A 115343-nucleotide genomic window follows, 5' to 3' on the forward strand; every position below is an offset into this window, starting at 1 on the left:
TCCCCACCCGCTGGCTCGAGATCAAGATAGTGGAGGGACGCAACCGCCAGGTGCGGCGCATGACCGCCCACATCGGCCATCCCACCCTGCGCCTCATCCGCTACGCCATCGGTGACTGGACACTCGATGGCCTGGCCCCCGGCCAGAGCCGCAGCCTGCCCGCCCCCGAGCTGGCGGCGTCTTCCCGCACCAGCGGCCGATCCCGCCATCCCGAACGGGCGGGCACGGGCGCGGCGACACGCCCGACCGGCACCAAGGCGCGCTCCCCTCAGCAGAACAAGCCCGGGCGCAGCGCCAGCGCCCAACCTGCCGCACAGACGACCGAGCGCAATGGCGGCCAACCCCGCGGCACGAGCCGGGGCACGGCCCGCCGCCCTGCGCGCGCACCTCAAGACAAGGAGTCATCATGATCGAACATCCCCCCATGCCGGCCAGATTGACGGTCGCCGCCCTGGTGCACTGGCAGGGCCGCTTCCTGCTGGTGGAAGAGGAGATCGCGGGCCAGCGCCGCTTCAACCAGCCCGCCGGCCATGTGGAGCCGGGCGAGAACCTGATCGAAGCCGCCTGCCGCGAGTTGAAAGAGGAGACCGGGCTCTGCGCCCGTCCCAACGCCTGGCTGGGGGTCTATCTGTTCAAACCGGCGGACAGCGAGGCCACCTTTGTGCGCACCGCCCTGGTGTTCGACCTTGAAAAGGCACCGGGTCAGCACCATCCAGAGGATCCTGACGGCGATGTGCTGGCCTGCCACTGGCTCACCCTGGACGAGATCGCCGAGTGCAAGCCCGCCCTGCGCAGCCCGTTGGTGTGGCAGTGCATCCAGGATTATCTGGGGGGCACCCGCTTGCCGCTGTCGGCGCTCAAGGCCTTTATTTGAGGCCATTTGGCGCCAGTTTGGCGGCTGGGGGCCCACGTACAGAAAAACGATTTCCTGTCGACCTCCCCTTCATGGGGACGCCGGCATGGATATGTGACCGGGGGCGCGAAATTCTGGTAGAATACGCCCCGTTTAAACGAACTGGTAACTTCGACTAATGACAGACAACAGCCAAATCAAGGTGATCGTCGGCATGTCCGGCGGCGTGGATTCTTCCGTCTCGGCCTACCTGCTCCAGCAGCAGGGTTATCAGGTCGAAGGCTTGTTCATGAAGAACTGGGAAGAAGACGACACGGACGAGTACTGCTCTGCCTCCCAGGATTTGGCTGATGCCAAGGCGGTCTGCGACAAGCTGGGCATGAAGCTGCATACCATCAACTTCGCCGCCGAGTACTGGGACAATGTGTTCGAGCACTTCCTGGCGGAGTACAAGGCGGGGCGCACGCCGAACCCGGATATCCTGTGCAACAAGGAGATCAAGTTCAAGGCGTTCCTCGAATTCGCCGCCGAAGAGCTGGGTGCCACCTACATCGCCACCGGCCACTATGTGCGCCGTGACGACAGCACCGGCCGCCCGCGCCTGCTGCGCGGTCTCGATGGCAACAAGGATCAGAGTTACTTTCTCTACACCCTGAGCGAGCAACAAATCGGTCAGAGCCTGTTCCCGGTCGGGGATCTGGAGAAGCCGGAGGTGCGCCGCATCGCCGAGCAGCTCGATCTCGTCACCGCCAAGAAGAAAGACTCCACCGGCATCTGCTTCATCGGTGAGCGCAAGTTCAAGGACTTCCTTGCCAAGTTCCTGCCCGCCCAGCCCGGCCCCATCGAAACCGTGGACGGCAAGGTGATCGGCGAGCACCAGGGCCTGATGTATCACACCCTGGGCCAGCGCAAGGGGCTCGGCATCGGTGGGCGTAAAGACGCCACCGAAGAGGCCTGGTACGTGGTCGACAAAGAGGTGGAGCGCAACACCCTGATCGTGGCGCAGGGCGAACACCCGCGGCTCTACTCCGACGGCCTCATCGCCAGCCAGCTGCACTGGGTGGATCGCACCCCGATCCGCGCGCCGCGTCGCTGCACCGTCAAGACCCGCTATCGCCAGGAAGATATCCCCTGCCTGATCCAGCCCATCGACGACGAAACCATTCGTGTCATCTTCGATGAGAAACAGGCCGCCGTAACCCCGGGCCAGTCCGCCGTCTTCTATGACGGGGAAGAGTGCCTGGGCGGTGGCATCATCGAACAGCGTTTCAGCCATTCGGTTTGAATCCTTAACAGAAGGCAGCAGACGTGAGCGACAAATTCCAAGACAGAACCATGGCTTTCGCCGGCATCTGCCAGGCGGCCTATCTGGTACAAAAAGTGGCCCGTGATGGCAGCTGCGATGAAGCCTCCCTGCGCGAGAGCCTGCAAAGCGTGCTGGTGACCAACCCCAAGCAGCCGCTGGAAGTGTTCGGCAGCCACCTCGCCATCCGCGATGGTTACCGCGCCCTGGTGGAGCAGCTTGGCGCCGATGGCAGCCAGAAGAACGCCGAGCTGACCCGCTACGTGGTGAGCCTGATCGCGCTGGAGCGCAAGCTGGCCAAGCGCAAGGACATCCTCAACATGCTGGGGGAGCGGATCGGCCAGATCGGCCGCCAGCAACAGCATTTCGATCTGCTCGACGAGCAGATCCTGGCCAACATGGCGAGCATCTACAGCGATCTCATCAGCCCCATAGGGCCGCGCATCCAGGTGGCGGGCACTCCGCTGTTCCTGCAGCAGCCGCTGGTGCAACACAAGGTGCGCGCCCTGCTGCTGGCGGGCATCCGCGCCGCCGTGCTGTGGCGTCAGCTCGGTGGCAGCCGTACCCAGATCATCTTCGCCCGCAAGAAGATGGTGGAACTGGCCAAACGTTTTTGAGTTTCTAACCCCCACACACATCAGGAGTTCACCCCATGGAGCTGTCCGCGCTGACTGCTGTTTCCCCGATTGACGGTCGTTATGGCGACAAGGCCGATGCCCTGCGTCCCATCTTCTCCGAATTCGGTCTGCTGCGTTTTCGCGTCGAAGTCGAGGTTCGCTGGTTGCAGAAACTGGCAAGCCACGCCGGGATCCCGGAAGTCCCAGCCCTGAGCGCGGCCGCCAACGCCCTGCTCGACGGCATCGTCAGCGACTTCAACGAGGCGGATGCCGCCCGCATCAAACAGATCGAGCGCACCACCAACCATGATGTGAAAGCGGTGGAGTACTTCCTCAAAGAGAAAGTCGAAGTGAACCCCGAGCTGGCGGCCGTCAGCGAGTTCATCCACTTCGCCTGCACCTCGGAAGACATCAACAACAACTCCCACGGTCTGATGCTGAAGACCGCCCGCGACCAGGTGATCAAGCCTTACTGCGAGAAGCTGATTAGCGAGCTCAAGCGCCTGGCCCATGAGTACCGCGACATGCCGCTGCTGTCGCGCACCCACGGCCAGCCCGCCACCCCGAGCACCATGGGCAAGGAGATGGCCAACGTCGCCTACCGCCTTGAGCGCCAGTACAAGCAGATCATGGCGGTGGAGATCCTCGGCAAGATCAACGGCGCAGTCGGCAACTACAACGCCCACGTCAGCGCCTACCCGCTCGTTGACTGGCACCAGTTCTCCGAGCAGTTCGTGACTTCCCTCGGCCTGTCCTGGAACCCCTACACCACCCAGATCGAGCCGCACGACTACATCGCCGAGCTGTTCGATGCCATGGCCCGCTTCAACACCATACTGATCGACTTCGACCGGGACGTGTGGGGCTACATCTCCCTGGGTCACTTCAAGCAGCGCACAGTGGCGGGCGAGATCGGCTCCTCCACCATGCCGCACAAGGTCAACCCCATCGACTTCGAGAACTCCGAAGGCAATCTGGGTCTGGCCAACGCCGTGTTCCAGCATCTGGCGAGCAAGCTGCCCATCTCCCGCTGGCAGCGTGACCTCACCGACTCGACCGTGCTGCGCAACCTGGGGGTGGCGGTGGGCTACTCCCTGATCGCCTATCAGGCGACCCTGAAGGGGATCTCCAAGCTGGAAGCCAACGCCGGCGCCATGGCCGCCGATCTGGATGCCAACTGGGAAGTGCTGGCCGAGCCGATCCAGACAGTGATGCGCCGCTACGGCATCGAGAAGCCCTACGAGAAGCTCAAGGAGCTGACCCGTGGTCGCCGCGTCGATGCCGAAGGCATGCGTACCTTCATCGACACCCTCGAATTGCCCGAGGAGGTGAAGGTCGAGCTGAAGAAACTGACCCCGGCCAACTATATCGGTCAGGCCCAGCGTCTGGTGGATCTGCTGAAGTAAGCCGATAGCCTGATACGACAGGGGCCCTGTGATACGCGCAGGGCCCCTGTTATTTTTGACTGCCACACCGTTTGCCAAGCTTTTTGCCATATATAAAGAGGCCTTGCCCAAGGCCGGCAGCTCCCTTGGGCAAGACCTCTCTTAACTTTGTCTGACCTTTTGACGAGAAGAACCATGTACGAACTGAATCTGGATATCGCTCACTTCCTCGAACATTACTGGCAGAAGCGCCCGCTCCTCATCAAGGGTGGCTTCACCGACTTTCAGGATCCCATCAGCCCGGACGAGCTGGCGGGTCTGGCCATGGAAGAGACTATTGAATCCCGTCTGGTGACCCGCTTCGATGGCAAGTGGGAGGCGGCCCACGGCCCCTTCGAATCCTACGATCACCTGGGGGAAGAGAACTGGACCGTGCTGGTGCAGGCCTGCAACCACTGGGCCCCCGAGGTGCACGAGCTGGCGCTGCCGTTCCAGTTCATCCCGGGCTGGCGCTTTGACGATGTGATGGTGAGCTTCTCCACCCCTCACGGTGGCGTCGGCCCCCACATCGACAACTACGACGTGTTCATCACCCAGGGCCAGGGCAAGCGCCACTGGCGGGTCGGCGAGGCCAACAGCCTCAACGAGTTCGCCGCCCATGCCGCCCTGCTGCACTGCGAACCGTTCGACGCCATCATCGACGTCATCATGGAGCCGGGCGACATCCTCTACATCCCGCCTGGATTCCCCCACGAGGGCTACGCCATCGAGCCGTCCCTGAACTTCTCGGTGGGCTTCCGCGCCCCGGATGCCAAGGCGCTGATCTCCTCCTTCGCCGATCACCTGATCGACAACGAGGTGCGCACCGAGCGTTACGGCGATGGGGATCTCAAGCCCCGCGCCCGCCACGGCGAGATCCAGCCCCACGAGCTGCACCGTCTGCGCGAGCTGATGCAACAGGCGCTGGACGACGAGACCCTGTTCAAGGAGTGGTTCGGTACCATGATCTCCGAGGCCAAGCACGATCTGGACGTCAATCCGGTGGAGCCGGACTACAGCGCCGAGGAAGTAGCCGATCTGCTGACCCAGGGCGAGCCCGCCATCAAGGTACCGGGCCTGCGCTCGGTCTGGTTCAGCGGCGACAGCCAGCAGTGCTACATCGATGGCGAAGCCTGGACCCTGCCAAGCGAGGACGCCGCCGCCATCTCGCTGCTGTGCGACAAAGACATCATCACCCAGGCCGACATGGTGGAGCTCGCCGATCAGGCCGGCTTCCTGCAACTGCTGACCCGCCTGGTCAACCGCGGTTACTGGTTCTTCGCCTGATTTCGCGACACATGAAAAGCGCCGCTGGTGACAGCGGCGCTTTTTTTTGCCTGATGCTGCTTCCTTTGATGGCGAGACTCGGCCTTTTGCCCGCGCTATCTGCCATCTGCCAAGACGTACGGTCCGCTATCTCCACCATCGGCCCACCAGGGACCGACGCCGCGGCTACACTTGAGGGCGGCTCGGCCAGGGAGCGATGCTAGCCACCCCCTGCTGGTCCGGCGATCAGCCGAACGGCGCCGTCCAACCTGCAGTGGTTGGCCGCGAAGCTACCCCAGATCCAGGCAGCCCCACCATAGTCCGGTAGCGGCTCCGTTGTTTGTCATTTAACAACATCTTGGACGGACGCTGATGCGTCCAACCATAGGAACCGAATGGGTTTAAATATGGGAAACCAATTATTTTAGCCCCTAAAATCAGCTGTGAGCGAAAACGTTATCTTCCAAAATGGGGCGGTTTTAGCTCAAAACGTTGTTTCTGGATCATAAAAAGTATCCAAAAACTGGTGTATATTGCACGGCGGAAACTCCTTAACCATGAAGACTGACATGAAAAAGACCAAAATCGTCTGCACCATAGGTCCCAAGACCGAATCCAAAGAAATGCTGGGCAAAATGCTCGACGCCGGTATGAACGTCATGCGCCTGAACTTCTCTCACGGTGATTACGAAGAGCACGGCACCCGTATCCGCAACCTGCGCGAAGTGATGGCCGCTACCGGCAAGCACGCCGCCATCCTGCTGGATACCAAGGGTCCGGAAATCCGTACCATGAAGCTGGAAGGTGGCAACGATGTCTCTCTGGTCGCCGGCCAGACCTTCACCTTCACCACCGACCAGACCGTTGTTGGCAACAAAGACAAAGTCGCCGTGACCTACGCCGGCTTCGCCAACGACCTGCGCGTCGGCAACCGCATCCTGGTGGATGACGGCCTGATCGGTCTGGACGTCATCGAAATCACCGAGCGCGAAGTCATCTGCAAGGTGCTGAACAACGGTGATCTGGGCGAGAACAAGGGCGTCAACCTGCCGGGCGTCTCCATCAAGCTGCCGGCCCTGGCCGAGAAAGACAAGCGCGACCTGATCTTCGGTTGCGAGCAAGGCGTTGATTTCGTTGCTGCTTCCTTCATTCGCAAGAAAGAAGACGTGCTGGAAATCCGTGAGCACCTGAAGGCCCATGGTGGCGAAGCCATCCAGATCATCTCCAAGATCGAGAACCAGGAAGGCCTGGACAACTTCGATGACATCCTGGCCGTGTCCGATGGCATCATGGTTGCTCGTGGCGACATGGGTGTGGAAATTCCGGTAGAAGAAGTGATCTTCGCCCAGAAGATGATCATCACCAAGTGCAACAAGGCACGTAAAGTGGTCATCACCGCCACCCAGATGCTGGATTCCATGATCAAGAACCCGCGTCCGACCCGCGCCGAAGCCGGTGACGTGGCGAACGCCATCCTGGACGGTACCGACGCAGTCATGCTGTCCGGTGAGTCCGCCAAGGGCAAGTACCCGCTGGAAGCCGTAACCATCATGGCCACCATCTGCGAGCGTACCGATGCCGTGATGCCGTCCAACCTGTCTGCTGCCAACGACAGCAACAAGCTGCGCATCACCGAAGCCGTCTGCAAGGGCGCCGTCGAGACCTCCGAGAAGCTGGATGCCCCGCTGATCGTGGTTGCCACCGAAGGCGGCAAGTCTGCCAAGGCCATTCGCAAGTACTTCCCGAAAGCCTGGATCCTGGCCATCACCACCAACCAGAAAACCGCAGCCCAACTGGTCCTGACCAAGGGTGTGGTTGCTCACGTGGTTGACAGCATCGCCTCCACCGACGATTTCTATCGCATCGGTAAAGAAGCGGCGCTGGCCAGCGGCATGGGCCTGAAAGGCGACGTCGTCGTGATGGTCTCCGGTGCTCTGGTACCGAGCGGCACCACCAACACCGCCTCCGTTCACGTACTCTAACCAGTCCTGAACCGATAAAACGGCGCCCTTTGGGCGCCGTTTTTTTTATCCCGCCCCCCTGCTTCGCCTTCCCGGCCGGTGTTAGAATCCACGCGGATTTCCCCCACGAGGGAAACCTCCCAAATTTCGCGTAATAACCCGGAAGTTTTATGCCCTCAACACAGTTCAGAAGAGTCTCGGCCACCCTGTTGCCGCTGCTCTGTTTACTCATCAGCCTCTGCGCCCCGCAAGCCATGGCGCAGGATGTGCCCCAACGCGCCACGGTACAACGGGCGCTCGATGCCCTCGGCAAATCGGATACCCTCACCGTCAGCCAACAGGCCGATCAGAAGTTTCTGACCGATACCCTGAGCCTGCTCGACAACATCGAGAAGGAGCAGGAGAAGGCCAAGGCACAGACGCAACGGATACGCACCCTCCCCACCGAGATGAAGGAGATAGGTGCCAAGCTCGACGGCCTGACCCAGGGCAAGAGCCAGGAGCAGCTCAAGAGCGAATACGCCAGCATGAGCCTGGCGGAGCTGGACAGCCGCCAGGCCGAGATCATGGCCAACCTGCAGGCCTCCCAGGAGGCCCTCGGCACCATCGGCAGCCAGATCACCAGCCTGCAGACCCTGCCCGAACGGGCCCAGGCCAACATGAGCCGCGCCTATCAGCGCAGCCAGGAGATCCGCTCCCGCCTGAACTCAGGTGACACTATCAGCAGCGCCGAGAAGATGAAGCTCAATACCGAGCTGGTGTTGCTGGACCTGCAGCTGGCCAACCTGCAGAAGGAGCTGGACAACCGTACCAGCATGCAGGATCTCGCGGTCAAGCAGCGCGATTACCAGAGTGCCCGCCTCGCCAGCGAGGAGCAGAAGCTGCTGGCCCTGCAGGAGCAGAGCAGTGCCAAGCGTCTGGGTGACACCGAGAAGGCCGCCGAGCAGACCGGTGAGCTGGTAGCCATCGCAGACAACCCGCTGGTGCAAAAAGAGCAGGAACTCAACCACCAGCTCAGCCAGCAACTGATCAGCGCCACTTCCAATCTCAACTCGCTCGCACAGAAAAACCTGCAGGCCAAGAGCTGGCTGGAGCGTGGCACCCAGACCGAGCGCAACCTCAACGAACAGGTACAGATGCTCAAGGGCAACCTGCTGCTGTCGCGCATCCTCTATCAGCTCTACCAGCAGCTGGAGGCCGCCCCCTCCACCCTGGTGAAGAACCTGGAGGAGCAGATAGCCGATCTGCATCTGGCCCAGTTCGAGCTGAGCCAGCAACGGGATCAGCTGTTCCAGAAGACCCAGTATCTGGATAACCTGGTAGCCAGCAGCAGCGAGCCGGTCAGCGAAGAGGACAAGGCCAGCCTGGCCAAGCTGCTCGACACCCGCATCAGCCTGCTCGATCAGCTCAACCGCCAGCTCGACAGCCAGCTGACCAACGCCATCAGCCTGCAGTTGACCCAGCAGCAGCTGACCCGGGTCTATGCCTCCATCGAATTCACCCTGCAACAACACATCTTCTGGGTCAGCAGCAACAAGCCTATCGATGGCAAGTGGTTCATCAACTGGCCCGCCCAGGCCTACAAGCAAGCCTCCGACTGGGTACTCAAGCCCGACTGGAGTGGCTGGGGCGAGATGCTGTTGCCGGTCTCCCTGCTCGCCTTCCCGCTGCTGCTGGTCGGCGGTCTGCTGCTGTGGAAGCGGCCAACCTTCCTCAAGCGCCAGCAGGCGATCACCAAGGATCTCGGCCGTTTCCGCCAGGACAGCCAGTGGCACACCCCGCGCGCCCTGCTCTACACAGTGCTGCAGCGCCTGCCCGGCAGCCTCTTCATCCTGGCCGCCGGACTCTGGCTCACCTACTGTGGTCTGCTGAGCCCCAAGCTCATCTTCCAGATCACCCTGAACCTGGCACTCGGCTATCTGGTGTTCAGCGTCTACCTGTCGGTGATGCGACCCGGTGGCCTCGGCGAGACCCACTTCCGCCTGCCGAGGGCCGAGCTGCAGGCCAAACGCAACAGCATGCGTTACCTCTGGCTGCCGCTGCTGCCCCTCATCATGCTGTCGACCAAGGCGGTGGTTGAACCCTCCTCCCTGGGCAATGACGTGATAGGACAGGCGCTGACCATGCTGCTGCTTGGTCTGACCGCCTACCTGGTGCTGCCCATCTCCCGCGCCCGCATCAAGGGCGAGGCCAGCATGGTGCAGACCCTGACGGCGGTCGCCCTGGCGCTGGCCCCATTGGCACTCATGGTGCTGGCGGCGCTGGGCTACTACTACACGGCCCTGAAGCTGACCGGCCGGCTGATCGAATCCTTCTATCTCATCATCATCTGGGGCCTGGTCTACCGCACCGCCCTGCGCGGCCTGGAGCTGGCGGCCCGCCGCCTGGCCTATCGCCGCGCCGTCGCCAAGCGGGAACACAGATCCCAGGAGGATGCGGAAGGGGGCGAGGCCATCGAAGAGCAGCCCATGGATCTGGAGGATGCCAGCCAGCAATCCCTGCGCCTGACCCGGATCATGCTGCTGCTGGTGTTCGGCGTCGCCTTCTACTGGCTCTGGTCCGATCTGGTCGCGGTCTTCACCTACCTCGACAGCGTGGTGCTGTGGCACAAGAGCGAGGGCACCGGCGCCAATGCCGTGCTCTATCCCATCAGCCTGAGCGATGTGCTGACCGGCCTGTTCCTGTTCGGGGCGGCCCTGTCGCTGGCCCGCAACCTGCCCGGCCTGCTGGAGGTGCTGGTGCTCTCCAAGCTGCGCCTCGCCCAGGGGACCGCCTACGCCTTCACCACCATGCTCAACTATGTGTTGATCGGGGTAGGCTCGCTCACGGCGCTGGCCATGCTGGGAGTCCAGTGGGAGAAGCTGCAGTGGCTGGCCGCGGGTCTCTCGGTCGGTATCGGCTTTGGCATGCAGCAGATCGTCTCCAACTTCATCTCGGGCATCATCATCTTGTTCGAGCGTCCGGTCCGGATCGGCGACACCGTCACCATCGGCACCATCTCGGGGACAGTCAACAAGATCCGCATCCGCTCGACCACCCTCACCGACTTCGACCGCAAGGAGGTGATCATCCCGAACCAGCAGCTGATGATAGAACGACTGGTCAACTGGTCCCTGTCCGACACCGTCACCCGGGTCATCGCCCGGGTCGGGGTGGCCTATGGCTCGGATCTGGAGCTGACCCGCAAGCTGCTGATGCAGGCGGCCATGGAGAACAGCCGGGTACTGAAAGATCCGGCCCCCATCGTCTACTTCCTCACCTTCGGCCCCAGCACCCTGGATCACGAGCTGCGCTTCTTCGTGAGCGAGCTCGGCGATCGCAACCCAGCCATCGATGAGCTGAACCGCAAGATAGACGTGCTGTTCCGCGAGCACGGCATCGACATCGCGTTCAACCAGATGGACGTCTACATCAAGAACATGAAGGGGGACGAGCAGAAGGTGGAATCCCACCGGAGCCTGCCACCGGCAAGCGACGGCAACCCCGCCTGATCCCGACCTCCTGCACATGCAAACAGGCTCCTCAACGGAGCCTGTTTTTTTACCCGGGCAGCGGGGCTTGAAAGCGGGAGGGGACCCCCAATATAGAGAGGACTATGGACGGTTATCGCACGAGGATCGCAATGGACTATCTCTACGCCGTGGTGCTGTTTGCCATCTCGGCATCGGTCACCCCGGGGCCAAACAACATCATGGTGATGAGTGCCGGAGCCAACTTTGGGATCAGGCGGAGCCTGCCGCTGCTCGCCGGGATCTGCATCGGCTTTACCCTGATGCTGTTGCTGGTCGGGCTGGGCTTCGGCCAGCTGTTCAGCCTCTTCCCCGGCTTGCACCTGATCATCAAGTGGGTGGGCACCCTCTACCTGCTCTATCTGGCCTGGCTGATCGCCCGCTCGGCCGATGAGATCACGGGGCAACCCGCGGCCCGCCCCCTCGGCTTTCTCAAGGGGGCCCTGTTTCAATGGGTCAATGCCAAGGCCTGGGTGGTCGCCACCGGCGCCATCGCCGCCTTCACCAGCGTCGGTGCCGACTTCTACCAGCAGAACCTGACCATAGCCCTGACCTTCTTCGTCGTCTCCTTCCCCAGCGTCGGACTCTGGCTGCTGTTTGGCTCCCTGCTCAAGCGCTGGCTGACCAGCACGCTCGCCCGCCGCCGCTTCAACCATGCCATGGCAGCCTTGCTGGCCCTGTCGGTTGCCCCCGTCATGTACGAGCTGCTGAGCCCGCCGGGCTGAGCGGCACAGGCCCTGTGGATGCGGGGCCCCATACGTGCGACCATCCCTCCAGACCCCTTTCCCCGTGACGGGTGGCCGACGCGGGCCCCCCTCACTTTCAGGAGCGAGCAATGCAGCAAGTCGTTTATGTCGCCAACCCGGTCAGCGGGTTGATCCATGTCTTTCAGCTGCAGGACAATGAGCTGGTCCCGCTGCAAGAAGTCCAGACCGGGGGTGAGGTGCAGCCGCTGGTCATCAGCCCGGACAAGCGCTGGCTCTATGCTGGTGTGCGGCCCGACTTCAGGGTGCTGAGCTACCCCATAGCGGCGGACGGTCGGCTCGGGACGCCCGCCTCGGCGCCGCTCTCGGGCAGCGCCTCCCACACCTGCACCGACGCACGGGGCAAGCTGTTCTTCGCCGCCTCCTACGCCTTCAACCACGTCAGCGTCTCGCGCATGGACGTCGCCGGCCGGGTGCTGGCGCCCCATCAGCGCATCGATCAGCTGATGGCCGCCCACTCGGTGACCCTGCTGCACGATAAGCAAGGCCATCAGGAGCTGCTGGTCGCCTGCCTCAAGGACGACGCCATCCGCCGCTTCGCCCTGGACGACCAGGACCGGCTGAGCCCCCATCCGCAAGGCGACATCCACACCGCCGCCGGTGCCGGGCCGCGCCATCTGGCGCTGCACCCGACCAATGGCGATCTCTACTGTCTGAACGAGCTCGACTGCACCCTCAACCGCTATCACCGGGAGCCGGATGGTCGCATCGGTGCGCGGGAGAGCCTGGACATCATGCCGGCAGGCTATGAAGGGGAGCGTTGGGGGGCGGATATCCACCTCAGCCCAGACGGGCGTTTTCTCTATACCAGCGAGCGCGCCAGCAGCCTGCTGACCCTGTTCGGGATCGACGAAGGAGACGGCGCCCTGACCCTGCTCGACCACTTCCCGACCGAATCCTGCCCCCGTGGTTTTGCCATCGACCACAGCGGCCACTATCTGATCGCCGCCGGGCAGACGTCCCACAGCCTGGCCGTGCACCGCATCGCGGCACAGACGGGCCAGCTCAGCCTCTCAACCCGTCAACCCGTGGGGGAAGGGGCCATGTGGGTGAGAGTGTTGGCGCTAGGGGGCGAGCGGGACGACTAGGCCCGCCAAGGGCGCCTGTCGAAAGGCTTGTCGAAAGAGAATGTGGTGCCATGAATGACAAGGCGCGGTGCTCGTTGGAGCACCGCGCCTTCGTTGTATCAAGCCGAGCGGAGATTATTTGGTGCCGTTGAGCTCATCATCCGGCCAGTACTTGTAACCCTGCATCGTGGCCTGCACCGCGACCCCCTTCTCGGTGAGCTGATACATCTTCACCTTCTGGAAATCGGCGTTGGCCGCCTCGCTGACTACCACCTTGCCATCATTGGCCGATTTGGCGGCCATGTCCGCCTGGGCGCTGGCATCGAAGCCGGTGGTGATGAAGCGATCCAGTGCGGCGGTATCGTTGAAGATAATCACGGCCTGGAATTTCTTGATCCCCATGCCGATCCCCATCCCGGCAGTCGCCATCTTCATATAGGTGTCACGACCGGTGCGGTTGTCACGCAGTACGCCATAGCCACTCCCCGCGCTGAGCACCAGCAGGTTATTGTTCACATTGTTAAAGACGGCATAGCCCTTGGCCCTTGCCACTTCCTGTCTGATGTTCGGATTCTGCCCATACAGCGTGGACAGCGTCTGTTGACGCATCTGCTGAATGTTGCTGCGCTGCTCGTCAGGGTTGTCTCCCTTGGCACAACCCACCAGCAGCAATATGATGAAAATCGGGCTCCATAGACGCAAGTCACGCATGTCATTACTCCTTTGTATGTAACTGCGGTGATGGATGTCGCCATGTATGACAGGCCATCTCCCGCTCTTGGACAAGTCAGAGGTAATCCCAGTGACCCACTATCGGTGCTCAGACTCCGTCGCCCATGGGCTCTCACCGGAGACAAGTACCTCATTGGGTCAGTATAACCAGCTTCCACTGAACTTCTGCTGACCCGCCTGCCGGCACCCAGGCGGGCAGGCGCGACAAACCGACACAGATACAAGGTGTTAGTGGCATGGATGCCCAATCTGGCCCTGCCTGCCACCGGCCGCCCTACCCCTTGGTCACCTCGCCGAGAAACTCGGTGAAGCGCTGCCAGGATTTGGCATCGGCATCGGCGCGGTAATTCTCCGAGCCGAACACGCTGAAGGCGTGGGGGGCCCCGCCGTAGCTGATGGCCTCATGCTTGATGCCCGCGCTCTCCAGCTCGGAGATGAGCCCGGCAAACTGGCCAAGCGACACCGCCTGATCCGCGCTGCCATGCTGGATCAGCAGGCTCGCCTTGGTCTGCTTGTAGTCCTGGCCGGCCGGCGTCTCCAGCCCGCCATGCACGCTCACCACCCCCTTGAGATCGGCGCCGCTGCGGGCCAGCTCCAGCACAGCCGCCCCGCCGAAGCAGTAACCGAGCGCCACAGTGTTGTCGAGCCGCCCGCCCAGCTTGCCCGCCTCGGCCAACGCCCCCGCCAGCAGCTTGCGCATCCTCGGCCTGTCCTGATAGAGAGCCCCGGTGAGCTTCTTCTTCTCTTCCATGGCCGTCGGCCGCACTCCGACCCCGTACAGGTCCACCGCAAACACGCTGTAGCCGAGCGCCGCCAGCATCTCGGCCCGCTTGACCTCATAGTCCGTCAGACCGTCCCAGTCATGCACCAGCAGCACCAGCGGTGCCTTGGGGCCAGCGGCCAGGTAGTAGCCCTCGAATGACTGGCCATCGATGTCGTAACGCACCGCGCCAGCCTGACTGGCCCCACTCCATATCAGCCCGAGCAGGGCCAGGATCCATGCCTTCTTCATCGCCATCTCCTCGATCGTGAACGACGCCCATGATTGTAGTCGCCAGGCTCCCGGGCCGTGCATCGGGACTCCAGCGTTGCCCTCTTGCGGCAGACCACCGAACAGAAAGAAGCCGGATTGGATGAAACCGAGCCAAAAAAGAGAGGCCACCCTAAGGTGGCCTCTTGGTTGCTAACCCTTGGCGAGACGCCGTCGCTTAATCTTTGGCGGCGTCCATCACGCCCTCTTCGGAGTGCGCGGGCAGGATCAGGTTGAGCAGGAATAGAGAGAGGCCACCCTAAGGTGGCCTCTTGGTTGCTAACCCTTGGCGAGACGCCGTCGCTTAATCCTTTGCGGCGTCCATCACGCCCTCTTCGGAGTGAGCAGGCAGGATCAGGTTGAGCAGGATCGCGGCCACCGAGGCCAGGCCCACACCCGCCAGGGCGAAGTCACCTATCTTCATCTCCAGCGCGCCGACACCCACGGTCAGGGTCACGGCGACGATGGCGATGTTGCGGGCGAGGCCCAGATCCACCTTGGACTCCACCAGCGTCTTGAGGCCGATGGCGGCGATGGATCCGAACAGCAGCAGCATGATGCCGCCCATCACCGGCATGGGGATGGAGGTGAGCAGGGCGTTGAACTTGCCGAAGAACGCCAGGATCACGGCGAACACCGCGGCCCAGGTCATGGTGACCGGGTTGAAGTTGCGGGTGATCATCACGGCGCCGGTCACTTCGGCGTAGGTGGTGACGGGTGGGCCACCGATGAAGCCGGCGAAACAGACCCCGATGCCGTCACCGGCCAGGGTGCGGTGCAGGCCCGGATTCTTGGTGTAGTCCTGCCCGGTCACGCCACCGATGGCGAGCACGCCACCTATGTGTTCGATGCAGGGGGCTATGGCCACCGGCAGCATGAACAGGGCGGCGGCCCAGTTGATCTCCGGGGTCTCGAAGTGAGGCAGCGCCAGCCAGGGGGCGTTGGCCATGCCCTCGAAGCTCACCTGGCCCATCAGCACCGCGGCCACATAACCGGCGATGACGCCGGAGAGGATGGGGATGAGCTTGATCCAGCCTTTGCAGAACACGGCCGCGATCAGGGTCACCGCCAGGGAGATCCCCGCCAGGGTCAGCGCGGTGGCAGGCGCCACCACCTGCTCACCTCCGGCCCGACCCATCGCCATGTTGCAGGCGACCTGGGCGACCGACAGACCGATCACCATGATCACCGGGCCAATCACCACGGGCGGCAGCAGCTTGTGCACGAAGCCCATGCCCCGCACGCGGATCAGCGCCGCCAGGATGAAGTACATGAAGCCGGCGGCAAACAGGCCGAACATGGTGGACGGCAGTCCCCAGGTCTGGGTGGCGTAGATGATGGGGGCGATGAAGGCGAAGCTGGAGCCGAGGAAGATCGGCACCTGACGACGGGTGCAGAGCTGGAACAGCAGGGTGCCTACACCGGCGCCAAGCAGGGCCATGGAGGGGTTCAATCCGGTGAGCAGGGGCACCAGAACCATGGCACCGAAGGCGACAAACAGAATTTGCAGCCCGGCGACACTTTGCTTGACCAAGGAAAACATGGGTGTCCTTAATTTTTTGATGACTGACAGGAATAATTGACACTTTTCAGTCATCACAACACATTTTCAAGGCGTGAAATGCGCAACAAGGCGTCATTTGTTACCTTTTACTGCTTGGGGAGGGCATGAAACTGGCTTTTTAGGCGGGATTCGTTGCTACAAGCATCGAATACGCGATTTTACGCACTTTTATGGTCGGCGCCAAACGTTTTTCCAGCTCCGCTTATTGATGAGGGCGGCAACGGGTTCAGATATTGAACGCCGACCCGAACTTTTGCCGACAGGGCCAAGCGAGACAAAGGATGGCGGGCCCTGGCGAACCGCAACGAAAGAGGGGATGGCCAGGCCATCCCCTCTTCTCGTCTACAGCTACCCGATCAGACCCGGCGATAGGGCAGATAGAGCGGCTCCCACATGTGGCTCAGGATGTGCTGCTGCAGATCCTGACCGATCAGCGGGTGGGACGGATCCCGGCGCACTATGTCTTTCAGCACGGCGGTCGCCACGTGCACCGAGATGCTGCGCAGCTCGCGGATCCGCGGATAGACCGAGCCCTGCGCCAGATCGGCCTCGCTCACGCACTCCGCCAGGGCGAAGGCGGCGGTGGTGAAGATGTCGGGGCTGATCTCGCGGATCTGGCTGACGATGGCGGCCAGGCCCACGCCGGGGAAGATGAAGACGTTGTTGCCCTGGCCGATGCGGTAATCCCGCCCCTCGTGGTGCACGTCCTTGAACGGGCTGCCGGTGGCGACGATGGCGCGGCCCTGACTCCAGCGGTAGATGTCTTCCGGCAACGCCTCGCAGTTGGCGGTCGGGTTGGAGAGCGGGAACACCATGGGGCGATCGCAGTGCTCCAGCATCAGCTGGATGTGCTGCTCCTGGAAGGCGCCACCCGCCCCGCTGGTACCCAGCAGCACGGTGATGGGCACATGGCGCAGCACCTCGGTCAGGCCGGCCTTGCCCTGCAGGTCCCACTGCGCCAGCAGCAGGCCCGGCTTGGCGTAGCGCCGCTTGTATTCGTCCAGCCCCTCACGGTTGTCACACACCAGCCCCTGGGTATCCAGGATATAGATGCGATCCCGCGCCGCCTGCGGATCCAGCCCCTCGCGGATCATGCCCGCACAGATCTGATCTGCCACCCCGACCCCGCCGGCACCGGCGCCATAGACCAGGTAGTTCTGCTGGCCCAGGCTCTCGCCCTTGGCCTTGACCGCCCCTATGATGCCCGCCAGCACCACGGCCCCGGTGCCCTGAATGTCGTCGTTGAACGAGGGCAGCGCCTGCTGGTAGCGGGACAGGTTGTTGAAGGCGTTGGACTTGCTGAAGTCCTCCCACTGCAGCACGGCATTGGGGAAGTGGCGCTTGACCCCGGCCACGAACTTGTCGATGAAGTCGTCATACTCCTTGCCGCGAATGCGGCGATGGGGCTGACCGAGATACATGGGATCGTCGAGCAGGGTCTGATTGTCGGTGCCCACATCCAGCGCTATGGGCAGGCAGCAGGCGGGGTGGATGCCGGCCGCCAGGGTATAGAGGGAGAGCTTGCCGATGGGGATGCCCATGCCGCCCACCCCCTGATCGCCGATCCCCAGTATGCCCTGGCTGTCGGTCACCACTATGATGCGCACCGACTTGCTGTCCACGTGGCGGGCCAGGGAGCCCATGTCATCGACGTTCTTCGGGGTGATGTAGAGGCCGCGCGCCTTCTGGTAGCGGTGGCTGAACTCCTGGCACGCCTTGCCCACGGTCGGGGTATAGATGATGGGGGTCATCTCCTCCACGTGACGGGAGAGCAGGGCGTAGAACAGGGTCTCGTTGCGATCCTGCAGGGCACGCAGGTTCTGATACTTCTCGATGTCGCTGCAGGCGCTCAAAAAGCCCTGATAGACCCGATCCAGCTGGGCCTCGAAGGTCTGCACCTGGGGCGGCAGCAGGCCGTCGAGCTCGAAGTCGGCCCGCTCCTGTTCGGTAAAGGCGGTGCCCTTGTTGAGATTGCGATCGTTGAGCAGATCGGTGCCAGTCAGTGCAACGGGGCGAAAGTCCTCTCCCTGTGCGTCTTTCCACAGCAGATATTGTCCGGTAGCCATAGTCGTTCTCTTTGATACGTGGGAAGTGCCATTGCGGCGAAGAAGCGAGACACATAATGAAATCAATCATATAACTTTTGCCTTACCCATTTTGTGAAGCCGGGCATAAAGTCGCCCACCCCGGCCTTCTCCCCGACCCACAGACCTCCTCCCTGCCAATCCCCCTGCCTGTGGCTAAGCTAACCCATGGACAAGCTGCCGCCCGTTATTCGGCTTGCCGAGCCGGCCACACACCACCAGAGCTCCTGACTCAAGGAAGGTCATCATGGGAAGCACTCGACTGGAAGCCTTCAGCGATGGGGTCATCGCCATCTTGATCACCATCATGGTGCTGGAGCTCAAGGTGCCCCACGACGCCAACTGGCAGGCGCTCACCCCACTGCTGCCGGTGTTCCTGAGCTATGTCCTCAGCTTCATCTACCTGGGTATCTACTGGAACAACCATCACCACATGCTGCACACCTGCCGCCAGATCACCGGCCCCATCCTCTGGGCCAATCTGCACCTGCTGTTCTGGCTCTCCCTGATCCCCTTTGCCACCGGCTGGATGGGGGAGAACCACTTCGCCAGCCTGCCGACGGCACTCTATGGCCTGGTACTCTTGATGGCCGCCATCGCCTACTTCCTGCTGCAGGCGCTGATCATCCGCTCTCAGGGGCCGCACTCACTGCTCAAGCGGGCGCTCGGCACTGACTGGAAGGGCAAGATCTCTCCCCTGCTCTATTTCAGCGCCATCCTGGCCGCCTTCTGGGCCCAGTGGTTGTCCCAGCTTATCTATGTGCTGGCCGCCCTGATCTGGCTGGTGCCGGACAGCCGCATCGAGCACATCCTGGCCGAGCATGAGGCCGACTAGCTCTCTCCTTGCTCTGGCTCCCGGCAACGAGGGGCCGTGCCGTACCAAGGCACAACGAAGGACTCAAGGTGGATCAGATTGACCAGGATCACCGCGGGATGCGCATCATCCGGCTATAAATGCCATTGCCCTGCCGGCCCCCTTGGCGCAAGATCGGCCGGAGCCGGGCCTAGAGCCCAGGGTCAGCAACCTTGGCCCCTTGCCGCTGCACAGGGCAATAGCGCCAGCAACAAGCCCGCGGCCAGAATCCATCTCACCGAACCCGACAGAGCGACATGACCCCAGATCCTGCAACCCCGAGTGACCACTTTCCCGTCTCCGCCGTGATCCTGGCCGGTGGCCGCGCCACCCGCATGGGGGGCGAAGACAAGGGCTGGGTGCCCCTGGCGGGCAGGCCCCTCGTCGGACATGTGCTCGAGCGGCTGCGGCCCCAGGTGGACGAGCTGCTGATCAACGCCAACCGCAATCAGGCCCGTTATCGGCAACTGGCCCCCGTCATCGAGGATGGCAACCATGACTTCCTCGGCCCGCTGGCGGGCATGCAGGCCGGCCTGGCCGCCGCCCGCCACGACTGGGTGCTGTTCGTGCCCTGTGACGGCCCCGGCCTGCCACGGGACCTGATGCGCCGCTTTCGCGCCGCGCTGGTGCCAGAAGCCGGGCAGCTCCCCGAGCTGGTGGTGGCCCATGACGGCCAGCATCTGCAACCCGTGGTCGCCTTGCTGCACAAGTCGCTGCTTCCCTCCCTGCAGCAGGCGCTGGCCGAGGGGGAGCGCAAGATAGCTTGCTGGTTCGGCCGCCACCGGATGGCGGTGGTGCACTTTGCCGATCAGCCGGATGCCTTCATCAATCTCAACGATCCGCGCGAGCTCTCGGCCTATGAGGCGCGTCTGCTGGCTGAAAATACACCGCTGGCGGGGGGAGCGCGGCCATGATCTCCCGGCTGCCGCTGCTCGGCTTCGTCGCCTGGAGCGGCACCGGCAAGACTACCTTGCTGGAGCGGCTCATCCCCCTGCTCGGCCAGCGCGGCCTGCGGCTCGGGGTGCTCAAGCACACCCATCACGATTTCGACATGGATCAGCCGGGCAAGGACAGCTATCGCCTGCGCAAGGCCGGGGCCCGGCAGGTGATGGCGGCCTCGAGCCGGCGCAACGCCCGCATCGTCGAGACCCCGGACGGCGAGCCTCCCTTTTCCGCTCTACTGGCTGGCTTCGACTGGGCTCAGCTCGATCTGCTGCTGATCGAAGGCTTCAAGCACGAGCACTTCCCCAAGATAGAGCTGTATCGCAGTGCCATCGGTCGGCCACTGCTGTTTCCGGAGGATGGCGAGGTGATGGCGCTGGTGAGCGACAGCCCCCAGGCCACCACCCTGCCCCAGTTCGATTTCGAGGCGCTGCCCGCCATCGCCGACTTTATCTGCGCCTGGCTGGGCGAGCGGCAAGGGGCCAGCCCCCATCAAGACCGGATTGCCGACCATGACCAGCCACCGGCGCTGGCGGCCCTGCTGGCGAGCCAGGCCCTCATCCGGCAGCCGCTGCGTCTCAGCGCCCTGGCCATGACGGCTATCCCCCACCCGGCGGGTGACGGCTATCTGCCCGCTCATCTCTGCCAGGATGCCAATGGCATCTTGCAGGTCAGCCCGACAAGTGCTTTTATGCCTTCTGCCCTCCCCGCAGCCAACTGTCTGATCGAACTCGATCCCTCCCGCCCGGCCATCGCCCCCGGCGAGCGGGTCTGGGTTCGTCCGCTGGCGGGGTGGATGCCGTGACGCCGGCGCGGCGACACGAGAACATCAATCTGACATGAGACGATTCCCTTGCGCCTGAACGCCCCGCTCTCCCGCTTAGATCTGCTGATCTATGGTCGCTACCGCCTGGTTCACGGCCTGCGCATCTCCCTGGCCTTCACCCTCACCTTCCTGCTGACCCGTGAGCTCAAGCTGCCGGAGAGCACCTGGCCACTCATCACCCTGGTGGTGGTGATGGGCCCCATCTCGTTCTGGGGCAACGTGCTGTCGCGTGCCCTGCAACGGGTGGTCGGCACCATCTTCGGTGCGGCCTGCGGGGTAGTGGCGCTCTATCTGGAGCTCTACTCCATGCCGCTGATGTTGATCTGGTGCAGCGGCATCATGTTCCTGTGCGGCTACCTGGCGCTCGGCAAGCGTCCCTACGTGGGGCTGCTCATCGGCATCACCCTGGCGGTGACCATGGGCGCCATGCCGGGGGACATAGAGACAGCGCTCTGGCGCAGCGGCGACGTGATCCTGGGCTCGGTGCTGGCGCTGTTGTTCTGCAGCATCTATCCCCAGCGCGCCTACAGCCACTGGCGGCTGCAGATGCACGACACCTTGCAGCAGGCACACCGCCTCTATCACACCCACCTCTCCCCCAACATCCTGGAGCGCCCCAAGCTGGCCCGCAGCCATTCCCAGCTGCTCTCCAGGATGGTCAGCCTGCGCCCCTTGCTGACCCCCGCCGTCAAGGAGACCCGCCTCAGCAGCACCCTGTTCGAGGCCATCCAGACCACAATGCGCAACACCTTCTGCACCCTGGAGATGCTGGCCAACACCTACTGGACCGATCGCCAGAGCCACTTCCTGATGCAGAGCAGCCCGCAATTGCGCGCCTGCCAGCAGGCCACCGAGGAGGTGATCACCCAGCTCGCGCTCATGCTCAAGAGCGGGGATCCCCGCGCGGCCGAGCAGGCCATCGCCCGCTTGCAGGCGGCGGCGGCCCAAGTTCAAGCCCAGGTGCGGCTCAACACCGGTGCCGAGGCCACCGTCAGCGGCTACCTCTGGCTCAACGTGCAGCTCATCGAGCAGCTCAGCCACCTGTACCGCCTGCTGGGGCTGGTGCTGCAGCCCTACAACAAGCCCTCGGTGCGGCCATGAAAAAGCCCCGCCGAGGTGGGGCTTTTCTTTTCAATTGACTGAGGGGACGGCAGAACGCATTTCACGACCTGAACAGCCTCTTGCGCCCTCTCTAGGTCGGCCTGTCTGCTGGCCCTGCCGGTGAACCCGCGGATGGCGTCTGAGCGCCAAACACCGCCACCGCGTTCCTGCCGCCCTGCTTGGCGCGGTACATGGCCTCGTCGCCAAAGTGCAGCAGATCCCGCTCATTGTCTGCCTGGTCTGGATACATCACCACCCCTATGCTCGACGAAATATCCAGCTCAACGCCGTCATCCATGACAAAGGGCATGTCGAGCACCTTGCGGATCTTTTCCGCGACAAACACGGCATCTTCCATCTTTCTGGCATCGGGCAGGAGGATGACGAACTCGTCGCCGCCGATGCGCGAGGCCGTATCGGATTCACGCAACACGGCCCCCATCCGTGACGCGACCTGCTTCAACAACCAGTCTCCGGCCCCATGCCCGTGCTGGTCATTGACCGCCTTGAACCTGTCCAGATCGATGAACAGCAGCGACAGTTTGCGTTGCTCCCGCCTCCCCAGCGCGAGCAGCAGGCTGAGCCTGTCTTCCAACATCCGGCGGTTCGGCAGACCGGTCAGCTGGTCGTAGAACGCCATCTTGCGAATGGCGTCTTCGGCGGCCTTGCGCCGGGTGATGTCCCGGGAACTGCCGACGATGTGGGTCGGTCTGGACTCACCGTCCAGCATGATGTTGGCCACGACCTCGACCGGGACCAGGCTCCCGTCCTTGTGCCAGACCTCCAGTTCGATCTCGATGTGGCGGGCCGTCAGGTCTCCCTCACCAATGCGCCTGATGTGATCCTCCACCGCCTCGCTCCACGCGCGGGCAGCCTGTGGCGGCAACCAGTGGCGCAGAGGATGGGCGGCAATGTCTTCCTGAGTCAGGCCACGCAGCCGTTCGACCGAGGGACTGGTGTAGCTGTATTGCATGGAGGGATATTGCATCACCCAGATCACATCGTTGCTGTTTTCCGCTATCAGGCGATACAGGGCCTGACTCTCCTGCAGTGCCTCCGCCAGACGCGAACGCTCTATGGCCAGCTGCGCCAGTCTGGCGTAGTCCGCCAGCAGGGCGAGATCATGGGCATCCGGGACGGCGGGTTCCCGCCGATAGAGGTTGAATACGCCGATGATCCGGCCATCCCCGTTTTTGATGGGCTGGGCCCAGGCGGCGCGCAGCCCGCTCTCGACCGCCTTGTCGCGCACCGCGGCCCAGCTGGGATCGGTGGCAACATCCTGTGCAATCACCCTCTCCCCACGGAGCACGGCCGCCACCGCAGAGCCGTTCCCCTCCGCGATAGGCATGCGCCCGGTGGGGCTTCGCCACTCATCAGGCAAGTCAGGGGCGGCGCAGTTGACCAGCTCGGTGCCATCGTCAGCCACCAGAAATACGGTGCCCAGCACACCGGGGTGATAGGCATTGATGATGCGCACCATGGCATCCAGCACCTCGGACAAGGGGACCTTATGGCCCAGCTGCTCCAGCACCTGGTTGTTCAGATAGAGGTAGTGATTGTGCGCCGCCAGTTCCCGCTCGGCGGCTTCACGGGCGATGGTCTGGTTATGCAATTCGGTCACGTCGGTGGAGACACCGATCAGCGCCAGGGGTTGATCCGGCAGTTGCACCGGCACCTTGACCGACTCGTAGTAACGGGTCTCCCCGCTCGGGGTGGTGGCTACCTCCTTGCCGCTTTGCTTGTTGCCCGTGGCGAACACCTGGCTATCGAGGAGCCAGAAATGGTCGGCCACCTCCGGCGTCAGGATTTCGTGATCCAGGCGCCCGATGATCTGCTCGGCCGGCAGGCCAAACATCTCGGCGGTCTTGGCGTTGACGTAGACGAAGCGCCGCTCGCTGGTCTTGAAATACACATAGGCGTCCAGGGTGTTGAGGACCAGGTTCAGCAACTCGCGCTGCTGGTGATTCTGGCGCAAGAATTCCACCAGCAGCCACTGCAGGACGGAGAGACAGGCCAACGCCACCACTGAGAAGATCACCTGATTCCACCAGTGGAACAGGTACGCCGCCTTGCTCACCGCCACCACTTGCTGCCACTGTCCAAGGTGCAGCGGGGTCAACACCGCAAGCCGCTCCACCCCGTCTACCGTGGAGCGGTAGAATTTCACATCCGCTCCGTGCTGGGTCTCCTGAAAAGAAGGTTTGTGGCTGGCCTGCCACCCCGCCACCCCATCGGCAGGCGCACCTGAATTCGCATAGCGATACAGCAGCTTGCTCGTGCGCTGGTCAAACATGGCAAGGACCACGTTTTCCCCCAGGTTGAAGCCGCGCGTGTCATCGGTATTGAGCCAGGCTGACAGGCTCTGCAGGCTGAGATAGCCGATGGCACTGCCCAGCAACTGCCCGTCCGCAGACTGTATCTTTCTGAACATCACCATGCCCCCGCCCCCCTGTTCGCTGTCCTGGTCACTGGACACAAAGAAGAGGGAAGAGTCGGCCCCGCTCTCATGGAAGGCCCGATAACGGGGTGAATGCAGGAAGGAGCCGGTCTTCAACAGGGTCGGCGGCAGCATCGATGCCAGCGGTATGCTGGATGCGATGCTCAGGATGCCGCCATCGGGATCCAGGACGGCGACGGTATCCAGCCAGGGGTGCTTCACTTCCTGTTGCAACAGGAGTTGCTTGTCTTGCGGCGCCGGCCTGGTCAGGGTAGCAGTACCGATCGAGCCGAGCCGATGATCCAGGATCTCCTGCAGCCGTTCAAAGCTGCGCAGATGCATCGCCGACACGTTTCTCAGATTCTGCACCACCCCGGTTTCAATCCAGTAGCGATCCAGATAGAGGTAGCCCGCCGTAACGGCGCTCTGGACCAGCAGCACCAGCAACAGCAGGTCCCGTCTGGCCGCCAGACGGGAGAAGCGCGAGCTCATGAAGGCTCGCAGACGCATAGCAGAAACTCTCATATCACCATCCCGTAACATCAGGATCAGACCCCGGCCGTCCATGTCTGTTTACCGCCAGCCGGGACGCAGGAGCGGGGTAAATTAACCAAGATTAACCCCTCACCTCGATTTCAGGCCAAACCTTTTAATAATTAATGACATAAATGCCATACAGAGCACCATTTGCGCCCGCAGGAGTGGCGACCGCCGCCCCGCAACCAGCCCTGGCCGCGGACATGAAAAAGCCCCGCCGAGGCGGGGCTTTGCTGCTGACTGACGGCTCCTGAGGTGCCGTCCATCCTGCCGGTCGCCGGCACTCAGACGAGGGGGCGCTCCTCTGGGGTCATCTCCGCCAGCTGCTGCTGGGTCAGGGTCGAGACCAGCTTGTCGTCGAGATAGAGGTCCAGCAGTTCGCCGCGCATCTCGCCGCGCATCATGCTGCTGCGACCGTCGATGTAGTGGATCTCCATCTGGGCCGTGCGCTCGCCCGGATAGCTGACCTTCACCTCGCGCACCCCTTGCGGCAGCATGGCCAGCGGCACCTTGTTGAGGGCCGGATCCAGATGCTGGTTGACCTTGATCACCGCATCGGCCTTCTGATCCACCAGCGCCGGCGACTTGCCGGTGATGGGGTTCTTGCCGGACCAGAATTCAATGGTGTTGAACACGAACAGATCCGCCGTCGCCGCCAGGCCATAGACGGGGGAGAGCAGCACGAAGACACCGGCACGGCCATAGCGGTTGTCCACCACGCTGAGGTTGCCCTTGGTCAGCATGGCGGAGAGCCCCATCTGTCCCATGCAACCACTGAGCCCCATGCTCGCCACCATCCCCAGCAACAGGGCCGCTGCCCTGCCTTTCTGTCGTACTGCCATCGTTTTCTACCCGCTCAAAAAAAGGAGTCGGCAGCCTAAACAAGCCGGCAGGGCGGGACAATTCACAAGGCAGGGGCGGTACAGCCAGGATTCAGTTTCGCCGCTCGACCGCTCACACTTTTGGCACTCTCGCCAGATACCGTCGCAAGGGCCGGCGGGGCTAACCGCCGGGCTCAGATGGAGAGACTGGAAACCGTCTCCGAGACCCGGTTCGCCTCCTGCCTGATCTCGCTCATCAGCCGATCGACGCCGGCGATCTGCTGCTTGCCGAGCTCGGCACTGTCGGCTACCCCGGCCATGTCGCCGGTCACCCTGGCGGTCAGCTCGCGATTCTTCTGCACCACCTTGGCAATCTCACCGGTCGACAGCGAGGTGCGCACCGCCAGCTGGCGCACCTCGTCAGCCACCACCGCGAAGCCCCGCCCCTGCGCCCCCGCCCGCGCCGCCTCGATGGCCGCGTTGAGCGCCAGCAGGTTGGTCTGATCGGCGATGGCGCTGATGGTCGAGACGATGGCCTCGATATGCCTGGACTGCTCGTTGAGCTGGCCGATGAGGGCGATGGCCTGATCCACCTGGGTGGCGATGAGGGAGGAGGTATCGACCACGGCGCGCAGCAACTCGGCCCCCTGCTCGGCGCTGTGCAGGGTCTCCTGCGCCGTGCTGTGGGCGAGCCGGGCCGCTTCCCGGGTGGCATGGCTCTGATGGATGCGCGTGGTGATGTCGCTGGCGAACTTGACCACCCTGACCACCTTGCCGCGCTCGTCCCGGATCGGGTTGTAGGTGGCCTCCAGCCAGATGACCTCGCCCCGGCTGTCATAGCGCCTGAAGAGGCCGGACTTGAACTGGCCGCGGGCCAGCTCCTCCCAGAAGTGCGGCTGCTCGCGCAAGAAGGTGTCGTCGCAGAAGAGCCGGTGATGCTTGCCCTGCAACTGGCCGAGGCCGTACCCCATGCAGGCGAGGAAGTTCGCATTGGCGGTGATGATGTCGCCGCTCGGGGTGAACTCTATCATCGCCTGGGATCTGTCCAGCGCCTGGGCCAGCGCCTCCTGGCGTTGCAGGTGCTGCTGCCGGGCCGTCATGTCGGTGGCCAGCTTGATCACCCGGGTCACCCTGCCCTGCTGCTTCACCGGGAAATAGCTCGCCTCCAGCCAGCGCGTCTCACCCTTGTGATCGACGCGCTCGAAGAGGCCGGACTGGGCCTGCCCCTGCCGAAGTCTGGTCCAGAACTGCTGATAGTCCGCCGAGCGGGACGCCTGCGGACGGCAGAACAGAGCGTGATGCTGCCCCTGCAGCTCGGCCGCCCCATACCCCATCAGGCTCAAGAACGCCTCGTTGGCCTCCAGGATCGCCCCGTCCGGGGTGAAGATGATGGTCGCTATGCCCTGCTGAATGGCCTCGACGAAGCCCTGCTGCTCGTCGAGCCGGCTCTGGCACGCCAGCAGTTGCGCCTTAAGTTTGTGATTGAACATGGTACTCCTTGAACTGACGAACCGGGCCAACACGCCCGCCCATTGCCGGACGGTATCGGCCGCGCGGGCGCCGATATGAGTGGTCTGATGACTCGAGGGGGCGCGGGGCGCGCAGTGTAGAGAAAAGCGGCGCCGCCGCCAAGACCGCCAGTACGTAGAAGAATCGCTCCAGGATCACCCGGGATCGATCAGGGGACCGGGCACCACTCCAGGCAGGCCGGGTTCGCCACGAAGCCGAGCCGCTCGTACAGCGGGCGTCCCTCCTCGCTGGCGTGCAGCCACAGCTTGCCCAGCCGCTGGTCACGGGCATAGGCCGCCATGACATCGAGCAGGGCGCTCGCCATGCCCCGCTTGCGCCAGGCCGATAGCGTGTACATGTTGAGCAGATAGGCCTCGCGCCCCGCCAGGTTGCCCGGATAGGGCGGCCGCACGAAGAGTGCCAGGGTGCCGCATGCCACCGCCTCGCCATCGACCTCCACCAGCCAGGAGCGGGCGCTGCCATCCCTCGCTGCCGCACTGAAATAGGCCTCGGTCGCCTGCCACAGCGCCCCATCCGCCAGCGGCTCATCGAGCTCCCCCAGCTCACAAAACAGCGCCATGCGCAGCCGCACCAGGGCGGGGATATCGGCGGCCTTGGCCTCGCGAATTATCATGTCTCTTCCTCGGGTTGCACTACCGGGGCGGCTCGCCCCCTGTCACCATGACGAGAGGGGCCGGCAGGCCCCTTCATTTGACTCCCACGTTAATGGGCGCCCGCCCCCCTGGCAAGGCGCCAGTGATCCAGCGCCAGCGGGCCTGCGCCCCACACCGCCAGGGTCAGCAGCATCCAGCCCCACAGCTGGTGATCGTGAAAGCCCCCCGCCCACAGGGTGGGGTAGGAGATGACCGCCATGATGTTGAACGCGAACAGCAGGGCGGCGACCGGGCGGGTGAACAGCCCCGCCAGCAGGAACAGCGGCAGCAGCAGCTCGGTCGCCGTCCCCACATAGGCCGCCCACTGCCAGGGCAGCAGGGGCACCCGATATTCGGATTCAAACAGATAGAGGGTGGAGTCCCAGGCGCTCAGCTTGAGCCAGCCCGAGCGCAGGAAGACCGAGGCCACCCACAGCCGAGCCAGCAGCAGCACGCCGCCGCTAAGCCAGGGTTGAATGCGCCCGGCCCACAGGCAGAGCGGCTTGGAGAGCAGGTGTTCCGTCATGGCATTAGCTCCAGATCGACCAGCAGATCGAGGGTGATGAGTGGGGTCAGGTGCTCGGCCGCAGAGGGCGTCTGCGCCAGCAGCCGGGCCAGGGGTGCTCCCTGCTGGCAGCCCAGCAGCAGGGCCCAGGCGGCTGCTTCCAAGGGGAGCGGCATGACCCTGTGATCCCGCAGCTTCTTCAGCACCAAGTGGCAAGGCGCATCCAGCTCGGTCACGGTGGCCCCCTGATGCAGGGCCATCTGCCACAGTCCCAGCACGGGGTAGGAACTCTCGAACAGCAGGAGGTCGCCGGCGGGCAGCAGCACCAGCTGCTCCCAGCGTTCGGGAGGGACGGCGGCGAGTCGCTCGGCGGGCCAGCGCCTCGGCTCGGGCGCCAGCAGGGCGGCCCTGTCCAGCGCCCATTCGAAGCGGGCAAGCTCCCCGAGCCAGGGCAGCGTGACCGTGGTCGGCAACTGGGCGAGCCAGTCGCCGAAGCCCTCGCCATAGTGCATGACGCTCCCCTCCCGCAGCGGCTCGGCCAGCACGAAGCCGCGCGCCGCGGCGGCGAAGAATACCTCCCCCACCATGGCCTTGACCGCGGGGTAGCTGCCGGCCAGCACCTCGGTCAGGCTCAGGATGAAGTGATTGCGATAGACCCGCAGCACGGACTCGGCCGGCAGGAAGCTGGAGTGGATCTGCGCCAGTATGGCGTCATCCTCGCCGAGCAGGCCGCGGGCAAAGGCTTGCTGCAACTGCGCGAGCTCAGACATGGGCGGCCTCCTGCCCTGTCCCTTGCGCCGCGCTCAGGATCTGGTGGGCGCGCTCGGCCTCCCCCAGCAGCACCGGCAAGGGGGGAATATCCAGATCCCACTCGATCAGGGTGGGGATGGCGCGCTGCCGGCAGACCTGCCGATAGAGCGCCCACACCGGCGGCGCCACCGGGGCGCTGTGGGTGTCGATATAGAGGTGGCCCTCGGGCAGGCGCTGATCGGTAAAGCCGGCGAGGTGGATCTCGCCGACGGTGTCGAGGTTGATGGCGGCCAGATAGTCGGCGCAATCGAAGCCGTGATTGACGCTGCTGACATAGAGGTTGTTGAGATCCAGCAGGATGGCGCAGCCACTGCGGCGCTGCAGCTCGGCCAGGAAGGCCCACTCGCTCATCTCGCCGGGCAGTTGCAGATAGGACGAGGGGTTCTCGATCAGCAGCTGGCAACCCAGGCTCTGCTGCACCCGCTCTATCTTGTCGCTCAGATGGCCGAGCGCGGCCCGGGTATAGGACACCGGCAGCAAGTCGTTGAAGTAACGCCCGCCTATGCTGCCCCAGCTCAGATGCTCCGAGACCCGCACCGGCTTGATGGCCGCGATCAGGGCCGCCAGCTGGCGCAGATGAAGGGGATCGAGCGGATCGGCCGAACCGAGCGACATGCCGACCCCGTGCAGGCTGATGGGGTAGTGCCCGGCCAGCTCAGTCAGCACCTCGAAACCCCGGCTGTGGCGCTCGAAGTAGTTCTCGCTGTGCACCTCCAGCCAGCCGACCCCGGGCAGGGTCTGGCGGATCTCGTCCTGATGGGGGGTGCGTAAACCTATACCGATCAATGGGTTCATGGCGGGGCTCGCTGTCATAGTGGGAACCATGATGTGGCAGGGGCGCCACATCATGGCATGGCGCTTACTTGGGTTGCAGCGACCCGCCCGTCAGCTTCTCGCACAGGCCCTTTGGCATCACCAGAAACGCATCCCCCTGGGCATCCATCTTGGCCGTGCCGGCGCAGGAGTTGCTCTTGGTGGCGCAGTCGTTGTTCCCCGCCTTGGCCACGCCGTAGCACTTCTCCTTGTCGTCGGCCGCCATGGCCGGGGCGGCGATAAACTGGGCACCCAGGGCCAGCAGACCCGTCATGGCAGAGGCGATGGCAGTGCTCTTTTTCACGTTCATGTCAGTCATCCTTTTTGTTGGGAATGGCGTCTCCGGTGTCTGGCATCCGGCTACCTGCAATAAAACCGGCAGACGGGGGAAATTATTCCCAACAAATTGCATTAACGCGTTATTAACAGATGCAATAACGCTAACGCTTTGTTTTAAAACCAGATCAGATGGCAGGGTGCCGAGCATAGCCAAGGCCGCCGCCCGCCTGGGGCCAGAGCGCCCTGATCCCAGGCCCGGGATCTCGCGCCGCCCACCCTCGCCCCGGGCCAAAAAAAGGGGCCAGCAGGCCCCCTTTAGATCTCATGACTGACCGGCAGATGCGGGTACTCAAGCCGTCTTGACGCACTTCTGGACGAAGCTGTTCTTGGCCGCCCCTGCCAACTTCTTGTCGGCCGCGGCCTTCTCGCACTGGCTCGCCTTGTCGGTCGCCGCATCCGTCTTCACGCATTTCTGGATAAAGCTGTTCTTGGCCGCCCCCGCCAACTTCTTGTCGGCAGCCACCTTTTCGCACTGGCTCGCCTTGGCGTTGGCCGGGGCGTCCTTGACGCACTTGCCGACGAAGCTGGTCTTGGCCGCACCCGCCAGCTTCTTGGCCGCGGCCTGGGCCTCGCACTGCAACTGGGCCGAGTCGTTGGCAAAGACCGGATTGGCCAGCAGCACGCTGCCGCAGAGCAGGCCGAACAGGATGGCAATACGCTTCATATGACGTTCCTTATTGTGATGTGTTGGCATGGTGACCTGTTTGCATAGTGATGGTTTGCAAATAGCGGTTATTGCAACAGCTGATTGTTGCCGCAGATCCCCCGCCTCGCCAGCTTGGGACACTGAGCACAGGGCAACCATCGCCCGCACCATAGCGCCGATTACCGGAAAGGAATTGCCCCCCACCAACCCCTCCTCAGCGGCAACCCAGCCACCCTCTTCCCCACCACACCCGCCGACCCCCAATAAAATCAAGGGCCATGGGAATCCAGTTCCCTGCCACAGCGATTTCTTGAGCTAGCGCATAAAACGCAGATATTCCTGATAGTTACGTCACTTTTTGTCTGGTAAACAGGAATCTGCGCAATGTAAGATAGTCATCCGAGCCTATCTAAGTTGATACGATGGGTGTAAGCCGCATCGGTTAATGGAGCATTTTGGAAGCTGTAATCCACGAGCGGTAGCGTTATTTTTTCAAAATCATTCAAATCGCAATCTCTCATTTACTTAAAGAAATTGAAATGGCTAAATATTTTTAGCCACGAGCTTAGTGTTTGATAGGTTGTAATATCATAAAATTACATATATAGTGATTTTGCCTTTACGCGTGGGTTTTGTCATTGTACAAACCTTGTCAGGCGATTCGCCAGACAGTAACTTATTGTGGACATTTAGGGTTGCGCTTCAGTACTTTCCGCACGATCCTTCGTCCCTCAGGAGCGCACGAAAAGTCTTCAGCGCATCCTTTAGGTAAAGGTTAGTAAGGCGACCATCCGGTCGCCTTACTTTTGCTATTTCCCGAGCAGAGTCATCAATGGATAGAATTGCTTACAATGAAACATTGGAGATGATATTCAATGATCTAGAACACTCTAGCTTTCATGTGAATTTCAATACACCACCAATAATATTTATTTGTGGTGGTTCGATGATAAAAATCGGTTCTAGTTTAAGAGAGGCGATTTTTAGATACTTTGCAAGTAATGACAATTCCAATATACATGATCATCTATTAGCTGCTGAAAACTTTAAAGATTATTTTAAAAAAGATGCTTATAGGGACCTAATGGACTTTGAAGATGATATAGCAAGCATATCAACACTCATAATCATCTGTTTAGAAAGTGCAGGTTCGCTGGTTGAGTTAGGATTATTTTGTAACAAGCCCGAGTTAAAAAATCGCCTCTTGGTATTTGTTCCCGCAGAAGAGGTGGAGGCTAAACCAGAAGAAGAAATAGAAGCATACTCTTCATTTATATATTTAGGACCCCTACAAAGTCTAAAACATGCAAATGACTCAGCAGTCATGATATATCCATGGCCATCACCTAACTCATTAAAATACGAACATATTGATTTAATTGCACAAGATATTGAAAATAAACTAGAAACCGTAAGAAAAGTTGATTCATTTTCTGAAGTAAACTCTGGTCACTTAGCATTTTTAATTCATGATATTATAAAACTTTGCGAACCAATTAAACTCTCTGAGATAGAATTGGTGCTAATTAGTCTAATAATTGACTGCCCCGTAAGAAAATTGACACGATTACTTTATCTTCTAGAAAAAACTAACTTTATTGCACCATATGAATATAGTGGCTCGACCTACTATTACGTAAAGAATGAAAAGCTCTCTAAAATAAAGTACGGGAAAAGTAAAAGCGGTAAAGTATTTGACTTCCCGAATGCAAAAATGCAGGTCAGAAAGTCTTTTTCTCCTATATTTCCAGGGGATGAAATTAAAGGGAAGTTTGATGATGAAATATCCAAAAAAAGATACAACGCATTAAAACGAATTAATGCAATAAGGGAGGCTCAATGACTAATATCTTTAGAGGATTATGTGAGCAACTCCTCATGTCTGAAAATGAACTCAAGTCATATATCAGCAGCGTACCATTTAGATACAAAAGGTATTACATCCCCAAGAGAAATAGTAACGAATTAAGACTAATAGCACACCCAGCGAAGGTCGTTAAATCATTACAGCGCCATGCGGTCAGTAAGTTGGAACCACTACTACCTATCCATAAGTGTGCCATGGCTTATTGCAAAGGGAAAGGCATTAAAGAAAATGCTTACCAGCATAAGAATAATCGCTTTTTATTAAAAATGGATTTAAGAGACTTTTTCGGCTCAATAAATCCATCTATATTTTTAGGTGTTTTAAAAAAGCATGACTTAACATTAAGTAAAGAGGATGTTTTTTTACTTTCAAATTTGTTTTTCTGGAAGTTAAGGAGAAATAGTCCACTTCGGCTTAGTGTAGGGGCTCCGAGCTCCCCTTTTGTTTCTAATGCTATCATGTATTTTTTTGATAAAGAATTACATGAATACTGTAATGATAATGATATCGTGTACACTAGATACGCTGATGATATGACTTTTAGCACGAGCAAAAAAGACATATTGTTCGCCCTAGAAAAGACAGTTAAGGCTTTCTTGAAAAAAAACTTCGGTTCATTTTTGAGAGTTAATCACAATAAAACCTTTCATTCTTCCACTGCTCATAATAGACATGTCACAGGCATTACGATAACAAATAACAAAAAAATATCTGTCGGAAGAAATAGGAAAAGGAAAATAAGAGCTTGCGTTCATTCATTTAAAAACGGGCTTTTATCTAACAATGATGCTTTAAAATTAAAAGGCGAACTTGGCTTCATAAAGCATATAGAACCAGATTTCATCATAAATCTAACAAATAAATATGGCTTAGATACCATTAAAAAAATTCAGACTTTTGAGTCAGTAGATACCTAATCTGATAGTTCGATACAATCCCCTACCTTTCTGAGCAACAGAAAGGTAGGGGACTGATATTTATCACTCTAATTTTCATTCCGTCGCTTTCACTCCCCCTCCAACCAATACTCCCTTTCAACCCCTACCCCGGCCACAAAGTCAGGATCGTGGGAGACCAGCAGCAAGGTGCCCGGATAATCGGCCAGCACCTGAATCAGCAGCTGGCGCGAGGCGTGATCCAGATGGTTGTCCGGCTTATCGAGCAACCGCAATTCGGTCTGTGGGACCAACGCCATCCGCAGGATCTGCAACTTATAGGGTTACATCCAGCAATGAAGTCCCATAGGAGTTATCTATGGTGCAGCGCCACTGCCCATCAGCTTCCTTGCGAAACACATAGGTGGCGCGGCGAGTCTCGTCCACCAGGCCGCCTTGCCCGTCCGGGTAGCGCAGCCGGGTCTCCATGATCACCAGGGCGTTGTCGGCCCCCTCTATCACCTCCATGGCCCCCTGGGTCACCTCAAGCTGGCCGTCAAAGTAATCGGAGATGGCCGTGAAGGCGCGGCGGATGGCGGGGATGCCGCGCGCCACCATGCCGGGTTTCACCACCAGGGCGGCGTCCTCGGCGTAGAAAGCCATCAGGGCGTCGAAGTCGCGCCGGGAGATGGCGGCGTCACAGGTCTCGATCAATGTGCGAAGGGGATGCGGGCTCATGCCGTGCTCCTTGTTCCAGGGTGATAATCCAATGCGGGTTTCCCCGCCCTATGCTGGATAAAAAAATCCCCCGCTCTTTGCAAAAAGGCGGGGGATTTTCATTTTTCATGGGTACTTAACCGAGCAGGAAGGCCTTGAGGCGGCCAAAGTCTGCGGGCAGGTCGTGGGAGAGCAGCGGCAGAACCGCGTGCTTGGCTAGCGGGGCTGGCAATGGCACATCCAGCCCCAGGATCTCGTCCACCGACTCCTTGAACTTGGCGGGGTGGGCGGTGCAGAGGAACAGGCCCACCTCGTCCTCGGCGAGCTGCTCGTTCAGCAGATCCCAGGCGATGGCGCCGTGGGGCTCGCACAGGTAATCCAACTGGTGCAGGCGCTGCAACGCAGCGCGAGTCTGGGCATCGTCACGCATGCCCGACCCTAAGGTCTCCAGCGCCCAGCCTTCCCGGCGACACAGCTCTTCCACCCGCGGCCAATTGTTGGGGCGGCTCACATCCATGGCGTTCGACAGGGTCGCCACCGTCTGGTGCGGCTCCCACTGACCGGTTTTCAGGTAGCGCGGCACTGTGTCGTTGGCGTTGGTAGCGGCGATAAAGCGCTTCACCGGCAGCCCCAGCGCCTTGGCAATCAGGCCCGCGGTCAGGTTGCCAAAGTTGCCGGACGGCACGCTGATCACCGTCTTGGCGCGATCCGCCTTAGGCAACTGGGCCAGGGCCTCGAAGTAGTAGCAAACTTGCGCGAGCAATCGGCTGATGTTGATGGAGTTGGCGGAGTTGAGGCCGATGGCCTGTTTCAGCTCGGCATCATCGAAGGCATCCTTCACCAGTGCCTGACAGGCATCGAAGTCGCCGTCGATGGCGATGGTGCGGATATTTCCCCCTAAGGTGCAGAACAGCGCCTCCTGCAGCAGGCTGATCTTGCCCTTGGGATAGAGGATCACCACCTCGATCCCCTCCAGCCCGTAGAAGGCGTGGGCCACGGCGGCGCCGGTGTCGCCCGAGGTGGCGGTGAGTATGGTGATCTTGTCGTTAGTTCTGAAGGTGGCCAGGCACTGGGCCATAAAGCGGCCACCGAAATCCTTGAACGCCAGGGTCGGGCCGTGGAACAGCTCGAGGGCATAGGTGCCATCCTTGAGCTTGACCAGCGGCGCCGGGAAGGTGAAGGCAGCATCGATCAGCTCGCTCACCTTGGCAGCGGGCACCTCGTCCCCCAGCAGGTGGCTGATGATGCGAGCGGAGCGCTCGGCCAGCGGCAAGTCCAGCAGGGCATCCACCTCGGCCAGCGGGGTGATCACTTCCGGGAAGAAGAGCCCCTGCTCGCGGCCAAGGCCTTGGCGCACCGCCTGGGCAAAGCTGACCTGTTCACTCTTGTCCTTGATATTGTAAAGATTCATAGCTCGCTTCCTGTTACCCGTGCCCCGGCCATGTCCAGTTTGCAGACCCGGGCAAATCCATCTTCGTTCTGCACGAAATGTGCGTCCATCCAATCTTTCATGCGCTCGGCCTGGGCCAGATCCTTCATCACCACGAACACGCTGGGACCCGAGCCCGAGATGCCGGTGGCAAGCGCCCCGTTCTGGGCGGCCTGGGCCCGCACCTCGTTGAAGCCTTCGATCAGCGCCGCGCGGTAGGGTTCGGCGATCACGTCTTTGAGCACGCTCGCCGCCAGCGGCTCCTGCTGGGTGTAGCTGGCGTGCACGAAGGCGGCCAGCCGGCGGCCATAGGTGAGGCAATCCTGGCGGCGATACTGGGCCGGCAAGATGGCGCGGGCGGCGGCGGTCGACACTACTGTGCCGGGGTAGCAGACCACCCAGTACCACTGCTCGAACACCGGAATACCCTGGCTGATGACACCCCCCTCCTCCACCACCAGCTGCAGGCCACCGAGATAGCAAGGCGCCACGTTGTCGTAGTGGACCGAGCCGGAGATGCGTCCTTCCATCTCCCCCATCAGCAGCAGCATGGCGTGCTCGTCCAGCAGATCGCCGTGGAAGGCGTTGAGCCCCTCCAGCGCCGCCACCACGCTGCAGGCGCTGGAGCCGAGGCCCGAGCCCACCGGCAGGTTCTTCTCCAGTACCATCTCCAGCGGCAGCATCTCGCGGCCTATCTTGGCCAGCGCCTCGCCATAGGCGAGCCAGCAATCGTAGAGGATGTTCTTCTTGGGATCGTCAGGCAGCTTGTGGGCGTAGCGGCCCACGGAGGAGAGCGCGAAGGGCTCGGCGGTTGCTGACGCCGCCTTGACCTGCACCCGATCCCCCAGCAGGGATCCATCCACGGGGGCGAGCGCCGCCCCCAACACATCGAATCCCACGCTCAGGTTGGCACTGGAGGCGGGAGCATAGGCAACCACACTGCCTTTCTTTTCCAAATAGGGGTTCATGTCTGAACTCATGCTTATAGCTCCTGCTTCCAGTTCTGGGTGCGCAGCACGTCGGCGAAGACGCCGGCGGCAGTCACTTCGGTGCCCGCGCCATAGCCGCGCAGCACCAGCGGGATCGGCTGGTAATAGGTGGAGAAGAAGGCGAGCGCGTTCTCCCCGTCCTTGACCTTGAACAGCGGCTCATCGGCACCGACCGCCTTGATGGCGACCTTGCACTTGCCCCCCTCGATGGAACCGACGTAACGCAGCACCTTGCCCTCGCTCTGGGCCAGCGCGAACTGATCGCGGAACCAACCGTCGGCCTCTGGCAGGCGAGCCATAAAGGCCGCCACGTCACCGCTCACATCGAAGCCAGGTGGCAGCGCCTGCTCCACCTCCACATCAGACAATTCCAGCGCCATGCCGGACTCACGGGCCAGGATCAGCAGCTTGCGCGCCACGTCCATGCCGTTCAAATCGTCGCGGGGATCCGGCTCGGTGAAGCCGTTGCCACGGGCGATGCCGGTGGCCTCGGAGAAGGCCATGCCCTCGTCGAGCTTGCCGAAGATGAAGGAGAGGGAGCCGGACAGGACGCCGTCGAAGGCGCGCAGTTTGTCACCGGCCTTGATCAGGTTCTGCAGGTTCTCGATGACCGGCAGGCCGGCACCGACGTTGGTCTCGTACAGGAACTTGCGGCGAGTCTGGCGGGCGGTGCGACGCAGCGCCTTGTAGTAATCGAGCGACCCTGTATTGGCCTTCTTGTTCGGGGTCACCACGTGGAAACCGGCGGCCAGGAAGTCGGCGTACTGGACGGCGACGGCCTCGCTCGAGGTGCAATCGACGATCACCGGGTTGATGAGGTGGCTCTCTTCCACCAGCTTCTTCACCGCTTCCAGGCTGAAGCTGTCACGAGCCTCCACCAGTTGCTCACGCCAGTTGGCGAGGCTCAGCCCATCCTTGTTGACCGCCATCTGGCGGCTGTTGGCGATGCCCACCACCCGCAGGCCGGTGCCCTGCTCCGCCAGCACCGGTTGCTGGCGCGCAATCTGATCCACCAGGGCCGCGCCGACGCCGCCGACGCCGACCACGAACAGGTCGATGAACTGCTGGCTGCCGAAGAAGTTCTGGTGGCACGCCTTGATGGCCTCAGCCACCTTGCGATCCCGCACCACAGCCGAGATGGAGCGCTCGCTGGAGCCCTGAGCGATGGCGACTATGTTGATGGAGGCCTGGGCCAGGGAGGTGAAGAAGCGCGCCGCCATCCCCTTGCTGGTGCGCATGCCGTCGCCGATCAGGGAGATGATGGCGAGATCGCTCATGATCTCGAGGGGATCCAGCAGCTGATTCTTGAACTCCAGCTCGAACTCGCGCTCCAGCACCTTGCGGGTCTTGTCGCTGTCGTAGCTGTGGATGCAGAAGCTGACGCTGTACTCGGAGGAGGACTGGGTGATCAATACGATGCTGACCCCGGCGCGGGAGACGGCGGAGAAGATCCGGCCCGCCATGCCCACCATGCCCTTCATGCCGGGACCGGAGACGTTGAACATGCACATGCCGGACAGATCCGAGATGGCCTTCACTTTCAGGTCGTCATCCCCCTGATCGACCCCGATCAGGGTGCCCGGACCCTGAGGGTTGAAGCTGTTCTTGATGAGGCAGGGAATGTGGAACTGGGCCACCGGGGCTATGGTCTTCGGGTGCAGCACCTTGGCGCCGAAGTAGGAGAGCTCCATCGCCTCCTTGTAGGAGAGGGTCTTGAGCAGATAGGCATCCGGCACCAGGCGGGGATCGCAGTTGTAGCAACCTTCCACGTCTGTCCAGATCTCGCAACATTCCGCGTCCACGCAGGCGGCCAAGACGGCGGCGGAGTAATCCGAGCCGTTACGGCCCAGCAGCACAGTCTCGCCCTTGTCGCTGCCGCCGGTGAAGCCCGGCATCAGGTAGAGGCAGTCTGAGCGAAGCCCATAGGCGGCGAAGCGCAGGCGGGAGGCTTCGATGTCCACGTGGGCCTCGAGGTAACCGCCGTCGGTGACCAGCAACTGCTCCGGCACGATCGAGCCCAGCTCGACCCCACGCACCCGCAGCAGCTCGTGCATGAAGGCGATGGAGAGGTTCTCGCCCCGGCTCAGGATGCGGGCCTGCACGTTATCCGGGCAGAGCCCCAGCAGGCGGATGCCCTGCATCAGCCGCTCGACCTGATCCAGCTCGGCGGTGAGACGAGCCTGCAGCGCCTTGTCGTCCAGCGCCGGGTAGGCGGCCTTCAGCCCGGCCAGCAGGCGGGAGAAGATGCCGTTGATCTCAAACAGGGTACTGCTGGCATCCATGCCGCGACTGGTCTGCTCCACTAGGGCCACCAGGTGGTTGGTCACCTTGGCCGGTGCCGACAACACCAGGGCAACCTGGGACTGACCGTGGGTATTGACCGCGATATCGGCTACCCGTAAGAAACGCTCTGCGTCGGCCAGTGACGACCCGCCAAACTTCAATACTCTCATCGCATTCTCTCCCTGTATTCCCTGCAAAGTGACCGGCAAATCGGCCTGAAAACTGTCCAACAAAAAGGCCCGTACTGGGTGGGTACGGGCCTTTTCTGATTTCTGTGCTTGTTCGTCAGCGCATCAACCGGCCCCAGTGCCACCTGTGGTGGTACCGGTAATAATGGTGGTGGTGATGACGTTGATGAATGACTGCATGACGAACACTCTTGAACGAAGCTGGCTTTTAGCAATACCGCGCCGGGCGCCGGGCTGTCAACTTAAACCTCTTTGCCGAGTCGACGGGCGAGGTCTTTGCAGAGCAGATGCAGCATATTCAAATCCCGCTGCGGCAGCATGGGCACTCGGTCCATCACCCATTGATGCAGTTTTTCATCCTGCGAAACCCCGATTTCATCGAGAATTTCTGCTGTTTTTGATTTGAGTACCCGAACCTGCCCGGCGCTATCAAAACTTTCTGCTACGGCCTGGGGTTCGTCCAGTAAGGGACTCATCTCGTAGGCATACAGCATGATCGCCTGGCCCAGATTCAGGGAGGGATAGCTCACCTTGAGCGGCAGGTAGCTGATGAGGTCCACCTGGGCGAGCTGCTCGTTGGAGAGGCCGGACTCCTCGCAGCCAAACACGATGGCGACCTTGTTCACCGACGGCTTGGCGCGGATCTGGTCGCGGATCTCCCCCGGCGTCAGGTAGTGCTGGTAGCGACCGCGCTGGCGAGCCGTGGTGGCGATCACCAGATCCATGTCGGCAAGGGCTTCAGGCAAGGTATCAAAGGCCTCAGCCTCGGCCAGGATCTCCTGCGCCCCATGGGCGACCCAACTCGCCTCTTCCTCTTCGTGTACCCGGCTGGCCACCAGGCGCATGGCATCGAAGCCCATGGTTTTCATGGCGCGGGCGGCCGCCCCGACGTTGGCCGCCCGGGCTGGTGCCACCAGGACAAAATAGAGTTTCATTGGGTTTCCTCTTGGGCAGGGCCGGCGTCCCTCATCAAGGGTAAAGCATCGGCAAAACAGGGGCGCAATCTACCGTTTATCCCCGATAATTGCCACTTGAACAGACGTTTGAATGTTGCCATAGTGACCCAATAGGTGGCCAAATTGCCGTCAATGATCCACGAAGTTACCGCTATGGAACTGCGGTGTGCGGATCGGGAACGAGCCGGCAGACAGGCCACCATCGCCGTGCTATCGGGCCGGCTCATCACAAGGAAGAGAGAGATGCAGCAGCCATTGGAACAGGCCGTCGCCGAGACGATCTTGCAGCGCTTCGAGTCGTTTTACAGCAGGTTTCTCGAGATCACCCAGGGCAGCAAGAGCCGCTTCGAGCACGGCGACTGGCTGGGGGTGCAGCTCGCCGGGCGCGAGCGCATCCGCCTCTACGACCATCATGTCGGCGCCACCACGGCCCTGATCAAGCAGATGATGGGGGAGCAGTTGCCGAGCCAGGCGCTGCTCAAGCAGGTGAAGGGGGCCTTCAGCGATCTGCTGCCCCGCTGTGACAACTTCGAGGTGGCGGAGTCCTTCTTCAACTCCGTCTACCGCCGCATCTTCCGCCATCGCAACATCCGCGACGAGAACCTCTACATACACCCGTTTCGCAGCCGGGGGGATCATCCCGACCTGAGCGCACTGCTGCGGGTCTATCGCACCGATCTCGCCCATCTGCCACAGACACTCAGCCAGCTGCTGGGGGACTACAGCTTCACCCTGCCCTTTGAGGACAAACAGCGGGACATCGTCGACATCCACCGTCATCTGGCCGAGAACGGCCCGGGCATTCTGCACGATGAGCCGTTCGCCATCGAGCTGCTCAAGGAGGTGTTCTACCGCAACAAGGGTGCCTATCTGGTGGGGCTTATCCGGGTAAAGGGCGAGGTGCACCCCTTCATCCTGCCGCTGCTCAGCACGGGCCAGAGCATCTATGTGGATACCGTCATCTTCGAGCCGGAGCTAGCCTCCATCGTATTCGGCTTCGCCCGCGCCTACTTCATGGTCTATGCCCCGGTGCCGGCGCTGTTCGTGCTGTTCCTGCGCCAGATCATGCCCCGCAAGCCCGATTACGAGATCTACAACGCCATCGGCTGCCAGAAGCACGGCAAGACAGAGCTCTATCGCCACTACCAGCAGCACCTGGCCCAGAGCCGGGAGCAGTTCGTCATCGCCCCCGGCATCAAGGGGATGGTGATGAGCGTGTTCACCCTCCCCTCCTACGACGTGGTGTTCAAGGTGATCAAGGACGAGTTCACCCCTCCCAAGGATGTGAGCCACGAGCAGGTCAAGGCGAAGTACCGGCTGGTGAAACAGCACGATCGGGTGGGCCGCATGGCCGATACCCAGGAGTTCACCAACTTCGAGTTTCCCCTCGAGCGGATCTCCCCCGAGCTCTTGGCCGAGCTCAAGACGGTGGCTCCCTCGGCGCTCACCCTCACCGCCGACAAGCTGGTCATCAAGCACCTCTACACCGAGCGCAAGATGATCCCGCTCAACCTCTATCTGGACAAGGCGGACGAGCAGCAGACCCGGCTCGCGCTGGAGGAATACGGCAACGCCATCAAGCAGCTGGCTGCGGCCAACATCTTCCCCGGCGACATGCTGTTCAAGAACTTCGGCGTGACCCGCCACGGTCGGGTGGTGTTCTACGACTACGACGAGATCTGCTACATGACGGAGTGCAACTTCCGCCAGATCCCGCCGCCGCGCTATCCCGAGGACGAGTGGAGCGCCGAGCCCTGGTACTCGGTCGCCCCCAACGACATCTTCCCCGAGGAGTTCGCCACCTTCCTGCTGCAAAAGCCCCAGGTGCGAACGATCATGATGCAGGTGCACAAGGAGCTGTTCGATGCCAACTACTGGAAGATGCTGCAGGGCAACATCAAGGAGGGGGTGTTCGAGGATGTCTATCCCTACAGACGCAAGAAACGCTTCCGGTTTCAGCGGGGGGGATGAGGTGCCCATCGCTCAGATACCCAGCAAAAAGGGACGCCGCGGCGTCCCTTTTTGCTCCGGGCCCAGCGGCTCGGCTACGACAGTCTCTGACGAGACTCTCTCTTACTTCGTGGCCGGCAGGGCATCGAAGGTAAGCAGGGCGGTCTTGTTGGCATCGCTCAACACCAGCTGCTGACCGGAGATCCGATAGGTCGCGACCATCTCCAGCGCCTGCAGGTAGTTCGCCTCCTTGCCCGCCAGATCCCCGGCACACATCATGCGGGTCGCGCCCATGGCGCCCAGCGTCAGGACGCCGTCGCCCTGCTGGGTGATGCCGCCAAAGTAGCGGTTGCAGCCGCCCTTGCCCGCCACCTTGTCACCTGCGACCTGCAGGGTGAAGGTGTCGCCGCTCGCCCCCTGCAGTTGCCAGGTCGATGCTTGCAGTTGAGCCAGATTGGAACTCGCAGTCATGGCGCAGCCTCCCAGAGCCAGCGCGGCCAGCAGGGTCAGTTTCTTGTTCATGAGTTCACCTCTTGATGGAGAAAATAGTGAAGACGCAGAGTGATGGGGGCCTGTGTATCATGAGTCGGAAGCGGATTAAAACTCTTTTATTGTGATGCGGGTTGCCTTTACTACCTGCTGGCATGTGCCATGCTTAGGGTCCTGTTCCGGACCCAGGGAGGGGAAACGAATGGTCAAGTCTCTCATCATCGCACTCGCATCAGGCCTCGCATTTTCGGCCCAGGCGGCCGACTGGAGTTTTCTCCAGACCGAATCGGACAGCCAGCTCTACGTGAAGAGTTATTCCGGCGTGCTGCTCGGCAATCAGACTCATCACGGCGACAATTTCGACCTCTGGCTCATCAACACCGGCTACCAATACCCGGTGCTGGATGATGTCACCCTCTACATGGAGGCCGGCCCCGCCGTCGGCACCCGCAGCGATCAGGCCGGCTTCAATATCAGCTCAGGGGTGCGCTATCAGCTCTCCCCTTCACTGAACATCGGCAGCCAGCTCAAACAGCTGGAGGTGAGCAACCCCAGCACCCTGGTGGAGCTCAACAGCAGTCTGCTGCTGACACCGCAACTGGCCATCACCGCCAACTACGGCGTCAGCGCCTTCAGCACCGAGCAATTTCTCACCCTGGGGGTTGGCTTCAACTTCTGAACCTTCAGATGAGCCGGGCACCACTGATCAGCACGCCGTTGAGATCGGCGTAGACATAGTCACCCGGCGCTATGGTCACCCCGGCAAAAGAGAGCTCGGCATCCAACTCACCCTGTCCCAGCTTCTCGGTCTTGACCGGACAGGCCGCCAGCGCCTTGACGCCCAGCGCCAGCGTAGCCAGGGTGCCCACATCCCGCACCGCGCCATAGATCAGGATCCCCTCCCAACCCTGCTCCACCGCCTTGATGGCTAGCTGATCCCCGAGCAGTGCCCGGCGCAGGGAGCCGCCCCCGTCGATCACCATCACCTTGCCCCGGCCGGGCTGCGCCACCAGTTCCCGCACCAGGCTGTTATCCTCGAAACAGGAGAGGGTGACCGCCTGGCCATGAAACAGCGGCTTGCCGCCATAGTCGTGAAACAGCGGTTCGGCCACCTGCACGGCATCGCCGTGTTGATCGCAAAGGTCGGGGAGTAAGTCCAGCATCGTCAGCGTCCTTCCATGGAGTGAGTCCGTTCATTCTTTCATCATGTCGGGTCCCTGACAATCCAGCAGGAGGCCAGTCTGCCCAGATGGTGTGGCTCCCCCTTCATCAACACGGGGATCAGCCAGATCTCTCCCCCCTCGACCCAGTAGCAGGCATTCTGGCCAAAACGACTGGCCAGCCGGACGGCATCGGCACGGGGCATCTGTAACAATAACGACGCTTCCTGCCAACTTTCATCCAGGGAACTGCCCCACACCGGCCCCATGACGAGCAGGTCGGGGACGTCGTCGATGAGCCGCAACAGGGCAAGATGACGGCGGCAATTGCGACGCATTCCGAGCCATCTGCTGGCCGGATTCCAGGTCGTGACGATGGCATAGGCGGGCCAGGAGGGCGGCTCGAACGGGGCAAAAAAACAGACTTTTCTGTAGTTTTCCCACAAAATCATGTCAATCACATGTTACATCCCATTACATTCCATAGGGGCGAAAAAGCGGGCCAGCCCAAGTATCATGCAGCGAACTCAGGGTTTGACTTATATCAAGCCAGAGTTAAAAAGTTGCTATCTGACGGCAAAGAGTGTTGTTATGCGCCTGTTAACTGATAAAATGCAGCAACTTTTGTAATGGACTACCTTTCAGGGCTTCGCTCGTTCAGGCTTGTTGAGACCCCATGTGTGGCACAAGGATGTTTGCCAACATCGATACCAAATTCGCGATGATTCGACCTGATATTCATACCCAGGATGACGTAATAAATTTTCAGGACCGGTCGAATAACGCCAAAGAGTGTTAAAATTTCGAAAATTAACTGATAAGAATCTGGGAATACTCATGCAAACACCACACATTCTGATCGTCGAAGACGAACTGGTCACCCGCAACACTCTGAAAAGCATCTTCGAGGCCGAAGGCTACATCGTGCTCGAGGCCAACAATGGCGACGAGATGCATCAAGCCCTGACCACCCACACCATCAATCTGGTGATCATGGATATCAACCTGCCGGGCAAGAACGGCCTGTTGCTGGCCCGTGAGCTGCGCGAAGATGACAACATCGCCCTGATGTTCCTGACCGGTCGTGACAATGAGGTGGACAAGATCCTGGGTCTGGAGATCGGCGCCGATGATTACATCACCAAGCCGTTCAACCCTCGTGAACTGACCATCCGTGCTCGCAACCTGCTGAGCCGCACCATGAACGTCACCGCCGGTGGCGAAGAGAAGAAGCTGGTTGAGCGTTACCTGTTCAACGGCTGGGCACTGGACATCAACAGCCGCGCACTGGTCAGCCCGGCTGGGGACATGTTCAAGCTGCCCCGTTCAGAATTCCGCGCCATGCTGCACTTCTGCGAGAACCCGGGCCAGATCCAGACCCGTGCCGAGCTGCTCAAGAAGATGACAGGCCGCGAGCTGAAGCCCCACGACCGTACCGTCGATGTCACCATCCGCCGCATTCGCAAGCACTTCGAGAGCGTGGGTGACACCCCGGAAATCATCGCCACCATCCATGGCGAAGGCTACCGTTTCTGCGGCGAGCTGGAGCAGGAATAAGCCCGACCGGCAGAGTGTGGAGTGAGAGGCGCCCTTGGCGCCTCTTCTGTTTCCGGCAGCCAGCGCCTGCTTGGCGTGGAAAAACAAAAAACCCACTCGATTGAGTGGGCTTTTTGTTTGATATCTGGAGCGGGCAGCGGGAATCGAACCCGCATCATCAGCTTGGAAGGCTGAGGTAATAGCCATTATACGATGCCCGCAAGGCTCAGAAACTACTGTCGATATTCGGGGATGGGTCGGCGTCAGGGGTAGCGTGCGAGGCAGAGGCAATAACGAGACGGGTCGTCTACCGGATATCGGAATGTGGAGCGGGTGATGGGAATCGAACCCACGTATGCAGCTTGGGAAGCTACCGTTCTACCATTGAACTACACCCGCGTCAGTGGCCTCTACTATATGCATTTTGCCGGCGAGCGCAATCACCGCCGTCCTGTTTTTTGCCATAAATCAAGCTGTTCGGCCAACTAATGAGCATGCAGCTGCTTTTTCAATCAATCATCTTCACGCCGCCGGATCTGCGAGGTTGCCAAGCCATGGGGGCGACGATAGTCTTGCGCCACTCGACCGAGGAGGGTGGTAATGGACAAGAACACGCAGAAACATCTCTATGGCTGGTTGCGCAAACAATCGAGCCATGGCCGACGCTGGATCGGCCTCTCCATCGGCTTTGGCCTGGGTCAGGGCATGCTGATGGTCGCCCAGGCCTGGTTGCTGGCCACCCTGCTCCATGGCTTCATCATCGAAGGCACCACGCCAGAACAGTCCATCCCCCTCTTCATTAGCCTGCTGCTGGTGACCGCGGCCAAGGCCGGGCTGGCCTATGGCCGCGAGGTCGCCAGCTTCAAGGCGGGCAGCGCGGTGCGCCAGGCTATCCGCGAGCTGGTGCTCACCCGCCTCGGCCGGCTCGGTCCGGCCTACATCCAGCGCCGCCCCGCCGGCAGCTGGGCCAGCCTGCTGCTGGAGCAGATCGAAGACATGCAGGAGTTCTTCTCCCGCTATCTGCCGCAGATGGCCGTCGCCGTGTTCATTCCCCTGGTGATCCTGGTGGCCGTGTTCCCGGTCAACTGGGCCGCCGGCATCATACTGCTCGGCACCGCCCCCCTGATCCCGCTCTTCATGATCCTGGTGGGGGTCGGCGCCGCCGATGCCAACCGCCGCAACTTCCAGTCGCTGGCGCGGCTCTCCGGTCACTTCCTCGATCGCCTGAAGGGATTGCGCACCCTGCAACTCTTCCTGCGCACCCAGGCCGAAGGTGAGGCCATTCGCGACGCCTCGGAAGATTTTCGGGAGCGCACCATGGAGGTGCTGCGGCTCGCCTTCCTCAGCACCGCCGTGCTGGAGTTCTTCGCCGCCATCGCGGTGGCGCTGGTGGCGGTCTATTTCGGCTTCTCCTACATAGATCACCTGAACTTCGGCAACTATGGCGTCAAAGTTACCCTCTTTACCGGCCTGTTCGTGCTGTTCCTCGCCCCCGAGTTCTACGCCCCGCTGCGTGAACTCGGCGCCAACTATCACGCCAAGGCGCAAGCCATAGGTGCCGCCGAACAGCTGCTGGAGTTTCTGGAGGCCGAGGTCAGCGAACCCGCCTCCGGGCATACCTCCTTCCAGGCCGATGGCCCCATCAGGGTAGAGGCCCGCGCCCTGGAGGTGCTGAGCGCCGAGGGCAAGGTGCTGGTCGGCCCGCTCGACTTCCAGCTGGCGCCCGGTTCACGCACGGCCCTGGTCGGCATCAGCGGCGCAGGCAAGAGCTCGCTGGTCAACGCCCTGCTCGGCTTCGCCCCCTATCGCGGCGAACTGAAGGTCAACGGGCAGGAGCTCGCCGAGCTGGATATGAGCCAGTGGCGCCTGCAACTGGGCTGGCTATCCCAGAACCCGCAGCTGTTCCACGCCAGCCTCCGTGACAACCTGCTGCTGGCCAGGCCTTCCGCAAGCGACGCCGAGTTGGAAGCAGCCCTGAAACGGGCCCAAGCCTGGGAGTTTGCCAGCGAGAAGGGGTTCGACTATCAGGTCGGCGATCAGGCCGGCGGCCTCTCGGTCGGCCAGGCCCAGCGCCTCGCCCTGGCCCGCACCCTGCTCAAGTCCACCCAGCTGATGGTGCTGGATGAACCCACCGCCAGCCTGGACCGCCATTCCGAGCGCGCCATCATGAGCACGCTCGAGCAGGCGAGCGCAGGCCAGACCCTGCTGATGATCACCCACCGCCTCGATCAGCTCAGCCAGATGGACAACATCCTGGTGCTGGAACGCGGCCAGCTGGTGGAGCAAGGCCATTTCTCCCAACTCAGCCAGGCCCGTGGGCCCTTCGCCCGGCTGCTGTCCCAACGTTCAGGGGATTCTCTCGATGACTGATCTACTGCCGTTCCTGCGCCTCTACCGCCAGCACTGGCTCAGCCTCTCGCTGGGTCTGCTGCTGGCCTTCGTCACCCTGGTGGCCGGCATGGGGCTGCTGTCCCTCTCCGGCTGGTTCCTCTCCGCCGCCGCCGTGGCCGGGCTGGCCGTCGCCAGCCGCGACACCTTCAACTACATGACCCCGGCCGGCGGGGTGCGCTTCTTCTCCATAGTGCGCACCGCCAGCCGCTGGGGCGAGCGAGTGGTGAGCCACGATGCCACCTTCCGGGTGCTGACCCGGCTACGAGTCTGGTTCTGGCAGAAACTCTCGCCGCTCTCCACCGGCACCCTGGCCGGCTTTCGGCAGGCGGACCTGCTCAACCGGCTGGTGGCCGACATCGACGCCATGGATCATGTCTACCTGCGCCTCATCACCCCCATAGGGGCGGCCCTGCTCAGCTGTGCCGGGCTGGTGTTCTTCCTCTCCTTCTTCGACAGCCGCCTGGCGCTGACCCTGGGAGCCATACTGCTGCTCGGCATGCTGGCCCTGCCGCTGGTGTTCTACTTCGCCGGCCGCAAGCCGGGCCAGGCGCTGATCGCCGAGAAATCCAGCCTGCGCACCCGGCTGGTGGACTATCTGGACGGCCAGGCCGAGCTGCAGATGTTTGCCGCCGCCCCCAAGGCGCTCGCCGAGCTGCAACAGGCCGAGCAGGCCCTGATCCGCGCCCAGGCCCGCATGGCCAGGGTGAGCGGCCTGGCCAATGCCAGCGTCCAGCTGCTGAGCGGCTGGACCCTGACCCTGATGCTGTGGCTGGCCGGTCATGGCGTCGGGGGCGCGATGCCGGATCCCATCACGGCGCTGATGGTGTTCGCCACCCTGGCGAGCTTCGAGGCGCTGCTGCCGCTGGCGGGGGCCTTCCAGCACCTCTCCACCAGCCTCACCTCGGCCCGTCGTCTCAACGAGATCCTGCAAGATGCCAAGGCCCCCGAGTGGGGGGATGAACAACAGCATGCCCGCGAGGGTTCCCTGCAGATCCGCGACCTCCATTTCACCTACCCCGGCCATGACCAACCCGTGCTGCGGGGCTGCTCCTTAGAGCTGCAGGCTGGCGAGAAGTTGGCGCTGCTGGGCCAGACCGGCTGCGGCAAGTCCACCCTGATGGGGCTGCTGACCCGCGAGTGGGAGATGCAGGCGGGCGAGATCCTGCTGGATGGCAGGCCGCTCACGACTTATGGGGAAGGGGCGCTGCGCACCTCCTGCTCGGTGGTGAGCCAGCGGGTGCACCTGTTTGCCGCCACCCTGCGGGACAACCTCAAGCTGGCCGCCCCGGCCGCCAGCGATGAGCGGCTTGTCGAGGTATTGAACCTGGTGGGGCTCGCCGCCCTGCTGGAAGATGAGGAAGGTCTCGATGCCTGGCTGGGGGATGGTGGACGGCCCCTCTCCGGCGGCGAGCGCCGCCGCATCGGCATCGCCCGCGCCCTGTTGCACGATGCGCCGCTCTGGCTGCTGGATGAGCCGACCGAGGGGCTCGACAGCCAGACCGAGCGCGAGATCATGGCCCTGCTGTTCAAGCTCGGCGCCGAGCGCTCCCTGCTGCTCATCTCCCATCGCCTGCTGGGGCTGGAGCAGATGGACAGGATAGCCCTGATGGAAGAGGGGCAGATCCGCCTCTGCGCCCCTCACGCAGAGCTGCTGGCCGACGACTACTACCGCAGCCTCCATCAGCGGTTGGCACCGGTCTGATCCGCCGTTATCGGAGCAACATAAGGGAAGAGGGGCAGATCCACCTGTGTGCCCCACACTCTTCCCAGAGTTGCTGGCCGATGACGACTACCGCAGCCTCCATCAGCGGCTGGCGCCGGTCTGATCCGCCGTTATCAGGCCTAAATAAAGGAACAGGGGCGGATCCACCGATGCGCCTCTCACTCTTCCAGGAGTTGCTGGCTGACGACTACTATCTCAGCCTCCACCAGCAGGCTGGCACCGGTCTGATCCCGTCTTTCCTGAGTAAGAGAAGAGATAGAGGGGCGCCTCCGTCGGTGCGCCCCTCACTCTCTCAGGAGTTGCTGGCCGATGACGACTACCGCAGTCTCCATCAGCGGCTGGCGCCGGTCTGATCCCCGTCATGCCCCCTCCCTATGGCTAAAAATGGGGCTGGTCCCGGGCAGCGACTGGCCCCTATAATGGCCCCCTCACTGTTCAACAAGAAGCCGACATGAAACGCCTGACTCTACTGCTGCCCCTCATCGCCTCTGGCTGCGCCGATTTCTCCTTCAACAGCAATCTGGACAAGGAAAACTTCGACGAGTATTTCAAGCCGGGCGGCGTCCAGATCTATGAGCAGGGTCAGCTTGCCGACCTCAACTACCTCTACCTCGGCACCGTCGAGGGGGAATCCTGCCAGATCGATGCCAATCAGCCGGTGCCCAATGCCGGTGAGGCCCGCACCCTGGCCCGCCGCCGCGTGGCGGACATGGGCGGTAACGGCGTCAGCTTCGACAAGTGCGCCGAGTTCAGCGATGTGCCGGGCTGCCTGAAGCAGGTGATCTGCTACGGCCAGGCGCTGAAAGTCGCCGAAGTGAAGTAAGCCGCCCCCATGGCACTGGCCATAGTCCGACTCGGCAGCCCCCGTCTGCCGGACGAAGGTCTGCGCATCGGCACAGTGCGTCGCCCGCCCCGTGGCGTCCCCAAAGCTAAGTTTGCCAGCCAGGATTGGTACGATGTCTGGTTCCCGAACCTGGCTCCCAGTAGCGACACCATGAAGCTGGGTCAGGCCGCCGAGACGCCAGCTCAGTGGACCGCCTTCTGCCGGCAGTACAAGGCCGAGATGGCCAGTCCCTCTGCCCGCCACGATCTGGCGTTGCTGGCTGCCCTCTCCCACCACACCAACCTGTCGCTGGGCTGTTATTGCGAGCAGGAGTCCCGCTGCCATCGCACCATCCTCAGGGAGCTGCTAGTCGGCTCCGGCGCCACCCTGCGTTGAGCCACCGATAGACAGAGAGGGCGTCCCATGGGACGCCCTCTCTGTTTTTACTCTGCAACCAGATGCTTGCCTGTTCACACGACGCTCTGCGTCGAGAGCCGCCGCCGCAAGGCCTGCTCCTCCCCGGCACTGAGCCCGGTCTGCGCCTCATCGACGACCCCGGTCGCCAACCAGTCGGCGAGATCCGCCACCGTCTCCTCCAGCGGCCGGAAGTTGAGCCCCTGCACTATGGCGGCCTCGGCACTGATGCAGCCATAGCCGGCATATTCGGCCAGCTCGTTGGGCAATAGCGTGGGGTAGCTCTGCCAGGGCTCGATGCCGGCGTCCAGCAAGGCGGGCCAGGGCACCCACTCAAGCTGCAGCGGTTCGCGCGGGGCCAGCCGGGCGGCGAGGCGCGCCACCCAGTCCGCCAGCTCAATGCCGGGTTTGAGCAGGTTGAAGCAGCCCCCCAGCTGTTGCTCGGCGGCCCGCAACACGAATTCGGCGCAGTCCCGTACATCCAGATATTGCAGCCGATCCTGGCCCGAACCCGGCAACAGCCAGGGACCCCCTCGCTGCACCCGCTTCACCCACCAGGCCAGGCGGCCGGTCGGATCAAAGGGGCCGCACAGCACGCCGGGGCGCAGAATGCAGAGCCGCTCCCCCCAGCGGGCGCGATATTCGGCCTCGCACAGCACCTTCAGCGGACCGTAGTCGGTGACTGACTCGTCGATGGCCACCTCGTGCAGCGGTGCCGACTCATCCATCCCCTCCTGGGCGAAGTCGCGATAGACGCTGATGGTGGAGATGAAGATCAGCCGCTCGCAGCGCCCCAGCAAGGTCCTGGACAGGCTGGCCGCCTGCTCGGGCCGGTAGCAGCAGGTGTCGATGGCCAGATCCCAATGCAGCCCTTCCGCCTGCAGCGCACCGAGCTGCTGATCCCTGTCACCCTGTAGCAGGGTCAGCTCACGCCAGTCGGGATGCTGGCGATGACCGCGATTGAACAACGTCACCTCGTGGCCCCAATCCAGCGCCAGCGAGCTGAGATAGCGACCCAGAAACCCGGTGCCGCCGATGATAAGCAGTTTCATCCATGTCCCCTTGTTCGGTACGAACTGACCCTCTCTGCGACAGCCCCTATTTCATACCGATATACCCCCTGTTCGGCACAAACCAGCCGTCTGCGCGACAGTCCTATTTCATACCGATATACCCTGTTCGGCACAAACCAGCCATCTCCGCGACAGCCCGGATTTCGTGCCGATATACTTCCTGCCCCCACCCTACGCAAGTTGGCGCCAGGGCACAGCCCCCGGCGAGCCGGGATGGGAGCAAGATCACGGCGACAGGAGGGAAACCGGCATCGGGCGGCTATGCCTGCGTTTTCGGGCCGGCTGTGCTAAATTGCCGGGGTTTTTTAGCCGCGGATCCGCCATGAAGTTCGAAATCGACACCCTCGGGATCATCCACTCTCCCTACAAGGAGAAGTTCGCCATCCCCCGCCAGCCCGGTCTGGTCAAATCCGTCCGGGCCCGGCTCGAGCTGCTGCCCCCCTACGATCAGCCGGACGTGCTGCGCGGCATAGAGCAGTTCTCCCACCTCTGGCTCAGCTTCGTGTTTCACCAGACCATGGAGCAGGGTTGGCACCCGACGGTGCGCCCGCCACGACTGGGCGGCAACGAGCGGGTCGGGGTCTTTGCCACCCGCTCCACCTTCCGCCCCAATCCGCTGGGCCTGTCGGTGGTCGAGCTGCACGGCGTCGGCCGCGAGCGGGGCAAGCTGTGGCTGGAGCTGGGGGCGGTCGACTTGCTCGATGGCACCCCCATCGTCGACATCAAGCCCTACATTCCCTATGCCGACAGCCTGCCGGATGCCCGTGGCGGCTTCGCCCCCGAGGCCCCGACCCCGCCGCTGGCGGTAAGCTTCAGCGCCGAGGCGGAGCAGCAGCTCGCCCGACTCGCCTCCCGCCACCCCGAGCTGCGCCAGCTGGTGAGCGAGGTGCTGGCCCAGGATCCGCGGCCCGCCTACAAGAAAGGCAAGCCGGATGAAAAGCTGTACGGCGTCAGACTGTTCGATCTCAACGTGCGTTTTCAGATCCAGGAACCCCACTGCCTGGTGTCGGCCATAGATCCCGCCTGAGCACCCCTGAGATCACGCCCATAAAAAAACCACCCGCCGGGTGGTTTTTGCATGTTACGCCTGTGCCTGCCAGATCAGAGGCGCTGCAGCAGCAGGCTGCCGATGGAGTAGCCGGCGCCGAAGGAGCAGAGCACGCCACGGGCCCCGCTCGGCAGGTCCTGGTTGAACAGGTGGAAGGCGATGATGGAGCCCGCCGAGCTGGTGTTGCCGTAGCTGTCCAGGATCACCGGTGCCTCCTGCTGGCTGGCATCGTGCCCCAGCAGCTTGCGGCCGATGAACTGGTTCATGGTGAGGTTGGCCTGATGCAGCCAGAGCCGGCTCAGGGCATCCGCCCCCCAGCCCTGCTCGCCGAGCTGGCGCTCTATCTGTTCGCACACCAGCGGCAGCACCTCCTTGAACACCTTGCGCCCCTGCTGGCGAAACAGCTTGTCATCGCCGTAGCGGGTGCGTGGGCTGAACCGGTTCAGGAAGCCGAAGTTGTTGCGGATGTTGTTGGAATACTGGGTCGCCAACTTGCTGGCCACCAGCTGCCAGGCCCCTGCCACCTTGCAATCCGCCTCCCGCTCCAGCAGCACGGCGGTGCAGGCGTCGCCGAAGATGAAGTGGCTGTCTCTGTCCCTGAAATTGAGGTGGCCCGAGCAGATCTCCGGGCTCACCACCAGCGCCAGTTTGGCGGTACCGGCCGCCAGCAGATCCGCCGCCGTCTTGATGCCGAAGGTGGCGGACGAGCAGGCTACGTTCATGTCGAACGCCATGCCACCGGCACCGAGATAGTGCTGCAGCTCGATGGAGAGCGCCGGGTAGGGACGCGGCATGTTGGAGGCGGCGACTATCACCAGATCGATCTCGGCGGGTTCGCGACCGGCGGCGATCAGTGCCTGCTCGGCGGCCGCCACCGCCATCTCCACCATGATGGAGGGCTTGTCATCCGGGCGCTCTGCCAGCAGCGGCTGCATGATGTCCGGATCCAGCACCCCCTCCTTGCTCACCAGGTAACGGCTCTTGATGCCGGAGGCCTTCTCGATGAACTCGCAGCTGGAGTGCTGCTTGGCCGCCAGCTGACCGGCGTCGATGGCGGAGGCGTTCTCCTCGTTGTAGAGATCCACATACTGGTTGAAGGCGGCCACCAGCTCTTCGTTGCTGACGGCAAAGGGCGGGGTATAGAGGCCTGAGCCACTGATCACGATAGAAGTCATCTTTGCTCCTGGCCGGGTGCGATCCCGGCTTGTCTGTTTTGTAGGGTATGAGAGGGTCATAGCTGATCGATCGCCGCGGCGAGACCGGCCAGGGTCAGCGGGTGCATGCGCCCGCCAATCAATTCATTCATCAACTTGATGGAAGGGTGCCAGAGCCACTCCCGCCTGGGAATGGGGTTGATCCATGCCAGCCTGGGATAGTGCTGCTGCAGGCGGGCGAGCCACACCTGGCCCGCCTCCTCGTTCCAGTACTCGACGCTGCCACCAGGCCAGCTGATCTCGTAGGGGCCCATCTTCGCATCCCCCACCAGGATCACCCTGTAGTCGCTGCCGTAAGTGCGCAGCAGGCGCAGAGTGTCGAATCGCTCCTCGACCCGGCGATTGTTGTCTTGCCAGACGAAGTCGTAGAGGCAGTTGTGAAAATAGAAGAACTCCAGATGCTTGAACTCGTGGCGCAGGGCCGAGAACAGCCGCTGTACCTCGGCCACGTGGGCATCCATGGAGCCCCCGACATCGAAGAAGACCAGCAACTTGATGCCATTGCGGCGCTCGGGCCTCAGCTTCACATCGAGCCAGCCCTGGCGGGCGGTGCTCTGGATGGTGTCATCGAGATCCAGCTCGTCCGGGCTGCCCTTGCGCACCCAGCGCCTCAGCTTGCGCAGCGCCAGCTGGATGGCGCGCTGGCCCAGGGGGGAGTCATCGTCGCTGAAGTTGCGATAGTGGCGCGCCTCCCACACCTTAGCCGCCTTGCCCTGTCGCCCCTCTCCCCCCATGCTGACCCCTTCCGGGTGAAAGCCGCCGTGACCGAAGGGGCTGCTGCCCCCGGTCCCCACCCACTTGTTCCCGCCGGCGTGCCGCTCTTTTTGCTCCGCCAGCCGCTGGTTGAGGGTCTCCAGCAGCTCATCGAGCCCGCCGAGGGATTGCAGCAGTGCCTTCTCTTCCGGACTCAGCAGCCGCTCGAACTCCTGGCGCAGCCACTCATCCGGCAGGGTCTCCGGCAACAGGGGGTTGGCCTGCAGGCCGTCGTAATACTCGGCGAAGGCGCGATCGAAGCGATCGAAGTGGGCCTCGTCCTTGACCAGCAGGCAGCGAGACAACAAGTAAAAGTCATCCATGTCGAGGCGGGCGAGCCGGGCCGCCAGGGCCTGGTGCAGATCCAGCAATTCGCGCAGCGAACAGGGCAGCTTGTGGCGCCGCAGATGGGTGAAAAAATCGATCAGCATTCAGCGACCGCGCCGCGCCAGGAAGGCCAGCTTCTCGAACAGGTGCAGATCCTGTTCGGTCTTGAGCAGGGCGCCATACAACGCAGGCACCAGCTTGCCCGGCTCGCGGGTGCGCATCGCCTCGGGGGAGATGCCGTCGGCCAGCAGCAGCCGGATCCAGTCCAGCAGCTCTGAGGTGGATGGCTTCTTGCGCAGCCCCTCCACCTCCCGCAGCTCGAAGAACAGCGCCATCGCCTCGTCCAGCAGCTCCTCTTTCAGCCCGGGATAGTGCAGCTGGACTATGGCCTGCATCTCGGCCTTGTCGGGGAAGCGGATGCAATGAAAGAAGCAGCGGCGCAGGAAGGCATCCGGCAGCTCTTTTTCGTTGTTGGAGGTGATGATGACCACGGGGCGTTGGCGGGCCTTGACCCGCTCGCCGGTCTCATAGACGTCGAACTCCATCCGATCCAGCTCCAGCAGCAGATCGTTGGGGAACTCGATGTCGGCCTTGTCGATCTCGTCGATGAGCAGCACAGGCCGCTGATCGGCCGCGAACGCCTGCCATAGCTTGCCGCGGCGAATGTAGTGGTTGATGTCCTCCACCCGCAGATCGCCGAGCTGTGAGTCCCGCAGCCGCGCCACCGCATCGTATTCATAGAGCCCCTGCTGGGCCTTGGTGGTGGACTTGATGTGCCAGCTGATAAGATCGGCGCCAAGCGATTCGGCAACCGCCTCGGCCAGCACCGTCTTGCCGGTACCGGGTTCCCCTTTAATCAGCAGCGGTTTCTCCAGCAAGATGGCGGCATTGACTGCCATACTCAACGCCTCTGAGGCGAGGTAGCGATCGCTTCCTGCAAATCCCATAACGTCCATTCCTTTGGCGGCGGGAGACCCGAGCAAGGCCTCGGTAAGAAAGAATAAGTTCTATATGTTGTAATAACATATTGTTATAACGATTCGTCACTTCTCATTCAGAAACCACAGGGTAATCTTGTTTCATCGCCTTAACAAACACAGGGATAGCACCATGAGCAAAATTTTTGAGGACAACAGCCAGACCATAGGCAACACCCCACTGGTTCGTCTCAATCGTGTTACCAAGGGCCGCGTGCTGGCCAAGATCGAGAGCCGCAACCCCAGCTTCAGCGTCAAGTGTCGGATCGGCTCCAACCTCATCTGGGATGCCGAGAAACGCGGCGTGCTGACCAAAGGCAAGGAGATCATCGAGCCCACCAGCGGTAACACGGGCATTGCTCTGGCATTCGTGGCCGCGGCCCGTGGCTATCCCATCACCCTGACCATGCCGGCCACCATGAGCCTGGAGCGCCGCAAGCTGCTCAAGGCGCTGGGCGCCAACCTGGTGCTGACCGAAGGTCCGCTCGGCATGAAGGGCGCCATCGCCAAAGCCAACGAGATCCTCGAATCCGAGCCGGGCAAGTATGTGTTGCTGCAACAGTTCGAAAACCCCGCCAACCCCGAGATCCACGAGCTGACCACAGGCCCCGAGATCTGGGACGCCACCGACGGTGACGTCGATGTGTTCGTGGCCGGTGTCGGTACCGGTGGCACCATCACAGGCGTCTCCCGCTTCTTCAAGCAGACCAAGGGCAAGGCTATCATCTCGGTCGCGGTCGAACCCTCCGAGTCACCCGTCATCAGTCAGAAGTTGGCCGGTGAAGAGATCAAGCCAGGTCCGCACAAGATCCAGGGCATAGGTGCCGGTTTCATACCGGGAAACCTGGATCTTAGCCTGCTGGACAGAGTCGAGCAGGTGAGCAGCGAGGAGTCCATCGAGATGGCTCGCCGCCTGATGGAAGAAGAAGGCATTCTGGCGGGGATCAGCTCGGGGGCCGCCGTGGTGGCCGCCGCTCGTCTGGCCGAGCTGCCGGAGTTCGAGGGCAAGACCATAGTGGTCGTGCTGCCAAGCGCCGCCGAGCGTTACCTCTCCAGCGCCCTGTTCGCCGGGGTATTCAGCGAGCAGGAATTGCAGCAGTAATTGATCGTCTTACATCAAAACAACGGCGCTCTTCGGAGCGCCGTTTTCTTTATGAGCTAAACTCAGTAGTCGACAGTGTCAGTCGGCCCCTTATTTTTTGGGGTAAAATAACAAATTTGGATGTGACAAAAAAAGCAGACATTCTGTGATAAATCTCATATCCTGTGCCGCGTCACGAGGTGTTTGCTGGTTAAGTATCACAAGGTAACAAAATGTTATTTTTCGTTATAAATTAATTTCAAGCCAGTCATGGCGCGGCTTGTAGCCCGATAACGAAAAGACTTGGTCAGGACGCCGAATACTGCACAGAAAATTGACCTGGATTAAACCATTGCGGGTCTGATTTCGTTACTTTACAACATATCCATACTGACACGGTGAGACAGGAAGCCTCATAAGCGTCCATCTCTCCACACAATATCAATAATATGGGGTGAAACCATGTACGAGAAGTCTGTTGTTATTACTGCTGAAAACGGCCTGCACACCCGTCCTGCAGCTCAGTTCGTGAAAGAAGCTAAAGAATTCCAAAGCGAGATCACTGTGGTCTCCGGTGGCAAATCCGCCAGCGCCAAGAGCCTGTTCAAGCTGCAGACTCTGGGCCTGACCAAAGGCACCAACGTGACCATCCAGGCCGATGGCCCGGACGCTCAGAAAGCCGTTGAGAAGCTGGTTGCCCTGATGGACGAGCTGGAGTAATCCAGCTTTATTCCTCCCCCACAGTCGTTTTAATAGGAAGGATTATGATATCTGGCATTCTTGCGTCCCCCGGTATCGCATTCGGTAAGGCGCTTCTTCTGAAAGAAGATGAAATCGTTATCAATCAGGGCAAGATCTCTGTTGACCAGATTGACGCCGAGATCAACCGCTTCCTCGAAGCCCGCACCAAGTCAGCCGCACAGCTGGAAGCCATCAAAGAGATGGCAGGTCGCACCTTCGGTGAGGAAAAAGAGGCCATCTTCGAAGGCCACATCATGCTGCTCGAAGATGAGGAGCTGGAAGGGGATATCAGATCCTTCATCAAAGACAACAAGGCTTCCGCCGACAAAGCCATCTATGAGGTGATCGAGCAGTACGCCAAGATGATGGCCGAGCTGGATGACCCCTATCTGCGTGAGCGCGCCACCGACTTCCGTGACATCGGAACCCGTCTGGTGAAGAACGTGCTGGGCATCGCCGTTGTCAACCTGAGCACCATCGACGAAGAGGTCATCCTGGTCGCCAAAGACCTGACCCCGTCCGAAACCGCTCAGATCAACCTGAAATACGTGCTGGGTTTTGTCACCGACATCGGTGGCCGTACCTCTCACACCTCCATCATGGCCCGCTCCCTGGAGCTGCCGGCCATCGTGGGCACCAACGACATCACAGCGCGCGTCAACAATGGCGAGATGCTGATACTGGATGGCATCAACAACCAGATCATCATCAACCCGACCGCCGAGCAGCTGGCTGAGGCCAAGAAATTCCAGGCCCAGTTCCAGGCCGAGAAAGACGAGCTGGCCAAGTTGAAAGATCTGCCCGCCATCACCCTTGATGGTCATCAGGTCGAAGTGTGCGCCAACATCGGTACCGTCAAGGATACCGAGGGTGCCATCCGTAATGGCGCCGAAGGCGTGGGTCTGTACCGTACCGAGTTCCTGTTCATGGATCGCGATGCGCTGCCGACCGAAGATGAGCAGTTCAAGGCCTACAAAGAAGTGGCAGCGGCCATGCCGGATCAGCCGATCATCGTCCGCACCATGGACATCGGCGGCGACAAAGAACTGCCTTACATGAATTTCCCGAAAGAGATGAACCCCTTCCTGGGCTGGCGTGCCGTGCGCATTTTCTTCGATCGCGAAGACATCATGCACGCCCAACTGAAGGCCATTCTGCGCGCCTCCGCCTTTGGCAAACTGCGCATCATGTTCCCGATGATTATCTCCGTCGAAGAGTTCCGCAGCCTCAAGGCGACCGTGGAGCAGCTGAAGGCTGAACTGCGTGCCGACGGCAAAGCCTTTGATGAATCCATCGAAGTGGGTATCATGATCGAGACACCGGCTGCTGCCGTGATGGCTCATCATCTGGCCAAGGAAGTGGATTTCTTCAGTATCGGTACCAACGACCTGACCCAGTACACCCTGGCCGTCGATCGTGGTAACGAGATGATTTCCGCCATGTACAACCCGCTGTCACCCTCCGTCCTGACCCTGATCAAGATGGTAATCGACGCTTCCCATGACAATGGCAAGTGGACCGGTATGTGCGGTGAACTGGCTGGTGACGAACGCGCCACCCTGCTGCTGCTGGGTATGGGTCTGGATGAGTTCTCCATGAGCGCCATCTCTGTACCGCGTATCAAGAAGCTTATCCGTAACACCAACTTCGAAGATGTGAAGGCAATGGCAGACCAGGCTCTGAGCTATGCGACCGCCGCCGAAATCGAAGCCTGTGTAGATAACTTTATTAAGCAGAAGGCAGTCTGCTAAGATCGGCTGCAAACAGCGACAATCATCTCTAGGAGCTTTACTATGGGTCTGTTTGATAAACTGAAGAAACTGGTTTCCGATGACAGCTCTGACACCGGCGGCATCGAAATCTTTGCCCCCCTGTCAGGGGAAATCGTACCGATCGAAGACGTGCCTGACGTTGTCTTCGCCGAGAAAATCGTCGGTGACGGCATCGCCATCAAGCCGGCTGGCAACAAGATGGTTGCGCCGTGCGACGGCACCATCGGCAAGATCTTCGAGACCAACCACGCGTTCTCTCTGGAATCCGACTCTGGTATCGAGCTGTTCGTTCACTTCGGTATCGACACCGTCGAGCTGAAAGGCGAAGGCTTCACCCGTATCGCTCAGGAAGGTCAGAAGGTCAAGCGCGGTGATACCATCATCGAGTTCGATCTGGCCGTTCTGGAAGCGAAAGCCAAGTCTACCCTGACGCCTGTGGTCATCTCCAACATGGATGAGATCAAAGAACTGATCAAGATGACTGGCGCCGTGACCGTGGGCGAGACTCCGGTGATCCGCATCAAGAAATAATGCGCCGCTGGCCTGTGCCAGCTGCCGCAACGAAAAACCGAAGCCTTGGGCTTCGGTTTTTTTATGGGCCAGGATCCGTTGATAACGGACTCCCCCTCGCCCAGCGCCTCGGTCCGATACCCTAACCTGCCTCCAATCCCTGATCCACACCACGCAGAGTCACAGGATGCCCGTTACAACGCCCATGATGGGCGGCATGGCTCCAGGCATCGGCTGAGCCATGCAATCCGAGCAGAACCGCCCATCACCCGTTCTCATCTGCACGGCCCTCGCAAGCGAGGTGTCAGCCGTATCACCCCACGTCGACAAGTCTCCCATCGGTCACCCCTTGGGAAGTGGAATGAAGTGTCAGAAAGTTATCGAGATCAAGGTTTTGACAAACAAGCCTTGTAACATGGAGATGATCAAGACCGGGTTTGGATGCAGGAAGCTAGCCCGGTGTGACAGAAACAGAGCGGACGCAATGAGCGCCCGAGTAGGAGATGAGCATGTTGAAGAATACGGAACGACGTTATGGCAGTCTGAGCATCGGGTTGCACTGGCTGACCCTGCTGTTGATGATCGCCGTCTACAGCCTGATGGAGTTCAGGGACATCTTCCCCAAGGGCTCCGTCGGACGTGATGCCATGAAGGAGTGGCACTTCATGCTGGGTCTACTGATCCTGGCACTGGTGGTGGTGCGCCTGCTGGTGCGCTTCAGCAGCCCGTCACCACGTATCGAGCCCGCCCTCTCTCCCCTGATGCTCAGGCTGGCCCACCTCGCCCATCTGGCGCTGTACGGCTTTCTGCTGCTCACCCCGCTACTGGGCTGGCTGCTGCTGAGCGCGGGTGGCAAGCCCATCCCCTTCTTCGGAGCCGAGTTGCCCGCCCTGATGGCGCCGGATGATGGCCTGAAGGGGACCATCAAGGAGCTGCACGAGACGCTGGCCAACATCGGCTATGCCCTGATCGCCCTGCACGCCGCCGCGGCCCTCTATCACCACCATGTGCTCAAGGACAACACCCTGACCAATATGCTCCCCGAGAAGAAATAACTCCGGACCGGCCACGCCAACAAACAGGCCCCATAATTGGGGCCTGTTTGTTGGTCGACACATCGTCCTCAGGGCAAGACTACCCGGCTCTCGCCGCCGCCGAGGGCCTCGACCCTTATTTGCACACCGATGCGCTCCACCAGGGTCTGGACGTGGGAGATGACCCCGATCTGGCGGCCCGCCGCCTGCAAGGAGTCGAGGCTGGAGAGCGCGAGATCCAGGCTGTCCGGATCCAGGGTGCCGAATCCCTCGTCGATGAACAGCGACTCGACCTGGGTCTGGCGGGAGGAGAGGCTGGAGAGCGCCAGCGCCAACGCCAGCGACACCAGGAAGCTCTCGCCGCCGGAGAGGGAGTCCACCGAACGCACCTCGTCCCCCATGTCGAGATCCACCACCTGCAGCGCCAGATCGGTGCCGGGCACCCGCTCCAGCCGGTAGCGCGGCGACAGCTCGGCGAGCTGGGCATTGGCCTCCAGCAGCAAACGCTCCAGGGTGAGGCTCTGGGCGAAGGTGCGGAATTTGGCACCGCTGGCCGACCCTATCAGCTCAGACAACTGTTGCCAGTGATCCACCACCCCCTGCTGGCAGGCCAACTCTGCCTGCAGGCTCCCCGCCTTGAGCGCCGCCGTCTCGGCCTGGGCCAGGGTGCTCTTGCACTGGAACAGCTGCTCCTCCAGCTCGCGGCACAGCGCAGTGCTGGTGGTGAGGCGCTGGTTCAGCTCCTCGGTGGAGAGCGCGGTCAGCTCCCCATGATGCTCGCGGTAACGCTCCAGCTTGGCTTCCTCCTGCGCCTGCGCCCGCTGGCGCTCCCCGAGCCGGGTTCTGGCCTCGGTCAGGGCGTCCTCAAGCCGCTGCAAGGCGGCGCGCCGCACCTTGAGCTCATCCGGGCTGATGGCCAGCAGCCGGCGCAGATCATATTCGGCAATGCCGAGCGCACTGGCCTGCGCCGCCCAACGCCCCTGCACCTCGCGCCGCCGCCGGCTGCTCAGCTGCCTGTCCTGCTCGAGGTGAGTGAGCCGGGTCCTGAGCTCGGTCTGTCGCTCCCTGGCGGCCCGCAGGGCGGTCACCGCCTCCTCGAGCCGGCTGGTCGCCTGCTGCAGCCGCTGCTGCCATTCGTGCTCGACCAGGGCGATGGCGCGGCCATCGAGACAGGCCTCGCGGCTGGCCAGCAGTCCCTGGCGCTGCTGTTCGCCCTCCTTGTAGTCGCGCTCCAGCTTGTGCAGCAGCGCGTTCTGGCCCTGCACCCGTACCTCCTGGGCGCTCAGTAGGGGGGTCAGGCTGGCGAGCTCGTTGCCTAGTTGCTCCCACTCTCCCTGCCCCTGCAGATAGGCCTCGCAGCTCTGCTGCCACTCCTGCCAGCGCTCACCCTCAATCCACTGGCGCCAGGGCTCTGCCCCCATCTGCTGATCGAGCCTGGCCTCCCCCTGTGCCAGACGCTGGCGCAGGGTGATCTCCTGCTCGGCCAGCGCCTTCAGCTCGGCCTCCCAGGCTACCTTCTGGCGCTCGTCTTCGTGCCACTGCTGCTCACACTGCTGATACCGGACGTTGAGTTGGGCCAGTTGCTCCCGCAGCCTCGCCAGCTGCTGCTGCCCCTGCTGGGCCTGCTGCAACTGCTGTTGGCCGGCCGCCAGCTCGTGATCCAGAGCCTCCCCCTGGGCCAGTAGCTCGGCCTGCAGCTCGGCCCACTCCACCGGGCTCTGGCGCGGTGGCAGGCCACGCCCTCCCAGCAGTGACCAGCGCTGGCTCAGCTGTTCGGATCTCGCCGCCAGCTCGGGCTGATGCTGCTGGCGGGCGGCCAGTTGGCGGGCCAGTTCGACCCCTTCGCTCTCCCCCTGGATGTGCTGATGATGGAGTCGCTCCCAGTCGAGATCCAGCTGACGGACGCGCTCGGCCAGCTGCGCCAGTATGCCAGCCACCTGGGGCTGGCTCTGGCGATAGGGATGCTCCTCGGCGCCGCAGAGCGGGCAGGGAGCCCCCTCCTGGAGCACGTGACGATGCTGCTCGAAACTGGCCACGGCGCGGGCCTGCTCCAGGGCATGGCGCGCCTCCTCCCGCTGGGTGCCGAGCCGCGCCAAGGCGGGCTCCAGCTCATCGTGCTGGGCGGCGAGCCGGGCCAGCTGCTGCTCGAGCATGCCGATCTCTTGCCACAATCGCTGCTGCTGTTCGCTGTGATTGCGACCCGCCTGTGCCAGCTCCAGCAACTGCCGCACCCGTGCCAGCTGCTCGGTGCGGGACTGACGTAGCTCCTGCGCCCTGGCAACCTGGGCGTCCCACTCCTGCGCCTGCACCTGATCGTGTTGCAGCTGCAGACGTGCACGCTCCTGCTGCCAATGGTCACGCTCCTGTTGCCCCTGCTCGAGGCGAGCCTGCAGATCGCGCAAGGCATGACTCTTGTGCTCATGGCTCTGCAGCAAGCGCTGCAGCAGCGCCTTGTTCTCGGCCCAGTCCTGCATGGCCGCCAGCAGGGGTTGCCACTGGCGTGCCAGCGGGGCCAGCGTCTTGCGCTCCTCGAGCCAGCTCGCCCATTGCCGGCGGCGATCCTCGAGCGCCTGCGCCCGCTCGCACTGCTGCTGCCACTCCTGTTGCAGCTGGAGTTGCAGGGTCCTCGCCTGCGCGCCCTGCTGCTGGATCTCCTGCAACTGGCCGGCCTTCTCCCGGATGCGGGTATCGAGATCCTGTGCCCGCTTGAGCTCGGGTTGCAGGGCTCCCCACTCCCGCTCGGCGGCCAGCTTGTCCGCCAGCAACTGCTGCTCACGCAGGGCGGCCTGTTGCTGCGCCTGCGAGGACAGCTCAAGCTCGGGTCCCAACTGGCCGACAAGCAGCTCCTGCTGTTGCACCTCCTGGTCGAGGCGGGCCAGCTCGTCGTGATCGGCGCGGGCCACCTGGGCCTGCTCGGCGCGGCCAAACTCCTCCCGCTCCGGGGCCGCCTGGGCATGAGCCGCCTCGGCGTCCGCGAGTGCGGTCTGCCCCTCCTGACAGGCCAGACGCAGGGCGGCGATGCGATCGTTGAGGTCGCGCAAGTCCTGCAACAGCTGACGCTGCTGCTGCTCGTGCTTGAGGCTGGTGGAGAGGCGCTGCTGCTCGGTGACCCAGTGCTCGCGGGTCGCCTCGTCCATCAGCGCCACGTCGCCGAGCCGTTGGCCTATGGCCGCGAGCGTCTGCTGCTCGGCCCGGGCCCGCTCATGGGTCTGTACCGAGATGGCGGAGTAGAGCTCGGTGCCCGTCATCCGCTCCAGCAGCGCCGAGCGCTCGTCGGCGCCCGACTTGAGGAAGGCGGCGAACTCCCCCTGGGGCAGGATCACCGCCCGGCGGAACTGCTCCCAGGAGAGGCCCACCAGCTCATCGATGCGCTCCTGCAACTCCCGCTTGCTGCCGGAGAAAATCTGGCCGGTAACGACGTCGGTCAGGCTGCGCTCCTGGGCCTGAAAGCGCCCCTCCGAGCGGTTGCGGGCCCGCCGCACCGCCCAGCGTGCCAGCCAGATGCGACCGTCACAGCCGCGAAACTGCACCTCGGCAAAGCCGCTGGCATGACCACGGCTGAGGATATTTTTAACATCGTTAGCTGTTAATTTTTCTTTTTCGTCTTCATCAGCTCGGCCAATTTTTTCAACATTCTTGCGATTGGCAATAAAGCGCGGCATCTCGTCATAGAGCGCGAGGCAGATGGCGTCGAGCAGGGTGCTCTTGCCCGCCCCGGTATTGCCCGTGATGGCAAAGAGCCCAGCGGCCCCCAGGGCGCCACGGGTGAAGTCGATGGCGAAGGTGCCGGTCAGGCTGGCCAGATTCTCACCGGCGAGAGACAAGATTTTCATACTTCGGACTCCTTGACCTGCGCCAGGATCTCTTCAAACGAGGCCACCAGCTCGGCCTGGGGTTCACCGTCAAACTGGCGCTGATAGCAGAGCCTGAATACCTCGGTCGGCGAGAGTTCATCCAGCCTGCGTCGGCTGGCACCATCGGCCAGCCCCTGACCCGAGCCCTGATAGCGGGTGCTGATGCGGGCCAGCCGCACCGGCTTGCCCGCCATGGCCGCCAGGATCCGCTCGCGGATGCGGGCCTCGGGCTTGGGCAGCAGCAGGCGCACCTCGAGGAAGGGTTGCGCCTCCTGGGGGCAGTCGGGCAGGGAGAGTGCCTCGATGGCTTTGAGCGCCGCGTCGAGTTCACTCTCCGGCAGCCGGATCATCTCGACGCTGCGGGGCACGGGGAGTCGCTCCAGCCCCGCCAGTTTGCCATCCTCGAACACCACCTCCAGCACCTGATGGTTGTAGTTCGCCTCTGCCAGCGACAACGGCAGCGGCGAGCCGCTGTAGTGCACCGCCGTGGCCGGGCTCTGGGCCAGATGCAGGTGACCGAGCGCCGTGTAGTCGGCACCTGCGAAGATGTCGGCGGGCAGGGCGTGCTGATTACCGCCGAGCACCCGCCGCTCGGACAGCTCGGAGAGCTGGCCCGCCGCCAGATAGGCATGGCCCATGGCGATCAGCGCCTGGCCGGGCTCACAGCGCGCGCGCCCCGCTCCCAGCACCTCGGCATAGACCTGACGCACCCCCTCGATCAGCCGATCCTGCCCCTCTTCCAGCGGCTCGACCCGCAGATCGCTGCTGCGCAGGAAGGGTACGGCGGCGCACCAGGCCGCAACCTTGCCCTCCTGGTCCTGCAGCGGCACCAGCAGGCGCTCGGTCTCGAGCCGCCCCTCCCCGTCCCGGCTGATGCTGCCCACCAGGTGCAGATCGAAGGCCCGCAGCAGCTCGTGAGGGGCATCCAGCTTGGAGGGGGAGTCGTGGTTGCCGCCGATCAGCACCATGTTGAGCCTGGGCATCTCGGCCCGCAGCCGGGCCAGGAAGCGGTAGAGCTGTTGCCAGGCGCTGGCGGGGGGATTGGCGGTATCGAACAGATCCCCCGCCACCAGCAGGGCGTCGATCTGCCGGCTCTTGATGGTGTCGGCCAGCCAGTCGAGGAAGGCGTCGTGTTCGAAGCGGCGCTCGTGGCCATGGAGTTGATGACCCAGATGCCAGTCGGCGGTGTGCAGGATTTTCATGAGAAGGCGGCTCGGATTGTCGAATCGATCTGTCGAATCAATCTGTAGAATCAATAGGGGAGCGGTGCCGGCGGCACCCGATGCAGACAAGATGCGGATCTGCCATCACTTTTTCAAGCAAAACAGGCCGCCGGCGTCAGATTCAGGCGGTCGGGAAGCACATCCTGTATTGGGGGTGACCGGTCAGCGGATCGGACTGCTCCCCCGCGATCACGAAGCCGTGGCGCCGATAGAAGCGCACCGCCGGCTCGTTCTCCACGAACACCCGGGTATGCAGCTTGCCCTCCTGCAGCTTGGCCTCCTGCAGCAGGGCATGGCCGACCCCGCGGCCCTGCCGGTCGGGGCGCACGAACAGCGCCGCCAGGAAATCCTCCACCAGCGCCATGAAGCCGAGCAGCTCACCCCGCTCCTCGTATACCCAGATGCGGGCATGATCGAGGTAGCGGGTACGCAGCTCCTCCTGGGCCTGCCACCAGCAGGAAGCGTCAACAAAATCATGAGCCTGCAAGGATGCCAGCAGCCAGATCTCGACTATCTCTTCCATGTCTTCCGGCCTGCTCGCTCTCAACATTTTCGCATCCTTGTTAACAAACTCGACACAGGCAGTCTAGGGGAGTTTGATGACACAATGGGGGTGAAACAGGACTCCCTGTGAACTCGATCTCCCTTTATTTAGCGAGAATGATTGGCTGATCACAAAGCGCCTCTCTAGTACAATGCCCGCCGGACAATCTATGAGACCGAGGACGCCATGTGGTTTAAAAACCTGCAGATTTATCGCTTTACCCGCCCCTTTGACCTGACCGTGGATCAGCTGGAAACCCAGCTCGAGGCCTGTGCCTTCACCCCCTGTGGCAGTCAGGACATCTCCCGGTTCGGTTGGGTCAAGCCCCTCGGCAAATTCGGCTCAACCCTGACCCACTCCGCCTCTGGCCACATCCTGCTCTGCGCCCGCAAGGAAGAGAAGATGCTGCCGGGCACGGTGATCAAGGAGATGCTGGCGGAGAAGGTCGAAGCGATCGAATTCGAGCAGGGCCGCGCCCTCAAGAAGAAGGAGAAGGAAGCGCTGAAGGAGGAGATCCTCCACACCCTGCTGCCCCGCGCCTTCAGCCGCACCAGCCAGACCTTCGCCTGGATCAATCCGGCCGACAACCTGATGGTGGTGGACGCAGGCTCCGCCAAGAAGGCGGACGATCTGCTGGCCCTGCTGCGCAAGAGCATAGGCACCCTGCCGGTGGTCCCGGTAGCCCTCAAGAACCCGCCCGAGATCACCATGACCGAGTGGCTGAACGAGGGTAACCTGCCCGCCAGCTTCACCCTGGAAGACGAGGCCGAGCTGCGCAGCGCCATGGAGCATGGCGGCATCATCCGCTGCAAGCAGCAGGATCTGATGAGCGAGGAGATCAAGAATCACCTGGCCAACGACAAGCTGGTGACCAAGCTGGCCCTGAACTGGGGCGAGACCCTGAGCTTCGTGCTGGGGGACGATCTCTCCATCAAGCGTCTCAAGTTCAGCGAAGAGCTGCGCGAGCAGAACGACGACGTGACCAGCGAAGATCCCGCCGCCCGGCTGGATGCGGACTTCGCCCTGGTGACCGCCGAGCTGGCCCAGTTCATCCCGGCGCTGTTTGCCGTCCTGGGTGGCGAAGAGCAGTCCATCTAGCCGAGCCGACCAGATAGGATAGTCCCCTGGCGACAGGAGTCATCGCAAGCAACCGCCCTTCACTTAACAAGAAGGGCGGTTTTTTTATGTGTCGAGCCAGGGTGCCGGAGGCAGTCCCCGCCTCAGAGCGCGCCGCGATCCAGAAGCGTGCGGTGCAGCCGCTCGGCCAGGGCGCGATAACCCGCCCCATTGAGATGCACCGCATCGGACTTGAACTCGGGGCTGCGCAGCAGCTCGCCTATGCTCTCCTCGTCCAGCACCAGCTGGTATTGCTCCGCGAGCTCGGCGTAGAGCGGTGCCCCCGTGGCGAACAGGGACCTGCGGGGCACGGCCACCAGCAACAGTTGGGCACCGCTGCCCTGCACCGCCTCTATCATGGCGGCCAGGTTGGCCTTGAGCGCCGCCTCCCCGCTGCCGCGCAGTATGTCGTTGCCCCCCTCCAGCAAGATCACCAGCGCGGGCCTGTGCTCGACCAGCAGCGCCGGCAAGCGAGCCATGCCCGCCTGACTCAGCTCGCCCGAGACCCCGGCGTTGATGACGGGGTGACCGCTCAGAGCGGCCAGCACGCTGGGGTAGCTCTGAGTCGGGCTGGCGCCGCGCCCCTCGGTCAGGCTATCGCCGAACGCCAAGATGGTCTCCCCCGCCCCCAGGGGCCTGAAGCCCGGCTCGCCGCAGGCCGTCAGCAGCAGGCAGAGCAGCCCCATCACGCATCTTCTCATCCCTCTCCCCCAAGCCCGCCGGGCTCCTCCATCGATATGCTTGTAACCATATGAGTAGCAAGACAATCTTTCAATAAAGCCTCGATTGTGCCACATTCCAGCCTGGTGTTGAAAAAACAGACAAGGAGAGTGTCATGTCCCTCAAGCCCCTCGGTCTGCTGGTGGCCTTCGGCCTGCTCGCCGGTTGCGCCCCCCAGAATGGCTTCCATTATGTGCCCCCGCCCCAGACCCTGCTCGCCCCCGAGGCGGCCAGCGGCTGGACCGACAAGCAGGGCTGGCAAGGCCGTGACTTCATGGTGGCCGCCGCCAATCCACTGGCGGTGGATGCCGGCTATCAGATCATCAAGGCCGGCGGCAGCGCGGTGGATGCCGCCATCGCCGTCCAGCTGGTGCTGACCCTGGTGGAGCCCCAATCCTCCGGCATCGGCGGTGGCTCCCTGTTGCTGGTGTGGGATGGCAAGCGGGTGAGCGCGGTGGATGGTCGGGAGACCGCCCCCGCCGCGGCGACGGATCAGCTGTTTATGCGGGACGGCAAGCCGATGGCGTTCTACGACGGCGTGGTGGGCGGTCGTTCGGTCGGCGTCCCAGGCACGGTGCGCGCGCTGGAGCTGGCCCATCAGCGCTATGGCAAGCTGCCCTGGGCCACGTTGTTCGAGCCGGCCATCACGCTCGCCGAGCAGGGCTTCATCATCAGCCCGCGGCTGGCCACCTTGCTGCAAAAGGATCCCTACCTGGCCAAGGATCCCGACGCCCGCGCCTACTTCTATCTGCCGGATGGCACCCCAAGGGCCGCCGGCAGCAGGCTCAGCAACCCGGCGCTGGCCGGGGTGCTGCAGACCCTGGCCCGGGAGGGGGCCGACGCCTTCTATCGGGGGCCGCTCGCCGAGGCCATGGTGGCCAAGGTGCACCAGCACCCCACCAACCCCGGCGTGCTGGCGGCCGCGGATCTGGCCAGCTACAGCGCCAAGCTGCGGGACGGCCTCTGCTTCGACTATCGCCAGAGCGAGGTGTGCGGCTTCCCGACCCCCTCCTCCGGCACCATCGCCCTGGGCCAGATCTTCGGCATGCTGGAGAGCCGCGACATGGCGGCCCTCAAGCCGGTGCCCACGGCCGACGGCCGGCTGGCAGCATCAAGCGAGGCCATCCACCTCTACAGCGAGGCGGCGCGGCTCGCCTTCGCCGACCGCAACCAGTATGTGGCGGACGGCGACTTCGTCGGCGTGCCGGTGCAGGGGCTGCTCGACAAAGGCTACCTCGCCGAGCGCGGCAAGCTGATCGGCACCCGCTCCATGGGGATCGCCCAGCCCGGCACGCCGCCACTGGCGCTGGCCCGCGGCAAGGACGCCACCCCTGAGCTGCCCTCCACCAGCCACGTCTCCATCGTCGACAAGGCGGGGATGGCGGTCTCCATGACCAGCTCCATCGAGGATGGCTTCGGCTCGCGGCTGATGGTCAACGGCTATCTGCTCAACAACCAGCTCACCGATTTCTCCTTCACCTCGGCGGATGCCGCCGGTCTGCCGGTGGCCAACCGGGTCGAGCCGGGCAAGCGCCCGCGCTCCTCCATGTCGCCCCTGCTGGTGTTTGACAAGCAGACCGGCGAGCTGGAGATGAGCCTCGGCTCCCCCGGCGGCTCGGCCATCATCAACTACGTGGGCAAGACGCTGCTCGGCACCCAGGACTGGGGGCTGAACCTGCAGCAGGCCATCAACCTGCCCAACTTCGGCAGCCGCAACGGCCCCACCGAGCTGGAGCAGGGGCGCACGCCCCAGGCCGTGATCGAGGGTCTCAAGGCCAGGGGACATGAGGTGCTGCTGAACGAGCAGACCTCAGGCCTGCAGGGGGTGGAGCGCAACGCCGCCGGCTGGTTTGGCGCCGCCGATCCCAGACGGGAGGGGGTGGCCAGGGGCGAGTGATCGCCGCAAGCTCATCACAGCGGAGGCGGCCAGGGTGCCGCCTCCGCACCTTGTCCGTTTGCCTCGCGTGGCGGCCCGAACAACCAATCACCGATGAATTACTCCTGCCAAGAAAAGGGCAAACATCCCGCCTTCTCCCCTCAGTTTCATTACTTATTCACATTTAATCGCAGATATGGGCATAAATGTGGATAAAGATTGCCAATTCTGCATAAATGTATTATTTTTCAACAGAAACGGCAGCGTTGTCTTCAACACTCTGTGCTTGCTGCGGCCGACACTGTCTCTTTCGCCCCCTGCTCATTGACAGCTGCCCTCTTCGCCCCCGCGGTGATCTGGTAGCCCACTGACTGCCATTAGCGAGGTGACGATATGGACCATTCACTCCCCCTGATCACGACTCTGGTAGGCGGCCTGGTGCTCGCCTATCTGTTTGGCATGCTGGCCCAGCGCCTGCGCATCTCCCCCATGGTGGGCTACCTGGCAGCAGGCGTCGTCTGCGGCCCCTTCACCCCCGGCTATGTGGCCGATCTGAGACTCGCCCCCGAGCTGGCGGAGATCGGCGTCATCCTGCTGATGTTTGGCGTCGGCCTGCACTTCTCCCTGAAGGATCTGCTGTCCGTCAAACAGATCGCCATCCCCGGCGCCATAGTGCAGATCACCCTGGCGACCCTGCTCGGGCTCGGCCTCTCCCAGTTGCTCGGCTGGAGCATCACCGCCGGGCTGGTCTTTGGCCTGGCGCTCTCGACGGCCAGCACTGTGGTGCTGCTGCGGGCGCTGGAGAGCCGGGGCCAACTCGATACCAGGGAAGGCCGCATCGCCATTGGCTGGCTGATCGTCGAGGATCTGGTGATGGTGCTGGCGCTGGTCCTGCTCCCCATACTGGCGAACCTGCAGACCGGAGGCGAGACCCTGACCCTGGCCCATGTGCTCCGGGATCTGGGCTTCACCCTGGCCAAGGTGGCCGCCTTCATCGCACTGATGACCATAGGGGGCCGCCGCCTCATCCCCTGGATGTTGGCCCGCACCGCCGCCACCGGCTCCCGCGAACTCTTTACCCTGGCCGTGCTCTCCTGCTCACTCGGCATCGCCTTTGGCGCCGTCAAGCTGTTCGGGGTCTCCTTCGCCCTCGGCGCCTTCTTCGCCGGCGTCGTGATGAACGGCTCGCACCTGAGCCACAAGGCGGCCAACGACACCCTGCCACTGCAGGATGCCTTCGCCGTGCTCTTCTTCGTGTCGGTGGGCATGCTGTTTGATCCCGCCGTCCTGCTGCGCGAGCCGCTGGCGGTGCTGGCGACCATCTTCGTCATCATCATCGGCAAGTCGGTGGCGGCCTTCATCATAGTGCGGCTGTTTGGCCACAGCCGACGCACCGCCCTCACCATCTCGGCCAGTCTGGCGCAGGTGGGGGAGTTCTCCTTCATCCTGATGGGGCTGGGCAGCCTGCTGGGGCTGGTGCCCGATGTGGCGCGCGACCTGGTACTGATCGGGGCCTGTTTCTCCATCATGCTCAACCCGCTGGTGTTCAATCAGGCCGAGCGCTGGTTGCGGCGCCACCCTGAGCCGCAGGCGGAAGAGGCCCCCATCCAGTGCCCCCTGCGGGGCCATGTCGTGGTGGTCGGGGCCGGCGCCATCGGCAGCCATCTGATCCGGCGCCTGCACGAGCAGGGGCAGACGATGGTGGTCATAGACAGTGACGAGAGCCTGCTCGCCCCCTGGCGCGCCCTGGGGATCAGCTGCCTGGCGGGTCAACCGACCCAGGGGGATCTGCTCGATGCGGCGCTGCCCGATGCCAGCTGGCTGCTGATCACCCTGGATGACAGCCTGCTGGCCGGCGAGGTCGCGGCCATGGCCCGTGAGCGGGGAGCCTTGCTGCAAGTGGCGGCCTGCGGCCAAGCGCCCGAGGAGGTGCATCACCTGCGCGGACGCGGCGCTCAGCACGTAGTGCAGAGTCAGGAGGAGGCGGCGCGGCGATTGTGTCAGCTGGTGATCCACTCCCTCCCCACCGAGCCGGATCCGGCCTGACCCCTCTCGGGTGCATGCCGCGCCCCTGTCCCGTAGGGGCGAAGCATGGCAAGCGCCTGGAATACACCCCTGGCCCCAGCGCCCTCCCGCCACAAGATGAAAAAATCGAGGCCACCCTGGGGTGGCCTCGTTGTTTTCATCGCCTGATAGAAACCCGCGCTTACACCCCCAGCCGATCCCGCAGGCTGTACCAGGTGGCACCCGCCATGGTGAAGGGGATGCGGAACAGCCGGCCACCCGGGAAGGGGTAGTGAGGCAACTTGGCGAAGGCGTCGAACCGCTCGGCCTGGCCACTCAGCACTTCCGCCAGCAGCTTGCCCGCCAGATGGGTACAGGTCACGCCGTGGCCACTGTAGCCCTGCATGTAGTAGATGTTGTGGCCGATGCGGCCAAACTGCGGCAGACGGGACAGGGTCAGCAGGAAGTTGCCGGTCCAGGTGTACTCCACCTTGACGTCTTTGAGCTGGGGGAAGGTCTGCAGCATCTTGGGGATGATCAGCCGCTCTATGTCCGCCGGATCCCGCGCCCCATAGACCACGCCGCCGCCGTAGAGCAGGCGGTGATCGCCGGTGGTGCGGTAGTAGTCGAGCAGGTAGTTGCTATCTTCCAGGCAGTAGTTCTGCGGCAGGAGGGCGCGGGCCCGCTCCTCCCCCAGCACCTCGGTGGCGATCACCTGGGTGCCGCACGGCATGCTCTTGGACGCGAGCTCGGGCACCAGGTTGCCGAGATAGGCGTTGCCAGCCACCACCACGAAACGCGCCTTCACCGCCCCCTTGGCGGTCTTCACCAGCGCGGGCTGGCCCGGGGTGATGGCGGTGACGGCGGATTGTTCGAAGATCCTGCCCCCCTGCATGCGGATGGCCTCCGCCTCCCCCAGCGCCAGGTTGAGGGGGTGGATATGACCACCACGCTTGTCGAGCAGGCCGCCGACGTAGCGATCGCTCGCCACCACCTCGCGGATCCCGTCCTCATCGAGCAGCTCCAGCTCGTCGTTGCCCCACTGCTGCCAGCGGGCCTGCTGGGCCTTGAGCTCGTGCAGTTGACGCTCGGTCTCGGCGGCAAAGACCCCGCCCTGCTGCAGATCGCACTGGATGTTGTAGCGCTTGATGCGCTCGCGGATGATGTCGCCCCCCTCAAACAACATGGAGCCGAGCAGCCTGGCCTGATCCGGCGGGCAATTCGCTTCTATGGTGTCGATGTCACGGCTGTAGGAGTTGACGATCTGGCCGCCGTTGCGACCGCTGGCGCCGAAGCCCACCCTGGCCGCCTCCAGCACCACCACGGAGTAGCCCTTCTCCACCAGATGCAGCGCGCTGGAGAGGCCGGTGTAACCCGCCCCTATGATGCAGACATCGCACTCCAGCTGCTCGGTCAGGGTCGGATAGGGTGCGTGTTTATTGGCGCTGGCTGCGTAGTAACTGTTTACATGTTCGGTCATGATCCTTGTTTCCTTACCGGTTCTTTTCCAAAACTAGAAGTTGGCCGGGGTATGGGCGCTGACGATGCGGCAGCTCTGCCCCGACGGGTTGCTGAAACTGTGGGGCTCGCCGGTGTCGATCACATAGCTGTCCCCGGCATTGAGCCGATAGGTCTGCCCGGCCAGGGTCAGCAGCACGGATCCCTCCAGTACGGTGCCGACCTCCTCCCCCAGGTGCTTGACCTGGCCCCCGGTGTCCGTGCCGGGGGCGTAGGTCTCCAGCATGAAGCCGAGCTGGCGGCGGTTGTTGCCGTTGTGCACCAGCTTCATTGAGACCCCCTGGCTACCCAGCTCGATCAGCTGCTCGGCCTTGATCACCACGCTCGGCGTCCTCTCCTCCTCGGCGAAGAAGCGCGACAGCGGCAGCTCGTAGACGCTGAGCAACTTCTGCAGCGAGGCCACCGACGGGCTCACCTTGTTCTGCTCTATCATGCAGATGGCGCCGTGGGTCAGCCCGCTCAGCTCGGCGACCCGACGCTGGGAGAGCCCGAGGCGGCGGCGGGTGGTGGCGAGCCGCTCCCCCATGCTTTTATCCATCCCTTTGCCCGTCAAGGGGTTATCCGTCATGGCCTGCCACTGGGCCTCTCCTTGTGGTTGCTGCATCGCCCACCTCCCTGTGTGCTTGTGTAGGTGCCTGCCTAAGTCCTGTGAGCCATCTGGTTAAAATAGCGGACCAACTCCACCGCAGTGTTCGTTATCCTGCACAACCAGGCCGTTCATTATTTTGCACACCTGAGTCCATGAAATCCGATAGAATTGCCCTGACAGCTCCATTTCTAGCATGTGACGGCCGCTTTACTCAAATATATTTAACACTTGAAAAACATTTCGGCTCAATTTATGGTCGTTACGTGCTTATTATTCTATACGGTGGCACCGTCGGATGAGTTGGCCACCCGGACCCACAATCGAGGCTTCCTATCTATGTCAGCATCGTCAGCATCACAACCCGCTCAGGCTCACGCCTTGCTCAAATCCCTTGCCTATATAGATGGTCACTGGTGCGAGGCCCATGACGGGCGCCAGTTCGCGGTGCTCAACCCGGCCACGGGTGAGATCATCACCCAGGTGCCCGACATGGGCGAGGCCGACACCCGTCGCGCCATCGAGGCGGCGCACGGCGCCCAGCCCGCCTGGGCGGCCCTCACCGCCAAGGAGCGCAGCACCAGGCTCTATGCCTGGTTCGAGCTCATCATGGCCAACCAGACCGAGCTCGCCCGCATCATGACCCGCGAGCAGGGCAAGCCGCTCGCCGAGGCCAAGGGCGAGGTGGCCTACGGTGCCAGCTTCATCCAGTGGTTCGCGGAAGAGGGCAAGCGCGCCTATGGCCGCACCATCCCGGGCTTCTCCGGGGATAGGCGCCTCGCGACCATCAAGCAGCCGGTGGGCGTGGTGGCCGCCATCACCCCCTGGAACTTCCCCATCGCCATGATCACCCGCAAGGCGGGCCCGGCCCTGGCGGCCGGCTGCACCATCGTCATCAAACCCGCCGCCGAGACCCCGCTCTGCGCGCTGGCGTTGGCGGTGTTGGCCGAGCAGGCGGGCATTCCGGCCGGGGTCATCAACATCATCACCTCCCATCAGGCCTCGGTCGTGGGCGACGAGCTGTGCCGCAACCCCAAGGTGCGCAAGCTCTCCTTCACCGGCTCCACCCGCATCGGCAAGCTGCTGATGCGCCAGTGCGCCGACACCATGAAGCGGCTGTCGCTGGAGCTCGGTGGCAACGCCCCCTTCATCGTGTTTGACGATGCGGATCTCGACGCCGCCGTCGCGGGTGCGCTCGCCTCCAAGTACCGCAACGCGGGCCAGACCTGCGTCTGCGCCAACCGCATCCTGGTGCAGGCCGGCGTCTACGACGCCTTCGCCGACAAGCTGGCCAGCGCCGTGCGCGCCTTCAAGGTCGGGGATGGCATGAGCGAGGGCACGCAAATCGGCCCGCTCATCAATCCCGCCGCCGCCAGTAAGGTGGCCGAGCTGGTCAATCAGTCCATCACCGCCGGCGCTTGTGTGCTGGTGGGGGGTGAGCCCCATCCCGCCGGCCCGCTGTTCTACCACCCCACCATCCTGACCGAGGTGGCGCAGGACAACCCCATCTTGCAGGAGGAGATCTTCGGCCCCGTGGCCCCGCTGGTGCGCTTCGAGACCGAGGCCGAGGCCATCGCCATGGCCAACGACACCCCCTACGGGCTCGCCGCCTACTTCTATGGCCGGGACATTGCCCGGGTGTGGCGGGTCGCCGAGCGGCTGGAATACGGCATGGTCGGCATCAACGAGGGGATCATCTCCACCGAGCTGGCGCCCTTTGGCGGCATCAAGGAGTCGGGCCTTGGCCGCGAAGGGGCCAGCGAGGGCCTGGAAGAGTACCTGGAGACCAAATATCTCTGCTTCGGCTCGATTGCATAAAAATACATTTATTGTAATTATTAATTCTTTAATGACAGGGGTGTCTCGAATCGACCACCCCATGACATCACCACAAGGAGAGGGTCAGCAGCCAGGCTGCCGGCCCATCACAGTGAATTGAGGGGCTAGCCCCAGAGGGAGAATAGAGATGAGTAACCAATCCTGGCAGGCCCGCCGTGAAGCCGCCGTGGTACAGGGAGTCGGCACCCTGCTGCCGGTCTTTATCGAGCGGGCGCAGAACGCCGAGCTGTGGGACGTGGAGGGCAATCGTTACATCGACTTCGCCTCCGGCATAGCGGTGCTCAACACCGGCCACAACCATCCCAAGGTGCTCGCCGCCGTGCGCGAGCAGCTCGAGAAGTTCAGCCACACCTGCTTCCAGGTCACCCCCTACGCCGGCTACATCGAGCTGGCGGAGAAGCTGAATGCCCTGGTGCCCGGCCCCACCCCCAAGCGCACCCTGTTCCTCTCCACCGGCGCCGAGGCGGTGGAGAACGCCATCAAGATCGCTCGTGCCCACACCGGCCGCAGCGGCACCATCGCCTTCAAGGGCGGCTTCCATGGCCGCACCATGATGGGGATGGCGCTCACCGGCAAGGTGGTGCCCTACAAGACCGGCTTCGGCCCCTTCCCGGGCGAGGTCTATCACCTGCCCTTCCCGGCCGATTATCTGGGGGTGAGCGAGGCCGAGGCCCTGGCGGCGCTGGATCTCTGCTTCAGCTCGGACATTGAGCCGGCCCGGGTGGCCGCCATCATCCTGGAGCCAGTGCAGGGGGAAGGAGGCTTCTACGTCGCCTCCATGAGCTTCATGCAGAGCCTGCGCAAGATCTGCGATCAGCACGGCATAGTGCTCATCTGTGACGAGATCCAGACCGGCTTCTGCCGCACCGGCAAGACCTTCGCCACCGAATACAGCGGCATAGAGCCGGACATCATGACGCTCGCCAAGAGCCTGGCGGGCGGCTTCCCGCTCTCGGCCGTGGTGGGCAAGAGCGACATCATGAACGCCGCCAAACCCGGTGGTCTGGGCGGCACCTATGCCGGCTCCCCCATCGCCTGCGCCGCCGCCCTGGCGGTGCTGGAGGTCATCGAGGAGGAGCAGCTCAACCTGAAGGCCCAGACCCAGGGCGAGCAGATCAAGGCCCGCCTGCACCGCCTGGCGGAGCGCTTCGACTGCATCGGCGACATCCGCGGCCCCGGCGCCATGGTGGCCATGGAACTGGTCAAGGGACGGGATGCCACTAAACCTGACCCGGATCTCACCAAGCGGCTGGTGGCCGAGGCGGGCAAACAGGGGCTGGTGTTGCTGGCCTGCGGCGTGCGCGCCAACGTCATCCGCTTCCTGGCCCCCCTCACCGCCCCCCCGGCCCTGATCGACGAGGGGCTGGACCTGCTGGAGCAGGCGCTGGCCGCCGCCAGTCAGGGCTAGCGCCCGGATCTGCCCACCCGCACGAAGGATATCGTCAGATAACTGCAGGCCGTCCATCGCGGACGGCCGCCATATACGGTATCATCGCGCCCCTAAAAAATGATGGCAGGAGCAGTTGGCTCCCTCTGTGACGCATCACGCCGTCATGGAGCCCGTCTCCCTGCTCGGCAGGCGGGCTCTTCACCACTGCATTCTTAGGAGACAGGCCCCATGGCCCCACGCCCCGCGCGACTGAAGCAAACCCTGACCCTGTGGCAAGTGGTCGTGATGGGGTTGGCCTACATGACCCCCATGGTGGTGTTCGATACCTTCGGCATCGTCACCGACATCACCCAGGGTCATGTCACCACCGCCTACCTGCTGGCCCTGGTGGGGGTGCTGTTCACCGCCTCCAGCTACAGCAAGATGGTGCGCCACTACCCGATCGCGGGCTCGGCCTACACCTATGCCCAGCGGGAGTTCTCCCCGGTGGTGGGCTTCATGGTGGGCTGGTCCTCCCTGCTCGACTACATCTTCCTGCCGATGATCAACATGCTGCTGGCCAAGATCTATCTGAGCGCCCTCTTCCCCGGCGTCGAGCCCTGGATCTTCATCCTCGGCATGACGGTGCTGATGACCGCCATCAACCTGCGCGGCATCGATCTGGTGGCCAACCTCAACGGCCTCATCATCTTCATCCAGGTCGCCATCATGCTGGTCTTCCTCGGCCTGCTCGGCCATGGCATCTATCAGGGAGAAGGGCTCGGCACCCTCAGCCTGCAGCCCGTCTACAGCACCAGCACCGAGCTGCTGCCGCTGCTGACCGGCGCCACCATCCTCTGCTTCTCCTTCCTCGGCTTCGACAGCCTGAGCGCGCTGTCCGAGGAGACGCCGGAGGCCGGCAAGGTGATCCCCAGGGCCATCATCCTGACCGCGCTGCTTGGCGGCCTCATCTTCGTGGTGGTGGCCTATGCCCTGCAGCTCTACTTCCCGGATGCCTCCCGCTTCAAGGCGCCGGACGCCGTGCTGCCGGAGATCGCCCTCTATGTCGGCGGCAAGCTGTTCCAGAGCGTGGTGCTGGTCTGCGCCTGCGTGGCGGTGCTGGCCTCGGGGCTCTCCTCCCACGCCGGGGTCTCCCGCATCCTCTACGTAATGGGACGGGACAAGGTGCTGCCCCAGCGCACCTTCGGCTACATCCATCCCAGGTGGCGCACCCCGGTGTTCAACATACTGCTGGTGGGCCTGCTGGCCTTGTCGGCCGTCAGCTTCGATCTGGAGATCGCCCTGGCGCTGATCAACTTCGGCGCCCTGGTGGCCTTCACCGTGGTCAATCTGTCGGTGATCTCCTGCTACTACGTGCGTCAGGGCCGCAACAAGACCTGGCAGGATCGCCTGCAATACCTGGTGCTGCCCCTGCTCGGGGCCGGGACTGTGGCTGTCCTGTGGCTCAACCTGGAGCAGACCTCCCTGATGCTGGGGCTGATCTGGGCCGCCATCGGCGGAATTTACCTGTTTTTGCGCACCACGGTCTGGCGCGTCTCGCTGCCGAGCCACCCGGCGGAAAGCCTTGCCAGCAGCGGGCTGGCCCCCCTGCCGTCGACACCGGAATAGGCGCGGTTTATTGATGTAAACCCTATCCTTGCGCATTCTCTTGTCGGGAATGCCGATCCTGGCTTGTCATCCCCCCCCATCTGGGGCAAAATGCGCGCCGATTTGAATAACCGATGTGATCCTCACATCGGTTATTTTTCATTTTGAAAACAAGTGTCTACTTCGAGGCCGGAACGTTCCGGAAATGATATCTAGGTTCAGATGGACCTAATGCCGCAATGAGGAAAAACATGGGGCTCTTATTGGCTTTGTCTCCGGTTGTCACCGGAACCTGCTTTGGTCGCCGCGCGACCAACGTCTGTGGTTTGCATAGCAATGCGATGCATATGCGAGAAACCAGTCCCATGGCCTCAAGCCATTCAACTTCCTGCCAGCCGTGCAAGGAGGAAGCCTGAGTGAGCCAGCAACCCGTTCGTCTGAAGAAAACCCTCAGCATGTGGCAAGTGGTGGTAATGGGCCTGGCCTATCTGACCCCCATGGCCGTGTTCGACACCTTCGCCATCGTCGGTGACATCACCGAGGGCCGGGTCGCCACCGCCTATCTGCTGGCGCTCGGCGGCATACTGCTGACCGCGTTCAGCTACGGCCATCTGGTGCGCAAGTTCCCCTCCGCGGGCTCCGCCTACACCTATGCCCAGAAGGTGTTCAACCCCTACATCGGTTTCATGGTGGGCTGGTCTTCCCTGCTCGACTACATGTTCATGCCGATGATCAACATACTGCTGGCCAAGATCTACCTGACCGCCATGTTCCCGGGGGTCGATCCCTGGATCTTCATCTTCGGTCTGGTGACTGTGATGACCTTCCTGAACCTGCGCGGCATCAACCTGGTGGCCAACTTCAACGGCGTCATAGTGGTGATCCAGCTGGCCATCATCACCGTCTTCATCGGCCTGATGGGCTGGGGTATCTACCACGGCGAGGGCGCGGCAACCCTGATGAGCAGCCGGCCGTTCCACTTCGAATCCGCCAGCGTGCTGCCGCTGTTTACCGGCGCCACCATCCTCTGCTTCTCCTTCCTCGGCTTCGACGGCCTGAGCTCACTCAGTGAGGAGACCCCGAACGCCGGCAAGGTGATACCGCGCGCCATAGTGCTGACCGCCCTCATCGGTGGCGTCATCTTCGTGGTGGTCTCCTACTGCCTGCAGCTCTACTTCCCGGATCTGGCCCGCTTCAAGGAGCCGGACGCCGTGCTGCCCGAGATCGCGCTCTACGTCGGCGGCACCTTCTTCCAGAGCGTGGTGCTGGTGTGCACCACGGTCGCGGTGCTGGCCTCCGGCATGGCGGCGCACGCTGGCGTGTCCCGCATCCTCTACGTGATGGGGCGCGATCGCATGATCCCGGAGCGGGTGTTCGGCTACATCCATCCGAAATACCGGACTCCGGCCATCAACGTGCTGATGGTGGGCGGTCTGGCCCTCTCCGCCGTGTCCTTCGATCTGGATACCGCGCTGGCGCTGGTGAACTTCGGTGCCCTGGTGGCCTTCACCTTCGTCAACCTGTCGGTGATCGGTCAGTTCTGGGTGCGGGAGAAGCGCAACAAGTGCCTCAAGGATCACCTGCTCTACCTGCTGCTGCCGCTGCTCGGCGCCGCCACCATAGGGGCGCTCTGGATCAACCTGGAGCAGAGCTCGCTGGAGCTTGGCCTGATCTGGGCCGGGCTGGGGGTGACCTACCTGTTCCTGCGGCTGGCGGTGTTCCGCATCCCCTTCCGTCAGTACGAAGAAGCGGTCGACGGTCAGTAAGGATCGTGGATAAACAGAAGGGGAGCCGCGGCTCCCCTTCTTGCATTCAGACATCCGCACAGGCGGATCATCAACCCTGATTGAGCACCGCGGTGGCAGCCGCCTTGACCGGATCCTTGGCCACCGCCTTCGCATCCCGCTGAGCCTGCTTGAGCTGCTGCCCGGTCTGATTGACCTTGCCCTGCGCCTCCTTCAGGCCGGCGCTCTGCTTGTTCAGCGCGGCATTGGTGTGCTGCTTCGCCTCTTTCAGGCCCGCCGTCTTCTTGTCCAGCACATCGGTGCTGCTCTTCTTCACCTCGGCCTTGGCCTTGTCTTTCTGCTGACGCATCAGCTTGTCGGCGTCGCAGTTGCCCTTGACCCCCAGGGTCGCATTCATCGCCTCGTTTCTGGCCGCCTTGTCGAGGTTGCACTCGGACTTGAACACGCTGGCCTGCGCACCGGCAGACAGCAACCCCAGAGACAGACACAATACCCATGCACGCATAACAACTTCCTCAGCTTGGAGACAGGAGAGTCCGGCAGCATATAACCCTGAGATCTCAGTGCAAGGGCGGGGGGCGGTTGTGGGCCAGATGGCGCCATATCGGCGTTTACTCCGACACTTTTTGTCTGCGACGAGCCGCGCCGCCCTGTCACCAAATCATCATAAAAGTGTCACTTTGTCATATTTCTGTCATGGAGCCTTGCTGTAATGCGCCCGTCCATTCTTCACAGACTGCCCAGAGGCACCATGCACAGCACCCCATCTTCCGCACAGCAGCAGACCCGTCGTACCGGCCCACTGTTCAACTGGTTGGCTGTGATCACCCTGATCTACCTCATCCTGGTCGCCGTCGGCGCCGTCTCCCACGGCTTCAAGGGCTTCTCCGGCGGCGCCGAGGGCGCGGCCCAGATCTTCGCCTTCGCCAACAACCCCTTCGTCGCCCTGCTGCTCGGCATCCTGGCCACCGCCCTGGTGCAATCGTCCAGCACGGTCACCTCGGTGATCGTCGGCCTGGTGGCGGGCGGCCTGCCCATGGAGATGGCCATCCCCATGGTGATGGGCGCCAACCTCGGCACCACCATCACCAATACCATCGTCTCCCTCGGCCACATCCGGGATCGCGCCGAGTTTCGCCGCGCCTTCGCCGCCGCCACGGTACACGACTTCTTCAACCTGCTGGCGGTCTTCATCTTCCTGCCGCTGGAGCTGATGTTCGGCCTGCTGCAACGGAGCGCCGAGTGGATCGCCAGCCTGCTGATGGGCTCCGCCGACATGTCGATGAAGGGGATGGACTTCATGAAGCCCCTCATCTCGCCGGCACTGGATCTCATCGATCAGGCCGTCGCCATCCTGCCGGGCAAGGGCCCCGCCATCGCCACCATCTGCATCGGTATCCTGCTGATCCTCGCCTGCGTCACCAGCCTGGGCAAGGTACTGCAACAGGTCATGGTGGGCCGTGCCAAGGAGCTGCTGCACAAGGCGCTGGGCCGTGGCCCGCTGACTGGCATCGCCTCCGGCACCCTGGTCACCGTCATGGTGCAGTCCTCCTCCACCACCACCAGCCTGATGATCCCGCTGGCCGGCGGCGGCGTGTTCAGCACCCGTCAGCTCTACCCCTTCACCCTGGGTGCCAACATAGGCACCACCATCACGGCGCTGCTGGCGGCCACCGCCATCAGCGGTACCGGTGCCCAGCTGGCACTGACCATCGCCCTGGTCCATGTGCTGTTCAACCTGTTCTCCGTGGCGCTCATCTATGGCGTGCCCTTCCTGCGCGAGCTGCCCATCAAGGCCGCCGAAGGGCTGGCCCGAGTGGGCAGCGAGAACAAGCTGCTGGCCCTTGGCTACGTGGCCGGGCTCTTCTTCGCCCTGCCGGCGCTGATGATGGTGGCGGCCAAGTAATAACGTCTGATGGCACCAGGGGAGGGTCACCTTCACCCCCTGGTCATCTGTCTCGCCTGGGAGCGCCATCCAGCCAATCCAGACGACAGAAGAAGAGGGGCAACATTCGCTCCCTCCTCCTTTGTCAGCCCGCTCACATCCGCCAGCGGCGCGGCTCGCCCTGCGCCCCTGGCTGGGATAAGATGCGACTCTCATTGCACTCTTTGCATTTCAGGGAATAAGGAAAACCAATGAAGTTCATTCTGATCGCGCTGCTGGTTGCCGGGGTGGCCTACTACTTCTACTCCAGCGCCAACAACAAGAAACTGGCGGAAGAGAACGTGCGCCAGGGCGCCGAGTTCCTCGCCGGCAACAAGGAGAAGCCGCTGGTGACCACCACGGCCTCCGGCCTGCAATATGAGGTACTGACCCCGGGCTCGGGTACCGTCCACCCCACCGCCACCAGCAAGGTGAAGGTGCACTACGAGGGCAAGCTCTTGGACGGCACCGTGTTTGACAGCTCGGTCGCCCGCGGCGAGCCCATCGAGTTTGGCCTCAATCAGGTGATCCCCGGCTGGACCGAAGGGGTGCAGCTGATGGTGGAAGGGGAGAAGACCCGCTTCTACATCCCCGCCAACCTGGCGTATGGCGATAGAGCCGCTGGCAAGATCCCGCCTGGATCTGTACTGATCTTCGATGTGGAGCTGCTGGGCATCCAGTAAGCCCCAAGGCTCAACCGCCATCAAAAACCAAGGCCAGCGCTCACACGCTGGCCTTGTCGTTTCTGCCCATCCCCCATTTCACCGCACTCTCTGACCGAGCCACCCTGGCGGGCTCGCGTCCATCCGCCAGCGCCTCGAGCCGACCAGACTATCAACCCATGGTGAACAGTGCTTATACATGGCAGTGGATTGTTAACCATTATTCCCGGGCAGATAATGACCTCATCCTCAGTGGCCCCCGCCCTGATCCCGTTTCCCGCGGTGCCGGCCGATCCTGCCGAAGCCGCCAACAAGGAGTCTCATCATGGCTATCGCCCCCGTCTGGTTTATCTCCCACGGCGCCCCGGATCTGGTTCTGCGTGACCAGCCGGCTACGCAATTTCTAACGAAATTGCGCCTCGGCGACATCAAGGGGCTGGTGGTGATCTCGGCCCACTGGTTCAGCCGCGGCGAGCCGCAACTCAACGTCGAGCCCAGCCCGGCGCTGATGTATGACTTCTACGGCTTCCCCGCTCCTCTCTACCAGATCCGCTGGCCCGCCAAGAGCCCGGCCTGGCTGCAGGAGGCGGTGAGCGATCAGCTGCTGCTGGCCGGCCTGCCGGCCAGCCCGGTGCGGCGCGAGCTGGATCACGGCGTCTGGTCGCCGCTCTCCCTGATGGATCCCCAGAGCGCCACCCCGCTGGTGCAGCTCTCCATCCCGGCCAGCTTCACCCCGGCCCAGCTGTGGCAGCTGGGGGAGGCCCTGCAGGTCCTGCGCGAGCAAGGGATCGGCATCCTCGCCTCCGGCGCCATCACCCACAACCTGCGCGCACTCGGGCCGGATGACAGCCCGGTGCCCGACTGGGCAAGCGCCTTCGTCCGCTGGCTGGAGCAGGCCATGAGCGACGGCGATCGCCCGGCGCTGGAAGATTATCGCGCCCGGGCCCCGGGCGCGGTGGAATCCCATCCCCACGACGATCACCTGCGCCCGCTGTTCGTGGCGCTGGGCGCGGCCGGCCAGGACAAGCCCCACAAGCTGCACGACAGCTGGGACTACGGCAGCCTCTATATGGGTTCCTACCGGTTCGGCTAGGGCGACGGGGATGAGCGGTGGCTGACAAGGCGCAGCGATGGCGGGCCTGTCCCGCCATTTTTTCCTGTCGTTCCCGCGGGGAAATGCCGAAGAAAGGGACTGATTTTGCGATAATTCCGGTAGAATGACCGCTTTCTGGTGCATTTGACCGACAAGGATGACTGTCGCAACCCGGGTGACATGATGAACCTGCTTCGATCGCTGACCCTGCTGTGCCTGCTGTTCGCCCAGCCCGCGCTGGCGCTCACGCTGCACAGCCGCCACTACATACAGCACACCGACTCCCCCCGGATCCCGGCCGAGCAGCGCTGGCTGCAGCAGACCGCGCAGCTGCGCGTCGGCATCCTGCGCCACGACTATCGCCCGTTCAGCATGACCGTCTCGGACAGCCGCTTCGAGGGGATCTCCGCCGACTATCTCAACATCCTGGCCAAGGCCTTGCAGAAGCCGCTGGTACTGCGCCGCTTCGAGGACAAGGAGAGCGCCCTCGCCGCCCTGCGCCAGGGTGATGTCGACATCGTCAATCTCGGCAACCTGACCCTGGCCGACGGGGATAGGAGCGGGATCCGCCTCAGCCGGCGCTACTTCAGCAACACCCCCGTCTTCTCGGCGCCAAAGCAGCGCCAGGATCCCCTGCTGACCCCCGGGCAGAGCGTCGCCACCGTGCGGGGCTTTATCGATGAGCAGGAATTCAAACGCGACTACCCCCTGCTCAGCCTGGTGACCTACCCCTCCAACGTGGCGGCCTTCGACGCCGTCTTCTTCGGCCGGCAGGATGCGCTGCTCAGCGACATCCACTCCATGTATTACCTCAACAGCGAGCGCTTCGACAAACTCAGGCGGCGCGGCGAGGCGCCACCGAGCCTGGTTTCCGACGGCTTTCGCTTCGCGGTCTCCGCCCGGGCGCCGCAGTTGCTGAGCCTCATCAATCGCACCCTGCGTGATGTCGACGACATCACCCGCAACCTCATCTTCAGCCAGTGGAACGGGCCCATCCGCGACATGGTCGACAACCCGGCCGATGCCTATGACGCCGCCGAGCTGGCCTGGTTGCGCAAGGCGCCCCCCATCAAGGTCTGGCTGATGGACGATCTCTACCCTTATGGGGTCAAGGATTATGATGATCAGCTCACCGGCATGACGGTCGACATGCTGGCCAAGGTGAGCAAGCGCACCGGCCTGCGCTTCGAGTTCGCCTCCTTCGGTTCGGATCGCCAGCGCAACAACGCAATGCGGGATGGCAGGCTCGATCTCATCGGCGCCATCTCCCAACCCGTGGCCGAGAGCTATGGGCTGCGCCCTTCCCTGCCCTATGCCAGCGACGACATCTATGTGATCCTCGCCCAGCAAGCGGATCGGACCACCTCCAGCCTGCAGGATCTGGCTGGCAAGCGCGTCGGCATGACCCACTACAACCCCCTCGCCGCACGTCTCGGCAGCAGCGAAATAAGCTTCATGGAGAGTGCCGAGGAGGTGATGCAGGCGCTCAACCGGGGCAGCCTCGACGCCGCCATAGTGCCGCTCTACTTCGCCCAGCATGCGGTGGACGGCCACCGCCTGACCCGGCTGCGCATCGCGGGCCCCGCCGACGACGAGCCGATCCGCATGGGCTTCGCCAGCCTGGCGGACAACGACATGCTGATGAACATCCTCGACAAGACCATCCTCTCCATCTCCCCCAATGAGCTGGCCATGATGAGCTACGAGTGGCGCAACCGTAAGCTGCCGGCCCCCACCTTCATGGAACGCCACGCCGACTACTTCTACCTGCTGTTTGCGGTCCTGTTTGGCCTGGCCCTGCTGCTGCTGTACCGCAATCGCATGCTCAACCGGCTGGCCCGCTCGGAGCAGGCGTCCCGCCAACAGCTGGAGGCCCATGTCCGCTTCATCGAGGCGCTGGGGGAGAGCCTGCCCCACCCCATAGTGGTGCGGGACAGGAGCGGCAAGGTGCTGCTGTGCAACAGCAAGTACCTGGCGCTGCTCAATGCCCAGCCAGGCGCCGTGCTGGGCAAGCCCCTCATCGAGGGCCTCCGTGGCCGGGTCGATGCCGATGCCCTCGCCGGGCTGGAGCGGGACTTCGCCAAAGTACTGCAGGATGGTGAGCCCATCTTCGTCGATCGCGTCTTCAACAAGGGGGATCACAGCAAGTGCATCTATCACTGGATGGTGCCCTACTGCGACAGTCAGGGGGCCATCAGCGGGGTGATCAACGGCTGGATCGACATCACGGAGCGCAAGGCGATGGAGAGCGCGCTGCGTCTGGCCAAGGAGCAGGCCGACAGCGCCAGCCGGGCCAAGAGCGACTTCCTCGCCACCATGAGCCACGAGATCCGCACCCCCATGAACGCCATCCTCGGCATGCTGGAGCTCGCCATCCAGGATCCGGCGCTCTCGCCCCATACCGGAGAGCAGCTGCGCATCGCCTCGGAATCGGCCAACGGCCTGCTGGATCTGGTCGGGGATGTGCTGGATATCTCCAGCATAGAGGCGGGTCAGATGACGCTGGCCCCGCAGCCGTGTGCGCTCACGCCGCTGCTGCAGTCGGTCGCCCAGGTGTTCGCCGGCATGGCCGAGCAGAAGGGGTTGAACTATCGCATCGAGCTCGAGACCCAGTCGTTGCCATTGGTGCTGGTCGACCCCTTGCGGCTGCGTCAGGTAGTCTTCAACCTGCTGAGCAACGCCATCAAATTCACCGAGCGCGGCGAAGTCAGCATCCGGGCCACCCTGGAGGGGGAGCACGAGCAGGCCCCAGTGCTGCGACTGCGCATCAGCGACAGCGGGGTCGGCATCCCGGCCGACAAGCTGCCACTGCTGTTCACCCCCTTCTACCGCGCCCACTCTCCCTATCAATACGCGGGCACCGGCCTTGGCCTCAACATCGCCAGGATCCTGTGCCAGATGATGGGGGGCGATATCGGGGTCAGCAGCCAGATCGGCGTGGGTACCCGACTCGATGTCAGCCTGCCGCTGACGCCGGTGGTCTCGGCCCTGCAGTCGCCAGAGAGCCTGATCAGGCAGGAGGAGGCCGAACAGACGCCACTGCGGATCCTGGTGGTGGATGACAACCACGCCAACCAGACGCTGCTGCGCCAGCAACTCAAGTACCTGGGGCACGAGGTGAGCGTGCGCAGCAACGGGCTGGAGGCGCTGCGTGCCGTCGCCAGCCACCACTTCGATCTCGTCATCACCGACTGCCAGATGCCGACGATGGATGGCTTCGAGCTGACCCGCCGCCTGCGTGCGCGCGGCCATGAGCTGCCCATCTGGGGCTTCACCGCCCACGCCCTGCCCAGGGAGCGGGAGCTCTGCCTCGCCGCCGGCATGGACGAGTGCCTGTTCAAGCCCATCGGCCTAGCCCGCCTGCGCAGCGTGCTGGCCGGGCTGAGCCGATCGGAGCGGCGCGAGTCTTGATGGGAGGCTAGCTGCTGCCAGGTCAGAACTGGATCCCTATGGGCGATAGATGGGAGAGAGGCAGCCCTGGCTGACGGCTTGCAACTCCCAGAGACGGGGAGCAAGACGGCAACCACCTGCAACTCGAAGTGAAGCGAGAAGAACTGCCAGAGTGACATGAAGTACCAAAACCTCTTCAGGGTATGTTCACCCCTCTGTGTTAAAAACGATATGGGCATAACAGGTGACACCAACGAGGGATAAAGCTGCAAAACTGTTGAGGTTTAGAAATGCTACTTGATTACTTTGCGTTAGGGGTCTTGGTATTCGTCGTCTTGGTGTTGTTCTACGGCATAATCGTCATTCACGATATTCCTTATGAAATAGCCAAACATCGTCAGCATCCCCATCAGGATGCCATTCATGTGGCTGGCTGGGTCAGCTTATTTACTCTGCATGTTATTTGGCCATTCCTTTGGATCTGGGCCACCCTCTACCGCCCCGAGCGGGGGTGGGGGTTCGTTCAACGCTTAAAGAAAGATGAAGAGGACATTTCAGCGCTCAGGCAAGAGCTCGCCACGCTGCAAGCCCGCATGGCGACGCTCGAACAGAATGAGAGAGGGTGATAGCCATGGACCTGCTACTGATCCTCAGCTACGTTGCTTGCGCTACGGGCATATTCAAGATATTCAATCTCCCGCTCAACAAGTGGACCCTGCCGACCGCCGTGCTCGGTGGTTTTTTTCTCGTGGGTGGGCTCATCGTTCTGATGAACTACAACCATCCCTACGCGTCAATAGCGCGTAACTACTATGTCTCCACGCCTATTGTGCCGCTGGTGAAAGGTCGTGTCAGTGAGGTACCCGTCCAGGCAAATCAGATGATCAAAAAAGGCGATGTACTGTTTCGCATTGAGGCCGAACCCTTTGAACAGAAGGTGGCCAGCTTGGCCGCAAGGCTCGCATCCAATCGGGAACAACTCAAATCCATTGATGCCAGGCTACGCTCCGCCAGCTTGGATCGTGACCGAGCACAGGCATTGGTGAATCGAGGTATCGGCAAGCGGCGTGACCTCGATATGACCCAGGCTAATGTGGATGACATTACTGCCCAAATAGACCAGCAGAAGGCCACCATCGTAGACCTGCAAGCCCAACTCAACGAGGCCAAGTATGAGCTGGAGCAGACCGTGGTCACGGCTCCCAGTGATGGCTATGTTTCTCAGTTGGCGCTTCGTCCCGGTATGATTGCGGCCCCTTTTCAATATCGCCCCGTGATGAACTTCATCCACCAAGATGATACTACCTATGTTGGCTGGTTCTGGCAGAACAGCATGCAGCGCTTAGCCGAAGGGGATGAAACCGAAATTGTAATAGATGGTATCCCTGGTCGGGTCTTCACTGCTGAGGTGATGTCGGTCATACCGGCGTTGGCGGCCGGGAATGTGCAGGCGAACGCCAGTCTGATAGATCAGACATCGGCCCAGACACCAGGGCGCCTGCCTATCGCTCTCAAGATCACGGATCCTGACTGGCCCAAGTATCAGGTTATTGCGGGCTCCAGCGGTCAGGCCGCCATCTATACCAAGTACTTCACCCAGGTTTCCATTATCCGCAAAGTGCTGTTGCGAATGACGAGTTGGCTTAACTATCTGTTTCCCTTTCACTAGCGCCGCGGCGGAACCAATGGCGGCCCGGAGTCCATTCGGGTCGCCTGAATGTGGGAAACAATCCTCTAAATATGTCTGACGTGGGCACAGGCACAACAACAGGTCAGCTACGTCTCGTTTGCAGGATTCCATTCTTGTCTGCGCGCCAACACCATGAGGGATTCACTCATGAACCGTTTACAACAGCAATGGACCTTGATCAGTCCATAGAGGGATATCTGTGAAAATATGCTTATGGTTCCTCGTAGCCAACTATTTTCTCGTGCTCTTTGATGTGTCCGTCCATCGCTCAGACGAATACTCAATTCTGGCTACTTACTACATCTTCTACCCCTTTGTATTGGTGCTTAGCATTGTGTGTGAGGTCGTGTTCATTGCCAAAAAGCAGTGGGTATATACCACGACAAATGCCGTCCTTGGCGTCGCCACTGTCGTCATTGCGGACTACCTCGGTAGATAATCCCCACCAAATAAAAAGCCCCAGTCAAAACTGGGGCTTTTGCTTCCGATTATCTCAACGTGGTCAATGCGTGGACACGGTAAGGAACAAATCATTTAATTTCATATGCTTAAAAATAAAAAAGACAGCCTTGGCTGTCTTTTTTATGCGAGGAGACGGTTCAGTAGAAGATCCGCTCGCCCCGTTCGCTCATCTTGAGCCACACCGGCTTGGTGCTGGTCTTGCTCCAGATGCGGTGCAGGTAGCTGTAGAAGCGGGCGCGATCGCTGCGAAACAGCATCACCGGGAAGACCAACACGCCCACCAGCAGCACGAAGATGCGACGAAGGATTATCTGAGTCAGAGAGAAGGGATGAAACATGATTTAACGCCTCACTGGTAAGACCACTGAGCAAAGATTACTCCACAATTTGTAGGATTACTACACCAATAAGCCCACTTTTTTATAAAAAAACCGCCTAAAAACCAAAAAGTGAAACCGGGTTACATTATTTAACCAAAGAGTAACAAGGCTGGCAAAAACCACTCCTTGGACAAGAGTTAGATCATGGGCAGGGAGATGAAGGAAGAAGAGGATGAAACTGGCAGAAATCGCGGTCCTGAGCGTGCTGGGCCTGCTGATCTGGTCGGAGTGGCAGGAGTGGCGACTCAACCAGCATGACGCCATCGCACTGGTGTACCAGGGGGTGCCTACCGTCAGCCTGTGGCAATGCGGTCAACTGAGACAGAAGATGGCCGATCTGACCGAGCACTCCGCCGAAATGCAATTTCAATACCGGGGGCAATCCCTGAGCGACGTGAGTCACTATCTGCAGAGAGAGTGGCGCCAGCAGGGCTGCGAGCAGTTACTCACCCAGCAAGGATATTAAAAACAAGGGGGTATGCCAAAGAGAAGTTTCGAGGCTGAAACAGGGCATGGAAGACGAATGAAACAGAGGAAGAATATGGAGGCACGTTCCGGAGTCGAACCGGACTAAACGGATTTGCAATCCGCTGCATAACCGCTTTGCTAACGCGCCATGCTGACAAGGCTGATTGCCTTGAAAGTGATACCCATGGTTGGTGCCATGAGAAATTGGAGCGGGAAACGAGACTCGAACTCGCGACCCCGACCTTGGCAAGGTCGTGCTCTACCAACTGAGCTATTCCCGCCTGACTGCTATGTGCCAGTTGCCTGACAACGAGGCGCATTATACGTACCCAGAGCACGGGCACAACCCTTTTTTCTGACTTTCAGCACTTTTCCCGGTCGTTTGCTCAGGCTTTAAACGCCTTGGCCGAAATTCCCTCGGCCCGCTGTGACTCCGTAGGCGAATTCAAGATAAAGTCATTGAAATGATTAGTCTTTAATCAGAGACTTGTCGCGTTTAGTAACTGGATTCTCAATTGAAAATCACAAGATGAAATGGACCTTCAAGCCTCGTGGGCTCAGAGCCCAGCTGATGCTGGCTTTTTTCATGTTAGGCCTGGTGCCCTTCCTGGTCGTCACCCTGTTTTTCCTCTATAGCCACGGCAAGGACCTCACCACCCAGACCTCCAATCATCTGGTGTCGGTGCGCAACATCAAGAAGAGCCAGCTGGAAGACTACTTCGGCAACCTCAAAGAGCAGATCATCAACTTCTCCCAGCAGGATTTTGCCGGCAACAGTATCGGTCGTTTCTATGGCTTCACCGGCGCCTTCGAGAAGCTGGGCACCACCCCGCAGGAGGCGCGCGCCCGTGCCCAGGCCCGCTATGTGCCCGGCTCCTGGGATCAGTTGCAAAAACCCGACAGCAAGGTGGACATAGAACCCTCCATCAGCGCCCTGATCCTGGCGGACGAGATGTACGGCCGGGTGCATCAGCGCTTCCACCGCGGCTATGCCGATATGGTGCGCAAGTCCAATTACAGCGACATCTTCCTGGTGGATCTCAACGGTGATGTGGTCTATTCGGTCACCAAGCATGCCAACTTTGCCACCAACCTGCTCTCCGGCCCCTATCAGGCCAGCGGCCTTGGCGACACCTTCGCCAAGATCAAGCGCCGGCTCGATGGTGGTCAGAAACCCCAGCAGATCTTCGAATTCACCGATTTTGGCCGCAACGAGCTGACCGGCCAGGTGGTCGCCTACCTGGCCGCCCCCGTCATGCAGTACGACTATGTGCGCGGGGTGGTGATCTTCGAGCTGCTGCCGGACAAGCTCAACCAGATCATGGCGGAGCGGGAGGGGTTAGGTGAGACGGGGGAGACCATACTGGTCGGCCCGGACAAGCGGATGCGCGCCAATGCCTGGCTCGCCCCCGAGTTCAGCGTGGAGAACAGCTTCAGCCCAAACTTCCGGCCGCTGCAGACCCCGCTGGTCGTCAAGACCCTCTCCGGTGAGCAGGGGGTCGGGCTGTTTCGCTCCTATCACGATGACGAGGTGCTGGCCGCCTACACCCAGGTCAAGGTATTCGACACCGAGTGGGCCTTCGTCGCCGAGATCTCCACCAGCGAGGCATACCGCCCCATCCGCCAGCTGGAGACCCTGGTCATACTGCTGGGTGCCGGCTCCCTGCTGCTGCTGATCCTGTTCTCCCGCTGGCTCTCCCACTCCATCACGGCGCCGCTGCGCTCCCTCACCGCCGCCGCCGAGCAGGTGGCCGACGGCGCCCTGGACCACCCCATCAGCATCGCCCGTACCGACGATGACATAGACCGGCTGGCCCAGGCGTTTCGCCACATGCAGCGCTCGGTGAAGGACAAGATAGAACTCATCGAGCGCCAGACCCAGGAGCTGCAGCAGCAGGTCAAGCTGACCCACAAGCAGAACCTGAGCCTGCAACAGGCGGACAAGCTCAAGGATGAGCTGCTCGCCAACACCTCCCACGAGCTGCGCACCCCCATCCACGGCATCAAGGGGATGGCGGAGTCCATGCTCGCCAGCCAGCAGGATCTGACCGAGGGCCAGCAGAAGCAGCTCGGCCTCATCATCAAGAGCGCCGACGGCCTGGCCCGGCTGGTGGACGATCTGCTCGACTATCACCAGATGCGCTACGGCCAGCTGGAGATCCATTCCCAGCCGGTCTCCTCCAAGGGGGTCATCCGGCTGGTGCTGGATCTCTGCCAGCACCTGGTGCAGGCCAAGCCCCTCACCCTGGTAGACATCAGCCCGGCCGAGCTGCCGCCGGTGCTGGCCGACGAGCAGCGGCTGGAACAGGTGCTCTACAACCTGGTGGGCAACGCCATCAAGTACACCCCCCAGGGCAAGGTGGTGCTGAGCGCCCTGGTGGAGGGTCAGTTCCTGCGCATCAGGGTGACCGACACCGGCATCGGCATACCCCGGGAGCATCTGGAACACATCTTCGAACCCCTGGTGCAGATGAGCCCGGAGCTGAGCAAGCAGGGGGCCGGCCTCGGCCTCTCCATCACCCGCCAGCTGGTGCATCTGATGGGGGGCGAACTCAGCGTGGAGAGCGAGCCGAGCGTCGGCTCCACCTTCGCCTTCACCCTGCCGCTCGCCAGCGGCAAGGCGGGCAGCCTGACCCTGGACAGCCGCCAGATGGAGCATCAGCTGGTGCGCCAGCAGCCACTGATCCTGCCGGACTGGGAGAGCGATGACCTGCCGCCACCGCCGGCCGATGCGCCCCTCATCCTGGTGGTGGATGACGAGCCCATCAATCTGCACATACTGCGCCACCTGCTGCAGCCCTGCGGCTACCGCATACTGCCGAGCAGCGACGGCCACGACGCCCTCGCCAAGCTGGCCCAGGAGCCGGTCGACCTCATACTGCTGGACGTGATGATGCCAACCCTGTCCGGCTTCGACGTCTGCCGCCGCCTGCGCGAGCAGCATCCCAAGGACAAGCTGCCGGTGCTGCTGCTCACCGCCCTCAACCAGCCCAAGGACATCGAGGAGGGCTTCAACGCCGGCGCCAACGATTATCTGGTCAAGCCATTCTGCAAGGAGGAGCTGTTTGCCCGGGTCAGGGCGCTGCTGGAGGCCAGTGCCGGCCGTGCCTCCCTGGTGGAGAACAGGCTACTGAAGCAAGAGATAGAGCACCGCCTCAGCCTGCAGGCACAGCTGCATCAGGATCAGGAGCGGCTGCTGACTCTGCTGGGGGAAGGGGCGGATCCCATGGTCTTCATCGACGAGCAGGGCATGGTGCTGTTTGCCTCCCGCGTGCTGGCGAGGCTGCTGGGACAGGAGCCGGAGGCCATGGAAGGCTTGCCCCTCGACGAGTGGCTGGCGACCCCCCTGGCGAGCCAGTGGCCCGACCTGACCGCACGGCCGGAGCAGGATCTGAGCTTCCTGGTGGCGGGTCAGAAGGATGAACTCAACGCCCGTGCGCTGCCCATCAGCCTGGGTGGTCAACGCGCCTTCGCCCTCACCCTCAGCACCGAGTCCCGCCAGGATGACAACCGGGTGATGGCGCTGGAAAACGCCCTCAAGAGCCTGTCGCGCCAGGCCATCATAGAGGATGGTCAGCTGCTGGGTGAACTCAGCCGACTCGGTGGCGAGTTCCGCTCCCTGGCGGACAACCTGATCCGCCAGCAGGATGACGAGCCGCTGCGCCGGGCCCTGGTGGACACCATGCGCCTCACCCTGGATGCCTGGCAGCAGAGCACCGGCAAGGGCAAGATAGTGCTGGCGGAGAAGAGCAAGCTGTGGCGCGTCTACATGGACAGATCCAGCCCCCAGACCCGCACCCTCGACAAATACCTGAGCCTGGACACCCTGCCCAAGGCCCCTCGCTGGAAGACGGTGGTGGCCAGCGCCGAATACGTGCTCAAGCAGTGCCCGCTGAGCGAGGTGCAGCAGCAGAGCCTGCACCAGAGCACCCAGCTGCTGCGCCAGCTCGCCAGCCGCAAGGGCTGACGGCCGTCCTTGGGGCCAGTCTCACGCTGCCCAAGGAATGGCGGAGCAGTTTGAAATCAGCCAGGCCGAAAACACCACAGCCGCGACTGGCGCGGCTGTGGTGCAATAAAGGCTGATGAGCTGACGCTCATAGGATGGGGCAATGGTGCGAATGCTCGATCATGACCCGGCTCGGCCGAGCCACATCCCCCACTCTCAGGCCTATTGCTTCAATTCGTTCTTCACCTGGGCAAATGACTTGGGCCAGGGCCCCGCCTTCTGCAGGGCAGGCGACAGCTTGCGAATGGCCGCCAGCGCCTGGCTCATGCTGGTATGCTCCCCCTTCAACACCACATACCAGGGGCTGCCGTGGAACTTGGTCTGATAGATCCACACCTTGCCAGCGAGCCGGTTGGCGAGCACAAACTGCTCTATGGCCGCCAGGCTGCCTGATCCCATCAACTGGACGCTGAGGTGGTTGCCGTTCTTCTGCTGCAGGACCTTGGCAGGCGTCAAGCTCACCTTGCCGGGCGCCTTGCCTTGCGGCTTGATCTCAGGCTTGGGAGCTGGCTTGGACACCGACTCCGGAGGCACCGACGGCTTGGCCGCAGGCTGAGCGGCAGAGGGCGGAGTGCTGGCGGTTATCAGCATGGGCGGCTGAGCCACCACCTTCTCGTCGGCCGCTATCGATACGGCCGCGCTCGGCTCGCCCAGCATGGGGGTGGGAATCGCCTCGTCGGCCATCCCCTCTCCCTGCACCCCATCAGACCCGATACCGGCCGTCAGCGCCGGCAGGGGCAAGCTCGCCTCATCCGGCTGGCTCGAGGTTGCCGCGGCGCCACTGGCCTGGGGTTCTGACGAGAGGGGCTCTGCTGGCGTGGGGACCTCGACGGCCGCCTCGGGCTCGCTCTTTCGAGCGGCCGGGTCCGCATAGCTCAGCACCAGGAAACACAAAGCGCCGGCGGCCAGACCGAGCCCAATCTGGCGAATGAGAGAAGGGGTAATGCAGTTGCGCAGATGGCATTCGGTCATCATGTCCTCCAGGACGTCATGAGAATGGCGAGGTGACCACCGGTGCTGCAAAGAGGCATCATGGCCAGCAGCTCGTACGGCAGGGGATGGATATCGGCAGCGAGCGCGGCCCCTGACCGGGGTGGGCCTTGGGCTCGTGCATGTCGCTCAGCGTCTTGGCGGGATGGAAGATAGACGGGAATGACTGCGCCGGCAGCCATCTCTGTTTGTTATTCGTTACACCGCATAAACGCCGGAGCACCATACCGGGGGTGCGCTGAACTTGGCCTGAATCCTCCGACTATCCACAGGGCTCAGGCCGCTTCTAGCCGATTGTTTCGCCTGGTATTTGCCTCGGCTCGCCCCGATGGGTGATCTTCTGCATCCCAGAAGCAAATCAGAGGAAGGGGTGGCTGTTCTGTGGGGTTCAACGAGCCGGCATGCTGGCAGAAGCGACGGAAAACAAGCAGTCAACAAAAAGCCCAACCTGTTGTACAAGTCGGGCTCAGAAGATGGCGGAGAGACAGGGATTCGAACCCTGGGTGGCATTGCTGCCACAATTGATTTCGAGTCAATCCCGTTCGGCCACTCCGGCATCTCTCCGCGGGCCCTCATATTGACCCAACCCGAGTCGGGAAATCAATGTAAATATCGTTGAAGATCATACGACTGGCTATTAAACAGCCAGCCCGCGGCGGATCGCTCCCCTCCCCCGCCATCGCGCTCTGGTCGCACATCGGCCATGCCACCCCTGGCGGTCAAGATGTGACTCTTCCCCGCCGGCGTCAGCGGCCATCAGTCGACCCGCGCTTATCCCCGTTTCCCCGAAAAAGCGGGGCCTGCACGGTGAAAGGGGGTGGTGGGCTGTGCCCAGCCGGCTCGGCAGCGCCTCAGCCCGACGCTGGTAATCCCGGGACTATTGGTTACAATCTCTGCTCATTTTTTGGGAGGGAGCGCTTCCCTCAAGACAAGACTGACAGATAGGAAGAACCATGTTGTATCCACGTATCGTCTCACTGCTGCTGGTCGCCACCAGCCTCTGGGCCGCGCCGGTCTGGTCCAAAACCTATCCCCTCCCGCCGGCGGACAGCCGCCTGATCGGCGAGCTGGAAGATTACATAGTGCAACCAGGGGATCACCTGGAACTGGTCGGCAAGCACACCCAGATTGGTTTTCTGGCCTTGCTGGAAGCCAATCCAGGGGTAGACCCCTATCTGCCCACCCCAGGCACCCGGCTGACCCTGCCGACCCAGATGCTGCTGCCCGATGTGCCGCGGGAGGGGATCGTCATCAACCTGCCCGAACTGCGGCTCTACTACTTCCCCAAGGGCAAGCAGGAGGTGATGGTGCTGCCCATCGGCATCGGTGACATAGGTCGCGAGACGCCTGAGATGACCACCACCATCATAGCGAAGAACCCGAACCCGACCTGGGTGCCCGGCCCCATGGTGCGCAAGTCCTGGCTGGAGCAAAAAGGCATAGATCTGCCGGCCGTGGTGCCGCCCGGACCGGACAATCCGCTGGGCAATTTCGCCATGCGCCTGGGCTACGGTCAGCGGGACTACCTCATTCACGGCACCAACAAGGATTTCGGGGTCGGTCTGCGGGTCAGCGCGGGCTGCATCCGGCTGCGTCCCGACGACATCGAGACCCTGTTTAACTTGGTGCTGGTCGGCACTCAGGTGCGGGTGATCAATCAGCCGGTCAAGATGGCAGTGGAGCCGGACGGCCGACGCTGGCTGGAGGTCCACTCCCCGCTCTCCCGTACCGAGGAGGAGATGGCACAAGGAGCCCCCCTGGTGCTGTCAACCGAGGTCGAGCAGTTCATTGCAGCCCCCGAGGTGGACAGCACTCAGGTGACGGCCCTGCTCGACAGCAAGAGCGGGCTGCCCCAGCCCATCAGCGGCTGAGTGCTCACCGGCATGGCGGTGATGAGACAAGGCCTGCTGAGCCTGCTGCTCCTGTGCGCCAGCACGACGGCGATGGCCGACATCCTGTGGATGCGCAACGGCGATCGCCTGACCGGCACCATAGAGGAGCTCACCGACGAGCAGATCAGCATCAAGCCGGCTTACAGCCAGGCCCTGACCATCCCGCGTGATGCCATCAAGCGCTGGCGGCTGGACAAACAGGAGCAGCCGAGGCCGTTGACCAGAACGGGGATCCCCTTGCTGGACACGCCCGACGGGCTCAATGCCTGGCTCTGGAGCGGCACCGGTGATCTGAACATCAAGTTGAAGGAGAACGACAAGAAGACCAACAACGTCAACCTCAAGGTGTCGACCGAGCTGGCCAATCTGGACTGGCGTTATACCCTGGATGGAGAATACATCTACGAGACGGCGAACAGCATCACCGACAGCCATGAATACACCCTCAGCCCCAAGCTGGACTTCTTCTTCGATGAGCACTGGTTCCTGCGATCCTCCCTCGATGCCGACTACAACCTGATCGACAGCAACTATCTGGAGCTGAGCTATGCCTCTGGCCCGGGTTACCGCTTCTGGAACGACAAGCAGAGGCGACTGGAGTTTATCAGTCAGCTGGGCTTGCAGCGTTCCTACTTCACCCCCGAGGTCTGGAGCGATTCGGTTCTGTTCGATGAACGCATCATCAACTACCCCTTCATCAACCTCGGCTGGGACTATCGTCAGCCCATCTCCGTCTGGCAGCAAAGATTCGAGTTGTTCAGCAAGGGAACCTACGAGAAGTTCATCGATCAGCCCTCCCCCTACCTGACCAGGAATCAATCCGTCAACGGCAGCCTGGGGCTCAGGTACTACTTCAACGACCACCTGCGCCTCTCCTGGTCGAGTGAACTGAGCTGGGACGATAACTGGCTCGAATATGGCGGAGATCAGCAGAGTCTGGATGACAAGGAGTGGCGCCATACCATCACCCTGGGTGCCAGCTTCTAACGCTGACCTGGCCCGCCACGGGCACCCAACCCCGGAAACGACACAGGCCCACCGAAGTGGGCCTGTGTTTATCTGCAGCAAGCGGGACCAGGGTCAGAAATAGACTCGGGTGACCGATTCGATGACGCAGCCGGGGCGGCGAATGCCCTCTATCTCTATCTTGATCTCTTTGAGCAACTCGAGCCCGCCCTTGATCGGCGTCACTCGGGAGAGCCTGGTGCGCGCACGGATGTTGCTGTCCACCTTGATCGGATAGGGGAAACGCACCTGCTCCAGACCGAAGTTCACCACCATGCGGGCGCTTGGAAACTCCGGGGTAGCCTCATCCACCGAACCGGTCAGCTGGGGTAACAGGGCCAGGGTCAGGAAGCCGTGGGCGATGGTGGTCTTGAACGGCGACTCGGCCGCCGCCCGCTCGGGATCGGTGTGGATCCACTGATGATCGCCGGTGACGGCGGCAAACTGATCGATCAGCGGCTGGCTGACCTGCAGCCACTCGCCGACATGGGTCTCTTCCCCGATCTGGGTCTGCAGCTCGGCGTACAGGCTGGCCGCCTCACCATCCAGCTCAATCAGGTCGTCCTCGGCCAGGGCCGGCTGGCTGTTGACCGCCTGGGCCTGGGATCTGCCCCGTCGCCGCACCAGCTGATGGTCGGCCTGCAGGTCGAGCACCCGTCCCAGCAAAGGGTGAAGGTGTGCCTTTTGCTGAAACTCACGCCAGTAGTCGCGGATCGCCGGAGAGAGCCAATCCTTGAGCTCAAAGGGGTGTTGCGCCAGTATCTCGCGCTTGTGCTTCAGAAAATCGACAACTTTCATTTACCGATCCCTATTCGATTCCATGCCTGTAAAGAGGTCTAACCAGTCCCATTTTATGAAAGTTTCAATGGTAAGTACAAAAAAATCTCGGCGTACAACTGTACCGGGGGTGAGAGTGATCACTAACCGGAAGGCTGAATGGGGGCTGTTCTGGCGGGAAAAACGATTATCTTGATGGCAACGTCACGAGAGCAGAGCGAATCCGAAAAGGGCTCTGCTCGACCTGTTTCTGCCATCAGAGCCCCGTTTCTCGATCATTTTTTCCCGGCAGACCACCAGTGACCATGAGCCTCGGGCTCCAGGAAGCTCCATGCCAGGATCCGGCTCACCTTGTTGCCCTGGGCCATGTCGAGCACCCGCACCTGGCGTGCCCCGGCCTGGGCCAATGCCTTCTTGGCGGCAGGCAGGTTCTCTTTCTTCGACACCAGCGAGCTGAACCAGAGGCACTGGGTGGCGAACTCCATGCTCTGGTCTACCATGCCCGCCAGAAACGCCGTCTCGCCCCCCTCACACCAGAGTTCGGCCTTCTGACCACCGAAGTTGAGCAGTGGCGCCCCCGTCACCGCCTTCCCGAGATTGCGCAGCTTGCGCTCCGAGCCCTTGCTCGCCTCGGCCAGCGACGCATGAAACGGCGGGTTGCAGAGCGTCAGAGCGAAGCGCTCCTTCGGGCCTATGATGCCGCGAAAGATGTGTTTGGGGTTGGCCTGATGGCGGCATTCGATCTGCCCCGCCAGCCCATTGCTGCCCGCCAGCAGGGTCGCAGCCTTGACCGACACCGGGTCTATATCCGAGCCCACGAAGCGCCAGCCATATTCACGGGCCCCCAGCAGTGGATAGATGCAGTTCGCCCCCACGCCGATGTCCAGCACCCGCACCCCCTTGCCCGTCGGCACCTGGCCCGCGCTCTCGGCCAGCAGATCCGCCACCCGGTGCAGATAATCCACCCGCCCCGGGATGGGGGGGCAGAGGTAGCCCGGCGGCAGATCCCAATGCTTGATGCCATAGTGCAGCGCCAGCAGGGCACGGTTCAGCGTCTTGACGGCGGCAGGATCGGCGAAATCCAGGGTGCGGGTGCCGTGCTCATTGATGAATACGAAGGGCAACAGCTCTGGTGTGCGCTGACAGAGCGCGTCGAAGTCGTAGGGCGCCTGATGGCGGTTGCGCGGATGCAAGCCGGATTTGCGATCGGAGTGGGTCTTCATGCTGAATCTGCCGAGGAACGGGGGCCACACTATAGAGAGTCGGCCCCGGAAAGTCTAAACGACGGCCATAAAAAACCGGGCTGCCTGAGCCCGGTTCAAGTGAGGTTGGAAAAACAGTCCGTACTGCGAGCCGTTTGTCCAGCCTGACTCAGATCTCGATCCGGCGTGCCTGCCAGAACTTGCCGCGCCAGTAAGCGTTGTCCAGTCTGGAACGGGTGACCCCGGCCCGGGTGGAGGCATGGATGAATTCACCGTTGCCGACATAGATGCCCACGTGGTTCAGACGCTTGCTGATCTTGAAGAAGACCAGATCCCCTTCCATCAGATCCCGTTTGGCTACCCGGGTCCCTTCGTGTACCTGGGAGCGAGTATCCCGTGGCAGCTCGATGCCGACCGCATTGCGGAACACTTCACGGGCGAAGGCAGAACAATCGATACCGCGTTGACTGCTCCCGCCCATGCGGTAGGGAACGCCACGCCACTCTTTATATACGGTCAGGATTTCGTTTACATCGGGTGTCTGCGAAGCTTCCGGTTCAACCACGGGTTCCATCATGGAAACTTCGATCTTGCTCGCGACCTCGGTCTGGGGTGCCGAGGCACAACCCACCATTCCGAGCGCGACCAGCAGTAGCATCAGGTGGCGCAATCCTTTATCCCCGCAAAAGAGTAAACATTGTTAAAATACGGCCGTAGAGGGCAATTTATAAGGCAACAGCACCCGACTATATCCAAGAATTCTATCGAGGCAAGTGAAAATCCCTATCGACATCACATTTTCGCAAGGAAATGCATTATTTTTCATAATTAATGTGATCATGCCCAAACAATATACAATCGCGAAAGTGGCCATCAGGGCCAGTTAAAACTGATTTTTATCGCTGCTTCACCCCCTTTTTTAAGTGAAAAATTATGATCTCAGCGGATCTCTATTTGTTAAAACCGGCTCAGATCTGTGCCGAGCAGCTGAATACGCTGCCCCATGAACTCTCCCGGGAGGAACATCAGCATTGGCACGCCATCCAGCAGCCAAACCGCCGGCAGGAGTACCTGCTGGGCCGGGTGCTGCTCCGCCGCCTGCTGGCCGAGCGGCTCCACTGCCCGACCGAGGAACTGGTGTTTTGCACCGGCCCTCACGGCAAACCCGTCTTGTGCGACGAGAGTTGGCAGTTCAACCTCAGCCACAGCGGCGACTGGCTGGTGCTGGCACTCTGCCAGGTGGGACCGCTCGGGGTGGATGTCGAGATGGGGCTGCGCCGCCGCCAGATCCTGCCGCTGGCCAGACGCTTCTATGCAGCCAGTGAATACGCATGGCTGCTCTCCCTGCCTGCGCAGGAGCAGGAATCGGCCTTCTATCGGCTCTGGTCGCGCAAGGAGGCAGTGCTGAAGGCTCAGGGGGATGGCATAGCCGCCGGACTCGACAAGCTGTGTTTTGTGCCCGAGGAGGGGTGGCGGCTGGATAATCGGCTCGATGCCCACACCTATCAGGTGCAAGACTGGCCGCTCGACGGCGGCTGGCTCTGCCTCGCCGCCCCGACCCGCAACGTCAATGGCTACCTGCTGGACGAGCGCTTGAAATCCACCCCCCTAGACCCCATGTTAACTCACACCATTTTTCGAGAGTCAGCCTCATGATCGTCGACATCAATCCCCAGAACTTTCACGCCGAACTGATCGATGCGTCCATGAAGAAGCCGGTCGTCATCTATTTCCACGCTCCCCAGATGCCCGAATGCCAGGGCATGACCCCGCTGGTGGAGAGCCTGGTCGGCCCGGCTAATCCCCAGGTCACCCTGGCCATGGTCGACATGAATGATCCCCAGTTGCAGCCGCTGGCCAGCCAGCTCGGTCTGCGCGCCCTGCCCGCCCTGGTGCTGTTCCATCAGGGCCGCCCGGACGAGCAGGCCATCCTGGAAGGCCCGCAGGACGAAGCGACCCTGCGCCAATTCTTCGCCGCCTTTACCCCCAAGGAAGAGGAGTTGCTGCTCGAGCAGGGCCAGCAGGCGCTGGCCGAGGCGCAGCCCGATGTGGCGCACGCCCACCTCACCAAGGCCCACCAGCTGGCGCCGAGCCGACACGATATCAACCTGTGGCTGGTGCAGGCCGCGCTGGATCTGAATCTGCTGGATGAGGCGCAGGCGCTGCTCGCGACCATCCCCATGGTGGCGCAGGACGATCATTATCAGACCCTGAGCTCCCGACTGGCGCTGGCACTGCAGGCCGCCGACAGCCCCGAGCTGCGCGCGCTGGAGCTCCGTCACGCAGAGAACCCGGACGATGCGACCCTCACCCAGGAGCTGGCGGTGCAGTACAGCCAGGTCGGCCGGCAGGAAGAGGCATTGGCGCTGCTGTTTACCATTCTCAGACGCGATATGGCGTTTGGCGATGCCAAGAAGATCTATCTCGATATCCTGACCACCATGGGTGCCCATCCGGCTGCGCAGAGTTATCGTCGCAAGCTCTATAGCCTGCTTTATTGATCGATGAAGAAATCAGGGGATGCCGAGCAATCGGCATTGCCTTGTTCAGGCAGGAAGTGCGGTAATAAGGGAAATGACAAATTTCAGGCAAAAAAAAATGGCGCATTAAAATGCGCCATTTTTTCGCATGGATTACTTCTTGTAGGAAGTAGCCATGTTGTCGATGCGCTGGTTAGCACGCGCAGCTTCTTGATTAGCAGTTGCGATATCAGCAGCCATCTTGGATTGATCAGCACGAACTGCGCTAACATCTTGAGCCAGTTGGTCAACTTTGTTAGACAGATTCTGAACGGAGGTTTCCAGTTCGCTGGTGTTCGCACAACCGCCCAGCAGGGCAGACAGACCAACAACACCTACCAACAACAATTTTTTCATTTTTAAAGCTCCCTTTAACTCGCCAGACGTTTAGCAAGCGGCGTGATTATGGCACAAATAAATACGAGTTTGGATAGGCCCCACCACAGATAAATGCATTAAAACTCTCATTTTTTTTAAACGTACACTTTTTGTGCAAACTTAAGTCAAAAACGAGTGCTCTGGATGAGGTTCGCACCAAGCGTAACCAAAAAATGTACTTATTACAATTTCGTATGAAGCTCAGGCTGAACGTTCTGCCAATAATTGACGGTATTGCACCAAATCTTCGATGGTCAACACCGGCATCTGATGCTGGCGACCAAATTCCACCAGATCGGGCAGCCTGGCCATGGAGCCATCCAGCTTGGTCAGTTCGCACAGCACCCCATACGGTTTGAGTCCAGCCAGCTGCATCAGATCGACAGTGGCTTCGGTGTGACCACGCCGGGTCAGCACGCCACCGGTGCGAGCCCGCAACGGGAAGACGTGACCGGGGCGATGCAGATCCGATGGCTGGGCGCCGTCGGCGATGGCCGCCCGGATGGTGGTGATGCGATCGGCGGCGGAGACCCCGGTGGTGACGCCCTGGGCCGCTTCTATGGTGACGGTGAAGGCGGTCTGATAATGGCTGGAGTTCGCCTCCACCATCATCGGCAGCTCGAGCTGGCGTACCCGCTCATCGGTCAGGCAGAGGCAGACGATGCCGGAGCATTCGCGGATCATCATGGCCATCTGTTCGTTGGTCATGGTTTGCGCGGCGAAGATGAGATCCCCTTCGTTCTCGCGATCTTCATCATCGGCCACCAGCACGCCACGGCCGGCACGCAATGCGGCCAGCGCCATTTCGACACGGGTAATGGGATCACCAAATTCACTGAGTAGAGACTGATTCATGGTAAGACTCCTAAATAAGACAAGGACCAGAATCAGGGCATGGAAAGGCAGACAGAAGTAGGCATGCGGCAGCCAGCCCTAGGAGGGCCAGACTGGCAAACTCTGTCTTATCCTCTTTCATCCGGACTGTGACCGTCGGCTCCGGCATCTCACCGGATCTGCTGACCCCGGCCCCGGTTCTACACCAAGGTCGGGCGCTCGCGGGCTCCCCGAGTCAGATCGGGATACCGCCGGTGGGGAATTTCACCCCGCCCTGAGAATAAGCACTGATAGCCTAAAGAAAAAAAACCTGGGATACCAGCGCAAAACCCATCAAGGATAAATATGGGCCCCGCTGGTATCGACTTGATCTGACGGCGCACGGCGCGCTGTCCTTTCTGATTTTGTTTATGGCATAGTGCCTGAAAAAACGCGCAGCCCGCGCAGACTCGGGCGCCAACACCACAAACGGAATCATGACAGAGATGGAAAAGAAAATACTGCTGACGGATTGCCCCGACGCCAAGGGCCTCATCGCCAAGATCACCAACATCTGCTACAAGCACCAGCTCAACATCAACAAGAACGACGAGTTCGTGGACCACGAGAACGGTCGTTTCTTCATGCGCACCGAGCTGGAAGGCCGATTCAACGATGAGACCCTGCTGGCGGATCTCGACGACGCCCTGCCGGCGGGTGCCCAGCGCCGCCTGGTCAAGGCCGGCAAGAAGCGGATCGTCATCCTGGTGACCAAGGAGACCCACTGCCTCGGCGACATCCTGATGAAGAATTACGCTGGCGCGCTGGACATGGACATAGTGGCGGTGATCGGCAACTACGACACCCTCGCCGAATTGACGGGCAAGTTCGAGATCCCGTTCCATGCTGTGAGCCACGAGGATCTGAGCCGCACCGAACACGAAGAGCAGGTGCGCGCCATCATCGACGGCTACCAGCCGGATTACGTGATCCTGGCCAAGTACATGCGGGTGCTGACCCCGAGCTTCGTGGAGGCCTATCCGCGCAAGCTCATCAACATCCATCACTCCTTCCTGCCCGCCTTCATCGGGGCCCGCCCCTATCGCCAGGCGTTCGATCGCGGGGTCAAGCTGATCGGTGCCACCGCCCACTTCGTCACCGACGATCTGGATGAAGGTCCCATCATAGAGCAGGACGTGATCCACGTCGGTCATGCCTTCAGCGCCGACGACATGGCCAAGGCCGGCCGGGATGTGGAGAAATCCGTGCTGAGCCGGGCGCTGGAGCTGGTGCTGAACGAGCGCGTGTTCGTCTACGGCAACAAGACGGTGGTGTTCAAGTAAGCCGCGGCTCACCGAACACCCAACAAAAAAGGCTCCCTCGGGAGCCTTTTTCATTAGCAGACTGTCATTCGTGCAGCGCCAGGCCGTTGATGGTGGCCACGCCCTTGTCGAGCTTCAGCTCGGCACTGAGCTGTTCAGGCTCCGCCTTCAGATAACCCTGGGCGGTGAACTGCGCCAGCATGGGCGCCAGCTGCGGGACGGCCTTGCCCAGCTGGTCGCCGAGTTTGGCATGGAGCAGACCGGACAGGGCCTGCATCCCCTCCTCGCTGCCCACCAACTGCTCCAGCGAGGTCGGTGCCAGCTTGACCTCTCCCTGCAGGCTGACGGGTTCGCCATTGAGCTGGGCGCTGAGATCCGTCAGCTGCAGCGTGGCGCCGCGTTGCAGCATCTTGTCCAGGGCCTGCTGGATGGCCACCTCATCCACCCGCTGGCCGCTGACCTCCTGCAAGGCCTGGTAGCCTTCCAGATCCAGCCCCTTCAGCTCCAGGTTCAGGTTGCCCTGCGTCAGCGCCAGGGTGTCGCTCTCATTCTCCAGATTGAGGGTCGCCACCTTCATCTGATAACGGCTGGAGAGCGTCTGGGCATCGTCCCCCGCCAGCTGGGTGGTCGTGCTCATCCCCTGCAGGGAGACCCTGACGCTCTCCGGCAGGGTCAGGGAGAAGGCAGACAGGGTCGCGTCGCTGCGGGGGGAGAGCCAGATCCCGCTGATCTCGGCCAGATCGGCGCTGCCCTTGAGATCCGCCAGCACCATGTCCAGCTTGCCCTGTGCCTCATGCAGCGTCATCCCTTGCCACTGGAAGACCACATGGCCATTTCCCTCCAGATCGCCGCTGTAGGTACCGGTCATGGGCAGGAAGCTTAACTCGCTGACCCCGTCCTTGAGCTTGAAGTCATTGGCCCAGAAGCGGGCACTGTTGCCCATGGTCCAGAGGCTGCTTGCCGACTCCATGCCGACTTGCCACTGCTGCATGCCGAGCGCGGTGAAGACCGGCGCCAGGGTGCCTTGGGCGGTATCGAGCAGCAGATGGCTCTTGATATAGAGCGGCAGAATGCGGTTGTTGAAGCTGAGCTGCACCTCGATGGGCTCGCTCCCTGCCAGCTGGGGATCGAAGCTGGCCAGGGTCTGCGGCGTCACCACCACCTTGAGCACGCCGTCGCGGCTAAACAGATTCTGGCTGGACGGGATCCAGCTCAGCTCGATGCCGCTCTCCTGTTTGACCTTGATGATCTGCTCGGCCAGGGTCTGGTCGAAGGTATTTCCCGTGTACCAGCAGGCACCCAGCCCACCCACCACCAATGCCGCACCGACGGCCAGCGCCACTCTCTTCTTCATCTTGATGTCATCTCCAAAGGCTCATTGGCGCACTCTACGGGGCAGAGGTGCGATGAGGCAAGCCCCATGCCGGGTCGAGGCTTATTATCTTGTGTCATAACAAGGGGCTAAGCAGACCGCTCAGGCCCCTCGCCTGCCGCTATCTGCAGCGGTAAGCGACGCGTCAGCCACCAGGACACGAGCCACTGGCCTGCGTCAAAGCAGGGGGCTGAACATGTAGAAGATGTTCTCCAGCAATTTCTTGTACCAGGGACGGGCCCGCCACTTGACCAGCGACATGGGGGTCGCCTCCAGCATGTAGCCCTGCACCAGCTGATTCATCTCGGCCACGAACGCCGGGTTGTCGATGAGCAGGGTCACTTCGAAGTTGAGCCAGAGGCTGCGCCGATCGAGGTTGACCGTCCCCACCAGGGCGAAATCGTCATCCACCAGCACACTCTTGGTGTGCAGCAAGCCGGCATCGTAGCGATATATCTCGACCCCGGCCGCCAGCAGATCTTCCATGAAGGAGTTGCTGGCGTGGTTCGCCATCAGGGAGTCGTTGCGATGGGGCAGCACCAGCTGCACCAGCACGCCGCGGGCCGCCGCCGAGGAGAGCGCCGCCGCCAGCGGATCATCGGGCACGAAATAGGGGGTGGTCAGCACCAGGTGATGGCGCGCCTGGTAGATGGCCAGCAGCAGGCTCTGCTGGATGCAGTCGCCGCCGACGAAAGGGCCTGAGGGGATGAGCTGGGCCCGGTAGTTGGTCTGCGGCCAGGCTTCGGGCTCGTGCTGCAGGCTGTCGAGCAGGCGCTCGCCGGTTTCCATCTCCCAGTCCCAGACGAAGGTGGACCACATCAGCGGCACCACGGGCCCCTGCACCCTGATCATGATGTCGACCCACTGGCCCACGCCCGCGTCCTGCTTGAAGAAGCGGGGGTCCACCATGTTCATGGAGCCGGTGTAGCCGACCCTGTCATCGATCACCACCAGCTTGCGGTGCATGCGCAGATCCTGGCGCTGGAACGGGATGCGCCAGGCACCGACCGGCAGCACCTCCACCAGCTTGACCCCGGCCTTGCGCAGCTGCCGCGGCCAGGCGGAGCGGAAGAAGGTCTTGCTGCCGATGGAATCGAGCAACACGCGACAATCCACGCCGCGTTGCGCTACCTCGATCAGCGCCTCGCACACTGTGTCGGCGTCCCCGCCGGGATGCCAGATGTAGAACTCCAGATAGCAGGATTGGGAGGATTGACGGATGTCGCGCACTATCTCCTGCAAGATGCTCTGTGGCTTATGCAGCAGCGTCATCCGGTTGCCGGAGAGCATGGGCATGGCCAGCCGCCCCTGGATCAGATCGTGCAGCGGCCGCGCCTTGCTGCCCACCTCGCAGCAGTGCTGGGGGAAGAGGCGGGCCAGCTGGCGGATCCAGATAGCATAGGGACGGTACATGGCCTGGGCGCGTTCGGCCCGCTTGCGGCCGAGCCTTATCTCGCCAAACAGCACATAGAAGCCGACCCCGGCGAACGGGATGGCATAGATGAGCGACAGCCAGGCGAGGGAGACCCCGATGGGGCGCCGTTTCATCACCACCCGCAGCGAGATCCCCGCCACTATCACGGTGTGAAACAGCAGCAGCAGCCAGCCGAGGAAGCGGGAAAACAGCAACTGGATGTCGTATTCCAAACCGTCGAGCAAGGCGATTCCTTGGTGCAATGAACGAATGACGTGGGCAGATCCCGGGGGATCAGAATGGTATGCTGTAGCACAAACCCATTCTATCAGGTCGTTAGCATGATCCTGCAATCTGTGCTGCTGAGCCTGGCCATGTTAGGTCAAGGCTCATATGACATCAATGAGCAGCAGATAAACCAGTACCTGCAATCCCAGGTGCAAGTCGACAAACAGCTGGAATTGCCCGGCATCATCAAGGCCCATGTTCAGCTCGAGCAGAGCGATGTCCAGATCGGGCGCCAGAGCCCGGATACCGCCCGGGTGTTTGGCAAGGGCAAGCTGAAGATCTCCCTGCCGGACCAGACCCAGTACGACGCGCTGCTGAACATGACCTACGAGGCGAGACCGCGCTACGACAAGGCCCAGAGCGCACTGTTTCTCGATAACATGAAGCTGATCGACTACAAGCTGGAGCCGGCAGAGGCCGAGCAGAAGTTCGGTTTCATGCTCAGGATGCTGCTGCAGAGCATGGAGAAGCGGCTGGAGACTCAACCCGTCTATCGGCTCGACGCCAAGGATCCCAATCAGCTCTGGCTCAAGGAAAATCTTGTGGGGCTGGAGCTGTCACCGGGCAAGATCCACCTGCTGACCAAGCCCCAGTAAGCGCTCAGTTGTAAGCCGGGGTATTGGCCTGGCGCACCAGCAGATCGATCTGATAACCCTGCTCGCGCTGCTGGTGATACAGGGTATGGAGCGGCCCGCCCAGCTCGTGCAGGGGCAGATGGGCGAAGCCCGCCTTGAGGTAGAAGGGTTTCTCGAATGGCAGGGCGTGGCAGACCACCGGCTTGTCCAGCAGATCGTGACAGGCCCGCTGCAACAGGCGGGAACCCAGGCCCAGGGACTGGTAGTGCGGCAACAGCCTGAAACCGCACAGGTGATAGTAATCCTGCTCGTCGCGCAGGCGCACGGCGCCCACCAGCCAGTGGGCATCGCGCACCACGAAGATCCGCTCGGCCAGATCCGGCACATAGTGGGAGAATGTCGTCTCGTAGTAGTCCCTGATCAGGGAGAGATCCGCATCGCAGTACTCTTCGAAACTGAACTCCATTGCCCGCCTGCTTGTCACACCCATTTCACCCTTGGCCCAGCGGCCCTCTCTTTTCCATTCATCATCCGTGCCCGGCCGACCTGACAGGTCAGACCACAACCAAGATAACACGCCTTGGCGTCACAAAAAAACGCTGTTATTGATATCACGCACTGTAACTTTAGTAGCCAGCCGAACATTGGCGTCCGGCGCTGCACTTATCCTAGATGCCGGTAAGATGCTGATGGATCCATCCTACCCGTTTTACGCATCTATGCCACAGAAACGCTCTCAAGATACTGATTTAAAATAAGAAGCTTGAAAAGCAAACATTTATTGGCAATGCATCATTTTGGCCAGGCCCAACAAATGGCTTCCCTTGCGCAGCTTTTGGACCGCGCCAACCTGGGTGACACCTCGTCGCAGCCCAGTAGTGCCGCGGCCTGAGTCGGGTGCCTGCCGCGCAACCGGCCATCACCCACGATATTCCAACCAACGACGGTTTTCGCTACCAGATCCTGAACCAGACCGACGAGAGACTGGCCTATGCCTATCTGCTCGGCAGCGGCGACTGCTTCGTGCTGTTCAAGCGCGGCAAGCAGGGGCTGGTCGGCATCAACAAGTGCGACTACGAGCAGGAGTACTGGCTCGATACCGCCAAGTTCGAGCTGGACTGGTATCGCACCTATAGAGATGTGCTCGAGCAGGCGGCCACCCTCAATGTGCAGAGCCAGTGGGTGCGGGTCGCCATCCCGGCGCGCGGTGCCCGGCTCTGGCTGCAGGAGTGAGCGAGCTGACGCCCTGAGCTAAGGCCGCCTGCGGGCGGCCTTCATGGTTCCCGCTTTTATTGCGGCCCGGCGCCTCGCCGAGCTTGTTCTGCCTCGCCCCTGATGCTTTACTCAACGGGGCTACCGAGGCTTAAGGAGCAAGCCGTTGAAAGCATGGATGTTGCTGGGAGCCATCCCACTGTTTCCCCTGTCCGTCTGGAGCCAGATACCGCCGCCGGCCGAGGTGGTGATCCTGGCCGCCGAGGCGCCGCCCTCAGTGCCTGCCGTGGCGCCTCCCCCACCGCCCGTGGCAACGCCAGCGATCGTAGCAACGCCAACGGTCGTGGCCGCGGCCCCCGTGCCGGCCTCCCGCCAGATCCAGGTCTACAAGTCGGTGCAGAAGAATGGCGTGATCCGCTACTCCGACATCATGCCCGATCAGGGTCACTACGAGCTGCTGCTGTTCAACGACTGCTACGCCTGCGATCCCGCCTCCAAGGTCAACTGGCGCACCACAGGCCTCTTCCTCTATGACTATGCCAGCACCATCAAGGCGGCGGCCAAGACCTACAGCGTCGATCCCGCCCTCATCCGCGCGCTTATCCACGCCGAATCAGCCTTCAACCCGCTGGCCGTCTCCCGCAAAGGCGCCATGGGGCTGACCCAGCTGATGCCAGCCACCGCCCGTGAACTGGGGGTGGGCAACGCCCTGCTGGCGGAGCAGAACATCTTCGGCGGGGTGAAGTACCTGGCGGGCTTGCTCAAGCAGTATGACGGCAACATCTCTTTGGCCACCGCCGCCTACAACGCCGGGGCCGGTGCGGTGCAGAAGCACGGTGGCATCCCGCCCTATGCGGAGACTCGCGCCTACGTGGAGCGAGTCAAACTGCTGCACCAGCGCTACCGGGATATGCTGAGCGCCCGGGGCCTGTAAAGCATCATCATTCCCCCGCGATCCCCGATACCGAGACCCGCCCCCCATATGGTGGAGCGGGTACAGCTGCTGCACCAGCGCTACAAGGAGCTGCTAAGCGCCGGGGGTCTGTAAAGCCCACATTATCCCGCCCTATGCCGAGACCCGCCCCCCATATGGTCGGGTGCCACTGCCACACCAACACCACAAAGCGCTGCCGAGCAGCTCGGAGTTTGTAAAACCCACAACCCCATAAAACAAAAAACACGCCCGAAGGCGTGTTCTAGAGCAGCATGTTGCGGGAGCTTATTTCTGCTCGGTCGCCACCATGCGATAGGCCAGGGCACCCAGGATGCCGCCGACGATGGGGGCAACCCAGAACAGCCACAGCTGGCTGACGGCCCAGTCACCCACAAACAGCGCCACACCTGTGCTGCGCGCCGGGTTGACCGAGGTGTTGGTCACCGGAATGCTGATGAGGTGGATCAGGGTCAGGCACAGGCCGATGGCGATCGGTGCGAAACCGGCCGGCGCGCGGCTGTCGGTGGCGCCCATGATCACGAACAGGAAGAAGCCTGTCATCACCACTTCACACACCAGGGCCGCCAGCAGGCTGTAACCACCCGGTGAATGCTCGCCATAGCCGTTGGAGGCAAAGCCGGCAGTCACATCGAAGCCGGCCTGACCGCTGGCGATCACATAGAGCACGGCACCCGCCGCTATCCCGCCCAGCACCTGAGCCACTATGTAAGGCAGCACACCGGAGGCAGGGAAACGACCACCGGCCCACAGGCCCACGGTCACGGCCGGGTTCAGGTGGCAACCTGAGATGTGGCCGATGGCGAAGGCCATGGTCAACACGGTCAGACCAAACGCCAGGGAAACCCCGAGCAGACCTATTCCTACATTGGGGAATGCCGCCGCCAGCACCGCACTGCCACAACCCCCCAGCACCAGCCAGAAGGTGCCCATAAACTCAGCTGCATATGGTTTCACGCTAATAATCTCCCATGATGATGAAATATGAGCCGGGGCTCATGCGGACACTGTCATTAAACAGGCGCCACATTATGGGAGTGTGAATCAAGAAGATGAAGTGAGCCCATTTTGTCTATGAAATGTGACTAGCATCACAAGTTATTGATTAATTAAGAGGATTGTCATTATCACGCGCTATGGACCTCACTGGTCCGACCGGAGCCTGCGACAGGCTGCGGCAACAGTGCTGATTTAATCAACAGTGGCGAAACGTTTTGCCGGACCGGATGGACCGTGCCGGTGCTCAGCGATAACGGCCGCGCACCGAGCCGGTCACCCGCCCCGCCATCTTGATCAGGCTCTGGCGGGTATGGAAGTGGCAGAGCGCCACCCCGAGGGCATCCGCCGCATCCGCCTGGGGCGTAGCCGACAGCTTGAGCAGATGAGTCACCATGTGCTGCACCTGCTCCTTGGCCGCCCCGCCCGTGCCCACCACCGCCAGCTTGATCTGGGTCGCCGAGTATTCGCTGACCGGCAGCAGGGCGTTGACCGCCGCGACTATGGCGCTGCCACGGGCCTGACCGAGCTTCAAGGCCGAATCGGCGTTGCGGGCCATGAACACCCGCTCGATGGCAAACTCGTCTGGCTTGAACTGGGTGATGATCTCGCTCACCCCGTCATACACCTGCTTGAGGCGTGACGGCAGCTCGCCCAAGTCGGTGCGGATGCAGCCCGACCCCAGATACTCCGCCTTGCCTGCGACTATACGGATCACGCCGTAGCCGGTGATCCGCGAACCCGGATCTATCCCCAAAATAATGCTCATGAAACCATCGTTGCTCTAAAGGCAGATCATGGGCGCCAAGATAGCAAACAAGCCCCCGCTTGGCTCGCATAGCCGCAGGCTGGCCCGCTGACTGCGCGCGGAAGCACCATCTTATACAGTGGTATGGCGACGCACTGACCAGTGCGTCCCATCAAGCCGTGGCCCATGCCAGCGTAAATCCCCCCTCCCCACCCGAGCGTTACTCCCCGGCTAGGGTCACCAGCTGCTCGGCCAGTTGATGGCTGCGCAGATAACTGTCGATGAGGGCGCCATCGGCCTTGCCCGCCTCAATCTGTGCATACCAGTGCGCCAGCATGGCATTGAAACCGCGCCGCGCCAGCACCGGCTGCCAGTCATCCACCGCGATGCTGCTCAGCTGCTTGCCACGGGCGAGGGTGCCCTGGGTGCAGTTCTCCACCTGCAGCGACAGATCCTCGCCATAGAGGCTGATGCGCTCCTCGGTGAGGCCGGCGCTGCGGTTCATGCTACCGCTCACCGCCGCCTGCCCGCTCTGCCAGGCCACGCTCACCCCGGCCAGCAGCTCGGGCTGCTGGCTACTGCGCCTGAGCACGGCATGGAGTGGCCCATCCGGCGCGCCGCCATAGTGGCAGAGGCTGTCGAGCACATGGATAAAGTCATCGAACAGGAACTGACGGGGCAACCCGGGCAGGGCATGACGGTGCTTCTGCCAGTGCAGCTCGGTCACCGGCTGCTGACGAGCGGCCGACAGCACGGGCAGGTAGCGGCGGTTGAAACCCACGAACAGCGGGCAATCCTTCGCCACGGCCAGATTGCCCAGCGCCTCCACCTCGGCGGCGCTGTCACAGAGCGGCTTGTCGACAAAGGTGGGGATGCTGGCGCGCAGGCACTGCTCCGCCAGTCTGCCATGCACGGCGGTGGCGGCGTGGATCATCACGGCATCCGGGCGGCTCGCCAGCAACTCATCCACCTCGGTAAAGCACTCGGCGATCCGGTACTGGCGGGCCAGCTTGTCCAGCACTTGGGGATTGCGGGTGCAGAGCAGCGGAGTGACTCGCTCGTCGCTGGCGAGCAGCGGCAGATAGGCCTTCTGGGCGATATCACCAAGGCCTACGAGGGCAATGCGCATGGGAACTCCTTGTCATAAATCGCGATAGCCGCAGGGTAACATCTCGCCCGCACCGAACGCATGAAATCGGATCTGTGCAAACGACGGGAGGGGATACCCGCTCAGCAGGGGAGTATTCTTGCTGCCATCGGCTGGCTAAGATGCCTTCTTCACGCGCTGAACCCATCAAGGAAGACCATGAGCAACTCGACCCTTCACTCTCTGTTTCGCTACAAGGCCTGGGCCGACGGCGAGCTGCTGGATGCCCTCGCCACCCTGGACCCGCAAGTCTATGGGGAGGCGCACCACAATGCCCTGCGGATCTTCAACCATATCCATGTGGTCGATGCCATCTTCCAAGCCAATCTGAAGGGTCTGCCCCACAGCTTTACCGCCACCAATACCCCGGAAACACCG

General features: G+C 62.0%; 98 protein-coding genes, 5 tRNA genes, 2 pseudogenes and 1 riboswitch (2 of these 106 running past the window's edge). Of the genes and pseudogenes, 54 read left to right on the top strand and 51 right to left on the bottom strand.

Features of this window, described 5'->3' with window-relative positions; all coding sequences use genetic code 11:
* The 10 genes from EL255_RS14935 to pgl form a co-directional block, all read left to right on the top strand.
* Positions 1–410 carry the end of a pseudouridine synthase gene (locus EL255_RS14935; RefSeq protein ID WP_042653878.1) on the top strand. The gene continues 493 nt to the left of window position 1, outside the view, so the window shows 410 of its 903 coding nt (coding positions 494–903); its start codon lies beyond the left edge, outside the window; it ends in the stop codon at positions 408–410.
* Positions 407–874, top strand: a complete 468-nt coding sequence (locus EL255_RS14940) for an NUDIX hydrolase (RefSeq protein WP_042653879.1) — start codon at positions 407–409, stop codon at positions 872–874. The genes EL255_RS14935 and EL255_RS14940 overlap by 4 nt, the downstream gene beginning before the upstream one ends.
* Positions 875–1031: 157 nt before the next feature.
* A complete protein-coding gene (mnmA, locus tag EL255_RS14945; protein WP_042653880.1) occupies positions 1032–2138 on the top strand; it encodes a tRNA 2-thiouridine(34) synthase MnmA in 1107 nt (368 codons plus the stop codon).
* A 23-nt stretch (positions 2139–2161) separates the two neighbouring features.
* A complete protein-coding gene (hflD, locus tag EL255_RS14950; protein WP_042653881.1) occupies positions 2162–2773 on the top strand; it encodes a high frequency lysogenization protein HflD in 612 nt (203 codons plus the stop codon).
* A 35-nt stretch (positions 2774–2808) separates the two neighbouring features.
* Complete coding sequence (gene purB, locus EL255_RS14955) at positions 2809–4179, top strand: adenylosuccinate lyase (RefSeq protein WP_042653882.1); 1371 nt, start codon at positions 2809–2811, stop codon at positions 4177–4179.
* Positions 4180–4353: 174 nt separating this feature from the next.
* Positions 4354–5484, top strand: coding sequence for a ribosomal protein uL16 3-hydroxylase (locus EL255_RS14960; protein WP_042653883.1), 1131 nt, complete (start codon positions 4354–4356; stop codon positions 5482–5484).
* 548 nt (positions 5485–6032) lie between these two features.
* Complete coding sequence (gene pykF / locus EL255_RS14965; protein WP_042653884.1) at positions 6033–7445, top strand: pyruvate kinase PykF; 1413 nt, start codon at positions 6033–6035, stop codon at positions 7443–7445.
* A gap of 149 nt (positions 7446–7594) precedes the next feature.
* Positions 7595–10915 carry a mechanosensitive channel MscK gene (gene mscK, locus EL255_RS14970; RefSeq protein WP_042653885.1) on the top strand — a complete coding sequence of 1107 codons (3321 nt, stop codon included), beginning with the start codon at positions 7595–7597 and terminating at the stop codon, positions 10913–10915.
* Positions 10916–11046: 131 nt separating this feature from the next.
* A complete protein-coding gene (locus EL255_RS14975) occupies positions 11047–11658 on the top strand; it encodes a LysE family translocator (RefSeq protein ID WP_042653886.1) in 612 nt (203 codons plus the stop codon).
* 110 nt (positions 11659–11768) lie between these two features.
* Complete coding sequence (gene pgl / locus EL255_RS14980) at positions 11769–12785, top strand: 6-phosphogluconolactonase (RefSeq protein ID WP_042653887.1); 1017 nt, start codon at positions 11769–11771, stop codon at positions 12783–12785.
* 114 nt (positions 12786–12899) lie between these two features.
* Here pgl and EL255_RS14985 read toward each other — a convergent pair whose 3' ends face one another.
* From EL255_RS14985 to EL255_RS15000, 4 genes are all read right to left on the bottom strand, one after another.
* Positions 12900–13475 (bottom strand): lipid-binding SYLF domain-containing protein, encoded by a 576-nt coding sequence (locus EL255_RS14985; protein ID WP_042653888.1) that lies wholly within the window; start codon positions 13473–13475, stop codon positions 12900–12902.
* A gap of 295 nt (positions 13476–13770) precedes the next feature.
* Positions 13771–14508, bottom strand: coding sequence for a dienelactone hydrolase family protein (locus EL255_RS14990; RefSeq protein ID WP_042653889.1), 738 nt, complete (start codon positions 14506–14508; stop codon positions 13771–13773).
* A gap of 322 nt (positions 14509–14830) precedes the next feature.
* Complete coding sequence (locus EL255_RS14995) at positions 14831–16069, bottom strand: uracil-xanthine permease family protein (protein WP_042653890.1); 1239 nt, start codon at positions 16067–16069, stop codon at positions 14831–14833.
* 377 nt (positions 16070–16446) lie between these two features.
* Positions 16447–18156: an NAD-dependent malic enzyme gene (locus EL255_RS15000; RefSeq protein WP_042653891.1), complete on the bottom strand. Its 1710-nt coding sequence runs from the start codon at positions 18154–18156 to the stop codon at positions 16447–16449.
* A gap of 265 nt (positions 18157–18421) precedes the next feature.
* On the opposite strand from EL255_RS15000, the gene EL255_RS15005 reads away from it, so the two are divergent.
* The 4 genes from EL255_RS15005 (at position 18422) to EL255_RS15020 (ending at position 21896) form a co-directional block, all read left to right on the top strand.
* Positions 18422–19009: a TMEM175 family protein gene (locus EL255_RS15005; protein ID WP_042653892.1), complete on the top strand. Its 588-nt coding sequence runs from the start codon at positions 18422–18424 to the stop codon at positions 19007–19009.
* Positions 19010–19284: 275 nt separating this feature from the next.
* Positions 19285–19941 (top strand): molybdenum cofactor guanylyltransferase MobA, encoded by a 657-nt coding sequence (gene mobA, locus EL255_RS15010; protein WP_042653893.1) that lies wholly within the window; start codon positions 19285–19287, stop codon positions 19939–19941.
* Positions 19938–20774 (top strand): molybdopterin-guanine dinucleotide biosynthesis protein B, encoded by an 837-nt coding sequence (gene mobB / locus EL255_RS21840; protein ID WP_042653894.1) that lies wholly within the window; start codon positions 19938–19940, stop codon positions 20772–20774. Before mobA ends, mobB begins: the two co-directional genes overlap by 4 nt.
* 48 nt (positions 20775–20822) lie before the next feature.
* Entirely contained in the window at positions 20823–21896 is a 1074-nt protein-coding gene (locus EL255_RS15020) for an FUSC family protein (protein WP_042653895.1), read from the top strand.
* A gap of 91 nt (positions 21897–21987) precedes the next feature.
* Here the strand turns inward: EL255_RS15020 and EL255_RS15025 are convergent, their stop codons facing one another.
* The 9 genes from EL255_RS15025 to EL255_RS15065 form a co-directional block, all read right to left on the bottom strand.
* Positions 21988–24858, bottom strand: coding sequence for a diguanylate cyclase (locus EL255_RS15025; protein ID WP_084228362.1), 2871 nt, complete (start codon positions 24856–24858; stop codon positions 21988–21990).
* A gap of 296 nt (positions 24859–25154) precedes the next feature.
* Positions 25155–25712, bottom strand: coding sequence for a DUF3332 domain-containing protein (locus EL255_RS15030; protein WP_042653896.1), 558 nt, complete (start codon positions 25710–25712; stop codon positions 25155–25157).
* Between the two features lie 173 nt (positions 25713–25885).
* Positions 25886–27181 (bottom strand): methyl-accepting chemotaxis protein, encoded by a 1296-nt coding sequence (locus EL255_RS15035; protein WP_042653897.1) that lies wholly within the window; start codon positions 27179–27181, stop codon positions 25886–25888.
* Positions 27182–27369: 188 nt separating this feature from the next.
* Positions 27370–27834, bottom strand: coding sequence for a GNAT family N-acetyltransferase (locus EL255_RS15040; protein WP_042653898.1), 465 nt, complete (start codon positions 27832–27834; stop codon positions 27370–27372).
* Positions 27835–27923: 89 nt separating this feature from the next.
* A complete protein-coding gene (locus EL255_RS15045) occupies positions 27924–28379 on the bottom strand; it encodes a DoxX family protein (RefSeq protein WP_042653899.1) in 456 nt (151 codons plus the stop codon).
* Positions 28376–29128, bottom strand: a complete 753-nt coding sequence (locus EL255_RS15050) for an HvfC/BufC family peptide modification chaperone (RefSeq protein ID WP_042653900.1) — start codon at positions 29126–29128, stop codon at positions 28376–28378. Before EL255_RS15050 ends, EL255_RS15045 begins: the two co-directional genes overlap by 4 nt.
* A complete protein-coding gene (bufB, locus tag EL255_RS15055) occupies positions 29121–29963 on the bottom strand; it encodes an MNIO family bufferin maturase (RefSeq protein WP_042654303.1) in 843 nt (280 codons plus the stop codon). The genes EL255_RS15050 and bufB overlap by 8 nt, the downstream gene beginning before the upstream one ends.
* 64 nt (positions 29964–30027) lie before the next feature.
* Positions 30028–30291: a BufA1 family periplasmic bufferin-type metallophore gene (locus tag EL255_RS15060; RefSeq protein WP_084228363.1), complete on the bottom strand. Its 264-nt coding sequence runs from the start codon at positions 30289–30291 to the stop codon at positions 30028–30030.
* A gap of 318 nt (positions 30292–30609) precedes the next feature.
* Positions 30610–30984: a hypothetical protein gene (locus EL255_RS15065; RefSeq protein WP_042653901.1), complete on the bottom strand. Its 375-nt coding sequence runs from the start codon at positions 30982–30984 to the stop codon at positions 30610–30612.
* Positions 30985–31798: 814 nt separating this feature from the next.
* Between EL255_RS15065 and EL255_RS15070 the strand changes: the two genes are divergently transcribed.
* Together EL255_RS15070 and EL255_RS15075 are read left to right on the top strand one after the other, a co-directional pair.
* Complete coding sequence (locus EL255_RS15070) at positions 31799–32809, top strand: retron St85 family effector protein (RefSeq protein ID WP_197720900.1); 1011 nt, start codon at positions 31799–31801, stop codon at positions 32807–32809.
* Positions 32806–33750: a retron St85 family RNA-directed DNA polymerase gene (locus EL255_RS15075; RefSeq protein ID WP_084228364.1), complete on the top strand. Its 945-nt coding sequence runs from the start codon at positions 32806–32808 to the stop codon at positions 33748–33750. The genes EL255_RS15070 and EL255_RS15075 overlap by 4 nt, the downstream gene beginning before the upstream one ends.
* Before the next feature lie 89 nt (positions 33751–33839).
* Here the strand turns inward: EL255_RS15075 and EL255_RS15080 are convergent.
* The 6 genes and pseudogenes from EL255_RS15080 to EL255_RS15110 all read right to left on the bottom strand — a co-directional run.
* Positions 33840–34004 (bottom strand): annotated as a pseudogene (locus EL255_RS15080) (ATP-binding cassette domain-containing protein); the annotation flags it as partial.
* 40 nt (positions 34005–34044) lie between these two features.
* Positions 34045–34446, bottom strand: coding sequence for a YybH family protein (locus EL255_RS15085; protein WP_042653903.1), 402 nt, complete (start codon positions 34444–34446; stop codon positions 34045–34047).
* Positions 34447–34561: 115 nt separating this feature from the next.
* A complete protein-coding gene (gene thrC / locus EL255_RS15090; protein WP_042653904.1) occupies positions 34562–35836 on the bottom strand; it encodes a threonine synthase in 1275 nt (424 codons plus the stop codon).
* Entirely contained in the window at positions 35833–36834 is a 1002-nt protein-coding gene (gene thrB / locus EL255_RS15095; RefSeq protein WP_042653905.1) for a homoserine kinase, read from the bottom strand. Before thrB ends, thrC begins: the two co-directional genes overlap by 4 nt.
* Before the next feature lie 2 nt (positions 36835–36836).
* Positions 36837–39296, bottom strand: a complete 2460-nt coding sequence (gene thrA / locus EL255_RS15100) for a bifunctional aspartate kinase/homoserine dehydrogenase I (RefSeq protein WP_042653906.1) — start codon at positions 39294–39296, stop codon at positions 36837–36839.
* 260 nt (positions 39297–39556) lie between these two features.
* Entirely contained in the window at positions 39557–40249 is a 693-nt protein-coding gene (locus tag EL255_RS15110) for a tRNA/rRNA methyltransferase (RefSeq protein ID WP_042653907.1), read from the bottom strand.
* 264 nt (positions 40250–40513) lie between these two features.
* Between EL255_RS15110 and aceK the strand changes: the two genes are divergently transcribed.
* A complete protein-coding gene (gene aceK / locus EL255_RS15115; protein ID WP_042653908.1) occupies positions 40514–42241 on the top strand; it encodes a bifunctional isocitrate dehydrogenase kinase/phosphatase in 1728 nt (575 codons plus the stop codon).
* Between the two features lie 102 nt (positions 42242–42343).
* On the opposite strand, the gene EL255_RS15120 is transcribed toward aceK, so the two are convergent.
* Positions 42344–42742: an META domain-containing protein gene (locus EL255_RS15120; RefSeq protein ID WP_042653909.1), complete on the bottom strand. Its 399-nt coding sequence runs from the start codon at positions 42740–42742 to the stop codon at positions 42344–42346.
* Positions 42743–42911: 169 nt separating this feature from the next.
* On the opposite strand from EL255_RS15120, the gene EL255_RS15125 reads away from it, so the two are divergent.
* Positions 42912–43388, top strand: a complete 477-nt coding sequence (locus EL255_RS15125; RefSeq protein WP_042653910.1) for a hypothetical protein — start codon at positions 42912–42914, stop codon at positions 43386–43388.
* Between the two features lie 4 nt (positions 43389–43392).
* Here the strand turns inward: EL255_RS15125 and EL255_RS15130 are convergent, their stop codons facing one another.
* Together EL255_RS15130 and EL255_RS15135 are read right to left on the bottom strand one after the other, a co-directional pair.
* A complete protein-coding gene (locus EL255_RS15130; protein WP_042653911.1) occupies positions 43393–43872 on the bottom strand; it encodes a putative 4-hydroxy-4-methyl-2-oxoglutarate aldolase in 480 nt (159 codons plus the stop codon).
* Between the two features lie 41 nt (positions 43873–43913).
* Positions 43914–44330 (bottom strand): DUF3293 domain-containing protein, encoded by a 417-nt coding sequence (locus tag EL255_RS15135; protein WP_042653912.1) that lies wholly within the window; start codon positions 44328–44330, stop codon positions 43914–43916.
* Between the two features lie 376 nt (positions 44331–44706).
* Here EL255_RS15135 and arcA point away from each other — a divergent pair, with 376 nt between their 5' ends.
* Positions 44707–45426: a two-component system response regulator ArcA gene (gene arcA / locus EL255_RS15140; protein ID WP_033130442.1), complete on the top strand. Its 720-nt coding sequence runs from the start codon at positions 44707–44709 to the stop codon at positions 45424–45426.
* Positions 45427–45551: 125 nt separating this feature from the next.
* Here arcA and EL255_RS15145 read toward each other — a convergent pair.
* Together EL255_RS15145 and EL255_RS15150 are read right to left on the bottom strand one after the other, a co-directional pair.
* Positions 45552–45626, bottom strand: a tRNA-Gly gene (locus EL255_RS15145).
* 104 nt (positions 45627–45730) lie between these two features.
* A tRNA-Gly gene (locus tag EL255_RS15150) sits at positions 45731–45804 on the bottom strand.
* 201 nt (positions 45805–46005) lie between these two features.
* Between EL255_RS15150 and cydD the strand changes: the two genes are divergently transcribed.
* The 5 genes from cydD (at position 46006) to EL255_RS15175 (ending at position 50738) form a co-directional block, all read left to right on the top strand.
* Complete coding sequence (gene cydD / locus EL255_RS15155; RefSeq protein ID WP_042653913.1) at positions 46006–47775, top strand: heme ABC transporter permease/ATP-binding protein CydD; 1770 nt, start codon at positions 46006–46008, stop codon at positions 47773–47775.
* Entirely contained in the window at positions 47768–49498 is a 1731-nt protein-coding gene (cydC, locus tag EL255_RS15160) for a heme ABC transporter ATP-binding protein/permease CydC (RefSeq protein ID WP_042653914.1), read from the top strand. The genes cydD and cydC overlap by 8 nt, the downstream gene beginning before the upstream one ends.
* Positions 49499–49668: 170 nt before the next feature.
* Positions 49669–49872: a hypothetical protein gene (locus tag EL255_RS15165; RefSeq protein ID WP_042653915.1), complete on the top strand. Its 204-nt coding sequence runs from the start codon at positions 49669–49671 to the stop codon at positions 49870–49872.
* A gap of 98 nt (positions 49873–49970) precedes the next feature.
* Positions 49971–50342 carry an Rcs stress response system protein RcsF gene (gene rcsF / locus EL255_RS15170; protein WP_042653916.1) on the top strand — a complete coding sequence of 124 codons (372 nt, stop codon included), beginning with the start codon at positions 49971–49973 and terminating at the stop codon, positions 50340–50342.
* A gap of 9 nt (positions 50343–50351) precedes the next feature.
* Entirely contained in the window at positions 50352–50738 is a 387-nt protein-coding gene (locus tag EL255_RS15175; RefSeq protein WP_042653917.1) for a DUF488 domain-containing protein, read from the top strand.
* 74 nt (positions 50739–50812) lie between these two features.
* On the opposite strand, the gene EL255_RS15180 is transcribed toward EL255_RS15175, so the two are convergent.
* Positions 50813–51808, bottom strand: coding sequence for an NAD-dependent epimerase/dehydratase family protein (locus EL255_RS15180; protein WP_042653918.1), 996 nt, complete (start codon positions 51806–51808; stop codon positions 50813–50815).
* 343 nt (positions 51809–52151) lie between these two features.
* Here EL255_RS15180 and tsaA point away from each other — a divergent pair, with 343 nt between their 5' ends.
* On the top strand, positions 52152–52856 hold the full coding sequence (gene tsaA / locus EL255_RS15185) for a tRNA (N6-threonylcarbamoyladenosine(37)-N6)-methyltransferase TrmO (RefSeq protein ID WP_042653919.1): 705 nt from the start codon (positions 52152–52154) through the stop codon (positions 52854–52856).
* 74 nt (positions 52857–52930) lie between these two features.
* Here tsaA and EL255_RS15190 read toward each other — a convergent pair whose 3' ends face one another.
* The 3 genes from EL255_RS15190 to EL255_RS15200 are packed head-to-tail and all read right to left on the bottom strand — an operon-like array spanning position 52931 to position 56118.
* On the bottom strand, positions 52931–54052 hold the full coding sequence (locus EL255_RS15190) for a beta-ketoacyl-ACP synthase III (protein WP_042653920.1): 1122 nt from the start codon (positions 54050–54052) through the stop codon (positions 52931–52933).
* A gap of 56 nt (positions 54053–54108) precedes the next feature.
* A complete protein-coding gene (locus EL255_RS15195) occupies positions 54109–55275 on the bottom strand; it encodes a vWA domain-containing protein (RefSeq protein WP_042653921.1) in 1167 nt (388 codons plus the stop codon).
* Positions 55276–56118 (bottom strand): AAA family ATPase, encoded by an 843-nt coding sequence (locus EL255_RS15200; protein ID WP_042653922.1) that lies wholly within the window; start codon positions 56116–56118, stop codon positions 55276–55278.
* 163 nt (positions 56119–56281) lie between these two features.
* On the opposite strand from EL255_RS15200, the gene cysK reads away from it, so the two are divergent.
* The 5 genes from cysK (at position 56282) to EL255_RS15225 (ending at position 61307) form a co-directional block, all read left to right on the top strand.
* The gene (cysK, locus tag EL255_RS15205; protein WP_042653923.1) at positions 56282–57250 is read left to right on the top strand and encodes a cysteine synthase A; all 969 of its coding nucleotides are present in this window, start codon (positions 56282–56284) and stop codon (positions 57248–57250) included.
* 441 nt (positions 57251–57691) lie between these two features.
* Positions 57692–57949: an HPr family phosphocarrier protein gene (locus EL255_RS15210; RefSeq protein ID WP_005303128.1), complete on the top strand. Its 258-nt coding sequence runs from the start codon at positions 57692–57694 to the stop codon at positions 57947–57949.
* A gap of 44 nt (positions 57950–57993) precedes the next feature.
* A complete protein-coding gene (gene ptsI / locus EL255_RS15215) occupies positions 57994–59721 on the top strand; it encodes a phosphoenolpyruvate-protein phosphotransferase PtsI (RefSeq protein ID WP_042653924.1) in 1728 nt (575 codons plus the stop codon).
* Between the two features lie 42 nt (positions 59722–59763).
* Positions 59764–60273, top strand: a complete 510-nt coding sequence (gene crr, locus EL255_RS15220) for a PTS glucose transporter subunit IIA (RefSeq protein ID WP_005325875.1) — start codon at positions 59764–59766, stop codon at positions 60271–60273.
* 488 nt (positions 60274–60761) lie between these two features.
* On the top strand, positions 60762–61307 hold the full coding sequence (locus tag EL255_RS15225; protein WP_042654305.1) for a cytochrome b: 546 nt from the start codon (positions 60762–60764) through the stop codon (positions 61305–61307).
* Positions 61308–61375: 68 nt separating this feature from the next.
* Here EL255_RS15225 and EL255_RS15230 read toward each other — a convergent pair whose 3' ends face one another.
* The 3 genes from EL255_RS15230 to EL255_RS15240 all read right to left on the bottom strand — a co-directional run bounded on the left by EL255_RS15230 (position 61376) and on the right by EL255_RS15240 (position 66913).
* On the bottom strand, positions 61376–65119 hold the full coding sequence (locus EL255_RS15230) for an AAA family ATPase (RefSeq protein ID WP_042653925.1): 3744 nt from the start codon (positions 65117–65119) through the stop codon (positions 61376–61378).
* Complete coding sequence (locus EL255_RS15235; protein ID WP_042653926.1) at positions 65116–66342, bottom strand: exonuclease SbcCD subunit D C-terminal domain-containing protein; 1227 nt, start codon at positions 66340–66342, stop codon at positions 65116–65118. The genes EL255_RS15230 and EL255_RS15235 overlap by 4 nt, the downstream gene beginning before the upstream one ends.
* Before the next feature lie 142 nt (positions 66343–66484).
* A complete protein-coding gene (locus tag EL255_RS15240; protein WP_042653927.1) occupies positions 66485–66913 on the bottom strand; it encodes a GNAT family N-acetyltransferase in 429 nt (142 codons plus the stop codon).
* Between the two features lie 180 nt (positions 66914–67093).
* On the opposite strand from EL255_RS15240, the gene rdgC reads away from it, so the two are divergent.
* Positions 67094–68005: a recombination-associated protein RdgC gene (rdgC, locus tag EL255_RS15245; protein WP_042653928.1), complete on the top strand. Its 912-nt coding sequence runs from the start codon at positions 67094–67096 to the stop codon at positions 68003–68005.
* A gap of 122 nt (positions 68006–68127) precedes the next feature.
* Here the strand turns inward: rdgC and EL255_RS15250 are convergent, their stop codons facing one another.
* Entirely contained in the window at positions 68128–68724 is a 597-nt protein-coding gene (locus EL255_RS15250) for a GDSL-type esterase/lipase family protein (RefSeq protein WP_042653929.1), read from the bottom strand.
* 134 nt (positions 68725–68858) lie between these two features.
* On the opposite strand from EL255_RS15250, the gene ggt reads away from it, so the two are divergent.
* Together ggt and ybaL are read left to right on the top strand one after the other, a co-directional pair.
* Entirely contained in the window at positions 68859–70640 is a 1782-nt protein-coding gene (ggt, locus tag EL255_RS15255; protein ID WP_042653930.1) for a gamma-glutamyltransferase, read from the top strand.
* A gap of 372 nt (positions 70641–71012) precedes the next feature.
* Positions 71013–72665, top strand: a complete 1653-nt coding sequence (gene ybaL, locus EL255_RS15260) for a YbaL family putative K(+) efflux transporter (protein WP_042653931.1) — start codon at positions 71013–71015, stop codon at positions 72663–72665.
* A gap of 160 nt (positions 72666–72825) precedes the next feature.
* Here the strand turns inward: ybaL and EL255_RS15265 are convergent, their stop codons facing one another.
* Positions 72826–74103: an NAD(P)/FAD-dependent oxidoreductase gene (locus EL255_RS15265; protein WP_042653932.1), complete on the bottom strand. Its 1278-nt coding sequence runs from the start codon at positions 74101–74103 to the stop codon at positions 72826–72828.
* Positions 74104–74136: 33 nt separating this feature from the next.
* Entirely contained in the window at positions 74137–74745 is a 609-nt protein-coding gene (gene puuR, locus EL255_RS15270) for an HTH-type transcriptional regulator PuuR (protein WP_042653933.1), read from the bottom strand.
* Positions 74746–75066: 321 nt separating this feature from the next.
* Between puuR and EL255_RS15275 the strand changes: the two genes are divergently transcribed.
* The 4 genes from EL255_RS15275 (at position 75067) to EL255_RS15290 (ending at position 81309) form a co-directional block, all read left to right on the top strand.
* On the top strand, positions 75067–76545 hold the full coding sequence (locus EL255_RS15275) for an NAD-dependent succinate-semialdehyde dehydrogenase (RefSeq protein WP_042653934.1): 1479 nt from the start codon (positions 75067–75069) through the stop codon (positions 76543–76545).
* A gap of 148 nt (positions 76546–76693) precedes the next feature.
* A complete protein-coding gene (gabT, locus tag EL255_RS15280) occupies positions 76694–77974 on the top strand; it encodes a 4-aminobutyrate--2-oxoglutarate transaminase (protein WP_042653935.1) in 1281 nt (426 codons plus the stop codon).
* Positions 77975–78184: 210 nt separating this feature from the next.
* Positions 78185–79564 carry an APC family permease gene (locus EL255_RS15285; protein ID WP_042653936.1) on the top strand — a complete coding sequence of 460 codons (1380 nt, stop codon included), beginning with the start codon at positions 78185–78187 and terminating at the stop codon, positions 79562–79564.
* Positions 79565–79998: 434 nt separating this feature from the next.
* Complete coding sequence (locus EL255_RS15290) at positions 79999–81309, top strand: APC family permease (RefSeq protein WP_126623520.1); 1311 nt, start codon at positions 79999–80001, stop codon at positions 81307–81309.
* A 70-nt stretch (positions 81310–81379) separates the two neighbouring features.
* Here the strand turns inward: EL255_RS15290 and EL255_RS15295 are convergent, their stop codons facing one another.
* A complete protein-coding gene (locus EL255_RS15295; protein ID WP_042653938.1) occupies positions 81380–81793 on the bottom strand; it encodes a hypothetical protein in 414 nt (137 codons plus the stop codon).
* A 246-nt stretch (positions 81794–82039) separates the two neighbouring features.
* Here EL255_RS15295 and EL255_RS15300 point away from each other — a divergent pair, with 246 nt between their 5' ends.
* The 6 genes from EL255_RS15300 to EL255_RS15325 all read left to right on the top strand — a co-directional run bounded on the left by EL255_RS15300 (position 82040) and on the right by EL255_RS15325 (position 90026).
* Entirely contained in the window at positions 82040–83194 is a 1155-nt protein-coding gene (locus EL255_RS15300; RefSeq protein WP_042653939.1) for a sodium:phosphate symporter, read from the top strand.
* 230 nt (positions 83195–83424) lie between these two features.
* The gene (locus EL255_RS15305; protein WP_042653940.1) at positions 83425–83895 is read left to right on the top strand and encodes a BamJ family beta-barrel-assembly machinery protein; all 471 of its coding nucleotides are present in this window, start codon (positions 83425–83427) and stop codon (positions 83893–83895) included.
* 304 nt (positions 83896–84199) lie between these two features.
* Entirely contained in the window at positions 84200–84967 is a 768-nt protein-coding gene (locus EL255_RS15310; protein ID WP_042653941.1) for a DODA-type extradiol aromatic ring-opening family dioxygenase, read from the top strand.
* Between the two features lie 183 nt (positions 84968–85150).
* A complete protein-coding gene (locus tag EL255_RS15315) occupies positions 85151–88378 on the top strand; it encodes a response regulator (protein ID WP_042654306.1) in 3228 nt (1075 codons plus the stop codon).
* A gap of 269 nt (positions 88379–88647) precedes the next feature.
* Complete coding sequence (locus tag EL255_RS15320) at positions 88648–88983, top strand: DUF3302 domain-containing protein (RefSeq protein ID WP_042653942.1); 336 nt, start codon at positions 88648–88650, stop codon at positions 88981–88983.
* A 5-nt stretch (positions 88984–88988) separates the two neighbouring features.
* Complete coding sequence (locus EL255_RS15325; RefSeq protein ID WP_042654307.1) at positions 88989–90026, top strand: HlyD family secretion protein; 1038 nt, start codon at positions 88989–88991, stop codon at positions 90024–90026.
* Between the two features lie 620 nt (positions 90027–90646).
* Here EL255_RS15325 and EL255_RS15330 read toward each other — a convergent pair.
* The gene (locus tag EL255_RS15330; protein WP_042653944.1) at positions 90647–90847 is read right to left on the bottom strand and encodes a YbfA family protein; all 201 of its coding nucleotides are present in this window, start codon (positions 90845–90847) and stop codon (positions 90647–90649) included.
* A 214-nt stretch (positions 90848–91061) separates the two neighbouring features.
* Here EL255_RS15330 and EL255_RS15335 point away from each other — a divergent pair, with 214 nt between their 5' ends.
* Positions 91062–91355, top strand: a complete 294-nt coding sequence (locus tag EL255_RS15335; protein WP_042653945.1) for a hypothetical protein — start codon at positions 91062–91064, stop codon at positions 91353–91355.
* A 76-nt stretch (positions 91356–91431) separates the two neighbouring features.
* Here EL255_RS15335 and EL255_RS15340 read toward each other — a convergent pair.
* Together EL255_RS15340 and EL255_RS15345 are read right to left on the bottom strand one after the other, a co-directional pair.
* Positions 91432–91505: transfer RNA gene (locus tag EL255_RS15340), tRNA-Cys, on the bottom strand.
* A gap of 57 nt (positions 91506–91562) precedes the next feature.
* A tRNA-Gly gene (locus EL255_RS15345) sits at positions 91563–91638 on the bottom strand.
* A 248-nt stretch (positions 91639–91886) separates the two neighbouring features.
* On the opposite strand from EL255_RS15345, the gene EL255_RS15350 reads away from it, so the two are divergent.
* A complete protein-coding gene (locus EL255_RS15350) occupies positions 91887–95324 on the top strand; it encodes a hybrid sensor histidine kinase/response regulator (protein WP_042653946.1) in 3438 nt (1145 codons plus the stop codon).
* A gap of 201 nt (positions 95325–95525) precedes the next feature.
* Here EL255_RS15350 and EL255_RS15355 read toward each other — a convergent pair whose 3' ends face one another.
* Positions 95526–96335, bottom strand: a complete 810-nt coding sequence (locus EL255_RS15355) for an SPOR domain-containing protein (protein ID WP_048823145.1) — start codon at positions 96333–96335, stop codon at positions 95526–95528.
* A gap of 492 nt (positions 96336–96827) precedes the next feature.
* Positions 96828–96917, bottom strand: a tRNA-Ser gene (locus tag EL255_RS15360).
* Between the two features lie 389 nt (positions 96918–97306).
* Between EL255_RS15360 and EL255_RS15365 the strand changes: the two genes are divergently transcribed.
* Both EL255_RS15365 and EL255_RS15370 read left to right on the top strand, forming a co-directional pair.
* Positions 97307–98224 (top strand): L,D-transpeptidase family protein, encoded by a 918-nt coding sequence (locus EL255_RS15365; RefSeq protein WP_042653947.1) that lies wholly within the window; start codon positions 97307–97309, stop codon positions 98222–98224.
* Between the two features lie 21 nt (positions 98225–98245).
* Positions 98246–99232, top strand: coding sequence for a DUF481 domain-containing protein (locus EL255_RS15370; RefSeq protein ID WP_042654309.1), 987 nt, complete (start codon positions 98246–98248; stop codon positions 99230–99232).
* Positions 99233–99325: 93 nt separating this feature from the next.
* Here EL255_RS15370 and EL255_RS15375 read toward each other — a convergent pair whose 3' ends face one another.
* The 3 genes from EL255_RS15375 to EL255_RS15385 form a co-directional block, all read right to left on the bottom strand.
* Positions 99326–100048: a MaoC family dehydratase gene (locus tag EL255_RS15375; RefSeq protein WP_042653948.1), complete on the bottom strand. Its 723-nt coding sequence runs from the start codon at positions 100046–100048 to the stop codon at positions 99326–99328.
* A 254-nt stretch (positions 100049–100302) separates the two neighbouring features.
* Complete coding sequence (rlmF, locus tag EL255_RS15380) at positions 100303–101250, bottom strand: 23S rRNA (adenine(1618)-N(6))-methyltransferase RlmF (RefSeq protein WP_042653949.1); 948 nt, start codon at positions 101248–101250, stop codon at positions 100303–100305.
* A gap of 148 nt (positions 101251–101398) precedes the next feature.
* Complete coding sequence (locus EL255_RS15385) at positions 101399–101887, bottom strand: C40 family peptidase (protein WP_042653950.1); 489 nt, start codon at positions 101885–101887, stop codon at positions 101399–101401.
* A gap of 275 nt (positions 101888–102162) precedes the next feature.
* On the opposite strand from EL255_RS15385, the gene EL255_RS15390 reads away from it, so the two are divergent.
* Together EL255_RS15390 and EL255_RS15395 are read left to right on the top strand one after the other, a co-directional pair.
* A complete protein-coding gene (locus tag EL255_RS15390) occupies positions 102163–102885 on the top strand; it encodes a 4'-phosphopantetheinyl transferase family protein (RefSeq protein ID WP_042653951.1) in 723 nt (240 codons plus the stop codon).
* Entirely contained in the window at positions 102882–103730 is an 849-nt protein-coding gene (locus EL255_RS15395; RefSeq protein WP_042653952.1) for a tetratricopeptide repeat protein, read from the top strand. Before EL255_RS15390 ends, EL255_RS15395 begins: the two co-directional genes overlap by 4 nt.
* Positions 103731–103862: 132 nt before the next feature.
* Here EL255_RS15395 and EL255_RS15400 read toward each other — a convergent pair whose 3' ends face one another.
* Positions 103863–104105: an Lpp/OprI family alanine-zipper lipoprotein gene (locus tag EL255_RS15400; RefSeq protein ID WP_042653953.1), complete on the bottom strand. Its 243-nt coding sequence runs from the start codon at positions 104103–104105 to the stop codon at positions 103863–103865.
* Positions 104106–104327: 222 nt separating this feature from the next.
* Positions 104328–104981: a 3,4-dihydroxy-2-butanone-4-phosphate synthase gene (gene ribB, locus EL255_RS15405; RefSeq protein ID WP_042653954.1), complete on the bottom strand. Its 654-nt coding sequence runs from the start codon at positions 104979–104981 to the stop codon at positions 104328–104330.
* 105 nt (positions 104982–105086) lie between these two features.
* Positions 105087–105246, bottom strand: a riboswitch (FMN riboswitch).
* Positions 105247–105445: 199 nt separating this feature from the next.
* Here ribB and purU point away from each other — a divergent pair.
* Entirely contained in the window at positions 105446–106282 is an 837-nt protein-coding gene (purU, locus tag EL255_RS15410; RefSeq protein ID WP_042653955.1) for a formyltetrahydrofolate deformylase, read from the top strand.
* A 64-nt stretch (positions 106283–106346) separates the two neighbouring features.
* Here the strand turns inward: purU and EL255_RS15415 are convergent, their stop codons facing one another.
* Both EL255_RS15415 and cls read right to left on the bottom strand, forming a co-directional pair.
* A complete protein-coding gene (locus tag EL255_RS15415; protein WP_042653956.1) occupies positions 106347–107615 on the bottom strand; it encodes a DUF945 family protein in 1269 nt (422 codons plus the stop codon).
* A gap of 195 nt (positions 107616–107810) precedes the next feature.
* A complete protein-coding gene (gene cls / locus EL255_RS15420; protein WP_042653957.1) occupies positions 107811–109292 on the bottom strand; it encodes a cardiolipin synthase in 1482 nt (493 codons plus the stop codon).
* 96 nt (positions 109293–109388) lie between these two features.
* Between cls and EL255_RS15425 the strand changes: the two genes are divergently transcribed.
* The gene (locus EL255_RS15425) at positions 109389–109931 is read left to right on the top strand and encodes a YceB family lipoprotein (RefSeq protein ID WP_042653958.1); all 543 of its coding nucleotides are present in this window, start codon (positions 109389–109391) and stop codon (positions 109929–109931) included.
* Positions 109932–109935: 4 nt separating this feature from the next.
* Here the strand turns inward: EL255_RS15425 and EL255_RS15430 are convergent, their stop codons facing one another.
* Complete coding sequence (locus tag EL255_RS15430) at positions 109936–110376, bottom strand: GNAT family N-acetyltransferase (RefSeq protein ID WP_042653959.1); 441 nt, start codon at positions 110374–110376, stop codon at positions 109936–109938.
* Between the two features lie 449 nt (positions 110377–110825).
* Here EL255_RS15430 and EL255_RS15435 point away from each other — a divergent pair.
* Positions 110826–111143, top strand: a pseudogene (locus EL255_RS15435) (alpha-amylase); the annotation flags it as partial.
* 157 nt (positions 111144–111300) lie between these two features.
* Positions 111301–112056 carry a lytic transglycosylase domain-containing protein gene (locus EL255_RS15440; RefSeq protein WP_042653961.1) on the top strand — a complete coding sequence of 252 codons (756 nt, stop codon included), beginning with the start codon at positions 111301–111303 and terminating at the stop codon, positions 112054–112056.
* 285 nt (positions 112057–112341) lie between these two features.
* Here the strand turns inward: EL255_RS15440 and aqpZ are convergent, their stop codons facing one another.
* From aqpZ to EL255_RS15455, 3 genes are all read right to left on the bottom strand, one after another.
* Complete coding sequence (gene aqpZ / locus EL255_RS15445; RefSeq protein ID WP_042653962.1) at positions 112342–113031, bottom strand: aquaporin Z; 690 nt, start codon at positions 113029–113031, stop codon at positions 112342–112344.
* Positions 113032–113317: 286 nt separating this feature from the next.
* The gene (ruvC, locus tag EL255_RS15450; RefSeq protein ID WP_042653963.1) at positions 113318–113839 is read right to left on the bottom strand and encodes a crossover junction endodeoxyribonuclease RuvC; all 522 of its coding nucleotides are present in this window, start codon (positions 113837–113839) and stop codon (positions 113318–113320) included.
* Between the two features lie 199 nt (positions 113840–114038).
* Positions 114039–114947: a Gfo/Idh/MocA family protein gene (locus EL255_RS15455; protein WP_042653964.1), complete on the bottom strand. Its 909-nt coding sequence runs from the start codon at positions 114945–114947 to the stop codon at positions 114039–114041.
* A gap of 177 nt (positions 114948–115124) precedes the next feature.
* Here EL255_RS15455 and EL255_RS15460 point away from each other — a divergent pair, with 177 nt between their 5' ends.
* On the top strand, positions 115125–115343 hold the beginning of the coding sequence (locus EL255_RS15460; RefSeq protein ID WP_084228366.1) for a DinB family protein. Its footprint extends 309 nt past the window's final position; only the first 219 of its 528 coding nucleotides appear in the window; it begins with the start codon at positions 115125–115127; the stop codon falls past the right edge of the window.

The organism is Aeromonas encheleia (assembly GCF_900637545.1).
GTDB classification, from domain to species: domain Bacteria; phylum Pseudomonadota; class Gammaproteobacteria; order Enterobacterales; family Aeromonadaceae; genus Aeromonas; species Aeromonas encheleia.

Coding starts and splice junctions, on each gene's coding strand:
- EL255_RS15035 (WP_042653897.1), bottom strand. CDS start 27,181: ATGTTCAATCACAAACTTAAGGCGCAACTGCTGGCGTGCCAGAGCCGG.
- ribB (WP_042653954.1), bottom strand. CDS start 104,981: ATGAATCAGTCTCTACTCAGTGAATTTGGTGATCCCATTACCCGTGTC.
- pykF (WP_042653884.1), top strand. CDS start 6,033: ATGAAAAAGACCAAAATCGTCTGCACCATAGGTCCCAAGACCGAATCC.
- EL255_RS15285 (WP_042653936.1), top strand. CDS start 78,185: ATGGCCCCACGCCCCGCGCGACTGAAGCAAACCCTGACCCTGTGGCAA.
- tsaA (WP_042653919.1), top strand. CDS start 52,152: ATGAAGTTCGAAATCGACACCCTCGGGATCATCCACTCTCCCTACAAG.
- EL255_RS15375 (WP_042653948.1), bottom strand. CDS start 100,048: ATGAAAGTTGTCGATTTTCTGAAGCACAAGCGCGAGATACTGGCGCAA.
- EL255_RS15430 (WP_042653959.1), bottom strand. CDS start 110,376: ATGGAGTTCAGTTTCGAAGAGTACTGCGATGCGGATCTCTCCCTGATC.
- EL255_RS15290 (WP_126623520.1), top strand. CDS start 79,999: ATGTGGCAAGTGGTGGTAATGGGCCTGGCCTATCTGACCCCCATGGCC.
- EL255_RS15225 (WP_042654305.1), top strand. CDS start 60,762: ATGTTGAAGAATACGGAACGACGTTATGGCAGTCTGAGCATCGGGTTG.
- EL255_RS15130 (WP_042653911.1), bottom strand. CDS start 43,872: ATGCTGGACTTACTCCCCGACCTTTGCGATCAACACGGCGATGCCGTG.
- EL255_RS15385 (WP_042653950.1), bottom strand. CDS start 101,887: ATGCTACTGCTGGTCGCGCTCGGAATGGTGGGTTGTGCCTCGGCACCC.
- EL255_RS15125 (WP_042653910.1), top strand. CDS start 42,912: ATGGTCAAGTCTCTCATCATCGCACTCGCATCAGGCCTCGCATTTTCG.
- EL255_RS15325 (WP_042654307.1), top strand. CDS start 88,989: ATGGACCTGCTACTGATCCTCAGCTACGTTGCTTGCGCTACGGGCATA.
- EL255_RS15210 (WP_005303128.1), top strand. CDS start 57,692: ATGTACGAGAAGTCTGTTGTTATTACTGCTGAAAACGGCCTGCACACC.
- EL255_RS15320 (WP_042653942.1), top strand. CDS start 88,648: ATGCTACTTGATTACTTTGCGTTAGGGGTCTTGGTATTCGTCGTCTTG.
- EL255_RS15200 (WP_042653922.1), bottom strand. CDS start 56,118: ATGGGATTTGCAGGAAGCGATCGCTACCTCGCCTCAGAGGCGTTGAGT.
- EL255_RS15235 (WP_042653926.1), bottom strand. CDS start 66,342: ATGAAAATCCTGCACACCGCCGACTGGCATCTGGGTCATCAACTCCAT.
- cydC (WP_042653914.1), top strand. CDS start 47,768: ATGACTGATCTACTGCCGTTCCTGCGCCTCTACCGCCAGCACTGGCTC.
- EL255_RS15085 (WP_042653903.1), bottom strand. CDS start 34,446: ATGAGCCCGCATCCCCTTCGCACATTGATCGAGACCTGTGACGCCGCC.
- EL255_RS15040 (WP_042653898.1), bottom strand. CDS start 27,834: ATGATAATTCGCGAGGCCAAGGCCGCCGATATCCCCGCCCTGGTGCGG.
- thrA (WP_042653906.1), bottom strand. CDS start 39,296: ATGAGAGTATTGAAGTTTGGCGGGTCGTCACTGGCCGACGCAGAGCGT.
- EL255_RS15175 (WP_042653917.1), top strand. CDS start 50,352: ATGGCACTGGCCATAGTCCGACTCGGCAGCCCCCGTCTGCCGGACGAA.
- thrC (WP_042653904.1), bottom strand. CDS start 35,836: ATGAATCTTTACAATATCAAGGACAAGAGTGAACAGGTCAGCTTTGCC.
- EL255_RS15315 (WP_042654306.1), top strand. CDS start 85,151: ATGAACCTGCTTCGATCGCTGACCCTGCTGTGCCTGCTGTTCGCCCAG.
- EL255_RS15310 (WP_042653941.1), top strand. CDS start 84,200: ATGGCTATCGCCCCCGTCTGGTTTATCTCCCACGGCGCCCCGGATCTG.
- EL255_RS15195 (WP_042653921.1), bottom strand. CDS start 55,275: ATGCTGATCGATTTTTTCACCCATCTGCGGCGCCACAAGCTGCCCTGT.
- EL255_RS15355 (WP_048823145.1), bottom strand. CDS start 96,335: ATGACCGAATGCCATCTGCGCAACTGCATTACCCCTTCTCTCATTCGC.
- mscK (WP_042653885.1), top strand. CDS start 7,595: ATGCCCTCAACACAGTTCAGAAGAGTCTCGGCCACCCTGTTGCCGCTG.
- EL255_RS15300 (WP_042653939.1), top strand. CDS start 82,040: ATGCACAGCACCCCATCTTCCGCACAGCAGCAGACCCGTCGTACCGGC.
- EL255_RS15305 (WP_042653940.1), top strand. CDS start 83,425: ATGAAGTTCATTCTGATCGCGCTGCTGGTTGCCGGGGTGGCCTACTAC.
- EL255_RS15250 (WP_042653929.1), bottom strand. CDS start 68,724: ATGAGAAGATGCGTGATGGGGCTGCTCTGCCTGCTGCTGACGGCCTGC.
- EL255_RS14975 (WP_042653886.1), top strand. CDS start 11,047: ATGGACTATCTCTACGCCGTGGTGCTGTTTGCCATCTCGGCATCGGTC.
- mobA (WP_042653893.1), top strand. CDS start 19,285: ATGACCCCAGATCCTGCAACCCCGAGTGACCACTTTCCCGTCTCCGCC.
- EL255_RS15070 (WP_197720900.1), top strand. CDS start 31,799: ATGGATAGAATTGCTTACAATGAAACATTGGAGATGATATTCAATGAT.
- EL255_RS15390 (WP_042653951.1), top strand. CDS start 102,163: ATGATCTCAGCGGATCTCTATTTGTTAAAACCGGCTCAGATCTGTGCC.
- EL255_RS15365 (WP_042653947.1), top strand. CDS start 97,307: ATGTTGTATCCACGTATCGTCTCACTGCTGCTGGTCGCCACCAGCCTC.
- EL255_RS15065 (WP_042653901.1), bottom strand. CDS start 30,984: ATGAAGCGTATTGCCATCCTGTTCGGCCTGCTCTGCGGCAGCGTGCTG.
- EL255_RS14995 (WP_042653890.1), bottom strand. CDS start 16,069: ATGTTTTCCTTGGTCAAGCAAAGTGTCGCCGGGCTGCAAATTCTGTTT.
- EL255_RS14940 (WP_042653879.1), top strand. CDS start 407: ATGATCGAACATCCCCCCATGCCGGCCAGATTGACGGTCGCCGCCCTG.
- EL255_RS15350 (WP_042653946.1), top strand. CDS start 91,887: ATGAAATGGACCTTCAAGCCTCGTGGGCTCAGAGCCCAGCTGATGCTG.
- EL255_RS15395 (WP_042653952.1), top strand. CDS start 102,882: ATGATCGTCGACATCAATCCCCAGAACTTTCACGCCGAACTGATCGAT.
- purB (WP_042653882.1), top strand. CDS start 2,809: ATGGAGCTGTCCGCGCTGACTGCTGTTTCCCCGATTGACGGTCGTTAT.
- EL255_RS15335 (WP_042653945.1), top strand. CDS start 91,062: ATGAAACTGGCAGAAATCGCGGTCCTGAGCGTGCTGGGCCTGCTGATC.
- EL255_RS15190 (WP_042653920.1), bottom strand. CDS start 54,052: ATGACTTCTATCGTGATCAGTGGCTCAGGCCTCTATACCCCGCCCTTT.
- EL255_RS15370 (WP_042654309.1), top strand. CDS start 98,246: ATGAGACAAGGCCTGCTGAGCCTGCTGCTCCTGTGCGCCAGCACGACG.
- pgl (WP_042653887.1), top strand. CDS start 11,769: ATGCAGCAAGTCGTTTATGTCGCCAACCCGGTCAGCGGGTTGATCCAT.
- mobB (WP_042653894.1), top strand. CDS start 19,938: ATGATCTCCCGGCTGCCGCTGCTCGGCTTCGTCGCCTGGAGCGGCACC.
- EL255_RS15240 (WP_042653927.1), bottom strand. CDS start 66,913: ATGTTGAGAGCGAGCAGGCCGGAAGACATGGAAGAGATAGTCGAGATC.
- crr (WP_005325875.1), top strand. CDS start 59,764: ATGGGTCTGTTTGATAAACTGAAGAAACTGGTTTCCGATGACAGCTCT.
- EL255_RS15275 (WP_042653934.1), top strand. CDS start 75,067: ATGTCAGCATCGTCAGCATCACAACCCGCTCAGGCTCACGCCTTGCTC.
- gabT (WP_042653935.1), top strand. CDS start 76,694: ATGAGTAACCAATCCTGGCAGGCCCGCCGTGAAGCCGCCGTGGTACAG.
- EL255_RS15120 (WP_042653909.1), bottom strand. CDS start 42,742: ATGAACAAGAAACTGACCCTGCTGGCCGCGCTGGCTCTGGGAGGCTGC.
- EL255_RS15415 (WP_042653956.1), bottom strand. CDS start 107,615: ATGAAGAAGAGAGTGGCGCTGGCCGTCGGTGCGGCATTGGTGGTGGGT.
- bufB (WP_042654303.1), bottom strand. CDS start 29,963: ATGAACCCATTGATCGGTATAGGTTTACGCACCCCCCATCAGGACGAG.
- EL255_RS15005 (WP_042653892.1), top strand. CDS start 18,422: ATGGGAAGCACTCGACTGGAAGCCTTCAGCGATGGGGTCATCGCCATC.
- EL255_RS15265 (WP_042653932.1), bottom strand. CDS start 74,103: ATGACCGAACATGTAAACAGTTACTACGCAGCCAGCGCCAATAAACAC.
- puuR (WP_042653933.1), bottom strand. CDS start 74,745: ATGCAGCAACCACAAGGAGAGGCCCAGTGGCAGGCCATGACGGATAAC.
- EL255_RS15180 (WP_042653918.1), bottom strand. CDS start 51,808: ATGAAACTGCTTATCATCGGCGGCACCGGGTTTCTGGGTCGCTATCTC.
- EL255_RS15295 (WP_042653938.1), bottom strand. CDS start 81,793: ATGCGTGCATGGGTATTGTGTCTGTCTCTGGGGTTGCTGTCTGCCGGT.
- EL255_RS15030 (WP_042653896.1), bottom strand. CDS start 25,712: ATGGCAGTACGACAGAAAGGCAGGGCAGCGGCCCTGTTGCTGGGGATG.
- EL255_RS15165 (WP_042653915.1), top strand. CDS start 49,669: ATGCGCCTCTCACTCTTCCAGGAGTTGCTGGCTGACGACTACTATCTC.
- EL255_RS15045 (WP_042653899.1), bottom strand. CDS start 28,379: ATGACGGAACACCTGCTCTCCAAGCCGCTCTGCCTGTGGGCCGGGCGC.
- ruvC (WP_042653963.1), bottom strand. CDS start 113,839: ATGAGCATTATTTTGGGGATAGATCCGGGTTCGCGGATCACCGGCTAC.
- EL255_RS14985 (WP_042653888.1), bottom strand. CDS start 13,475: ATGCGTGACTTGCGTCTATGGAGCCCGATTTTCATCATATTGCTGCTG.
- ptsI (WP_042653924.1), top strand. CDS start 57,994: ATGATATCTGGCATTCTTGCGTCCCCCGGTATCGCATTCGGTAAGGCG.
- rlmF (WP_042653949.1), bottom strand. CDS start 101,250: ATGAAGACCCACTCCGATCGCAAATCCGGCTTGCATCCGCGCAACCGC.
- mnmA (WP_042653880.1), top strand. CDS start 1,032: ATGACAGACAACAGCCAAATCAAGGTGATCGTCGGCATGTCCGGCGGC.
- arcA (WP_033130442.1), top strand. CDS start 44,707: ATGCAAACACCACACATTCTGATCGTCGAAGACGAACTGGTCACCCGC.
- purU (WP_042653955.1), top strand. CDS start 105,446: ATGGAAAAGAAAATACTGCTGACGGATTGCCCCGACGCCAAGGGCCTC.
- EL255_RS15440 (WP_042653961.1), top strand. CDS start 111,301: ATGTTGCTGGGAGCCATCCCACTGTTTCCCCTGTCCGTCTGGAGCCAG.
- ggt (WP_042653930.1), top strand. CDS start 68,859: ATGTCCCTCAAGCCCCTCGGTCTGCTGGTGGCCTTCGGCCTGCTCGCC.
- EL255_RS15060 (WP_084228363.1), bottom strand. CDS start 30,291: ATGAACGTGAAAAAGAGCACTGCCATCGCCTCTGCCATGACGGGTCTG.
- cysK (WP_042653923.1), top strand. CDS start 56,282: ATGAGCAAAATTTTTGAGGACAACAGCCAGACCATAGGCAACACCCCA.
- EL255_RS15230 (WP_042653925.1), bottom strand. CDS start 65,119: ATGAAAATCTTGTCTCTCGCCGGTGAGAATCTGGCCAGCCTGACCGGC.
- EL255_RS14990 (WP_042653889.1), bottom strand. CDS start 14,508: ATGAAGAAGGCATGGATCCTGGCCCTGCTCGGGCTGATATGGAGTGGG.
- EL255_RS15425 (WP_042653958.1), top strand. CDS start 109,389: ATGATCCTGCAATCTGTGCTGCTGAGCCTGGCCATGTTAGGTCAAGGC.
- EL255_RS15075 (WP_084228364.1), top strand. CDS start 32,806: ATGACTAATATCTTTAGAGGATTATGTGAGCAACTCCTCATGTCTGAA.
- EL255_RS15455 (WP_042653964.1), bottom strand. CDS start 114,947: ATGCGCATTGCCCTCGTAGGCCTTGGTGATATCGCCCAGAAGGCCTAT.
- EL255_RS14960 (WP_042653883.1), top strand. CDS start 4,354: ATGTACGAACTGAATCTGGATATCGCTCACTTCCTCGAACATTACTGG.
- aceK (WP_042653908.1), top strand. CDS start 40,514: ATGCAGCAGCCATTGGAACAGGCCGTCGCCGAGACGATCTTGCAGCGC.
- ybaL (WP_042653931.1), top strand. CDS start 71,013: ATGGACCATTCACTCCCCCTGATCACGACTCTGGTAGGCGGCCTGGTG.
- EL255_RS15330 (WP_042653944.1), bottom strand. CDS start 90,847: ATGTTTCATCCCTTCTCTCTGACTCAGATAATCCTTCGTCGCATCTTC.
- EL255_RS15000 (WP_042653891.1), bottom strand. CDS start 18,156: ATGGCTACCGGACAATATCTGCTGTGGAAAGACGCACAGGGAGAGGAC.
- EL255_RS15110 (WP_042653907.1), bottom strand. CDS start 40,249: ATGAAACTCTATTTTGTCCTGGTGGCACCAGCCCGGGCGGCCAACGTC.
- cydD (WP_042653913.1), top strand. CDS start 46,006: ATGGACAAGAACACGCAGAAACATCTCTATGGCTGGTTGCGCAAACAA.
- rdgC (WP_042653928.1), top strand. CDS start 67,094: ATGTGGTTTAAAAACCTGCAGATTTATCGCTTTACCCGCCCCTTTGAC.
- thrB (WP_042653905.1), bottom strand. CDS start 36,834: ATGAGTTCAGACATGAACCCCTATTTGGAAAAGAAAGGCAGTGTGGTT.
- EL255_RS15050 (WP_042653900.1), bottom strand. CDS start 29,128: ATGTCTGAGCTCGCGCAGTTGCAGCAAGCCTTTGCCCGCGGCCTGCTC.
- EL255_RS15400 (WP_042653953.1), bottom strand. CDS start 104,105: ATGAAAAAATTGTTGTTGGTAGGTGTTGTTGGTCTGTCTGCCCTGCTG.
- rcsF (WP_042653916.1), top strand. CDS start 49,971: ATGAAACGCCTGACTCTACTGCTGCCCCTCATCGCCTCTGGCTGCGCC.
- EL255_RS15025 (WP_084228362.1), bottom strand. CDS start 24,858: ATGAGAGTTTCTGCTATGCGTCTGCGAGCCTTCATGAGCTCGCGCTTC.